At 44.0% G+C, this 115,343-nt stretch carries 109 protein-coding genes and 3 pseudogenes (2 of these 112 cut by a window edge); 55 read left to right on the top strand and 57 right to left on the bottom strand.

What is annotated here, in order from left to right; all coding sequences use genetic code 11:
• Positions 1 to 117: the end of an SNIPE associated domain-containing protein gene (locus L4D76_RS01810; protein ID WP_428439220.1), read on the top strand. 1,296 nt of this gene lie to the left of the window's left edge; only the last 117 of its 1,413 coding nucleotides appear in the window; its start codon lies off the left edge, out of view; its stop codon occupies positions 115 to 117.
• A gap of 248 nt (positions 118 to 365) precedes the next feature.
• Here the strand turns inward: L4D76_RS01810 and L4D76_RS01805 are convergent, their stop codons facing one another.
• Positions 366 to 917, bottom strand: a complete 552-nt coding sequence (locus L4D76_RS01805; protein WP_428439219.1) for a site-specific integrase — start codon at positions 915 to 917, stop codon at positions 366 to 368.
• A gap of 231 nt (positions 918 to 1,148) precedes the next feature.
• Here L4D76_RS01805 and ydiJ point away from each other — a divergent pair, with 231 nt between their 5' ends.
• Positions 1,149 to 4,220 carry a D-2-hydroxyglutarate dehydrogenase YdiJ gene (gene ydiJ / locus L4D76_RS01800; RefSeq protein ID WP_428439218.1) on the top strand — a complete coding sequence of 1,024 codons (3,072 nt, stop codon included), beginning with the start codon at positions 1,149 to 1,151 and terminating at the stop codon, positions 4,218 to 4,220.
• A gap of 76 nt (positions 4,221 to 4,296) precedes the next feature.
• Here ydiJ and aqpZ read toward each other — a convergent pair whose 3' ends face one another.
• Complete coding sequence (gene aqpZ, locus L4D76_RS01795) at positions 4,297 to 4,986, bottom strand: aquaporin Z (protein WP_428439327.1); 690 nt, start codon at positions 4,984 to 4,986, stop codon at positions 4,297 to 4,299.
• A 439-nt stretch (positions 4,987 to 5,425) separates the two neighbouring features.
• Here aqpZ and L4D76_RS01790 point away from each other — a divergent pair, with 439 nt between their 5' ends.
• Positions 5,426 to 6,106 carry a cation efflux transmembrane domain-containing protein gene (locus L4D76_RS01790; protein WP_428439217.1) on the top strand — a complete coding sequence of 227 codons (681 nt, stop codon included), beginning with the start codon at positions 5,426 to 5,428 and terminating at the stop codon, positions 6,104 to 6,106.
• A 60-nt stretch (positions 6,107 to 6,166) separates the two neighbouring features.
• On the opposite strand, the gene L4D76_RS01785 is transcribed toward L4D76_RS01790, so the two are convergent.
• Positions 6,167 to 6,646: a LabA-like NYN domain-containing protein gene (locus L4D76_RS01785; RefSeq protein WP_428439216.1), complete on the bottom strand. Its 480-nt coding sequence runs from the start codon at positions 6,644 to 6,646 to the stop codon at positions 6,167 to 6,169.
• Between the two features lie 165 nt (positions 6,647 to 6,811).
• On the opposite strand from L4D76_RS01785, the gene L4D76_RS01780 reads away from it, so the two are divergent.
• Both L4D76_RS01780 and L4D76_RS01775 read left to right on the top strand, forming a co-directional pair.
• Entirely contained in the window at positions 6,812 to 7,552 is a 741-nt protein-coding gene (locus tag L4D76_RS01780) for a YggN family protein (RefSeq protein ID WP_428439215.1), read from the top strand.
• A gap of 159 nt (positions 7,553 to 7,711) precedes the next feature.
• Positions 7,712 to 7,867, top strand: a complete 156-nt coding sequence (locus L4D76_RS01775; protein ID WP_428439214.1) for a hypothetical protein — start codon at positions 7,712 to 7,714, stop codon at positions 7,865 to 7,867.
• Positions 7,868 to 7,944: 77 nt separating this feature from the next.
• Here the strand turns inward: L4D76_RS01775 and L4D76_RS01770 are convergent, their stop codons facing one another.
• The gene (locus tag L4D76_RS01770) at positions 7,945 to 10,341 is read right to left on the bottom strand and encodes a YgiQ family radical SAM protein (RefSeq protein ID WP_428439213.1); all 2,397 of its coding nucleotides are present in this window, start codon (positions 10,339 to 10,341) and stop codon (positions 7,945 to 7,947) included.
• Positions 10,342 to 10,673: 332 nt separating this feature from the next.
• Positions 10,674 to 11,384, bottom strand: coding sequence for a hypothetical protein (locus L4D76_RS01765; RefSeq protein ID WP_428439212.1), 711 nt, complete (start codon positions 11,382 to 11,384; stop codon positions 10,674 to 10,676).
• 468 nt (positions 11,385 to 11,852) lie between these two features.
• Between L4D76_RS01765 and L4D76_RS01760 the strand changes: the two genes are divergently transcribed.
• Both L4D76_RS01760 and L4D76_RS01755 read left to right on the top strand, forming a co-directional pair.
• Positions 11,853 to 12,818 (top strand): transposase, encoded by a 966-nt coding sequence (locus L4D76_RS01760; RefSeq protein ID WP_428439211.1) that lies wholly within the window; start codon positions 11,853 to 11,855, stop codon positions 12,816 to 12,818.
• A 670-nt stretch (positions 12,819 to 13,488) separates the two neighbouring features.
• A complete protein-coding gene (locus L4D76_RS01755; protein ID WP_428439210.1) occupies positions 13,489 to 13,947 on the top strand; it encodes a hypothetical protein in 459 nt (152 codons plus the stop codon).
• Positions 13,948 to 14,145: 198 nt separating this feature from the next.
• Here L4D76_RS01755 and L4D76_RS01750 read toward each other — a convergent pair whose 3' ends face one another.
• Together L4D76_RS01750 and L4D76_RS01745 are read right to left on the bottom strand one after the other, a co-directional pair.
• The gene (locus tag L4D76_RS01750) at positions 14,146 to 14,400 is read right to left on the bottom strand and encodes a hypothetical protein (RefSeq protein WP_428439209.1); all 255 of its coding nucleotides are present in this window, start codon (positions 14,398 to 14,400) and stop codon (positions 14,146 to 14,148) included.
• Positions 14,384 to 14,566 (bottom strand): hypothetical protein, encoded by a 183-nt coding sequence (locus L4D76_RS01745; RefSeq protein ID WP_428439208.1) that lies wholly within the window; start codon positions 14,564 to 14,566, stop codon positions 14,384 to 14,386. Before L4D76_RS01745 ends, L4D76_RS01750 begins: the two co-directional genes overlap by 17 nt.
• Before the next feature lie 308 nt (positions 14,567 to 14,874).
• Between L4D76_RS01745 and L4D76_RS01740 the strand changes: the two genes are divergently transcribed.
• The gene (locus tag L4D76_RS01740) at positions 14,875 to 16,122 is read left to right on the top strand and encodes a hypothetical protein (RefSeq protein WP_428439207.1); all 1,248 of its coding nucleotides are present in this window, start codon (positions 14,875 to 14,877) and stop codon (positions 16,120 to 16,122) included.
• Positions 16,123 to 17,026: 904 nt separating this feature from the next.
• Entirely contained in the window at positions 17,027 to 17,758 is a 732-nt protein-coding gene (locus tag L4D76_RS01735) for a DUF2971 domain-containing protein (protein WP_428439206.1), read from the top strand.
• Between the two features lie 243 nt (positions 17,759 to 18,001).
• On the opposite strand, the gene L4D76_RS01730 is transcribed toward L4D76_RS01735, so the two are convergent.
• Positions 18,002 to 18,142: a hypothetical protein gene (locus L4D76_RS01730; protein WP_428439205.1), complete on the bottom strand. Its 141-nt coding sequence runs from the start codon at positions 18,140 to 18,142 to the stop codon at positions 18,002 to 18,004.
• 430 nt (positions 18,143 to 18,572) lie between these two features.
• Positions 18,573 to 18,752: a hypothetical protein gene (locus L4D76_RS01725; protein WP_428439204.1), complete on the bottom strand. Its 180-nt coding sequence runs from the start codon at positions 18,750 to 18,752 to the stop codon at positions 18,573 to 18,575.
• 308 nt (positions 18,753 to 19,060) lie between these two features.
• On the opposite strand from L4D76_RS01725, the pseudogene L4D76_RS01720 reads away from it, so the two are divergent.
• Positions 19,061 to 19,306 (top strand): annotated as a pseudogene (locus L4D76_RS01720) (transposase); the annotation flags it as partial.
• A gap of 91 nt (positions 19,307 to 19,397) precedes the next feature.
• On the opposite strand, the gene L4D76_RS01715 reads toward L4D76_RS01720, so the two are convergent.
• The gene (locus tag L4D76_RS01715) at positions 19,398 to 19,820 is read right to left on the bottom strand and encodes a hypothetical protein (protein ID WP_428439203.1); all 423 of its coding nucleotides are present in this window, start codon (positions 19,818 to 19,820) and stop codon (positions 19,398 to 19,400) included.
• A gap of 472 nt (positions 19,821 to 20,292) precedes the next feature.
• Between L4D76_RS01715 and L4D76_RS01710 the strand changes: the two genes are divergently transcribed.
• The 3 genes from L4D76_RS01710 to L4D76_RS01700 all read left to right on the top strand — a co-directional run bounded on the left by L4D76_RS01710 (position 20,293) and on the right by L4D76_RS01700 (position 21,713).
• The gene (locus tag L4D76_RS01710) at positions 20,293 to 20,601 is read left to right on the top strand and encodes a hypothetical protein (protein ID WP_428439202.1); all 309 of its coding nucleotides are present in this window, start codon (positions 20,293 to 20,295) and stop codon (positions 20,599 to 20,601) included.
• Between the two features lie 183 nt (positions 20,602 to 20,784).
• Entirely contained in the window at positions 20,785 to 21,531 is a 747-nt protein-coding gene (locus L4D76_RS01705; protein WP_428439201.1) for a hypothetical protein, read from the top strand.
• Positions 21,532 to 21,560: 29 nt separating this feature from the next.
• Positions 21,561 to 21,713 carry a hypothetical protein gene (locus L4D76_RS01700; protein ID WP_428439200.1) on the top strand — a complete coding sequence of 51 codons (153 nt, stop codon included), beginning with the start codon at positions 21,561 to 21,563 and terminating at the stop codon, positions 21,711 to 21,713.
• A 129-nt stretch (positions 21,714 to 21,842) separates the two neighbouring features.
• Here the strand turns inward: L4D76_RS01700 and L4D76_RS01695 are convergent, their stop codons facing one another.
• Positions 21,843 to 22,676: a PIN domain-containing protein gene (locus tag L4D76_RS01695; protein WP_428439199.1), complete on the bottom strand. Its 834-nt coding sequence runs from the start codon at positions 22,674 to 22,676 to the stop codon at positions 21,843 to 21,845.
• A gap of 391 nt (positions 22,677 to 23,067) precedes the next feature.
• Between L4D76_RS01695 and L4D76_RS01690 the strand changes: the two genes are divergently transcribed.
• The 3 genes from L4D76_RS01690 (at position 23,068) to L4D76_RS01680 (ending at position 26,292) form a co-directional block, all read left to right on the top strand.
• A complete protein-coding gene (locus L4D76_RS01690) occupies positions 23,068 to 23,298 on the top strand; it encodes a hypothetical protein (RefSeq protein WP_428439198.1) in 231 nt (76 codons plus the stop codon).
• 281 nt (positions 23,299 to 23,579) lie between these two features.
• Positions 23,580 to 24,398 (top strand): hypothetical protein, encoded by an 819-nt coding sequence (locus tag L4D76_RS01685; protein WP_428439197.1) that lies wholly within the window; start codon positions 23,580 to 23,582, stop codon positions 24,396 to 24,398.
• A 184-nt stretch (positions 24,399 to 24,582) separates the two neighbouring features.
• The gene (locus L4D76_RS01680; RefSeq protein WP_428439196.1) at positions 24,583 to 26,292 is read left to right on the top strand and encodes a DUF4209 domain-containing protein; all 1,710 of its coding nucleotides are present in this window, start codon (positions 24,583 to 24,585) and stop codon (positions 26,290 to 26,292) included.
• A 390-nt stretch (positions 26,293 to 26,682) separates the two neighbouring features.
• Here L4D76_RS01680 and L4D76_RS01675 read toward each other — a convergent pair whose 3' ends face one another.
• Positions 26,683 to 26,817, bottom strand: a complete 135-nt coding sequence (locus L4D76_RS01675) for a hypothetical protein (protein ID WP_428439195.1) — start codon at positions 26,815 to 26,817, stop codon at positions 26,683 to 26,685.
• Here L4D76_RS01675 and L4D76_RS01670 point away from each other — a divergent pair.
• The 3 genes from L4D76_RS01670 to L4D76_RS01660 all read left to right on the top strand — a co-directional run bounded on the left by L4D76_RS01670 (position 26,805) and on the right by L4D76_RS01660 (position 29,272).
• Positions 26,805 to 27,032, top strand: coding sequence for a D-Ala-D-Ala carboxypeptidase family metallohydrolase (locus L4D76_RS01670; protein ID WP_428439194.1), 228 nt, complete (start codon positions 26,805 to 26,807; stop codon positions 27,030 to 27,032). The genes L4D76_RS01675 and L4D76_RS01670 overlap by 13 nt on opposite strands.
• Positions 27,033 to 27,251: 219 nt before the next feature.
• The gene (locus tag L4D76_RS01665) at positions 27,252 to 28,058 is read left to right on the top strand and encodes a hypothetical protein (RefSeq protein WP_428439193.1); all 807 of its coding nucleotides are present in this window, start codon (positions 27,252 to 27,254) and stop codon (positions 28,056 to 28,058) included.
• A 773-nt stretch (positions 28,059 to 28,831) separates the two neighbouring features.
• Positions 28,832 to 29,272 (top strand): hypothetical protein, encoded by a 441-nt coding sequence (locus L4D76_RS01660; RefSeq protein WP_428439192.1) that lies wholly within the window; start codon positions 28,832 to 28,834, stop codon positions 29,270 to 29,272.
• A gap of 301 nt (positions 29,273 to 29,573) precedes the next feature.
• Here L4D76_RS01660 and L4D76_RS01655 read toward each other — a convergent pair whose 3' ends face one another.
• Positions 29,574 to 29,783 (bottom strand): helix-turn-helix domain-containing protein, encoded by a 210-nt coding sequence (locus tag L4D76_RS01655; RefSeq protein ID WP_428439191.1) that lies wholly within the window; start codon positions 29,781 to 29,783, stop codon positions 29,574 to 29,576.
• A 130-nt stretch (positions 29,784 to 29,913) separates the two neighbouring features.
• On the opposite strand from L4D76_RS01655, the gene L4D76_RS01650 reads away from it, so the two are divergent.
• Positions 29,914 to 30,507, top strand: a complete 594-nt coding sequence (locus tag L4D76_RS01650) for a hypothetical protein (RefSeq protein WP_428439190.1) — start codon at positions 29,914 to 29,916, stop codon at positions 30,505 to 30,507.
• Positions 30,508 to 31,908, top strand: a complete 1,401-nt coding sequence (locus tag L4D76_RS01645; protein WP_428439189.1) for a DEAD/DEAH box helicase — start codon at positions 30,508 to 30,510, stop codon at positions 31,906 to 31,908.
• Positions 31,909 to 32,223: 315 nt separating this feature from the next.
• On the opposite strand, the gene herA is transcribed toward L4D76_RS01645, so the two are convergent.
• The 5 genes from herA to L4D76_RS01620 form a co-directional block, all read right to left on the bottom strand.
• A complete protein-coding gene (gene herA, locus L4D76_RS01640; RefSeq protein WP_428439188.1) occupies positions 32,224 to 34,008 on the bottom strand; it encodes an anti-phage-associated helicase HerA in 1,785 nt (594 codons plus the stop codon).
• Positions 34,008 to 35,273 carry a DUF4297 family anti-phage-associated protein gene (locus L4D76_RS01635; protein WP_428439187.1) on the bottom strand — a complete coding sequence of 422 codons (1,266 nt, stop codon included), beginning with the start codon at positions 35,271 to 35,273 and terminating at the stop codon, positions 34,008 to 34,010. The genes herA and L4D76_RS01635 overlap by 1 nt, the downstream gene beginning before the upstream one ends.
• A 367-nt stretch (positions 35,274 to 35,640) precedes the next feature.
• The gene (locus tag L4D76_RS01630; protein ID WP_428439186.1) at positions 35,641 to 36,399 is read right to left on the bottom strand and encodes a hypothetical protein; all 759 of its coding nucleotides are present in this window, start codon (positions 36,397 to 36,399) and stop codon (positions 35,641 to 35,643) included.
• Positions 36,374 to 36,769 carry a hypothetical protein gene (locus tag L4D76_RS01625; protein WP_428439185.1) on the bottom strand — a complete coding sequence of 132 codons (396 nt, stop codon included), beginning with the start codon at positions 36,767 to 36,769 and terminating at the stop codon, positions 36,374 to 36,376. The genes L4D76_RS01630 and L4D76_RS01625 overlap by 26 nt, the downstream gene beginning before the upstream one ends.
• A 380-nt stretch (positions 36,770 to 37,149) precedes the next feature.
• On the bottom strand, positions 37,150 to 37,815 hold the full coding sequence (locus L4D76_RS01620; RefSeq protein WP_428439184.1) for a hypothetical protein: 666 nt from the start codon (positions 37,813 to 37,815) through the stop codon (positions 37,150 to 37,152).
• A 577-nt stretch (positions 37,816 to 38,392) separates the two neighbouring features.
• Here L4D76_RS01620 and L4D76_RS01615 point away from each other — a divergent pair.
• A complete protein-coding gene (locus L4D76_RS01615; protein WP_428439183.1) occupies positions 38,393 to 38,692 on the top strand; it encodes a hypothetical protein in 300 nt (99 codons plus the stop codon).
• On the opposite strand, the gene L4D76_RS01610 is transcribed toward L4D76_RS01615, so the two are convergent.
• From L4D76_RS01610 to L4D76_RS01595, 4 genes are read right to left on the bottom strand one after another with little or no spacing between them, the layout of a single operon-like run.
• Positions 38,689 to 40,152: a tyrosine-type recombinase/integrase gene (locus L4D76_RS01610; protein WP_428439182.1), complete on the bottom strand. Its 1,464-nt coding sequence runs from the start codon at positions 40,150 to 40,152 to the stop codon at positions 38,689 to 38,691. The two genes, L4D76_RS01615 and L4D76_RS01610, sit on opposite strands and share 4 nt — an antisense overlap.
• Entirely contained in the window at positions 40,139 to 40,723 is a 585-nt protein-coding gene (locus L4D76_RS01605; protein ID WP_428439181.1) for a hypothetical protein, read from the bottom strand. The genes L4D76_RS01610 and L4D76_RS01605 overlap by 14 nt, the downstream gene beginning before the upstream one ends.
• A complete protein-coding gene (locus tag L4D76_RS01600; protein ID WP_428439180.1) occupies positions 40,716 to 43,046 on the bottom strand; it encodes a hypothetical protein in 2,331 nt (776 codons plus the stop codon). The genes L4D76_RS01605 and L4D76_RS01600 overlap by 8 nt, the downstream gene beginning before the upstream one ends.
• Positions 43,036 to 45,444 carry a hypothetical protein gene (locus L4D76_RS01595; RefSeq protein ID WP_428439179.1) on the bottom strand — a complete coding sequence of 803 codons (2,409 nt, stop codon included), beginning with the start codon at positions 45,442 to 45,444 and terminating at the stop codon, positions 43,036 to 43,038. Before L4D76_RS01595 ends, L4D76_RS01600 begins: the two co-directional genes overlap by 11 nt.
• 158 nt (positions 45,445 to 45,602) lie before the next feature.
• On the opposite strand from L4D76_RS01595, the gene L4D76_RS01590 reads away from it, so the two are divergent.
• Positions 45,603 to 45,857: a hypothetical protein gene (locus tag L4D76_RS01590; RefSeq protein ID WP_428439178.1), complete on the top strand. Its 255-nt coding sequence runs from the start codon at positions 45,603 to 45,605 to the stop codon at positions 45,855 to 45,857.
• A gap of 137 nt (positions 45,858 to 45,994) precedes the next feature.
• Here L4D76_RS01590 and L4D76_RS01585 read toward each other — a convergent pair whose 3' ends face one another.
• From L4D76_RS01585 to L4D76_RS01575, 3 genes are all read right to left on the bottom strand, one after another.
• A complete protein-coding gene (locus L4D76_RS01585) occupies positions 45,995 to 47,470 on the bottom strand; it encodes a peptide MFS transporter (RefSeq protein ID WP_428439177.1) in 1,476 nt (491 codons plus the stop codon).
• Positions 47,471 to 47,930: 460 nt separating this feature from the next.
• Positions 47,931 to 49,286, bottom strand: coding sequence for an anaerobic C4-dicarboxylate transporter DcuC (gene dcuC / locus L4D76_RS01580; protein WP_428439176.1), 1,356 nt, complete (start codon positions 49,284 to 49,286; stop codon positions 47,931 to 47,933).
• A 336-nt stretch (positions 49,287 to 49,622) separates the two neighbouring features.
• A complete protein-coding gene (locus tag L4D76_RS01575; RefSeq protein WP_428439175.1) occupies positions 49,623 to 50,492 on the bottom strand; it encodes a LysR family transcriptional regulator in 870 nt (289 codons plus the stop codon).
• 403 nt (positions 50,493 to 50,895) lie between these two features.
• Here L4D76_RS01575 and L4D76_RS01570 point away from each other — a divergent pair, with 403 nt between their 5' ends.
• Positions 50,896 to 52,113 (top strand): MFS transporter, encoded by a 1,218-nt coding sequence (locus L4D76_RS01570; RefSeq protein WP_428439174.1) that lies wholly within the window; start codon positions 50,896 to 50,898, stop codon positions 52,111 to 52,113.
• 74 nt (positions 52,114 to 52,187) lie between these two features.
• Here the strand turns inward: L4D76_RS01570 and glpC are convergent, their stop codons facing one another.
• The 4 genes from glpC to L4D76_RS01550 form a co-directional block, all read right to left on the bottom strand.
• A complete protein-coding gene (gene glpC / locus L4D76_RS01565; RefSeq protein ID WP_428439173.1) occupies positions 52,188 to 53,399 on the bottom strand; it encodes an anaerobic glycerol-3-phosphate dehydrogenase subunit GlpC in 1,212 nt (403 codons plus the stop codon).
• Positions 53,396 to 54,742 carry a glycerol-3-phosphate dehydrogenase subunit GlpB gene (gene glpB / locus L4D76_RS01560; protein WP_428439172.1) on the bottom strand — a complete coding sequence of 449 codons (1,347 nt, stop codon included), beginning with the start codon at positions 54,740 to 54,742 and terminating at the stop codon, positions 53,396 to 53,398. The genes glpC and glpB overlap by 4 nt, the downstream gene beginning before the upstream one ends.
• Complete coding sequence (gene glpA, locus L4D76_RS01555) at positions 54,739 to 56,466, bottom strand: anaerobic glycerol-3-phosphate dehydrogenase subunit A (protein WP_428439171.1); 1,728 nt, start codon at positions 56,464 to 56,466, stop codon at positions 54,739 to 54,741. The genes glpB and glpA overlap by 4 nt, the downstream gene beginning before the upstream one ends.
• 241 nt (positions 56,467 to 56,707) lie before the next feature.
• Complete coding sequence (locus L4D76_RS01550; protein WP_428439170.1) at positions 56,708 to 57,901, bottom strand: GGDEF domain-containing protein; 1,194 nt, start codon at positions 57,899 to 57,901, stop codon at positions 56,708 to 56,710.
• Between the two features lie 291 nt (positions 57,902 to 58,192).
• On the opposite strand from L4D76_RS01550, the gene L4D76_RS01545 reads away from it, so the two are divergent.
• Together L4D76_RS01545 and L4D76_RS01540 are read left to right on the top strand one after the other, a co-directional pair.
• Positions 58,193 to 58,864 (top strand): hypothetical protein, encoded by a 672-nt coding sequence (locus tag L4D76_RS01545; protein ID WP_428439169.1) that lies wholly within the window; start codon positions 58,193 to 58,195, stop codon positions 58,862 to 58,864.
• A gap of 118 nt (positions 58,865 to 58,982) precedes the next feature.
• Positions 58,983 to 59,171, top strand: coding sequence for a DUF4250 domain-containing protein (locus tag L4D76_RS01540; protein WP_428439168.1), 189 nt, complete (start codon positions 58,983 to 58,985; stop codon positions 59,169 to 59,171).
• A gap of 104 nt (positions 59,172 to 59,275) precedes the next feature.
• On the opposite strand, the gene metR is transcribed toward L4D76_RS01540, so the two are convergent.
• A complete protein-coding gene (metR, locus tag L4D76_RS01535) occupies positions 59,276 to 60,187 on the bottom strand; it encodes an HTH-type transcriptional regulator MetR (RefSeq protein WP_428439167.1) in 912 nt (303 codons plus the stop codon).
• Between the two features lie 382 nt (positions 60,188 to 60,569).
• Between metR and L4D76_RS01530 the strand changes: the two are divergent.
• A pseudogene (locus L4D76_RS01530) lies at positions 60,570 to 60,707 on the top strand (hypothetical protein); the annotation flags it as partial.
• 125 nt (positions 60,708 to 60,832) lie between these two features.
• Positions 60,833 to 62,452, top strand: coding sequence for a diguanylate cyclase domain-containing protein (locus tag L4D76_RS01525; RefSeq protein ID WP_428439166.1), 1,620 nt, complete (start codon positions 60,833 to 60,835; stop codon positions 62,450 to 62,452).
• 358 nt (positions 62,453 to 62,810) lie between these two features.
• Here the strand turns inward: L4D76_RS01525 and L4D76_RS01520 are convergent, their stop codons facing one another.
• The 6 genes from L4D76_RS01520 to L4D76_RS01495 all read right to left on the bottom strand — a co-directional run bounded on the left by L4D76_RS01520 (position 62,811) and on the right by L4D76_RS01495 (position 68,407).
• A complete protein-coding gene (locus tag L4D76_RS01520; protein ID WP_428439165.1) occupies positions 62,811 to 63,248 on the bottom strand; it encodes an META domain-containing protein in 438 nt (145 codons plus the stop codon).
• A gap of 332 nt (positions 63,249 to 63,580) precedes the next feature.
• Positions 63,581 to 65,197, bottom strand: coding sequence for a mechanosensitive ion channel family protein (locus tag L4D76_RS01515; protein ID WP_428439326.1), 1,617 nt, complete (start codon positions 65,195 to 65,197; stop codon positions 63,581 to 63,583).
• Positions 65,198 to 65,378: 181 nt separating this feature from the next.
• Positions 65,379 to 65,663 (bottom strand): hypothetical protein, encoded by a 285-nt coding sequence (locus tag L4D76_RS01510; protein ID WP_428439164.1) that lies wholly within the window; start codon positions 65,661 to 65,663, stop codon positions 65,379 to 65,381.
• A 12-nt stretch (positions 65,664 to 65,675) separates the two neighbouring features.
• Positions 65,676 to 67,154 carry a reductive dehalogenase gene (locus L4D76_RS01505; protein ID WP_428439163.1) on the bottom strand — a complete coding sequence of 493 codons (1,479 nt, stop codon included), beginning with the start codon at positions 67,152 to 67,154 and terminating at the stop codon, positions 65,676 to 65,678.
• A 51-nt stretch (positions 67,155 to 67,205) separates the two neighbouring features.
• Complete coding sequence (gene bamJ, locus L4D76_RS01500) at positions 67,206 to 67,835, bottom strand: BamJ family beta-barrel-assembly machinery protein (protein WP_428439162.1); 630 nt, start codon at positions 67,833 to 67,835, stop codon at positions 67,206 to 67,208.
• 56 nt (positions 67,836 to 67,891) lie between these two features.
• Positions 67,892 to 68,407, bottom strand: a complete 516-nt coding sequence (locus L4D76_RS01495; RefSeq protein WP_428439161.1) for a cytochrome c — start codon at positions 68,405 to 68,407, stop codon at positions 67,892 to 67,894.
• 283 nt (positions 68,408 to 68,690) lie between these two features.
• Between L4D76_RS01495 and L4D76_RS01490 the strand changes: the two genes are divergently transcribed.
• The gene (locus L4D76_RS01490) at positions 68,691 to 69,245 is read left to right on the top strand and encodes a TetR/AcrR family transcriptional regulator (protein WP_428439160.1); all 555 of its coding nucleotides are present in this window, start codon (positions 68,691 to 68,693) and stop codon (positions 69,243 to 69,245) included.
• 98 nt (positions 69,246 to 69,343) lie between these two features.
• On the opposite strand, the gene L4D76_RS01485 is transcribed toward L4D76_RS01490, so the two are convergent.
• Positions 69,344 to 69,535, bottom strand: coding sequence for a hypothetical protein (locus L4D76_RS01485; RefSeq protein ID WP_428439159.1), 192 nt, complete (start codon positions 69,533 to 69,535; stop codon positions 69,344 to 69,346).
• Positions 69,522 to 70,787, bottom strand: a complete 1,266-nt coding sequence (locus tag L4D76_RS01480) for an FMN-binding protein (protein WP_428439158.1) — start codon at positions 70,785 to 70,787, stop codon at positions 69,522 to 69,524. The genes L4D76_RS01485 and L4D76_RS01480 overlap by 14 nt, the downstream gene beginning before the upstream one ends.
• 795 nt (positions 70,788 to 71,582) lie before the next feature.
• Here L4D76_RS01480 and L4D76_RS01475 point away from each other — a divergent pair.
• The 8 genes from L4D76_RS01475 (at position 71,583) to L4D76_RS01440 (ending at position 77,551) form a co-directional block, all read left to right on the top strand.
• Positions 71,583 to 72,209 carry a LysE family translocator gene (locus tag L4D76_RS01475; protein ID WP_428439157.1) on the top strand — a complete coding sequence of 209 codons (627 nt, stop codon included), beginning with the start codon at positions 71,583 to 71,585 and terminating at the stop codon, positions 72,207 to 72,209.
• 83 nt (positions 72,210 to 72,292) lie between these two features.
• Positions 72,293 to 72,850 carry a hypothetical protein gene (locus L4D76_RS01470; protein ID WP_428439156.1) on the top strand — a complete coding sequence of 186 codons (558 nt, stop codon included), beginning with the start codon at positions 72,293 to 72,295 and terminating at the stop codon, positions 72,848 to 72,850.
• 198 nt (positions 72,851 to 73,048) lie between these two features.
• Positions 73,049 to 73,825, top strand: a complete 777-nt coding sequence (locus tag L4D76_RS01465) for an alpha/beta fold hydrolase (protein ID WP_428439155.1) — start codon at positions 73,049 to 73,051, stop codon at positions 73,823 to 73,825.
• A gap of 106 nt (positions 73,826 to 73,931) precedes the next feature.
• Entirely contained in the window at positions 73,932 to 74,327 is a 396-nt protein-coding gene (locus tag L4D76_RS01460) for a VOC family protein (RefSeq protein ID WP_428439154.1), read from the top strand.
• A 271-nt stretch (positions 74,328 to 74,598) separates the two neighbouring features.
• A complete protein-coding gene (locus tag L4D76_RS01455; protein ID WP_428439153.1) occupies positions 74,599 to 74,955 on the top strand; it encodes a hypothetical protein in 357 nt (118 codons plus the stop codon).
• Positions 74,956 to 75,142: 187 nt separating this feature from the next.
• Positions 75,143 to 75,610, top strand: coding sequence for a 2TM domain-containing protein (locus L4D76_RS01450; protein ID WP_428439325.1), 468 nt, complete (start codon positions 75,143 to 75,145; stop codon positions 75,608 to 75,610).
• A gap of 43 nt (positions 75,611 to 75,653) precedes the next feature.
• Positions 75,654 to 76,889, top strand: a complete 1,236-nt coding sequence (locus tag L4D76_RS01445; RefSeq protein ID WP_428439152.1) for an MFS transporter — start codon at positions 75,654 to 75,656, stop codon at positions 76,887 to 76,889.
• 212 nt (positions 76,890 to 77,101) lie between these two features.
• Positions 77,102 to 77,551, top strand: a complete 450-nt coding sequence (locus L4D76_RS01440; RefSeq protein ID WP_428439151.1) for a GNAT family N-acetyltransferase — start codon at positions 77,102 to 77,104, stop codon at positions 77,549 to 77,551.
• A gap of 30 nt (positions 77,552 to 77,581) precedes the next feature.
• Here L4D76_RS01440 and L4D76_RS01435 read toward each other — a convergent pair whose 3' ends face one another.
• The 5 genes from L4D76_RS01435 to L4D76_RS01415 all read right to left on the bottom strand — a co-directional run bounded on the left by L4D76_RS01435 (position 77,582) and on the right by L4D76_RS01415 (position 82,536).
• Entirely contained in the window at positions 77,582 to 78,433 is an 852-nt protein-coding gene (locus L4D76_RS01435; protein WP_428439150.1) for a hypothetical protein, read from the bottom strand.
• 538 nt (positions 78,434 to 78,971) lie between these two features.
• Positions 78,972 to 79,721, bottom strand: a complete 750-nt coding sequence (pstB, locus tag L4D76_RS01430) for a phosphate ABC transporter ATP-binding protein PstB (RefSeq protein WP_428439149.1) — start codon at positions 79,719 to 79,721, stop codon at positions 78,972 to 78,974.
• A 17-nt stretch (positions 79,722 to 79,738) separates the two neighbouring features.
• The gene (gene pstA, locus L4D76_RS01425) at positions 79,739 to 80,653 is read right to left on the bottom strand and encodes a phosphate ABC transporter permease PstA (protein ID WP_428439148.1); all 915 of its coding nucleotides are present in this window, start codon (positions 80,651 to 80,653) and stop codon (positions 79,739 to 79,741) included.
• A gap of 5 nt (positions 80,654 to 80,658) precedes the next feature.
• A complete protein-coding gene (gene pstC / locus L4D76_RS01420) occupies positions 80,659 to 81,570 on the bottom strand; it encodes a phosphate ABC transporter permease subunit PstC (protein ID WP_428439147.1) in 912 nt (303 codons plus the stop codon).
• A gap of 141 nt (positions 81,571 to 81,711) precedes the next feature.
• The gene (locus L4D76_RS01415) at positions 81,712 to 82,536 is read right to left on the bottom strand and encodes a phosphate ABC transporter substrate-binding protein (protein ID WP_428439146.1); all 825 of its coding nucleotides are present in this window, start codon (positions 82,534 to 82,536) and stop codon (positions 81,712 to 81,714) included.
• A 501-nt stretch (positions 82,537 to 83,037) separates the two neighbouring features.
• Between L4D76_RS01415 and L4D76_RS01410 the strand changes: the two genes are divergently transcribed.
• Together L4D76_RS01410 and L4D76_RS01405 are read left to right on the top strand one after the other, a co-directional pair.
• A complete protein-coding gene (locus tag L4D76_RS01410; protein ID WP_428439145.1) occupies positions 83,038 to 84,669 on the top strand; it encodes a methyl-accepting chemotaxis protein in 1,632 nt (543 codons plus the stop codon).
• A gap of 436 nt (positions 84,670 to 85,105) precedes the next feature.
• Positions 85,106 to 86,026, top strand: a complete 921-nt coding sequence (locus L4D76_RS01405; RefSeq protein ID WP_428439144.1) for a LysR family transcriptional regulator — start codon at positions 85,106 to 85,108, stop codon at positions 86,024 to 86,026.
• An 85-nt stretch (positions 86,027 to 86,111) separates the two neighbouring features.
• Here the strand turns inward: L4D76_RS01405 and L4D76_RS01400 are convergent, their stop codons facing one another.
• Complete coding sequence (locus L4D76_RS01400) at positions 86,112 to 86,696, bottom strand: cytochrome P460 family protein (protein ID WP_428439143.1); 585 nt, start codon at positions 86,694 to 86,696, stop codon at positions 86,112 to 86,114.
• 247 nt (positions 86,697 to 86,943) lie between these two features.
• Between L4D76_RS01400 and L4D76_RS01395 the strand changes: the two are divergent.
• The 6 genes and pseudogenes from L4D76_RS01395 to L4D76_RS01370 form a co-directional block, all read left to right on the top strand.
• Positions 86,944 to 87,321, top strand: a pseudogene (locus L4D76_RS01395) (nucleoside transporter C-terminal domain-containing protein); the annotation flags it as partial.
• Between the two features lie 217 nt (positions 87,322 to 87,538).
• A complete protein-coding gene (locus tag L4D76_RS01390) occupies positions 87,539 to 87,814 on the top strand; it encodes a hypothetical protein (protein ID WP_428439142.1) in 276 nt (91 codons plus the stop codon).
• A 205-nt stretch (positions 87,815 to 88,019) separates the two neighbouring features.
• Positions 88,020 to 89,114, top strand: coding sequence for a TRAP transporter substrate-binding protein (locus L4D76_RS01385; protein ID WP_428439141.1), 1,095 nt, complete (start codon positions 88,020 to 88,022; stop codon positions 89,112 to 89,114).
• A 69-nt stretch (positions 89,115 to 89,183) separates the two neighbouring features.
• Positions 89,184 to 89,750, top strand: coding sequence for a TRAP transporter small permease subunit (locus L4D76_RS01380; RefSeq protein WP_428439140.1), 567 nt, complete (start codon positions 89,184 to 89,186; stop codon positions 89,748 to 89,750).
• A 5-nt stretch (positions 89,751 to 89,755) separates the two neighbouring features.
• The gene (locus tag L4D76_RS01375) at positions 89,756 to 91,126 is read left to right on the top strand and encodes a TRAP transporter large permease (RefSeq protein ID WP_428439324.1); all 1,371 of its coding nucleotides are present in this window, start codon (positions 89,756 to 89,758) and stop codon (positions 91,124 to 91,126) included.
• Between the two features lie 256 nt (positions 91,127 to 91,382).
• Positions 91,383 to 91,688, top strand: coding sequence for a hypothetical protein (locus L4D76_RS01370; protein WP_428439139.1), 306 nt, complete (start codon positions 91,383 to 91,385; stop codon positions 91,686 to 91,688).
• A gap of 96 nt (positions 91,689 to 91,784) precedes the next feature.
• Here the strand turns inward: L4D76_RS01370 and L4D76_RS01365 are convergent, their stop codons facing one another.
• From L4D76_RS01365 to L4D76_RS01350, 4 genes are all read right to left on the bottom strand, one after another.
• Positions 91,785 to 92,435: a LutC/YkgG family protein gene (locus L4D76_RS01365; protein ID WP_428439138.1), complete on the bottom strand. Its 651-nt coding sequence runs from the start codon at positions 92,433 to 92,435 to the stop codon at positions 91,785 to 91,787.
• Positions 92,432 to 93,877, bottom strand: a complete 1,446-nt coding sequence (locus L4D76_RS01360; protein ID WP_428439137.1) for a LutB/LldF family L-lactate oxidation iron-sulfur protein — start codon at positions 93,875 to 93,877, stop codon at positions 92,432 to 92,434. Before L4D76_RS01360 ends, L4D76_RS01365 begins: the two co-directional genes overlap by 4 nt.
• A 1-nt stretch (position 93,878) precedes the next feature.
• Positions 93,879 to 94,631, bottom strand: a complete 753-nt coding sequence (locus L4D76_RS01355) for a (Fe-S)-binding protein (protein WP_428439136.1) — start codon at positions 94,629 to 94,631, stop codon at positions 93,879 to 93,881.
• A gap of 116 nt (positions 94,632 to 94,747) precedes the next feature.
• Positions 94,748 to 96,445: an L-lactate permease gene (locus L4D76_RS01350; protein ID WP_428439135.1), complete on the bottom strand. Its 1,698-nt coding sequence runs from the start codon at positions 96,443 to 96,445 to the stop codon at positions 94,748 to 94,750.
• Positions 96,446 to 96,610: 165 nt separating this feature from the next.
• On the opposite strand from L4D76_RS01350, the gene L4D76_RS01345 reads away from it, so the two are divergent.
• Positions 96,611 to 97,513, top strand: coding sequence for a LysR family transcriptional regulator (locus L4D76_RS01345; RefSeq protein WP_428439323.1), 903 nt, complete (start codon positions 96,611 to 96,613; stop codon positions 97,511 to 97,513).
• Between the two features lie 37 nt (positions 97,514 to 97,550).
• On the opposite strand, the gene L4D76_RS01340 is transcribed toward L4D76_RS01345, so the two are convergent.
• Positions 97,551 to 97,904, bottom strand: coding sequence for a YcgJ family protein (locus L4D76_RS01340; protein WP_428439134.1), 354 nt, complete (start codon positions 97,902 to 97,904; stop codon positions 97,551 to 97,553).
• A 322-nt stretch (positions 97,905 to 98,226) separates the two neighbouring features.
• Here L4D76_RS01340 and L4D76_RS01335 point away from each other — a divergent pair, with 322 nt between their 5' ends.
• The 4 genes from L4D76_RS01335 to L4D76_RS01320 all read left to right on the top strand — a co-directional run bounded on the left by L4D76_RS01335 (position 98,227) and on the right by L4D76_RS01320 (position 102,503).
• The gene (locus L4D76_RS01335; protein ID WP_428439133.1) at positions 98,227 to 98,613 is read left to right on the top strand and encodes a DUF805 domain-containing protein; all 387 of its coding nucleotides are present in this window, start codon (positions 98,227 to 98,229) and stop codon (positions 98,611 to 98,613) included.
• Between the two features lie 694 nt (positions 98,614 to 99,307).
• Positions 99,308 to 100,228 (top strand): hypothetical protein, encoded by a 921-nt coding sequence (locus L4D76_RS01330; protein WP_428439132.1) that lies wholly within the window; start codon positions 99,308 to 99,310, stop codon positions 100,226 to 100,228.
• 254 nt (positions 100,229 to 100,482) lie between these two features.
• Positions 100,483 to 101,871, top strand: a complete 1,389-nt coding sequence (locus tag L4D76_RS01325) for a sensor histidine kinase (RefSeq protein ID WP_428439131.1) — start codon at positions 100,483 to 100,485, stop codon at positions 101,869 to 101,871.
• Entirely contained in the window at positions 101,871 to 102,503 is a 633-nt protein-coding gene (locus tag L4D76_RS01320) for a winged helix-turn-helix domain-containing protein (RefSeq protein ID WP_428439130.1), read from the top strand. Before L4D76_RS01325 ends, L4D76_RS01320 begins: the two co-directional genes overlap by 1 nt.
• Positions 102,504 to 102,612: 109 nt before the next feature.
• Here L4D76_RS01320 and L4D76_RS01315 read toward each other — a convergent pair whose 3' ends face one another.
• From L4D76_RS01315 to L4D76_RS01280, 8 genes are all read right to left on the bottom strand, one after another.
• Positions 102,613 to 103,125: a PadR family transcriptional regulator gene (locus L4D76_RS01315; protein WP_428439129.1), complete on the bottom strand. Its 513-nt coding sequence runs from the start codon at positions 103,123 to 103,125 to the stop codon at positions 102,613 to 102,615.
• Between the two features lie 79 nt (positions 103,126 to 103,204).
• Complete coding sequence (locus L4D76_RS01310) at positions 103,205 to 103,648, bottom strand: cytochrome c3 family protein (RefSeq protein WP_428439128.1); 444 nt, start codon at positions 103,646 to 103,648, stop codon at positions 103,205 to 103,207.
• A 45-nt stretch (positions 103,649 to 103,693) separates the two neighbouring features.
• Positions 103,694 to 104,680, bottom strand: a complete 987-nt coding sequence (gene nrfD, locus L4D76_RS01305; RefSeq protein ID WP_428439127.1) for an NrfD/PsrC family molybdoenzyme membrane anchor subunit — start codon at positions 104,678 to 104,680, stop codon at positions 103,694 to 103,696.
• Positions 104,677 to 105,354 carry a 4Fe-4S dicluster domain-containing protein gene (locus L4D76_RS01300; protein WP_428439126.1) on the bottom strand — a complete coding sequence of 226 codons (678 nt, stop codon included), beginning with the start codon at positions 105,352 to 105,354 and terminating at the stop codon, positions 104,677 to 104,679. Before L4D76_RS01300 ends, nrfD begins: the two co-directional genes overlap by 4 nt.
• Positions 105,354 to 105,941 (bottom strand): cytochrome c3 family protein, encoded by a 588-nt coding sequence (locus L4D76_RS01295; protein WP_428439125.1) that lies wholly within the window; start codon positions 105,939 to 105,941, stop codon positions 105,354 to 105,356. The genes L4D76_RS01300 and L4D76_RS01295 overlap by 1 nt, the downstream gene beginning before the upstream one ends.
• Positions 105,942 to 106,039: 98 nt before the next feature.
• Positions 106,040 to 107,128, bottom strand: coding sequence for an ethylbenzene dehydrogenase-related protein (locus L4D76_RS01290; protein WP_428439124.1), 1,089 nt, complete (start codon positions 107,126 to 107,128; stop codon positions 106,040 to 106,042).
• A 310-nt stretch (positions 107,129 to 107,438) separates the two neighbouring features.
• Positions 107,439 to 109,142 carry an FAD-dependent oxidoreductase gene (locus L4D76_RS01285; RefSeq protein ID WP_428439123.1) on the bottom strand — a complete coding sequence of 568 codons (1,704 nt, stop codon included), beginning with the start codon at positions 109,140 to 109,142 and terminating at the stop codon, positions 107,439 to 107,441.
• A 316-nt stretch (positions 109,143 to 109,458) separates the two neighbouring features.
• On the bottom strand, positions 109,459 to 109,644 hold the full coding sequence (locus L4D76_RS01280) for a YgaP family membrane protein (RefSeq protein ID WP_428439122.1): 186 nt from the start codon (positions 109,642 to 109,644) through the stop codon (positions 109,459 to 109,461).
• 152 nt (positions 109,645 to 109,796) lie between these two features.
• Between L4D76_RS01280 and L4D76_RS01275 the strand changes: the two genes are divergently transcribed.
• From L4D76_RS01275 to L4D76_RS01255, 5 genes are all read left to right on the top strand, one after another.
• A complete protein-coding gene (locus tag L4D76_RS01275) occupies positions 109,797 to 110,120 on the top strand; it encodes an ArsR/SmtB family transcription factor (RefSeq protein ID WP_428439121.1) in 324 nt (107 codons plus the stop codon).
• A complete protein-coding gene (locus tag L4D76_RS01270; protein WP_428439120.1) occupies positions 110,117 to 110,533 on the top strand; it encodes a YeeE/YedE family protein in 417 nt (138 codons plus the stop codon). The genes L4D76_RS01275 and L4D76_RS01270 overlap by 4 nt, the downstream gene beginning before the upstream one ends.
• Positions 110,534 to 110,569: 36 nt before the next feature.
• Entirely contained in the window at positions 110,570 to 111,022 is a 453-nt protein-coding gene (locus tag L4D76_RS01265; RefSeq protein WP_428439119.1) for a DUF6691 family protein, read from the top strand.
• Positions 111,023 to 111,087: 65 nt separating this feature from the next.
• Positions 111,088 to 114,459: an efflux RND transporter permease subunit gene (locus L4D76_RS01260; RefSeq protein ID WP_428439118.1), complete on the top strand. Its 3,372-nt coding sequence runs from the start codon at positions 111,088 to 111,090 to the stop codon at positions 114,457 to 114,459.
• Positions 114,456 to 115,343, top strand: the 5' portion of a protein-coding gene (locus tag L4D76_RS01255; protein WP_428439117.1) for an efflux RND transporter periplasmic adaptor subunit. It continues 165 nt past the right edge of the window; the window shows 888 of its 1,053 coding nt (coding positions 1-888); the start codon lies at positions 114,456 to 114,458; its stop codon lies off the right edge, out of view. Before L4D76_RS01260 ends, L4D76_RS01255 begins: the two co-directional genes overlap by 4 nt.

Here is a 115,343-nt window from a genome sequence, read left to right as displayed (position 1 = left end):
GATGTTGATTTTGTTGAAACAGCAGTAGCTCGCGACTATGTAGAATCAGTTGCGATTAGGGCTAAAGAAACCGTTATTAATGACGAATTTGAATTCGAGTTCGCGGAGTCTATTTAAATTAATTAGCTGTAGCTTATATATGTATGCACTCGTCTGGGGGGGGGAATCATGCACCACCCCACCTATTCACCCTACAAACCCTACGAATTAGTGTTACTTATCAAAGTTTCGGACTTTGAAAAATTGGTTACGTCTCGGGGAGCATATGTGAATGGGGGAGGGGGCATTTTGCTATGGTCCAGCCCCCCCTCCGGTAGCCTGAGAAATCCAACAAATAGGTCCCTCTAGATAGGCTAATGATGTTACTAACCCAGCTTATTAGCTAGATGTGATGCTGATATATGCGTGTATCTTCTGAGCATTCTGACATCTTTGTGACCAGTGATGCATGCGACTTCCATCATTTCTAATCCTCTTTCCAAGAAGCTGGTGGCTGCGTAGTGCCGCAGGGAGTGAAATACCACATCATGTAAGCCGATACTGTCACAAGCTTTCCTGAATTGCTGTGTAACACGGTAGGGTGATACTGAGAACAGCTTCCCTCGATACAATTTCGACTCCTTTAACACATCAGATAGAACCTGTATTGCTTTACTACTCAGTGGAACAACTCTTTTAGTGCCATTTTTGGTGTCTGGGAGCGTCACGGTTCGGCTTTTTAAGTCAAGGTAGCGTAGTTCTATACCAAGAATTTCAGAGCGACGCATTGCAGTCTCAGCGGCAACTTCGGCTATCGGTTGTACATCAGTTGGCAGGACGTTAATGATCATCTGTAATTCATCGAATGTTGGAATTCGCTCTCGTTGCTTATCTCCTGAAGGCAAACGGATAAACTCAAATACATTGGGTATCTTCATCTGTTTATCTTTACGAAGATAATTGAGGGTACGTTGTAAACGCTATGATCGTATTACCCAGTTAAGCATTCCACTTATCTCGCACCTGTAACGTGCATTCCTATGGAAATCCCACCTAACCAACTGCTTTGTTTCATGCAAATAGTGATGTAAAGTGAACGCAACCCACTTATTTCATAGCATGAGGCCAGTCGTCGTAGGATACGGCAGTAATACTGGAGAAGGAGAGCAATGTTACCCGCACTGACATATCAGAGCAGTATTGACGATGTCGTACTGTCTTACCTGAACGAGCTAGAATCGGCCGGATTTACTGGTGATATCGAGAAAAGTTATGCCAGTCGCCTGGCTGTTGCCACTGACAATAGTGTGTACCAACTATTACCACAAGCCGTTATTCTTCCTCGTACTACTGATGATTTATCCCTTATCGGTCAGCTTGGCCAGAAAGATGCCTATAAGAAAGTGACCTTCTCGCCACGAGGTGGAGGTACAGGTACTAATGGTCAGTCATTGACCTCAGGTGTGGTGGTCGATCTTTCCCGTTACATGAACCAGATACTGGAAGTGAATGCCCAGGAAGGTTGGGTCAGAGTACAAACAGGTGTGATTAAAGATCAGCTCAATGATGCCCTTCGGCCTTATGGATTCTTTTTTTCGCCTGATCTGTCGACCAGTAACCGCGCAACCATCGGTGGTATGATCAACACTGATGCTTCGGGTCAGGGATCACTGAAGTACGGTAAAACCTCCGATCATGTTCTGGCACTGAAAGCGATACTGGTTGATGGTTCGGTACTCGATACCGAGCCTTTAGATAACGCCGGGTTGAAAGGCTTTGAGCATGATCAAAGTCAGGCTGGCGCAGCCATTCGAACCGCGGTAAAAGTGTGCAAAGAAAAACGGCAGCAAATTGTCGATAAATTTCCGCCATTGAACCGTTTCCTGACCGGGTATGATCTGAAAAATGTCTTTGATGATGAGCTGAAGACGTTTGATATTGCCCGTTTATTATGCGGCTCCGAAGGATCTCTGGCATTCATCGCCGAAGCTAAATTGAATATCACCCCAATTCCTAAATCGCGGGCATTGGTTAACATTAAATACGACAGTTTTGATTCAGCACTGCGTAGCGCGCCGATGATGGTTGAGGCACAGGCATTGTCGGTAGAAACGGTCGACTCGCGGGTATTAAACTTTGCCAGGCAAGACATTGTCTGGAACACGGTGAGCGATCTGCTGACTGATGTACCGGGCAAAGATATGCTGGGCATTAACATGGTGGAATTTGCCAGTAATGATCCTGATGAAAATCAGCAACACGTAGCGGCATTGTGCGAAAGGCTGGATGCGCTGATTGCACGTGAGGCTGACGGTATTATTGGTTATCAGATCTGTGAGGATCTGGCCGGTATCCAGAAAATTTACGCTATGCGTAAAAAGGCAGTAGGTTTGCTCGGTGCCGTAGAAGGCAGTAAAAAACCTATCGCTTTTGCGGAAGATACTTGTGTCCCCCCTGAAAATCTGGCCGATTATATTGCCGAGTTTCGCCAGTTATTAGATGAAAAACAGCTTGATTATGGCATGTTCGGCCATGTTGATGCCGGGGTACTGCATGTTCGTCCGGCTCTGGATATGTGTGATCCGTTGCAAGAACGAGTAATGAAAGAAATTTCTGATCAGGTGGTTGCTCTGGTCGCAAAGTATGGCGGCTTAATGTGGGGAGAGCACGGGAAAGGCTTTCGCTCGGAATATGGTCCGGCTTTCTTTGGCGATGAGCTGTTCACGGAACTTCGTCGCATTAAGGGGGCTTTCGATCCGGATAACCGGATGAATCCGGGTAAAGTCTGTACACCGCTAGACTGTGACGATGAACTGGTTAAAGTCGATGGAGTTAAACGCGGCTTTTACGATCGCCAGATCCCCGTAACCACCCGCGACAGCTTTAAGCTGGCGATGGAATGTAACGGTAATGGCTTGTGTTTTAACTATGACACCAGCTCACCGATGTGCCCTTCGATGAAAATCACCGCCGATCGCCGCCATTCACCGAAAGGCCGTGCCGGATTAGTGCGTGAATGGCTTCGTCAGCTGGCAGAGCAAGGCATTAATGCCGATGAGCTTGAACAAAAACTGCTAACGTCGACGCCGACGGTTAAACAGATCATTGATCGTCTGAAAAATACCTACGGTGCGGGTAAAAATGATTACGACTATTCCCATGAAGTGATGGAAGCAATGAACGGGTGTCTCGCCTGTAAAGCGTGTGCCAGCCAGTGCCCGATCAAGGTGGATGTCCCCAGCTTCCGTTCACGCTTTATGAATATCTATTACAGCCGCTATCAGCGCCCGGCAAAAGACTATCTGGTCGCTTATGTGGAAAGCTATCTACCGTTAATGGGCAAAGCCCCTGCGACCTTCAATGCCGTAATACGCTCGCAATGGGTGAAGACATTGACAGAAAAAACGGTCGGTTATGTTGATACGCCCGAACTGTCGGTGCCGACCTTGATGGAAAGTCTGGATGGACACCATGCAACGCGATTTGATATGCAGTGGTTACAGGCGCTGTCAGACCGGGAACGCCAGAACTATGTTCTTATTGTTCAGGATCCTTTCACCAGTTTCTATGATGCCGAAGTGATACGTGATTTTGTGTCTCTGGTCGAGAAACTGGGTAAAAAGCCAATGCTGGTACCGTTTAAACCAAATGGTAAAGCGCAGCACATTAAAGGCTTCTTACGTCAGTTCGCCAAAACAGCCCGTAATACTGCAGATTTTCTGAATCAGTTAGCGGCACTGAACATACCGTTGGTGGGGGTCGATCCGGCACTGGTACTGTGCTATCGCGATGAATACGCTGAAGTGCTTGAAGAGACTCGCGGTGACTTCCATGTAATGACCGCCCATGAGTGGTTAATGCCGTTACTGGAAGACATTCCACCTTATCCTCAGCGAGAAGATGACGAATGGTACCTGTTTGCCCACTGCACGGAAAAAACCAAGATGCCAAATGCTGAGCAGGAGTGGATGGGAATCTTCAATCGATTTGGTTCTGATCTAAAACCTGTTTCGGTTGGATGTTGTGGTATGGCGGGTACGTTTGGCCATGAGAAAGATAAGGTCGAAATGTCAAAAGCGGTTTATGACTTAAGCTGGAAACCCAATATCGATCAGCTTAACCCTGATCGCTGCATGGCAACGGGGTATTCGTGCCGAAGTCAGGTAAAACGCCTTGAACACATTAAAATGAAGCACCCTGTTCAGGTGTTGCTACGAATCATCAGTAGCTCATCATTGTGATAATGAAAGCCCCGGCCTATACCGCTAGGTATTATACAGAGATAGTCGCTGGGGCTTTTTTAATGCAAGCGGCGTTTCAGACTTCATCGGGACTTAACCAGCGGTAAACAATACCCGCGACCATTGCACCTAATATAGGGGCAACCCAGAATAGCCATAGCTGAGACATTGCCCAGTCGCCAACAATAATGGCTGGGCCTGTACTGCGTGCAGGGTTCACCGAAGTGTTTGTCACTGGAATACTGATCAGGTGAATAAGCACCAAGGCCAGACCAATCGCCATACCGGCCATTGAAGGCGTTGCCAGTTTATGAGTGGCACCTAAAATCACAATCAGAAACATAAAGGTCATCATAAATTCAGTAATGAAGCCAGACAACATGCTGTAACCACCTGGAGAGTGCTCACCATATCCATTGGATGCCAGGCCCCCCGACAAATCAAAACCAGCCTGACCACTGGCAATAATATAAAGGACAAACGCCCCCGTCATCGCACCGAGTACCTGAAAGACGATGTAAGGCATAACATCACTGGCCGGGAAGCGACCGCCTGACCACAACCCGACAGTCACCGCAGGGTTGAGATGGCAACCAGAAATATGGCCGATAGCATAAGCCATGGTGACAACGGTCAGACCAAATGCCAGAGAAACACCTAACAGACCAATACCTACATCAGGAAATGCAGCGGCTAATACGGCACTGCCACAGCCACCGAGTACCAGCCAAAAGGTGCCGATATATTCGGCCACGAGTTTTTTAATCATGCTTTTTGTTCCCCTTATTTATTAGGCAACCTTTATGGTTTTTCATCGTTCTTTATGATTTTCCAATAAAATTAACGTTCATGGTTTATCGGAGGTTGCCATGTTAAATAAGTGTAGCAATGAAGCTGGGCTTGTCACATTCGACCGCTCAATGTCATATAGAAAAAGCGGTTAATTGAAGACGGAAGGTTCATACTATTTTCGCTGGAATGCCGAAATAATGGTTTATTCAGGGGATAGATAAGGAGTTGGTCGTATTTCACTAATATTTTCGGTTGTTGGACTCGTAGAATGAGAGAGCTTTCACTATTTGTGAGTAAGCGGAGTAAAGCGGACGCTGAGAGATTGTGACTTCGGTATATATCGCGATATGATCGACTTGCTTTCAGAGAAAATAAAAAGTCGACGATAAAATTGTCGGTTATCAGAGGTAATTATGACTTGTAATGTGCAGCTTGAACGAAAGCTGCTTCAGTGTTCGACAGTATCATCATTGCTGTTTGCCCTGATGGGCATTGGCCTTGGGCTCTGGATGGGCTCATTGGTTATTGTGTTTGATGGTGCTTATTCTTTAGTCAGTCTGGCTTTGACTCTGGTTTCTCTGGTCGCGGCGGCCTATATCCGTAAGCCCGTTGCTAATCGTGATCCGGTTAAACTCGCCAGGGTGGAGCCTATGGTCATCGCCTTTAAAGGACTGGTTATTACCATCATGTGTTGCGTGTCGTTCAGTTCGGCAGTGATGGCCATTCTTAATGGCGGGCGAGATGTTGACACCGGTCTGGCTCTAGTCTTTGGTGTTATCAACGTGGTGGGTTGTTTTGCAAACTATCGGATCATGTCGAAGATGGGTAAGAAAGCACAATCAGGATTGGTTGATGCAGAGGTCAAACAGTGGTTGATGGATACGGTGATCAGCGGTGCGGTGCTGGTAGGCTTTGTCGTGGCGAAGCTGTTAAGTATCTCGGAACTCAGCGTTTATGCGGTCTATGCCGATCCTGTCATGGTTGTGATTGCCTCCATTTATTTTGTCATCGTGCCACTGAAAATGATCAGTGGTGCCGTTAGTGATCTACTGGCCGTTCAGCAACGTGAACCGGTAAACAATATCGCGAAGTAAAATCAACAGGCCCGATGTTATAGCCAACTGACGTAACGGCGGGCCTTCCTGATACTCAATCTAACGTCCCAGCAACAGCGTACCTTCAATTTCACGGAAAAACTGAGCGGTGTTAATCAGTGAGGTTGCCGTTAGCCCGGGTACACCATAGATTTCAACACTGACGCCATACTTTGACTGTACCTTTTCAACCAGCAGATCGAAGTCGCCGTCACCGGAAAGCAGGATAACACGGTCAACGTCAGGCGCATGCTCAATCACATCTAATGTGATCCCCACATCCCAGTCACCCTTGGCTGAGCCGTCACTGCGTTGAATGAAAGGTTTGAGCTTTACGTCAAAACCGATACCGCGCAGAATATTCTGGAATTGACGCTGCTTTTCATCACCACGATGAATGGCATAGGCATAGGCTGCAACCACTTCACGGCCCTGCGTTGCTTCAGCCCAAAAGGCATTGTAGTCAAAGTTACAATGGTAGGTATCTTTCACGGTGTAATAGATGTTTTGAACATCGACGAAAATAGCGACTTTTTCCACGAGAATCCTGAGATTAGATCAATAAACATAGGCTGATAAGCAGGTTGCCTTGAAACGTGGAATAATTCAAGTGATGTCTTGTTGAACTCTTAATTAGATTTTTTATATAAAGTGAGTCATAGTCTGCATTTGGCTGGATATACATACACAATACGAGATATTTTGATGAAAAAAATCCTGATTGGCGGATTACTGTTAAGTTCTGCATCCGTCTTTGCACAAAGTTGCCCGGTTGACGTTCAAAACGATATCCATATTAATGATGGTCAGGTATCTGTTTACCAAAGTGGTCAGCCTAAAATGATGATTGATGAAGATAACAATATTTTCATCAATGGTAAGCAGTTAGATCTTAACGCTATGCAGCGTCGGGCGGTTGAAGCTTATAGCAATGGCGTACAGGAATACCTGCCGAAAATGGCAGATATTGCTAATGATGGTGTCGGTATTGCGACGGATGTTCTGGAAGAAGTGTCATCGAGTTTTGATTCAAAAGAGTCGTTTGCAAGCGTTGAATCTTTGATTGATGAATACGGTAAAAAAGCCCAGGAGAAGTTTTATCAAGATGGCGAATTCGTGATGCCGGCGGATATGTTTGAAGATGTGGATTTAAGCTGGAAAACCGAGTTTGAAAAGGCGATGAAGCATGTCAGTGTCGAATCAATGTCGGGTTTATTTGCTGCGCTCTCTGACGAAATGAAAAATGGTGAAATTAATTTCACCGAGCTGCAGAGTAAATTTTCGGAATTAAAAGCCCGTATTGAAGAGCGTATTCAGGCGCGTTCTGGTGAAATCTCAACCAAGGCAAACGACTTGTGTGATTCCATTAAAGGTCTTGCGGAAGAAGAGCAACAGCTGCACAAAGCCATCCCTGAACTAAAAGATTACCAGATGTTTGAAATCTGATATTTAATGGAGTTGGCATTAAAACCATCAGTCAGTAAGCTAATCATATGAAAACAAATTAGTTTAATGTTCCATAATGTAAGATATGGCGCCTTATGTAAGGCGCCATTTTTGTATGATGGTAATATCTATATAACGAATGTCTGAGACGGAACTATCATGCTAAAGATTGCGGTTATTATTCTGCTATTAGCATTAGGCTTTTTAGCAACGAAGTATTTAGACGAGAAAGCACAGAAAAAAGTGTTCGTAGGTTTTGCTATTGCTTTTGGCGCAGCCGTGGTGCTGTTAATGGCCTTTGAATTGTTTCGTTGAAATTGTTTACAGATATAAATAAAAATGCCTCCAACGTGGAGGCATTGTTGATAGTGCTGTTATAACGACTAAAGCTGTTAGCGTGCTTTCACGCGACTGTGGTTAGGTTTTCCGCCTTGACCTTGACGTGTCGATGTCGGCTTACCAGGGCGGCTAGGGCGGTTACCGTTATTGCTGCCACCTTTATTATTACTGCCACCATGGTTTGTATTTTCACCAGCACCATTACGGTTGCTATCAGCACGGTTCCCCGAATTAGCGCCTGGTTTTCCACCTGATTTAGGCTTGTTACCATTCGGGGTATTGCCACCGGGTTTGCCGGCAGCAGGGCGATTACCTGACTGACGTTTACCGTCTTTACGAATGTCTGGCTGGTTAGGGTGCTTGGTCGCAAAGCGTTTAGCACCATGTCGGCCAGAGCCACGGCGTTGAGCCGGTGTCATTTCGGCTTCGGTACCTTCTTCAGGCACCAGACAGTTTGGTCTGTCGCCAATAAGGTGTTTTTTCCCCATATCGATCAAAGCGTCACGAATGATTGGCCAGTTAGCCGGATCATGATAGCGCAGAAGGGCCTTATGGACGCGGCGCTGACGTTCACCTTTTGCGACGAACAAATCTTCGCGTTTTTTGTATTTAACACGCTTTAGCGGGTTCGTTTCAGAGTGATACATCGACGTAGCATTACACATCGGCGATGGATAGAAGTTCTGAACCTGATCACATTCAAATTCGTTTTTCTTCAGCCATAGCGCCAAATTCAACATGTCTTCATTGGTCGAACCCGGATGTGCCGAAATAAAGTAAGGGATCAGGTATTGCTTCTTACCGGCATCTTTGCTGTATTTCTCAAACATGTTCTTAAAGCGATCATAGGTTCCCATGCCTGGCTTCATCATCAGATCAAGGGTGCCCTTCTCTGTATGCTCAGGGGCAATCTTCAGGTAGCCGCCAACGTGATGCGTTACCAGCTCACGAACGTATTCTGGCGATTCAACCGCTAAGTCATAACGTACACCAGAGGCAATCAAGACCTTCTTGATCCCATCAACCTTACGGGCCTTACGGTAAAGATCGATAGTGTGCCTATGATCGGTATCCAGCTTTTTACAGATCTCCGGGAAGATACAAGACGGGCGACGACAGTTTGCTTCCGCTCGTGGATCTGAACAACCCAGGCGATACATGTTTGCTGTCGGGCCGCCCAGATCTGAAATGGTACCGGTAAAGCCGGGCACCTTATCGCGGATATCTTTTAGCTCTTCAATGATAGATTCTTGAGAGCGGTTTTGAATAATACGACCTTCATGTTCGGTAATTGAGCAGAATGAACAACCACCAAAACAGCCCCGCATGATGTTGACGGAAGTCTTGATCATGTCGTAAGCCGGAATTTTTGCTTTGCCGTACGAAGGGTGTGGAACGCGTGCATAAGAAAGGCCAAACACGTAGTCCATTTCTTCGGTACTCAGCGGGATCGGCGGGCTATTGACCCATAATTCACGATCGCCATGTTTCTGTACCAGTGCGCGCGCAGAATACGGGTTGGCTTCCAGGTGCATCACGCGGCTGGCATGTGCGTACAAAATACGGTCGTTACGCAGTTTTTCATATGACGGCAAACGAACAAAACTATTTTTGGGGTCGTGACGAGAAGGCGAGACCGTGACGGGTTTAGCTACCGGCTGCTCTTCTGTTTGCTTCGTTTCGCAGACTGATTCTGTCGCATAAGGGTTGAGCATCGGCATCGCTTTGCCGGGCTTTTCGATACGAGAAGAATCTATTTCACGTAAACCTTCAGGCACTTCTTTTAACATGACGGCAGTGCCTGGGATACGCTTCATTTCTTCAAGCGTCTCACCATTCGCGAAGCGGTGTGCCACTTCTACCAAAGCACGCTCCGCATTACCAAACAGCAGAATGTCAGCTTTGGCATCAAAAATTACCGAGCGACGCACTTTATCTGACCAGTAGTCATAATGGGTTAAACGGCGAAGGCTGGCTTCAATGCCACCAAGCACGATAGGTGTTTCTTTATAAGCTTCACGACAACGCTGAGAATAGACAAGCACCGCACGATCAGGGCGTTTACCGCCTTCGTTGTTCGGTGTGTATGCGTCATCGTGACGAAGTTTGCGATCTGCGGTGTAGCGGTTGATCATGGAATCCATGTTACCGGCAGTGATACCAAAGAACAGGTTAGGCTGCCCCAGCGCCATAAAGTCATCTTTGTTATCCCATTTTGGCTGGGCAATCATACCCACACGGAAACCTTGTGATTCCAGTAGGCGCCCGATAACCGCCATCCCAAAGCTCGGGTGGTCGACATAAGCATCACCAGTAACAATAATAATGTCACAGCTATCCCAGCCGAGAGCATCCATTTCTGCACGGGTCGTCGGCAAGAAGGGTGCGGTTCCATAGCACTCCGCCCAGTACTTTGGATAGCTATTGATTGGTGTTACTTTCGTATGCATGTGTTGACCTCTGTCTTTGGAGGCGGGGATTATATACTCAAATTACTTCAAAATGCAGAGTTCAGCGAGAATTCAGTGATTTTTAGTCTTTGCGGCCATCTGTTCAACACCGCAGTTACGCTGCACCTCGTTTTTCGCCCCTTCCTCGCGATAAATCGCGACGTAAAGATCCTTTACAAGCCCCTTGGAGGGATCGTACGAGTAGCAGCGTCAATGTACTGCTGATCTTCCTCTGTTTTCTTTGGTATACGGTCCAATCAACTATCCTGAATGTTAAATGTGCCTGTCCTATTTAGTTCTGACAGCGATAAAGCGGTAACAGCTTAGGTGCATTACTCAGCGACAACATCGCTAATTTTTTTTACTTCGGCACACGAACCATCTTCTTTCCAGATGGCACACTCCCAGGTTGCATCCTTCCAAACGACATTGGTAGGATTCCATGATCTGTTTTTGTTAAAAACACAAGTACAGGGTGTTGTCTCGACTTTCTCTTTCCATTTGGCTAGCTTCTCGCGCTCCGAACGGTCCATCCTGCTGAGGATCCCTTGTGCCACTGAGACATAATCAACATCAGTATCTTCCAACGCAGGCGGTAAGTTTTTCAAGCGCCGTTGTATCTCTGCTTCATATTTTCTCGGGTATTCGTTGCGGTAACGCCAAGCGACGCTTAATGAAGTTATTGCCTTTTTTTTATCGGCCTCACTCATATATTGATAATTGCTGGCCAAATGAACGATCGCAATATCCAGGTTATATTCAAAAAATTCCAACGCAATCGCGGGATTGGCTGAATACATTGAGGTACTGACTTCATTATTCAAAAAATTAACCGCTGCCTGGTTATAGGCATCGTGGACACGCAGCATATAAAGTAGCAGATATTGTTCTGCCCTTTCACTTTCCTGATCACGTATCGCGTTGAGCAGACTAACCTTATCCACCAACGCCCGGTTCGCTTCAGCAGAACGTGACTCAGCCCTCACCCCAAAGGTTAAAAACCCAAGTAACGTAAAGAGGATAATAAGTGTCATTTTTTTCATTGCAATATCCATATTTTTTGTAATGACATATAGAGGGTACACCCTTTGTTCTGTGCGTTACAAGACGATGAGGATAGGAAGAATAAAGGCCTTTGCTGTTCGATTCGAGTCTTTTTTTCATCTCGTTCAAGGTGGCGGTTGCGCAGCTTAAAAAATGTACGGGGAGTTTCCGAGTGTCACAACTGTCAGATTTCGTTGCGTTTCGTTAACTTAGGCTGTTAGGTTGAGTATAAATTAGTACATATCATGAGAATCACTTCACAAAGTTCTAATTCATTGTTGGCGGCCAGTCCCTTCCCTATACAGTCAATATAGAATTCATCGTGACTTATAGGACAGGCATACTTAAGAAACCATCAATCCTGTTAGTTTCACTGCATAGCAACACCAATCCCAATCTGAACCATTGCCCCTTTTCAAGTCTGGCATTTGAACTATGGTCATTATTCAACCAGCAAGGATTGACTCATGACCACCGCAAGAAAACAACAGATTTGCCTGGAATCAACGCCCTATTACCACTGTGTATCACGCTGTGTGCGGCGCACCTTTCTCTGTGGTTACGATGAAGCAACAGAGACGTCTTTTGAACACCGTCGCGAGTGGATTGAAGCGAAGATCAAACAACTCAGCAGTATCTATTGCATTGATATTTGTGCCTACTCAGTAATGAGTAACCACTACCACCTGGTAGTGCATATTGATAAAGAGAAAGCACAAGCGTTAACAGATCAGGAAATCATTGATCGCTGGTGTACCCTTCATAACAAACCGGTACTGATCCAGCGGTTGCTGACTGGCGATACCCAAAGCGACGCCGAATTCAACGCCTGCAAAACCATCATCGACGAGTGGCGTTCTCGACTTGCCAACCTCAGCTGGTTTATGCGTGAGCTCAATTTAGATATCGCCACACAGGCGAATAAAGAAGATAAATGTACCGGTCATTTCTGGGAGGGCCGCTTTAAGTGCCAAGCMTTGCTGGATGAACAAGCGCTGGCTGCTGCAATGGTCTATGTCGATTTAAATCCCATCCGTGCYGGCATTGCTAAAACGCCAGAAAAGTCTGACTATACGTCGATAAGAGCAAGGCTTCAGGCTCTGAAAAATGAAAAGCTAACTGCCCCTTCACTTCACCCTTTCATTGGCAATCCAAACAACGCCATCATCAAAGGGATCCCGATGCGATTGATGGATTACATAGAGCTTGTTGACTGGACAGGTCGACAGCTTCGCCAAGGTAAAACAGGGTATATTCACTCCAGCACACCGCCAATCTTGCAACGTTTAAATTTCGAGCAGCAAAATTGGTTAAAAGCCTGCACGCAGTTTGAACGACAACGTGCGTTGCTCATTGGCTCATCGCGATCCATTCAGGCTGCAACGGTAAGTTTCAACCGTTCTCGGGCACAGGGTTACAGACTCACCACGTAAATAGCCTGAGATGATCAAAAGCTACCACCTAATTCTGGTCCCAGAAGGATAAACCTACCTCCCAATAACCCATAAACCACGAAATTGATTCAGGTTCAGGCTATTACAAGCAGGAAAAAGAACAATTCTGCTCCAAGTGTATTTGACTGACTTAATAATGTAAGTCTTAGTTAGCTTCTGTTAAATGTGCCTGTCCTATTTAGTTATCAGTTTTTTAGGTTCTTCTGAGAGCCAAAACCTAGCAAACGAGGGGACATCGCGCGAAATAAAAATTTTTCGGGCTCTTTGGTCACCACCACCGGCCTTGCATGAGCTGTAGATTGGCATAATTGAGCCCATGGGCGTTATGCGTAACGTATTGATGATTTATCACGATGAATGAGAGTTGCTATGAGCTCAGGCTAACCAGTATGAGCTGCTTTGGGACATTTCTGTGTTATATACTTTGCTAAATTAGCAAGTTACGGATTACCTTAGGTATGGCAGAGCATGCTTAGACTACTCAGTCGAAGAATAGGCGATATTTGTCTAGGAGAGTCTGGGCAGTCCATTTAGCCTACTGGCGTAACAATGGATTGGAAGCGGCAGTGTGTATATGTCATGGCTTGATCTTGAATTTCCTGTATTCAGCCCAATTATCGTAGGTAAATACTTTAGTCATGGAGATTAAATGAAAATCGGAAATAGCTCTCACAATCAAGCCATTCAAACAATGCTAAAGAAGCAAGAGGATGAGAAAGACAACCTCAACGTAGAAGGTGAGCCAGATGCTCAAGTGAATTCTGAACTAAGTAACACAGTCTCGGTAGATGAAGGCAACCCAGTGCAGAATGTAAGTGGTAGCAGCTTAACCAATAGTCACCAACCTCCTCATTTTGAAAAAAATGGTAAAAATTCAGTGTGCGGATATTCCGTATGGCTAACTGATAGTAATGGCAATGAAACTATGTGGTGTAAGACGCGCGATGAGTGGGAGAATGTAGTATTAAGGAAACAAGCCTTACAAGAAGCCGAGAAAGAAGGCCTGAAGCTGGAAAAAGTCTATGAGTTAACGCCGAAAATGTTAGATGTTGCTGGCATTCCCGAGAGTAAACGGGAAGAAGCTATTCACTTGCTAGTTGATAGCTAGAAACTCCTGTCATTTACTTGAGAACCCTAGCTAATAATGGGACAGATCTGAGCTAGCCACGTCAGCTAGCTCGGTGTTGGACAGAAACGTGCCAGTTGTTTTGCTAATTTGGCAAATTGATAATCAGCTTACTTAATAGCCACAACTAGTAAAACAGCCCTCAACATAGCTGTTGGGGTCGCTCAGTGATTAAGCGGCTTATTTAAGCTTACTAAGCCCTGCACCTAAATGAGAACCTACTTGTTTTAACTTTTCCTCTTGCTTACGTATCGTGATTTCTAGCAACTCACGTTCATTTTCAAGCATATTAATTCTGTCTTGGCAGTCTTCTACTCCATCGTCATACCCGTAGCCGTACATCCTTGCTCCAGTCACTTTGATTAAACCGACGAGCTTTTCTTGTTCATCGATATACTGCTCATACTCTGTAGTTTTTTTATTTGCTAAACCCATATTCCCTCCGCTTCATCTCTCTTAATTTTGCTCGCTCTTGCCCATCGCCAAAAGCCATATTAAACAACTCACTGGGGGCGAGCTCTTGTACAGTAACTTGTGGTTCTTGACCTGTTTCAAGCTTAGAAGTTGGCTTTCCCTTAAAGGGGATTACATTTGATTTCATTAGCTCTCCTTAAATCGCAATGGTTTCCCTTGAATGAATGGAACCAATTTAACTTATGACAAAGCCATCGACTCTTGCACAAATCCATATATTGTTGACCTTGACAGGGCGGTGTACTTGTGATCGTAAAATCCATCTAATTTACAAATCAAATCCATTTAACACAAGCAATTGAATAGAAAGGATTTAATTCTAAATCTATTGCTAGGAAAACCATGTTTAACGTATCAATAACGCGATAGGAGTCATTGTAAAAAAAATAAATTAGATTATATTTGAGCTTGTTTTTTTAGTTGAAGTGTATTCACGTGTCTAGAGAGCTTATTGCGGGTAGAAAAAGAAGTGCAGAAAGCAGTTGTTGTGACTTTATTTGCCAAGAGGCTTACAGAGAAGCAATATGTGAGCTTTATCCTGATGATGTAGCATTTTATAAACAAGCTTACGGACTTCTGCTGGATGCATCTCAGACATGTTTAGAATTGATTGAGCAGAAAACAGCATTCTCAGTAAGTTACATAGAGCCAGACGAGATAATAGATGGTCCTTTTCATGCATTTGTGTTTAGCGACTATTATTTTAAGCTAGACCATTCCGACCGATATTGGGTTAAAGACATCACTCTGCGTTTACAGCATGCAGTAGAAATGGCATTAGAAGCTGAAAATTGGGAGGATGATGAGACCTTAGAGCAAGAGCTGCAAACTATTTCCCCAGATTTGGTTAGCATTGCTCAGATGATTGATGAGCAACTTGTCGCCGCATTGGCTCCTGTTAGGGAATATAAAAACACCTTTTATCATCGATATTCACCAACACTTTTCCTTAGTACTTATGATTATCGAGATGCCTTGCGCTTCTTCCACTTCCCCGTTAAGAAAAAGGATCGAGGATTTACTTTTTACAGTGAGCCATATTTGCTTCATAAGCACTATCGTGCGTCTTTTGGTTGGGATAACTCGACCAGACAACAACTGGTGCCAAAGGAAGCATTATCTCGCAAGTTAGCAAATGAAGAGACACAATTTACAGGTGATGAAGAGTACCTCTCTGCCTTGATAGCTCTCGAGTTTTGCGGTTCATCAGACAAAGTGGAACTTACTGATTGGGTCAACATGAGTGTTGATGTTTCTAGGCCTCTTTCCGACAATGAGATAAAGCAGACAACAGCATGGTTTAAACAATCTCTATATGCAGCTCAAGCAAAGAATATTCGAGCGGAAATACAATGCGCTACTTCAATGGAAGATATTATTAATCTAAACAAGCGGCTCGAATCTATCGGGAGCAGGAAAGTAGATGAAACAATAACTTTGTTTCAGTCCAACATCCTTAATACTCCTCCACGCAGTAAGATTAAAAACTACCTTTGTGGAATGATCTTGCATCAGGACCGTTCAATCAACCCAAATAAACTAACCTACACGGCGTTGGAACAAAACCTCGCTGCTGAACTTTCTGAACAGGGGTATGGCGTTGGCTTTTCCGATGAGAGCATTCGTCGCGGCTTTAAACTGTACAAAGGAATGATCGAAAGGCAGAAAAAGTGGTACCGTTAATATAAGACTATTCTGAGGATTTTTTCACTCAGTAACTTGAACTTGTGTGCATTCTCAGATTGGCTGTGTCCAGTTGCGAGTTTTGTCTTTCAGCGTTCTTGCATAATTATACGGAAGGAGGTTACTGGTTAGGAACTTCGTTTTTGCACGGAATTGGGAGATTCCGCGCATAGATATTGCGCGGTCCGCTATTAGTAAAAGTCAGGCTATTTTCTGGTAGGGATCACTAGCGCTCTGTTGCTTAAACTCGGAATGGGGCATAAGTAAGCTGAAGCGGCCAAGCCTGCATCGCCACTCGTGTAGTCTTTTGGGCGTCTATGAACCGAAGAAATTTGGCTCGGATTATGGGGGCAAAAAAGGGGCAAAACGGATTTAAAAATGGGCTTTTTGGGGCAAATAGGGGCAAAAAAGGGGTATTTATAAATCGTTATAAACAATAAAGCTAGTAGGTTTAACGCATTGAGTGGTAATGCTTTTTCTTGTTTTTGTCTCTAAATCAGGCATTTACAAGGCACTAAGTCAGCATTCCGCCCAGTACTTTGGATAGCTATTGATTGGTGTTACTTTCGTGTGCATGTGTTGACCTCTGTCTTTGGAGGCGGGGATTATATACTCAAATTACTTCAAAATGCAGAGTTCAGCGAGAATTCAGTGATTTTTAGTCTTTGCGGCCATCTGTTCAACACCGCAGTTACGCTGCACTTTGTTCTTCGCCCCTTCCTCGCCATAACGCGTTACAGGTAGTAGAGCGATGTGGTTTTGTCGCCAAGCTGGGCCAGCACAACGCTTCGTATGTTATTTGAAAAGTGCTATATCTCACGCTATGCCATGAGAAAGAAGAATGGTGGGATAGAATTTTGGTATTTTAGATAACAAAATTGATTGGTTTTCGGAAGTTTAAAAGATGTCATTGTTCAAATATCGTCCCGTTGATAAGAACTCACTTAATATCCTAATAAATGACGAGTTATATTTTGCGACATCGAGTCAGTTCAACGATCCGTTTGATTCCCAGTTATCCCCATCAGAATACATTCAGTCTCTTGAGTTACTTGGGATTTATGACAGCACATCAGAGTTACTTGTTCATGAAAAAAGCCTGCAGGAACGGTTCGAAAGGAAAGGCATCTATTGCTTAAGTTCTTATGATGATAATTTACTTATGTGGTCACATTATGGTGATTCTCACAAAGGAATTTGCTTCGGGTTCAGAGATGATCTTCATAGCCATGTCAGGGCTGATGGCCCTGTTAGTTCTGAAGAGGTGGATTACTTAAAAGATGGAGAACATGTATATACGACACTCTATACTGATTTGAATAGTGGTAGTAGATTCGATGATAAAGATGGGTTTGTGAATTGGTGTAACAAACAGCAAGCGCTATTCAAAACGGCATTTACTAAGAAGCATAAGAATTGGGAGTATGAGCAAGAAGTTCGACTCCTATGCGATGATAATGGCGTCATGAAGTTTAACCCATCAGCTCTAGAGTCTGTGACTTTTGGAATGAGAATATCGGAACAAGATAAAGAGACAGTATTAACATTGCTGACGTTAGAAAAATGGAGTCATGTGAAAGTATATCAAGCGAAGGCTAAAGAGCTTGAATTGGCCTTGGATATAGAGCTCTGTTAGGTACTTCTGAGCGCTAAAAGTTAGCAAACGAGGGGACATCGCGCGAAATAAAAATTTTTCGGGTTCCTTGGTCACCACCACTGGTCATTAATTTGAAATAGCTAGACATCATTTAGCTCATAAGCGTTATGCGTAACGTGTTTGTATTTGTAGTGACCAATGAGAGTTGCAGACCTGGATAGTATTGATAATGTCAGCTCGTTACCGGGAATAATTACAGGGTCTATAACTCTGCTAACAGGTTCAGCCGTTACTCATCCTTACAACATCTCGACCACCGCTCTGGTTAGCGTTAGGGATGTCAGCTTGTGAGTCTGTTAAAGCAATGGCCAGTAGTCCCGCCCATAGTATTGCTGCCAGTTTCCAAGTCATCTTGGTAGTCATGGTTTGGTTCTCCATATTTGTATCGCTGTAGTTTCACTTGGTTACACACACGAGTTACCATCTTTGCCTAGCTCGTATCATTAGGATGGGCAGTGGATCAGAACCGATACTCAATCTGCTTACCGACCTCGCTTGGATTACTCTTGCTTGTTCTTTATATAAAGCTCGGATCTTAGTTGTTATCTGCTGTACTACGTTTCGTTGATGATTACTCTACACAAAGAAACTGAATCTGAGCTTAAAATAAAAAACAACGTATTGAGGCTGCACTTGCTCTGCTCATAAGCGTTATGCGTAACATCTTAAAGATTTGTAATGACGAATGAGAATTGCAGGCTTGGAGAGTATTGATAATGTCAGATCGATATCGGGAATGATAAAGCGCTATCCACATCAAGTGACTTACGGTCATTTGATGTGGAATGGCACGTCAGAAGTCAAGAAAATGGACTCTATCTTCACCGTACATAAATTCAACAGCCTCCTTACCTCCGGATACATTATTTGTTCTTTGAACGTATTTGCCGTCCTCTATGTGGGTCTCTATGCACGTCCTGGTATCATATTCTCCCTCGCCTTTTTCCTGACAAGCCACTGCAACTAACGTCATGATATACACTCCCTTGATTTTCTTCGAAACGGCATACCGACACCAATATGCCTCTAGATCTAGTTTAGAACTGCTTGTCCAAAATATGGGTTAATACTCTGATTTATTCAGTACTTAATTTATATTTTTTTGCGACATACATCGCTTGATGGCCGTGTTTGTTTTTTCAAAACACCTTTGCTCAGTTCTCCCGTCAACCATGAACATTGGATTGCCGTCCTAACTTGATAGGGCGTTGCTCGATATTGGGCGTAAATGAGCATTGTTACTTCCAGCATGACTTATAGGACAGGCATACTTAAGAAACCGAAGTCCTTTGCCAGTTACAAGATCAAGGGCTGAAATCACCACCGAAGTTAGCTATCGGTGATGGTGCACTTGGTTTTTGGAATGCCTGGTTAAAGACAAAACTGAAATGCTCGCGTTTTATGAGTTTCCGCAGAGCACTGGACACATATCAGAACACGAACCCAATCGAATCGTTGTTTGCAACGGTTCGGTTAAGAACGAACAAAACAAAAAACTGTAGTAGCCGGAAAACGACGCTGGCTATGGCTATTGATGCCACGCTCTGCCAATATCTTTTCAATTTCACGATAGATGATGACCATAACCTACTACCCCAGTTTGAGACAAAACCGTCAATCATTTCATGTGTGACTTCTTCTTAGCTGAGCTGCGCTTTTGATATTCGATATCAACAATGCTATAGAAAAAGCGGTAATCGTCGTTAAACACTTCTTCATGAACATCTACGTAATAACCGCGCCCCATAAGCTTGTAGTTGAGGTGCCAGTCGGCAAGCTCGTCATCATCAAAGCGTGAAACTAACTTCATGTACTTAACCACATTGCCAATTTTTGTTTTTACAACTCGCTTAACGCTTTTCTTTGCAATGTGAGACGCTAAAGCGACTAATACAAGAAATCCGATAATAACTATTGCTAGTAATGTACTCATTGTTGAGTCTGAGATATCGCTGTATGGAAAGTCAGTTAACATATCAATACCTTTAATTGCAGCAACGGACCCCAGAACAGCTGTAAATTTCATAGTGTTCTTAATCATTGTTTACCCTGATCAGGGGCTTGTTGCAAAAAATCAGATGAGGCAGATTTTTTTACAACAAACCCATTTAGAATTTTGATGGGTAAACGGTATAGGAAAAAGCTTAATGGAAACTGAAGGAGTTTCGAGTTAAGTACCTAGTGCCTTGGATAGCTATTGATTGGTGTAACTTTCGTGTGCATGTGTTGACCTCTGTCTTTGGAGGCGGGGATTATGTACTCAAATTACTTCAAAATGCAGAGTTCAGCGAGAATTCAGTGATTTTTAGTCTTTGCGACCATCTGTTCAACACCGCAGTTACGCAGCACCTCGTTCTTCGCCCCTTCCTCGCCATAAATCGCGACGTAAAGATCCTGTACAAGTCCTTGTGGGGATTGCACGGGTAGCAGCGTCAATGTAGTGCTGATCTTCCTCTGTTTTTTTTGGTATACGGTTCAATCAACTATCCTGAATATAATGATAATATTCGGTATTGGAATATATCAAAGCTGATAGTGAAAGTGGCCAAGGGGGATTTGGTATGTATGGTGTCATTCCAGATAAAAACGCGGTCAATGCTTTTTATGGTCGCGTTCCATGCGTTGACAAAAATGAGGGTTACAAAACTCGCTACTTCTCTTTATCTAATTATTCATCACCTTATGATGCAGCGAGTAAATGGGTTAACAAGGTGGGGGTTGAAACATGGGGATTAACTCGATGGTTAATGATAAAGGAGGGCAAGTTGCGCCGTTTCCCTATCAAGTGTTTTTTTGTCTTTTTGTTGTCAAAAATGTTCTAGCTGAAAACATTGTCAACGCTGTTAAAATACTCTTCCAAGAAAAAGAAAAACTTAGATCAAGATGGCAGTGGAGCTGACGAATTAGGGAGCGAAGCGAGTCTGTTCGGCACGTAACGAATCGGACAAGCGATAGCGCGTCAGTTGGGTACTCGATCTAAAACAACCCGTAGGAAGATCAAGTTTATGACAAACGATATGGACACTCTGCAATGCTCTTTCATTGAGATCGCCGAACGCATCAATGCCAAACTGGATTTCAAACCCCGCCGTTGCCTCGACAACCGAGTGCTGGAAGCTCAATATATGGATGGCCGTTGGACGACTACAACAACGTTCGTGCGCTCGATCTTCCTCCCGTCAGAAAAACCGAACCTTTGCATCTTCCTGATACTGGAATCTCCGCATTATGATGAGTTCCTATCTAACCCCCCTATGCCTGCGGCTGGCACCACTGGGGATTATATTGAAGAACACCTTGAAAAAGTGCTTAACACGCATGTTCGCAAACCCAAAGGGCTTGAGGAGGGCACTACCTTTGACGTTGTTTTGATGAATGCAGTCCAGTTCCAAACATCTCTCGGGGTGTCGCCACCATCTGTCTATCGCGATGATGTATTCAGACCCCTCTGGAGGCGCGGTGGTAATGAAGATTTCAGAACTCGATTGGCTGATAACCTTGAACAAGGCGACATCATTATTAATGCGTGTACGTCAGGTAAAAAGCCCCGCGATAATCAAATCAAGCTACGAGAAAGCGTCGAGATAGTAGTTCAGTCGGTGGCATCGAAGTGCGGAAACAGCACCTATCGTGTCGAGCACCCAATCAATTGGGGCAGGATTGTGAACACGGCTAACAAATACGAAACTGAGTTATCGTTTGCGTGGCAAAGTCTTTCAGATAGGTACATAGAGCTGACGGGGCAAAACTAGTAGAGTATGGGTTATATTGAAGGTAACGTATGTGTACTCAAGCCCCAAAAAAAGACGATGAGATCAACACTAAGCCAGTCAAAGGTAAGAAGAAATGCCTTCCATTCAGCGAGAAAGAGCTTCTGAAAGGCTTAGATGTACTGACTCATACACGATCTGACAGTTTTGGTAGTGTAGCTTGACCTAATCGTACAATCTGCACCTCAGCACCACCAAAGGCGCCGCTGGACATTTTCGAGATAGAAAATCTGTCAAGCAAGGGCCCGCAAGTTAACCTTGTCGCCCTTGCTAGTGCGTTACGCCTCCCCCCGCTATAAGCATGCTCGCACGTAATCACAATCTGCATTGAAATCAGATTTCTCGCTAAAACAGCTGTTTGTAAATTCGTAAAATTTCACAACACCTTTTTTATGAAGAGCATTGATCGTATCAACTAATTCACTCTTGGTCATATCAGGATACCCAAGTAGCTCAAGCTCACCTTGCAACTCTTTTATTGACAGATGTTCGTACTGTAAGTATCTGAAAAGTAGTATAGATTCATTTCTGTCGAAATATATTCCGTTATTGTGTTTGATTTTTCTAAGCTCTTGCAAAACTTCAGTGAGGTTTTTACGGTAGTCGTATTGATATCGCTTAGAGGCAGATTGCATGTCGCCATCACTAGAAACGATACATGTATCATTGGGCTCTAAGTGGTCTTTGATTAACTCAAACTGGAACGCATCAGGAAACTCTTTTGGCTTATTTGAAGAGCTAAAGCACCCTTCTTTATTAAAGTAATCATCAAATACTGCCATTAGATTTTGGGTCTTGAGGTCTATTCTTTTTAGTATGCTGATTTTTGTGAAAAAATCTTCCAGATCCTCGAGGGCGTCAGAGGCTCTCTCTTTAACAATAGGTGACTGACTTTTAAATCCATCTTGTGCTATGTCAAAATATCGCTTTTGTATTTGAGCCTCCATTTTTGAAAGGCCGATCCAGTCTTTGGCTAACCCGCTTTTGATTTCGTCAACTACAATGTCGCTCGTGTATAGAGTGATTCCCAGCTCTTCAGCTAGTGCCAATAGCTCGTCAAATTTGTCGTTATATACGTTGAAATCTAGCGTGTAAAATACGTTTGTATCTAAATAGATGTTTTTCACTGGTTATCATCCCTGTTCTGTTCGGATTGGTATTGTAGCGCAGCGGGGGGCACCAAACGAATATGGTGGCAATAATTCAGTTATGCCCGATTCCTTCTTAGGCTTCTTGATCTAACACGGAATGAGGCAAAATCGTGCCAGATGATGAAGCTGGCACGAAGTTGGACATAAACGTGTTAACTACTTTTCAAATTTAACATTTCACGGGTTAGCTCAGGTATGGGAAAGCCGATGAACTTACAATCCTTCACAAGGTAGTGAGAAAACAGGAGCACAGCAGCGCCAAAAATTAGTTACTGCCGCTGTAGCAATGTCTATGCCTCTGTGACATGCAATACTGATAGGTTTGTCTACGCTTATAGCTTACCTCGTATTGATTAGGAGTCGCTGTATGAGTATGAAAGATGGTATTAAGCGGTTTGGAAAAAATGTAGGTCGTAGCTCGACGACTTTAATGGCTGCCTACATAAAAGACGGGTTCTCGCCAGATGATGCCAAAAGAGTAACTGATATTGCCATGGAAGTGAAAATCGACGACTTTGTTGAAGAGCGCTTCAGTGAGAAAAATGCAACAGAGATCACCTCTGCTCTTTCTGATTTTGGCAAAGAGTCAGATGAATAAGTGCATATAAATTGGAGTTATTGGCGAAGGGTGACCGATGTGCACCCTTCTATCCTTTATCGTGACAGATTTGCGGTTCTAGAACTCAATATCAGCACCAGTAATACACAATTGGACAAAAGTGAGTTGGCAATTGTGTTTGTTTAGCTATACCTCACCTTAGATTTTTTTGCTCTATCCGCTCAAAATAGGCAGCACATAGAACTAAACCTTGCAGACGGTGACACATCGATAGTGGTGTGTAGTAGCATAAACTACTTTTCCTTAGATTCCATAGCATTATGAAAGCAGCTTTAGTATTTGCATTAGGTTTGACAACCTGTACGGCAGTAAGCGCAACCACCTCACTTAAAACAGTATTCGATACCTTCTCTGATGGCTGGCTAAATACTAGCTATGTATTCACTTGCGGCTCGGACACTTTCAAGCTAGAGAAGACATTCCCAAACAACACTTCGCTTTACTGGAAGTCTGGTCTGGAGTGGAAGGCGATGACGGGCCTGCAGGTTAAGGATACTGGTGTTGAGTTCTCTGGATTAGCAATCAGTGGAAATCTTCCAAGAAAAGCAATTCCCCTCAATGTAGAGCTACCTATCCACAATGGAAAGGATGATGCTTGGCGGTATTTCACACTAAGCAAAAGCCGCTCTTCACATCCGCTTGCATACGTTGTCGATTTTTATGAATCAAAGATGATTACAAGAAACATTGCTGATGCAACTCATTACCTGAAGTTTGATTCTGAAAAATATATAGTCGAGCAAAAAGTTGTTAGCCGTCCGAAGGAATTGGATGTTTACTCGCAGAATATTTCAGACCTAAAGGTCAAATTAGAGCTGCTTAAAATCAGAAAACTTGTAAATCATAACGAGAATGTAAAAGAGCTAAATCAGTTGATTGCTGACACCAAATTACAAATAACCGAAGCAGAACAGGCAAAAGAACAAAAGGCCAAGGAAAAATACTTGAGCGATAGCATAGAGGATTTAGCGCGTTTAATGGAGATCGAAGCGACAGCAAAGCTATACGTAAATGGTATTACGGTAAAAGCCCCTGCTGGAAGCTATCTAGAGACAAGCTATTGCAGGGCCTCTGATTAATGCCACGTCTTAATGCCGAAGCCTGTGGTGGTGTATGCCTGCAAAAGGAATGGACAGAAATGCTTTAGAGTCTTTAATCTAGCTAAAGCAACTTGCCTCTCTTTTTTTATCCTTTAACGGCGTTTAAGCGGTTTTAAACAAGGCTTTGATTGTGTAACTTACTAACTTAAACAAGGAGATACAAATGATGAATGCGAATGAATTTATTCTTTTAGTGAAAGCTCCGTTCGAGTCAGGTATCACTAATCATAACAATGAATATAATTACGCTTGGAAAGTTGCCCAATTGAGAGATGATAATGCTGCCACGCTAGATAACCAGCAAGTATCTTTGCTAAATTCTCTTATCTATATTGTCGATCACAGGATTGAACGAAACCGATTATCCCTAAAAAATAACGGATTTTGGAAAATAGATAAGCTTGATTCTAACCTGATTGGTGATATCCAAATACTGGTTGAGTCCATAAATTCCATTTGGCTTAGTGCTAAATTTTACGATGTTCTGTGGTCAACAGAACATATAAAGAATGACGAGTATATATCCAAAGCAATTGATGCGTATGAACAATTCCCGTTACAAGAAATAATCCACATTACTAATTACTGGAAAAGAGGATTATTTTTAGCAAAAGTATCAAAACGACCTAAAGATAAGAATCGAATCACTCAATTGCTAGCCAATAATGCTCTAAGTGGTGGTGATACTTTCATCATAACTAGGTTGCTTTTTGAAATCGACGAACTCGGGCCTTTCGCCTCAGATCTAAGCCAATCACTTATCAATCAGGTAGATAGTGCTATTGAAGAGAAAGGATATTGGCTTGCTGTTTCTTATTGGCAATTACTAATAAGCATATGCAAAAAGAACAGAAAATTAAATATCAGTTATGAGGAGCTAACCCTCTCATTAAGCAACACTCTGCAAGCATGGGCTTTGCAAGATGAAAGTGGGAACAATTTTCACGTTGCTGCGGATAGGTATCGAGAGGCTATTTCATTACTTCAAGGGCTGAGCAATGGATTTAAAGAACAAAATCATATTAATGACACTGTAGCGTCTATTGAACACCATTTAGTTGATATTAGGAACTCCATAGTAAAACTAAATGCAGCAGCGACTATACCTATTGAAATCGACTTGAAACCATATTTTGACTCAGTAGATGAATTGATTGACGGCAAAAACCTTAACGAGATTATTAAATTTCCCGATTTAGATTATCGACATATTCTTAAGCTAAAAAAAAGAGAGCAATCTGAAACCTTATTTTCACGTTTGTTATTTGGTTCAGTTGCCTTCACAGAAAGTGATGGAAGAACACTTGGTAAGTTTGCTAGTGACTCAGTTGAAGCTGATCGCATTGATAGCTATCGAACTTTCATACGTAGTGTTGATTGTATGTCACAGGGCTTCATCTATCCCGCACTTCAAAAACTAAGAAGTGAGTTAAAACTAAATGAAGACTACTTTCATAACTTGACTAACTCTAGTGCAATTATTCCTCAAAACCAAAAGGCAATGGTGGCAAAAGCGCTATACCACGGTTATCAATTGGATTTTTCAACTGCGCTGTTTATTCTTTGCCCTATGGTTGAAAGTATTCTGAGATTTACTTTAAAAGAAGCTGGAATTCCAACCATAACTATAAACAAAACGACAGAATCAGAAAAAAGTATGTCTTTGTTATTGGGGATAGCCTCCGATTACAAAATACTGAATCGCGAAGTAATCTTTAAGGCTGAAGCACTCTTTACTAGCCAATTCAGTTATAACTTTAGGAATAAAGTCGCTCATGGTTTGATAAATGATGACTCTAGCAATAGTCTCGGTGCAATTTACGTTTGGTGGCTTTGTTATAAGTGGATATATATATACAGCGATATTCAATAACCAACGTTAACCTCCCTCACTCAAACCACAATCTGACATTCAAGCCACCACTTGAATGCCAGATATGGTCATCAAAAAATACCTACCGCTGTGCTTTAAACAGGATACGAAAGAGCCTTTACTCTAACGCTTTATGGGGCATTTTCGTGTTAAAGCATTTGCTTTAATTTCACTCACTCCTATAAAAAAAAGTAATTTGAAGCCTGTTAATCCCTTTTCTATTAATAGAGGGAGGTGGAAGTAGCAGTACTCTCAGTCCAATACTCTCATAAGCCACATCCCTAATGGGAAAACTGGCAGGTTGACATTTACCTGCGCCAAAAATAGAAAACCCGCCACCAAGCGGTGGGTTCATTAGCACCCTAACGGGCGATGGTTTCCTGCATTAAATTAGTTAACTAGGCCGTCGAAATCACAGTTTGCCTGTTCGGCAGGAATGGTTTGATGGATTGCCTCATCACCGGTTACTTCCAGCAAAAAAGAGTCTTTCTTGTCGCTGCGACGGTTGTAACTTGCAAGTCCCACATGGGCTACAGAAAGATGCTCTGGACGCTTTACAGCGCGTTAGGGATCGCTTCTTTGCGCTGACTGAGCGAGGGATTAGCTTGAACTCTGCTTATCGCTGCGCAGAACATCCCGATGAAGTTGAGAAGGAAGAACCAGGCTATCACCACAAAGGTACAGCTTTCGACATTCGTGTTGGTTGGGTACGTGATCCCAGTTGCTCATCACCCTTTTGACAGAAAAAGGCTTTGATGCCTTTGGCTAGGCAAACACATTTTTGCACGCCGATTACAATCGCGGTTATTACACCTACTGGTCGTATAACTAAGATCCAGCTCAAGCCCTCGAACACGGGGGCTTTTCTTTTCCGCACTCTTCGCTATGTTAAAGCTATTACAATACAAAGGATTGAGGCTAGACTTAAAATGCCAATGGTGATCAAAGACGGATTCGATATGAAGTTAACTACCCCTTCAAGAAACAAAGAAGAAACAGGTATCTTTCTTAGCGAATCACCCTACCCATATGAGGTGCCAGGATTCATTGAGCCTCAAGGTTACGGATTGATGCGATCCCGCGATAAACTAGATGCTGATGGTACCAAATTCACCATAGCCCTGATTTACACTGGCCGAGACAATACTGATTACACACGCCTTAATGAAGATGAATGCAATGCGGAAACTGTTTATAAGGTAACGGTTTTGAGTCGCCCGTCACCTAATGCTTATCTTGCAATAGAAAACTGTTCACAAGTATTGGTCTGGAGACAAATCGCGGGTCCTCATAGCGCCGCAACTAGAGGCTTGCCTACGCTGATTTTTAATCATCTATTGGACAACCACAACATCGTCATTACCGATGATCAGCAGACCGAAGACGGCAAACGCTTTTGGCTGGATAGAATGGGCGAATCATTCACCACTTCGAACAAATCGGTTTATTTCGTTGATCTCAATGAGGTATTCGAGTCTTCAATGACGCCGAGGGTAAGTCACGTTGCTACCTTTCACGATTTGTTGGAGGACTATGTGCCTTATGGTTGGGGCAGTACAGAAGAGTTCAAAGACAGGGTCTTCATTCTATCCAAAGAATCAACTGGCTTAGCCACGCTGAAAATGGAAGATGGCAGTACAGAAGTGGCTTCTGTCATTGGCAGCAGGGCGTATCATCATAAAGTCGAAGGGCGGGACATTAAGGATCTTGATAAAGTTGATATGGATGATAAAAGCCTTATCAGGTCTTTATATAATGACGAATAGAGTCGTTCTTATCAAAAACCGCAATATTGCCTACTGAACCTATCTATGAACCCCTGAACCTGTGTGATCTTATTAGCTCATACGATTCAGGGGGTTATATGAAACTATCAAAAACACTTATCACACTGGCTGCTATTTTTACCCTTTAAGGCTGTGCCGGTACACCAAACAGCATTCAATATGACTACTCGAATGGGCGAATCCGCATCATCGATCTGACGCCATCTCAGGCCAAGGCCGAGGGGTACGATTTTAGGTGATTGTCCAACAGGCTTTTGGACAAATTTTGCAACACCCTGCGGCAAAATTTGAGAGTGTCAAATCGGCTATAATTTGCAGCCAATTTCATCATTGGATCTGCGAAACAACTTGTTTCGCAATTGGGCAACAGGCTGTTGCACAATAAAATGCTACCAAGTTTGCTGTGCTTGATAATGATTGAGGTAAAACGTAGTGAAAACTCATTAGTCAGTGTAATGACAAAAAAGCCCTCCTTAAACACACTTTGGGGCAAATTTGAGTTAGCGAAGGTTGGCTAACACCCTATACAGATGCGGAGCGAAATCGCTTTATGTCCTGTTGTCTCCGACTATCGCCTGCAATGATCGATGCCAGTGAAACGTAACCGCCAAAATAAGAGTGCCCTAGAAGGACGGTCGTTTTTGACGATGGCCTGGCTGGCCAGTTTAGACCAGGTGTAAAAATGAAGTATCATTGAGTAGCCTATGGCATAAGAGTGCTCTTTCCACCAAAACTAACACCAGAGAATACCCATGAGAATAACTGCCGAACGATTTATAGATTGTGCATGGATACTGGATCTTAGAATCATCTCAGCTGACAGCAGTTTAATGGATCATCGATTCATTGATGAAGCATCAAAATTAGCTAAGGCAAAAGAAATTGATGTCCAATACCTTGATTTTAGTAGATACAACAGTGCTGAAGAGGCTTTGACAAGTCATGATAATGCTGACTTTCGAAATGCAATTGAAGATGGTACTAAGCCCAGATTGCTGTGGTTTTACAATTGTGACAGTCTCGCCCCTTTGTCCTGTGCTTTAACCTATTCATTACGGAGTGTGCTTACAACACGATTAACCAATAATGTACAAAGCGTGTTTATTGCTAAAAAAACATCATTAAATCTTATCTTTAACAATCATGATGCTGCATTTTATCAATCAAATTTCTCCATCACTGAACATCAATAAAAATTGACGACTAAGACTTAGTAACTAAGACCTAGTTGTCGAAATTAAATTCACCGGGCATTACTTAGGATTACTCACACTCGATCTGACTGCTGTCCCAATCAGGTATCACTAAATCTGACAGATTAGTGCTCGTTTCAGGAAGAAGCGAATGTAAGTATCCATCTCTAAATGGGGCATGAGCGAGATAGACTGTTTGAGTCAGTGTTGCCGTCGCTTATTAATTTTCTTAGATGGCGTAATGATCTATTGCTTGACGCCTCTATTGACACCATTAAAGCAAGCAGCTCTCTCATACCACTCACTTTGGAAGCAGTGCTTCAACCGAAACATCAAGGACTTCAGCTAACTGATACACTTTTTCGAGGGTAATGTTCACTTCACCACGCTCAATACGTCCCACATAACTTCTATCAATATCTGCAATAAGGGCTAATTTATCTTGAGACAGGTTCTTTGTTTTGCGAACAGCACGCAATTGTAGCCCGAACCGAAGTGCTAAGTCTTTCATTTCTCATCCTGTAAAAGACAAGAACTATCTAAAGTTGCGGCTTATAAAGCCACGGATTATAATCCGTATTAGATGGGCCTGACTCTAATCAAGAGAAACGAGTACTTAAATATGAGCTGTAGGTGTGTAAATGTCGGATAAAACAGTCAAAATAGATAAGATCGTTCATTCGATTCTTTCTACCAATCCTGAGCTAAGGTTTTCGATCCCTCAGCTTAGAGATATGTACCTTTCTTTATCTAAAGTTAACGCAAGCCAAGATAGCGCCTACAAATTTGTTTACCGCCAAATCAAGATTCTTGTCAGTGGTGGTCTGCTTGAGCTGATAAGGGATGATAGTAACAATGGATCCCGTTATTCGATTAATGAACGTTTTACGCAAGCTAAATTTAGTTTCAGTAATCCGCCGAAAATGGCAAAGGGTCATTACCCCGCTGTTACAAAAATAATGACGTCCACAAAAACAAAGCAAGGTGCGCATTTAGATAACGATAAAAGTTGCTCTCCTATGCGCGAATTAGAGCAAACCTTAAAGCAATATCAAGTCGATCTGCTCGCAAGTATTGGCGAGTCAGAAGAGTACAAAAAGCAGTTTGCTCTTTTTCCAGAACAGCGTGTTTTTCTCGAACAGCAATATGAACAGGCAAAAGAAAGAAGCTCCAAATTTATCGGTCAAATCAAAGCCACCAAGGTTCTTCTACAACACTACACTCAGAGTCATTAAATGAAGCTACGTCATTGGCAAGCAGAGTGCGTAGAGCGCGCTCTGACTCACTACACCAGCATCTCCAACCACTTTCTTGCCTTAGCAACACCTGGAGCCGGTAAAACAGTCATGGCGGCAGAAGTTGCCATGCGTTTGTTTGAGCAGGACAAGATTGACCTCGTTATTTGTTTCTCACCTTCAACTGAAGTTGCCAACGGAATTGAGAAAACATTCAGCCATCGACTTAATTGTTTATTCGATGGTGGTCTAGGTGCTAAAGGTTTCTCGTTCACTTATCAAAAGTTGCTCACTTTGAGTGAGCGTTTCCTGTTGCTACTCGAAAGTCACCGAGTGCTTGTTATCTTAGATGAAGTTCATCATTGCTCTGGTAATGAACTGGCTAATGCAAACGCATGGGGAGAACGGATACTGGCAAAGATCCAAGAAAAAGCAGCATTTACCCTCTCAATGACTGGTACCCCATGGCGTTCAGACAACATCCCAATAAGCTTATCTCGTTATTCGAAAGACGGGCAGCACATCACCTGCGATTACGTTTATGGTTTGGGAGAAGCTGTATCTGATAAAGTATGTCGCAATCCACGCATTGTCTTAGTTGATAATGAAAAAATCACAGTCCACAGTGAAAACGAATCCGCATCTTATTCTAACTTACGAGAGATGCTTGAGGGTTCGAGTGTTAGCTATCAAGTGCTGTTGCATTGCAAAAACACTATGCGTTATTTATTAGGATTAGGCTGCGATAAATTAAGCGAAATCCGTCGCATCAACCCGACTGCTGGCGGCTTAGTCGTAGCTTCGTCCACCAAGCATGCTCAAGTGATAATAAAATTATTGCGAGATGATTTATATCAGACCGCGATTCTTGTTACCCATAAAACACCTAACTCTGACGAAGTTATTGACAAGTTTAGGCATAATACAACGCAGTGGATCGTGAGTGTAAACATGGTGAGTGAAGGAACGGATATCCCGCGGCTGCAAGTCTGCTGTCATCTAAGCCGCATTAAGACCGAGATGTATTTTCGACAGATCCTTGGGCGAGTATTACGTATTACCCGAGCCAAAGATCAACAAGCATGGCTCTACACCTTTGCGGAACCACTACTCAGCGATTTCGCCAATCGTATTGACCAAGACATCCCAGACAATATTGTAATTGAACACCACATGCCAACTGAACAAGTGGCTACAGAAATACAGGTTCATCAGGAAAGCATTGAACAACCTACACCGCTAGTTGAAGAAAGTGCGTTACACTTCTGTTGTCCACAATCAGATTTTCATTACAACGATGAAAGTAGTTCCAGTAGCCTTTCTGAAGAGGTGCAGTTCAAGTTACTCGGGCGTTTTCGAGAGCAAGTTATCGCCACCTTCGATTCTCCGTTTAGTGTTTGAGCCTTATACGCAATTAAGGGCTGGGATAGTTACTCATTACTAGCGAGCCTTGGGACATAAATGAGCTACAGAACTTGTTCTAGCTCTTGTCGATTGGGTTAGAAAAAGTATAGGAAACCATGGACGGAAAGAGACAAGAAATGGCCCTTATTCCTCTTATTGTCGAACATAGTATTATCTGATCACTTCCAAGAAAGATGTTTAGTTGAAGTGTTTTCAAAAGATGGCTTTCATATATAGAAAACGCATGCTGAATCAATACTGCCCTTGAAATTACTACTATAAGGGCAGTATGTAAATTATAAATAGGTCGCGTTAATCACCCAACCAATGATTTTCGATTTCTATAAAGTCGATATCTTTCCATTTTTCTTTCCAAAGCTCGTAGTATGGAATATCGTTAGACGATGGCTCATTCTCAACGCATCTATCTATCTTCACTAATGAGGGAATTATTACGGATTCTCCGATAAGAAGGGCTTCACCAGCACCTAAACTTGGGAGTTTATCTTTAAGTCTCCCCAATGTATCTGGTAGCAAGCGAGATACATAGTTTTGGTCGTTAGGGTTAGTAAGCCTCATTGCTAGAAAGTTACTACACTGTGAAAAAATGGTTTCTGAAATCTCTGCGGGTCTTTGACTTGACAAGAGAAGTGTTACGCCATATTTACGACCTTCCTTAGCTATACGCTCTATGGACGTTTTAGAAGCTCGGAACTTAGATAAGTCAGATCGTGGTACATATTTATGAGCTTCCTCGTAGACTAATAGGAGTGGAGCATCATTGTTATACTTTTCTCCTTTTCCTTCTCTGAGTACTTTATAATAATAACCGTACTCAAATAGTAGCCTAGATATAAGTGAAACAGTAATACTCAATACTTCAAAAGGAACTCCGCTAAGATCTATAATGGTAACGTTCGACTTATTGTCACTATACCCAATCAATGAGGCCAATACTTTTTCTAGCGTTAACTCCATATTATCTTTATTAAAGATAAATGAAAGTCTGTCTTGGGCTACCTTTGACTCAAATCGGCTAAAGAACTTATTTAGAGAGCCATCTGCATAACTACCTTTTGATATATTGCTGCCTTTTGCCTGATGGAATTGAAATCTTTTTTTGAAGTATTTATCTAATCGTGACTTCTCATCAAGCAATATACCATCACCATCATTTGTTTTACCATCCTTAGTTAGCTCATAACTATCATCAACTACCATATAGCGAGATTCATTTTTATAGTTTATGGTTTCACTTTTGATGTTATATATTGCGTTTAAAACCTCTTCTATACTAAATTTTATTGGGCTATCATAGAAGACTTTAACTTTTGTGGGGTTGTGTTTTCTTTTATTTTCTGTAACTAAGCGTCTAAAAATTGCAGACTGGTTGTAATTATCTCGCTCACCAGTATCCAAGAGGATTTCTTCTAGCTCGTCACTATTTAAAAGCCAATAAGGAAGGCTTAAATTACTTACATCTAATACATTAGCTTTTGGAAACGCAGTTTTATATTCAGAATGTATATCAAAAATAACGGTATGTGAGTTGTTTAATTCAAAACTTTCCTCTCCACTTTTTATATTCTTTTCAGAAATCGCTTTTTGCAATATTTTGCTAATAGTGTGAGATTTCCCTGAGCCTGTAGACCCAACAATAGCAATATGCTTATTGAAGAATTTGTTACCGTTGACAGGGACTGTTATGTCTTGATTAGACAGTAATTTACAGAAAGAAAAGTTTTCTTTTTCTTCAATTGAATCCTCAAACACCTTTCTGATATCGTCCTCGGTTGCTGGCGCGACTCCAGTTGGAGGTATTGTTAGTGCATCTCCTCCTCTAATGAATTTGCCGTCGTCAATAACACCTAGCGGGAAGGCTTCTATCAGGTATTTGGGGTCGCCTGATTCTGTTGTCTCGATAGAGAAGTTCTCTATAGCAGCAATAAGCACACAGTCTTCGTTGTCAGTAATTCTTATATAAGAACCTACCTTAATACTTTCACCGTTTGTAAACTTTTCGATATCTATTATGGCTACCTTCACTTTATCAGGAAAGATACCTATCACTTGTGCATTAGTGGTTTTATTTGTCATTATTGTATCATCTCCGTAATTGAATAAGCGCTCTCAATTCTAATTGCTTTGTAATCGAAGTCTTCAGGTATAAAACTGTTATCTATAGGTGTTTCTTTATAGAAATCATAAACTTTCACTACTGATTCACTTAAGTCATTTATTTCTTTAAGTGTTAGTTCGCTAGGAATAAATTTAAGCCTAAATTTGTTTTCTTTTGTAGAGTTTTGCATCAAGTGGTTTACAATGAAATCAGAATCTTTAAAAGGGAATCCATCTGAAAAAAGTAATTTAGATTTGTAGAGAGATTGCTTTATAGATTTCAACTCATTTTCGCCAACCCCCTTAATTAAAACGAAAGGGCAAAAGCGATGGTCATTTGTTGTCCTTTGATGTTCTACATTGGAAAATCTGTCACTGATCGACTTCAATAATGTTACTGTATCCCCAAGCTTAAATTCATTATTAATATCAATTGAAAAAATCCTCGTCTCTTTAGGGATATTTGTTCTCTTGAATGTAAAATGCTGTCTTTTTATTGCTTTGTTATATTTTTCTTGTTCTATCTTGTGAATTAACCACTGATTAAAGACTATTTCTTTTTTTGGTAATTTTGATAAAAACTCTTTCTTTGTAATGGTTCTTTCTGTCTCTGATTTGTTTTTAGCTAGGTCTGTTATGATGCTCAACGCTCTAGGGTAATATATAGTTTCAATTTCATGATCGCAACTCCTATCATTTATTAACTTAAGATTTTCATATATAGAGTTTTGCTGAGACTCATATGAAGCTGCTTTTACGTTTATTTCTAAAGCTCTGATAAAGCTATCTATGGTATTATCAGTGATTCCGAGAACTTCATGTGTTTTTATTACCACTTCCTTATTGCCTTTGTCTTTATCTTCTTTTTTTTGTCTTTTTTTGCTCGTGAGGAAGTTAGTTTTTACGAATTCAGTGTCTATTGAATCGGGGAGCTTGCTTTGACCACTACTATAAAAACCATAGATGTGATAACTTCTAGTGTTTCTGTCATCTTCAGAACGCTCATGGTAATCAGTGAGCATAGCTACTACAGCATCCTTAATTACTGAGTGGTTGTACTCGGTTGCTTCGTAGTACTTACATTGGACATGCTTGCTAGTAGTTTCATCGTGTATATCGATGTCCTCTGTCCCTTCTATGACAAAGCTCTCGTTATCATCTCGGGTCTCAAGTATTTTCAGTACGCTATAATCAAATTGATATAAATAGCCTTTTATCGTGGCGTTTGCTGCTCTACTGGTCAATTTCTTCTGCCCCTCGCTTTATATGGTATACAGTAAGCCAACTAACCCTTTTAGTATGTTACTTACCGCCAGACGTAAGTCTTTGTACTATATCGAATATTACCTTAACGTTGATATAAATAAAATCAGATAATGAGTGCCTAGTCTCATATTAATGACGATCTATATACGCAGGCCGCAAACACACTAAACAAGTGGAATTCGATAATGATAGTGTCGGCTCTTGTCTGCCTATTAGTTTTACTAAGGCAAGAGTCAATAAGGATAGGCTGAACGAATTTTTATCTAAACTCATTTAGGGGCAGCAATGCTCTAGCCATTCGATCTGTAGAAAGCAGGATGATGAACGTCGATGGTTTAGTCAAAGCTAAATATCTTTCTTAAGTATTAATATGGTGTAGTAAAGTAATGACTTGATTATATGATTCAAACTGTGGTTCTCTCTGAATAAAAGTAGATTTTTCCTCATAAATTCAATGAACTGTATTTCCACACCCTTAACTCTTTCTATCCCTTCTCTAAATGGGTAGTAGGTAATGAGCTGAGTGGATTCATGATACTCGTATTTGAAATGTGCGATTCCATTTCGTAATTGGTTATCAATAGCTTCCTGATTGAAGGCAAAAAAAGAATCGTCAATGGCGTCCAGCTTTTGCCCCAAATCAACATTGGCATAATTGTTAAGGCTAGAAAAAGCTTTTACTGGCTGTTGGTGCTTGTTGAAACGCTTTTGTTCTGAAAAAAGGTTGGCGTCTCCTCGCTTCAAGAGATTGTTTAATCCAGCAATAAGCACTAATTGTCTAGAGAAAACTTCTGATAAGTCTTTGTAAAGATTGTTACAGCTTTCAAAATCAGCAGTAGAGACTCTAGCTGGCAGCTTGTCTTTCTCGTCTATATCAGCATAGTCGTAATACAACGCAGGCCTGAGAGGGAGGTCAAATGAGAGCATCTTGGGGTAAAGGCTCAAGCAATCAAAATGGAGTGTTTGTAAAAAGCCACTATCAATTATCTCATCAAAAAAGTTAATGCACTGTTCGTTCTGGTATTGGTATAGCCAATTTAACAACTTCGGAATTTCATTGCTTAACTCTTTATTGTGTTCATGAATTGTAAAGGGTGAAGACATTATCGATGTCGCTGTATAAAGAGCGACTAATACATCTTCCTTTTTGTGTGATGACTCTTTTTAGATCACGGCATTTGGGATACAGGTTATTTAAGGTGTTAAGTCGATTATTCAGGTGAGCTAGAGCCTCACGGCCGATGGCATCAATAACATTGAAAAATGTTGTATTTCCCTTTTCGTATTCGCCAAAAAACACGGGGAAATCTAGGTGTAAATCAACAAAAGGGTTGCTCCCGTCGAATATGCCATTAATGGCTTTTACTTCCGTTGCTCCAGAGAGAGCACCATCGGGGACTCCAAAAGTAAATTTAATTGTCTCTTCACAGGAGGGGCACGCAAATTGGAATGGCTGAATGTCTCTGTTTGACATGCCAATCCTACAATCGATTATAGTGTCGCACGTATTACAACAATAACGCTCACAAATGTTCATGTTTCCATCCCCAAAATCTTCACCAGACCAATTATTCTAAGCAACGACATATGAACCAAAATTTATATTGATGCATTAGCCCAGATTGGTCAACTAAGAGGGACGTCAAACTATGAGAGTACTTACTCTAAATGATAATGGGGCATAAACGTGCTAGCCATGATCACGCTGGCATGCAGACTGTCAGATCTTGTGACTGTCAGATCTAGTCGTATTGTGATTTCGAAACTGACGGGGATTGAGTCATGACTAATCCAGCTTAGATGCTCATACGGCTCACGCCGACGAACTAGCCGTTGTGTCACCGAAGGACATAATTACTCTTTAGGTGTCCGTTTCCACCTTCTGTAACCTCGAAGGTAGCTTTCTGGATCAATACCACTTTCACAATTAGCTTGAACGCCCAGACGTTTAGCTCTGTGAGGGTTCATCCCATACGCGAGATACTCTTCAGCTTTATCCTCAAGACTCTTTTTCTGGTGTGCTCTATAAGCTTCTTCGTCTGACATCAACCTCAGATCACCGCCAACACGGACATAAAAGTCAAAATGTGAATAATCCGCCTCCTTTCGACACCTTGCTGAATAGTTGCCTACACCTCTTTTTCGTGGCCCAAAGAAAACATCTTCAAGTTCTAATTTACCTCCTGCCAACATGTAAATTTGAAAAGCCTCATTTATGGCAGAAAGTACTTCAATGGGAGGAAATCTTGGCCGCTCCAAACAGTCATTAAGGGACTCTAACGGAGTCCTAGTGATCTTGTCACTGCGATTTATCCCACATTCATCATCATATTGAGCATAAGAGACGGCCTGCCACAGGACTTCGGCAGATTCTCTCCATGGGTATTTGTTAGTATCAGTTGTTAGCTCTGCTCTTAGTTCTTCTACCCGTTCCCAAGAATTAGATAGGGCATCATTACTTGTCGGGCTCATTAACTGTTTGAGCATTGATATTAGCTCTTCCTTTTCTTTTGTATCCATAGAACCTCAGAAACTCCTACTCAGATGATAGTGTCTTATATGCCCCGAAGTATCGACTGTATTTCCCAGTTAGATTAATGTTGTATATTAACTGAAGAACAAGCATTGCGCTAAGCCAGATGATCTTCTAACTGGCCGATTATTATAAAAATTTATATTCCTACTCAATTAATCCTTTTTAAAATCCCGAACTATCAAAATTAGTAGGCAAAGCAATGCTAGATTGAGCGGAGATGCTGTTAGCACGTTAGATATTAGTTCAGACATTTAGTGACCTCACTTAAGCGGTTAGGATGCCACCATTATCTCTGCTCGATGTGAGTTGATGAAGGACATGATCACTCTTTAGTTGTCCGCTTACACCTTCCATGCCCTCTCCGGTAACTATCTATATCAATGTCGTGATGTTCCCGCTATCCACAAGACACATTACATTCATTAAAAAAAACTTGGTCAAATAGCTGTTTGATCAAATGAGAGGTCTGTGGGTTGTAAATCATTGTGGGGGGGAGCAGAGCCTACGCTCAGCTTCTCCCTTTTTACCCATAGAGCCAGCAGGATAAATGGGAGAGATGCGATGGATGAACTCTACAAGCCTGCGGTTAAATTGCACGAACGGTGGGGCATCGAAGACCCTGAGCGACCGCTGCAAACCTGTGACGACCCTCAGTCTGTCACCAAGAACCTCATCTCAATTCATGCTGCTCTAAAACGGCTCTATCCTGCCAGAAACATCACTTCAATGTACCAAATTGACGTGGTGCACATGCGCAATCGAGAGTTGGACAGCTGCCGACCAATAGATTTAATTCAGCAAGACATTCAAGAAAATGCCGCAATGTTACGGCACTTCTATGAGAGCATGTTGCAACGCTAGTTGGTGTTGGCCGCCTCCGAATCAGTACTGGCATCTATGTCATCTTGGAATGTTTCAATCAGCTCTTCCAGTTCTTCCAATAGTTCCGGCAACGTTGCGTCCCCAGCCTGAATTTCGGCTCTCAGGTTATCAAGTCGGGTTTGAACGGCACCAACAGCTCGCCCTAGGGTAACGGCTTTGTAGACCTTTCCCACGTTTCCAAGCTCTGTAAAGGCGAGATCGATATACCTCTCCAATGAGCTGAGTTCGCTGTGTCCCGTCCACTGCTGTAGCTTCCGCTTGAACGCCTCCTCATTGAGTAGGCGACTGCGGAAATCGTCTTTGTTGATAATTTTGTCCTGCTTGATCATCATCACCAGTAGCTGTGTGATGAAGGCATGGCGGAACAGGTGTGCGTGAGCTGGTTCATCAGTGATCCCAGCTGCGGCACATAACTTGCTGAGTTCGGTGGTCACGGTATCTATGGCTAACTTATTTCCCGTGATTTCGCTAATTAACAAATAACCGTGGTCTTCTGAAATCGTTTTGGGCGATTTCGACTTAATCTTCTGGCGGATCATCCTGCGACGATGGCGCTGAATGTACTTCATCGCCTCTTGTATAACGTGTTTCGGGACGGGAACGTAACGGATTTTCTCCTTTTCTTCGTCATCCCCTTCGCCACCCTGCTTGAGGGTAACAAGCCGCAGCATATGTGAGCCGCCGTCCGCTGCCCTGGCGGTCTCAATGTCCTTAACCCTGATGTTGGCGATCTCTGCCCGCCTGCCCCCTGTTAACTTAAGGCAATTGAGCATCAACAGGGTACGCGCTCGCTTGGATCTGTTTGGAATACTCCGAGCAGCGGCCTCCAACTTTTTAACTACATCATTGCTGATTGGGTGTCGCTCTTTCAGAGGAGAGGCACTAGGGAAGCTGTCATGGCAAAAAAACCACTTAGAATGAGTCTTGCCTTTGCCAACCTGTATTTTGATTTCGCGTTCTTCGACCGTAATGGCACACCCTTGCCCCTTTTCACCAATAAGATAGTCAATACCCATAAACGTCTGAAGAGTCCGTAGGAAGTTTATGCATGTCCTACCGATATTTCGAACTTGGTTGGCGTTGCGTACCTCATTACCCAATGCATCTCGTGCCTGCAAATTACGGATGAACATGGTGAATTTGTTATCGTCCAGATCACTGAAGTTCCAACCGTTCTTGTGACAGTAGCGGATCAGGTGCGAGATATGACTCGCATAGGTTTTTAATGAGCCCCCTCGGTTGCGGCGGCTCTTCCCAGCATGTAGCAATGAGCGCATGAAAACATTTGCCTCAACGCAAGGCACACCGTCAGGCCAATACATGAAGGGAAGGCTTTTGGCCTTCCTAGGTACGACCTTATCCATAAGGTCAACATGATCTGGTACTTCAAAATCTTCTGGCAGCGAGGTATGGAGCTGCTTTTCTCTACTCTTCGCCATGTCGTTCCCTCTCTGCAATGGCCTTGAAAAGCTCTTTGTTTCCAGAAAAGCTAATTCTGGCCTCTACTCCACGCATATCCTTTTCGCACTGAGCACGGGTTAGGGCTGGGGCTTTTTTGGCGTATTTGGCAGCGTTCTCCTTTAGATTGCAGATGATGTCGACTAGCAATGCGTTTTGCTGCTCTAAGATTTTGTTTTTTTTCTCTAACTCTTCAACCCTTTTCGCCAGACCAGCTCTGGTTCTCTTGTTGCTACCGTTCTTCCTCTCTGAGTACCCCTCAATCGCGGCCAGCGCGTTTAATCGAAGTTGGTCGAGCCGGTTATACCCTCCATCTAAAGTCTCTTCAGCGGACGTTTTGAGCGTATTTAAGGAGCAAGGTGTGATCCCCCGTTCCTCATCTTGCCATTTGGCGAACTTGCCCTGAACTTTCAGGGCATCGATAAATTCCTGCTCGCTCATCCACTGGGCAGGCTCTTCGATGACCTCGGTTAGCAGATCTCTCAGGGCATAGGTCGAATCAGCGCGTTCAGATTTACTTATCTGTGATTTACTTACCCGTGATTCACTCATCTTCCGTCTCCTTAACTCGTAGCACTAGCTGAGTCACTTGTATGGCCTTGCCCTCAGCATCCTTCATTACAATAAATTCAGGTTCTAGGTCGATGACACCTTCTTGAAGCAGTAGCTCTACGTCGTGCTCAATCTGGTTGCGAAGCTCTTCCAGAGGTGGTTCTGTGGTCAGGTCGCCTTCCTCTACCGCCGCCTCCAGATCATCAACGACTTCATCTAGGGCTTCGATTGTTACATCGCTGACACCAAAACGTGTTTTCAATAGGTCGTGTAGCTTCTCGATGCCTTCAATCTTGTCGGCATTAATGCCCTGAACCAGAGTCTCTGCTTTGACACCACGGAGAAGCGCACCGGGCGTGGTTTCTGTGATGTAGTGGTACAGGTGCTCTGCATCGGTGTGCCCTAGGAAATAACGCAAGGTATCCAGCCCTTCGTAGTCACCGGTTTCGCTACTGCCCCAAAAGAAGGCCATTGCGAAGAAGCGGCGTAGCTGGTGTTGGCGGATGTAATAGCGCCGGAATTCATTTGCCGCAATTTCAATGACTGGTGTTTCAAAATAATCACAGAACGTGTCGAGGTTTTGGGAATAAATATCGTCTGACATCGAAGTGAAGGTGCCATTTTTACGAGAACAGCTCAGCAGTAAGGATGTCTTTTTGTTGACCAATCCGGCGCTGATCAGCTTTTGCCGAAAATAGCGCAGTTGCCACAGCATTTTTGCGGCAGCCAACGGAATAGGCCGCAGTAAAGCCTCTCGATCTTCGCCTGCACCAGACTTCCTGTTGTAGAAATCAAGGAAAAAACCGACCTTATCATTTTCGGGCTTCCTTGGGTTTTTCTTAGGGTGCAGACAGTCTTCTTCCAATTCGACTAGTTCAGTGACCCGCCGTGCCATCATCGTGCCGACGAAGAGTTGAATACAGCCCATTAGCAGCTCGTACAATTCAAAGAGTCCCGCGTTTCCGCGTAGCTGCAAAAAATAATCGTCCGGCTTTGACCGGCCGTTACTGTCGACAATGCGCCACCGCTTCACGCCTAGCTCCTGCAATTTCGATGAGCAGCATTGCTGAGCCAACTTATCCAGCTCGGCTGTAAGAATACTCACCATGCCGTCGCGGGTGGGGATATCGGGCGCTTTGATCGCAAAGTCCACCATAGCCTGCAAAATGTCATCGGCATAAGCAAAGCTGAACTCAAAAGCATTTCTTAAACTCGATAAGGCCACTGGTGCTGGCAATGTACGAAAACGTCCTTCCTTTTTAATATTTAAGTTTGACTGAACGCTTTTTGGGGTCAGGGTACTCAGGTCTATCGACGCCCCAGCGAACTGCTCGCCGTCCACGAGACTCAGAGACTTGATGACACCGATGCGATAGCCGACAGTCATCTCTGACACCCCCCCATCACCGTCCATCCCAGTGACTGGCACCGCCCTATATTCTGTACCCTTTAGGCGGGGCGTGATCCGCAATTCGTGGTAGATCGGTAAAGTCAGTGATTTACCATGCAGGGTATTTGCATTGAGCTGTTTTGTGAAAAACGTAGCACGACAGTTGCCGCGATGGGTAGGCAACAGTGGGTTCCCTCCATAAGCCTTTGCCTTTTGCGACAAAAGCCAAACCCGTGCCCTTACGAGTTCATCATCCGTTAGGTCGAGCCTTCTTTCGGATGAGTGTTCATGCACTTCACGTAGCGTTGGGTATAGCTCAGACATCGTGGCTATGTCATCGTCACTCACAGTAGCTGAGTGCGTTTTGAGGTAGTCTCCAATACGGCGATCCATCTGGTAAAAACCAGTGGACACAATAGGATCTCTCAGCAGCGCCTTGACGTCATCCATGGTAAGCAAACCAAAACCATATTGAGCGGGTTGAAAGCGGTCTGCCCTTATTAAGATTGCATCGACCCAGATCAAAACGTGCATTACGTTCCTGATATGAGTGCTTGGCTTCAGAAAATTCCCACCTGTGTTCTGGGGGTGGGTTAGAGCGCAGAGCCAATACTTGATAGTGTATAGAAATTTAGCGTTGCTTGGCGCGGTGAGCAGGCTGCCGTCCTCCAAATGTATATTGAAGTCGATGGTTTTCTTCCTGCTGCCAAACTTACATTGCCACACTGACTCATCGAAGTCCGATTCGAGCCAGTCCGGTCTCGTGAGTTCTACCTGCAAGGCTGGTACTGAAGGGGTTATTACCTTTTCGAGCAGCGCCGTTTGCTCCGCATATGACAAGCCCGATACCATTTTTTGAAACTCTGCCAGTTCCTCGGCAGTCATGTTCTCTAAATGCTTCTCACTGTTGTCGATAGCCAATTTAAGCGACATGATAAACAGCTCCTTTTAATTTTTCAGCGGGTAGCGGGTTGGCGAGGGCATCCGACATGGCCTTGGCAATCTCTGGACATTCGTTACGAGCATCAATGCTTTGGAGTACAAACTTGGAGGTCTCGTACCAGTTGGCGGCGGTCTTCGTAATCTCCTGCGAGCTACCCGCCTTCTCCACTAGGTCAACCAAACGGCTCATCACCTGTAACATTGGGGTTGATACTGGAATAATCGCGTTAGCGGACGGCGAAGCGTCATTAGCGTCCGAGCTTCCATTAACTTTACCACCTTCGAAAAGGTCATCGACTTGCCCCGTCATTACGTGTTCCGGCAAAGGCTTTAACTTGTAATTTCGCAGAAACGCATCTAGTTCTTCTTCCCCAAAGTCCATGGCTTCAAGTAGGTAGTCGCTGTCCTGCATCGCCTCATAGACCAGTGCATTTTGGAATATCCGCACCCAACGGGCTTGAAAGTACCGGAGGATGGGTTCTGGCAGATAACTGCTGAGTAATTTGGGGTCGTATTTTTCGTGACCCAATGCATCGCTCATCACCTTTACGCTGCGAGTTTGCAGGTACACGCGCACCCCGCAGCTTGCGCGGAAGGTGGTCAGAGACAAATTGTTAAGGATACTCGCGCCCTTCTTGGCGTAAGCTTCCGCTGACGGTCGTGCAATGTTGTTGAGGGGACGCTCGGTCCTCTCATCGTCAGTTTCCACTGGCTGCTCTGCAATTGCGTGTCTGAGTGGGGAGTTGTCTAGAAAGCCAGCACCAAAGGGCTGGAGCTTATTGATTTTACAGGGTGTTGAGAGTCCCGATTTGCAGGTGAGGAGTAGGTATCGCCAGCTATCATCCCCTTTTTCTTTTAGGTGCCGCCTAGCCTCTTCCGTTAGCGCGATTATATTCTCGAATAATGCCTTAGAGGTTTCATTCAATATGATTGTTTGCTGGCCTTTTGCACTACCACGGCGGGCTTTAACGCTCGTTGCAAGCCAACTGTCACCACTCTGTCGAAAGCCCGATGCTTTGCCGTTCTTATCGTATAACTCAAAGACTGTAAGCCAGCTATCAGTTATAGCGGGGTGCTGCTCGATGAGCAGGTAGAGGAAAGGGTAAAGCGTAAAAGGCGACAACAGGCCACCGTTTCGCACAAAGGTAGCCGTTGCCCCATCAACGCCGAGGTAGTTAGGGTAGCTGCTGTTCACCGGACAATTGTACCCGTAGTGTTCCCAAGTGGCGTAACGATTCGCCTCGATCTTCATATCAACAGTATTGGCAGAACTGGAGTGCACGTGTGGCTGCTTAATCACACCCAGAGCTGTCAGCTTTTTGCGTTTTGCAAAGTTAAGCATGGTGAGGTCGGCCTGCTTGCGGCAGGCAGCGGTTACGTGTTCGATGTCTTTCTCAATACTATCGAGCAGCGTCTCAATGGCTTGGTCATCGGTATATGACAGGGGGATGTGTGTAACCAACTTATTGTTGAATGCATTCCCTTCTTGATCGAGGTGCCTGTGGGTTCCTGCGTTGGTTGGACTAGTTTTGAATTGCGGACACCACAATGGCGAGGGGGGCTTAGACCAGAGTCCCGATTTGATAAAGAATTTTTCAATCAGCTCAACTCGATACTGCCAATGTTTATAGAAACTTTTTACGCAGTTTCCTCGTTGCTTGGTGTCGATGAGTTGGATAGAGAAAATATTAAACACGGTAGTATTGATATTGTGGTGAGTGCCAGCAAACTTAAAGTCAGCCTCTGTCGGGTATAGTTGAAGGATCGTTGTGAGTAGAGATGTTAGATGTCCGGCAGAGTTTCTAGCTGTTGTCTTAATCTTTTTATTACAATAATCTTCTGTGGCAGCCCAGAGCTGTTTCGTCAATTCCAGCCCATACTGTTCATGGAAAGCGGACAAGTTCCAGAACTGCTTGCCTCCCCCGTTGCAGTGGGCAAACCACCCTGTGTAGTAAGCAACCCGCGCCTCGTCGAGATTGAGCTTGCGATATTCAGGTATGCAGCCCTCAACGTCCGTCGTCACGCTTACACTAGACATAGTGATGAGTGGGGGAGGCGTGATATCAAGTTCACCACAAGCCTGCCCGACGAGCTTCTGAAAAGTTCGCATCAGGCCGCAAATTCGCACGGGTACTCTGAAACCATGCTTGGGATCATGGAGGAATCCGCAAAATTGCCGTGATAGGGGCGGAAGGGATTGTTCTAACCCTACCGTGTGTAGGTGTAGCCCCCCAATATCGAGAAAAGTGCGAAAGATTGCCAATGTCTGCCTTTTGTGGGTGACGATACTATTTGCCCCCTGACCCGCGAGGCGCTCAAGAACGGCGTTGATATTAGGGTCTATGACGGGTGGAACGGGGTAAAATGAGAGATGCCTAACTGCCAACATATCCATACCTTTTTATATATTTTTGTATACACTAGTAAAGCTAGACCTGCCGCTGATAGTTGTCAAAGAAATAAAAACTGGGTGTATTAACATTTTTCCCTTTGAAAACAGGGGGCAACTAATCTTTGATAATGGCAGTATTATAGTGGAAGCGTCGGATGCGCAGTTTGAGCCACTCGGTAACCGTCAAACCCGTAGATCAGCCCAATGAACAGCCTGACGGTTCCATTATTGAGTACACCTCGTTCGTTGTGAGGTGGTATGAAGATGATCTTGTTGAAACGACAAAATGGTTTGGGCCAAAACGGTGGGGAACACTTGAAAAGGCTGAGATAGCGGCTCACCAGTTTGCAGCCAAGAAACGTGCAGAGCATACGGGCGGTGAATTGCATTTACCTAAATCATTGTCTTGAAGTGGTTTGGGCATATCGCCTTGTGCACAACTCAAAATAGTATTCGGTAATTTCATAGCTTTAAAATAAAAAGGCCTCCAAGAAGGAGGCCAAATTAACGTTATTACTTCAAATGCAATGAGGTTGCTACAGGTCGATTACCCTTCAGCTTGCGCAGGAACCATGTCTTGTGATTCTTCGCTGCTCTTAAGCATTACGCGGATAACACGAGAGGCCAGTAATGCCACGGCTACCATCACAACAGCCAGTACTGTTAATGTGCTGAAGTAGCCGCCATATACGGTTTGTACGATTTCCTGAGTGATCTCCTGGCCTTTCTCTAGCGCGATTGAGGTAGAGAAGACGGCACCAACGATACCACTAAGAGCAATCGCAACCGAGAACAGGCTCACAGAGAAATTCTCAATGTGCTTAGGAGCGACGGATAGAATGAAGGCGACGACCATACTACCGACAATCACTTCAGCAAGAGCCTGGAAGAAGTGAATGGCCAGGAATACTTCAGGGCGAATTATCACATCTGGTCCAACGCTCATAACGGCAGCGGTAAGGATACCGAACGCAATAGCGGTTAGGATGAATGCAAAGCCGACTTTAGTTGCTGTTGAGAAGTTGATATTGCGCTTCTCAAGAGAAGAAAATGTCATCGCAATTAATGGCCCACCCAAGATGCACCACAATGGGTTCATTGCCATTGAAGCTTCTGGTGCAATAGGAATAAATCCGAACAGATCACCACGCATAGTGTTAATCGTTACCATGGTCATCGATGTCATCATCTGCCCGTAGTACACGAAGAAAGCGGTAGTCAGAGCAGTCATGATGAGGATGGTGCCCATCTTGAGTGCATCGGCCTTCTCGGCTTTAAGCATTAATGAAATAAAGTATCCGATGGCAGCAGCGCCGATCGCATAGACAATGTTCTGGCCGATATCCATGTTGGAGAACATGAAAAAGACGAGTCCGATCATCGAAATAGAAATGCCGATAAATGCGACCCAGTTTTTTGGGCTGACAGGCTGTTGATCAATATCAGCGCCAACGGTTAGCAACGGTTTGCGAGAAAGAACCAGAATAACGAATGCGACGAAAGCCATAGACGCCGACAATGTGAAGCTGCCATTAAATCCAACCACTAGAACGAACATCGGGAACAGGTATTGTCCAAAGAGTGCGCCGATATTATTAACGGAGTAGTTGACCGGATAGCCATTCTCGAAGTCTTCTTCATTAGAAAACGTACGCTTAAACAGGCTCGGATAGGAAGGAGACATCAGGCCGCGAGAGTAACTGGCCAGCGCGATACCAACAAGGCTCAAAGAGATATTTGTTGTTGATGCGCCTAATACCAACAAGGCATATCCAATTGCGAAGCCACAATAGCTGATAGTGAGAGAGCGGTACGCCCCTAAAAACTTATCGGCTATGAATCCGCCAGCAATAGCGAAAAGAGGTCCTATCGATGAGAAAGCACCAACCACCATCATGGTATCCGCTTCGCTATACCCAAGGTCTTCCAGGAAGAACCTTGTCAAAATTACCATCACGCCGTAAAACGATAAGCCAAACATCATTTGGCAAACCATCATTGACTTATTAAGTCGATTCCACATAACTAGATCTCTTTGTTTATGGACAAAAAAGTAAAGTAAAAAAGTGTAAGTATTTATAAATTCGTGTTGATAATAACATTAATAAGGTTATTCAACCCGAGCGCTTTGTCGCAAAAAACGATTACCACGCATTAGATCATCTAATTCATTGGGTGAGTTTTTCTTATGCTTGATTTGGTGTTGGAGCTTGATTTGATGTGATATTCAGCGTTTATGTATGGAAGTGGCGCCATTGTCGTCAGGTGCAACTAGTTGGGGTGGGTAATACGGTCGCCTTCTGATTAGTTTTACTAATCCAGGGGGCGGGGTGGAACGGTGTAGTGGTGATACGCCTGTAAAGAGGAAGTCTTTCAGTTTTCTCGGCTAACGATCTGTGGGTAACCCGCAAGTTGAATTTAGAAAAAAGCCCGCATGAGCGGGCTTCTAAAGAGTTAACCGTGGTCTATTGAAACCGTGGCTGTTATGCCATAGGTACCATGATTTGGGTTGCCACAATAACAATGACAATACCCACAATCACAGGTACGGAAGTACGCTTAGCGACTTCAAACGGAGAGAGCTTCGCCATGCCCGAACACGCAACCACCACACCTGATACTGGTGAAACAGTACGACCAAGGTTTGATGCCTGAAGCATAGGAATAACCAGAAACGCTGGGTTAATCCCCATTTTCGCGGCAAGGCTTGGGATCAATTCAACGAAAGCATAGAAAGGTGCATTACCTGAACCTGTCGTGATTGCAGCAACAGTCGTGATCGCAACAAGCAGAACCATTAGAACAATACCACCTGCACCCGCAACTTCAGCAAGATGAAGCAGGTTGTCGATGAAGCCAATAGATTTCAGACCTTGTGCAAAAACACCGGCAGAGATTAATAGCATGACCACGCCAGAGAAGGCATCAGCCATACCCTTATACGCCGCATCCAGACCTGCGAACACTTCTGTTGAGTTGCGGTGACGGATAAGTTCGATAATGGCAGCCAGGAACAGGCAGATAACCAAAATAGTTACAATATGCAGCTGTGGCAGTAATTTACCGCTGAATAATAAAACGCCGATGATAGGTGTGAATGGCAGGATGCAGAAGAACTTAGGTGCATCAACGTTTAGTTCACTTACATCAAGCTTTTCATGCACAACACCTTCTTTATCATCAAGGTAACGCTGCCAGAAAAAGTGGGCTGCAGCCATACCAATGATAGCGACGATAGAGATAGGCAGTGTTGTCTTGAATGCAAAATCAATCAGTTCCATACCCGCAGCTTCAGCGGCAACAACCACATCACCAGAAGTAGGAGAAAGAATGATCGCAGCAGGTGAAGCACAGATAGCGGCAGCAGCGCCACGGCTGATCCCCATGTTTACCATGAGTGGGAACAGCGTCGCCATTAGAAGTACACCCAAACCTGTTGCGGATGATACAGCCAGTGACATCAGGCAGGCTACAAAGTAGGTCGCGACCATCAAGACATAAGGGGATTTGATAAACTGTAGTGGTTTTGATGCCATTTTCACGACCATGTCGTTGGCACCAATTTTTGTCATATAAGCTGCGAAGCCACAAAGTACCATGATCATCATGCCCAGGCCGCCGGCACGATACATTAACAGGTACTTAATATATTCGAAAACGTCAGTCGCTGCGTTTCCTGTAGATGTTACGCTAGATGGCAGTACGTCTTTACCTAGTGCTGCTGTGATAGCGAGCAAGATAATACCGCCAGTTAATAACACTCCCGTTGCCGTGTATCCTTTGAAGATGTAGCGACCTACACCCCCTGCAATGAGAAGACCAATTAATAGCTCCAACATGGAAATATCCTTTTAAACTACAAATAAAATAGAAAATGCAAGAAACGCATACATTATTAAATGTTTTCTTACATATTATGGCTGGGCAATTTACCTAAAAAAAGATATGTAGACGACAGTTAACAACTAATCTTATGATCTAAAGCAGGGTTTTATATGGCGTGTTAATTAAGTGCTACAGTGATGAAAAATATTGCTATAGCAGCTGTAAAGAGTTGATGGGATTGTGAGTTGTGGTTGTTAATTGAGCAAGTGATGGCTAACCCTATATAAGATAACAAGTCATATTAACCAAGGGCAGAGCACTTCATGATTAAATGTAAATATTGTTGTTAATCAGCAATGTTTTTTAACAAACGCCATGAAGGCACGATCGGCGAGTGACAGGTAGCCATTTTTACGCCAGGCCATGGCAATATTCAGATAAACAGGCTCAGCGAAGGGGATTGGAATTAACCCTTTTTCATGTTCAGTCACCAGCTCTAATAGAGCAGAGACCGCGAAATTATGTCTGATAATATTGAGGATCATTGGCAGAAGGTTAGTTTCAAAGGATATTTGAGGTTTAAAGTGATGGGTGTGGCAGATCTGATCAATAAACTCGCGGTGGAAATAACCTGGCTTGAACATGACGAGCTCTTCTTTAAAGAAGTCTTCGAAATGAATTAGCGACTGTGAGGCTAGTTCATGTTCTTCACTCACGACGGCAACCATCTGTGAAGTAATAAGGTGTTCAGTTTCTAGCCTGTCAGGCACATCGGCGTTATGGATCACACCTAAATCAAGTTCGCCGTCTAATAACATTTTACGGATTGATTGGGTGCCGGCTTCGACTATGGTTAATTTCAGGTTGGGATACTGACTTTTAAATCCCATTAATATTTCCGGGAAAAAGTATGAGCCCAGCATACTGGGAACACCTAATCGCACTTCGCCTCTTTCCAATCCTTTCAATTCATCCATGGCAATATTCGCATCATTAATTTGCTGCAATATGCATCGGGCATGTTCGAGTAATACTTTGCCTTCATGGGTCAGCGTGACTTTACGATCAGTGCGATGAAACAGAGGTAAATCCAGTTGCTGCTCAAATTTCTTAATCGCAACACTTAAGGCGGGCTGAGCAATGTGTAGTCGCTCCGCTGCACGAGTGAAGTTTGCTGTTTCAGCAAGGGTGACGAAATACGTTAGTTGGCGAGTATCCATATACCCAAGTAACCTCAAGATGTTAGTTTCAGCGAGAATTTATTGGCTTCTAGGTAAGGCGCGGATTTGAAGACATAGTAGTTCTACGTTAAAAATCTGCAACGCAGCATAGAAGTCAATAAAACTCGCCCTTTGGGAGTGAGTCAGTGAGCCCACTTCTGCGTCAAATGAGCTTGAAAGGGACAACCATTCCTGTGCTCATTTTTCTTGAATTGAACTCGCTGAGCTCACTCTGAATTCTACATCTTGAGGTCACTTGGGTATAGTTATAACCTTTATTTATCATCCCGATAGTTTTTATATATTTTCATTATTGCGTGTCAATTGCTACCGTTTCATTGTTGTCACAAGTGTTCTCTTTGTTTTATGTACTTTGGATCCTTATTTGCTGAGTAGTTTGAATATGATTGAAATAAAAACGCCTGCATACCGCCGTGTCAGTTTTGCTCTCGCCTTAGGCTCCTTCCTGGTGTTTTGTAACCTCTATTTGTTTCAACCGATGTTGCCGCTAATGGCCGCAAAATTTGCAGTGAGTGCCGCTCAGGTTAACTGGCTATTGGCCGCAGGTACGCTGACCCTGGCGTTAACGCTCGTGCCGTGGGCGGTAAGTTCAGAAGTTATAGGACGTCGGCGCGTGATGATGCTGAGTTTATTCTTGTTGCCATTTGTCGGGCTGACAATGCTGCTTGCCGATAGTTTGCTGATGCTGATCTTAACCCGGGCTGTTATGGGGGTGTCGCTGGCTGGTTTTGCCGCTGTTGCGGTGGCTTATATGGCTGAAGAGTTTAGTACAAAGGCATTAATGATGGCTGTCGGGAGTTATATCAGTGCGAATTCGCTGGGGGGGATCACCGGGCGATTGTTTGGTGGCATTGTGACTGAAAATTGGGGCTGGCAAACAGCAGTGATCGGGATGGCGGTGTTCAGTTTTCTCGGCGCTTTGCTTGTTCATGTATTGTTACCGGAACAACAATATTTTCAGCCACAGAGAGGCCAATTACGTGCTCATAATAAAAGCGTGCTACAGCATTTGAAGCAGCCGGTATTGTGGCTGGCGATGCTGATTGGCGGTGTAAACTTCTCGTTGTTTGTAAACTTATATACGGTCATGGGGTTTCGCTTAGTCGCTCCCCCTTATTCATTACCGATCAGCTTGGCATCAATGATCTTTCTTTGTTATTTAAGTGGTACGGTAACCGCTAAATTAAGTGGCAGGTGGAGCCAGGTACACAGCCCCGTTAACGGCATGATTTTGGGCACCACTGTCAGTGCACTGGGTATGTGGCTCGCAGTATATGATTCTCTGTTTACCATGATTATCGGCTTATTATTAATCAGTTCAGGCGCCTTTTTTACCCATTCGCTGGCGTACGCCTGGGTAAGTCAGAAAGCGAAAACCGCGAAGGCAACGGCGACGGCATTGTACCTGGTGCACTACTATATTGGCGGCAGTCTCGGCGGCTTCTATCTCATCGCCTGTTGGCAATACGGTGCGTGGTCGGCAGTATTGGCGGGAGGAACGATATTGTATTGCCTGATTTACGTACTGTGTTTGCGCTTAAAGCACTTGGGGAACGATAAAGAAAAAGCCGCGTCAGATGGCATTCAGCCCGCGGCTTAATATCGGTCTTATGCATTGCTGGTACTAGTCGCAATGAATGAGAGGGCATCACCCCCTCATTTACGGTTTGATGATCAGGCGAGGGCCATGGCCAGCAAAGAGACTGGGTGGATGGTTTCTAATGACGTATTCTCTTCGATTTGCCATTTGCACGTTTCGCAATCGGTAATAGCAAAATCGGCATCCGACTGACGGATCTGGTTGAACAGCTTTTCACCGATCGCCATAGAGGTATCGTAGTTTTCGGTTTTAAAGCCGTAAGTACCGGCAAGACCGCAACATTGGCTATCTAAGACCTGTACTTCCAGTCCCGGGATCATCTTCAGTAATTCAATGGTATATAAGCTGCCGCCAGTGCGCTCAAGGTGGCAAGGTGTATGGTAGACAATTTTCTTATTGATTGGCTTCATTTTTGGCGTCTTGCCATTCATGAAGTTTTTCAATAAAAATCGGGTGACATATTCGATTTTGTCGGCCACATTCGCGTTATCCACTTTTAAAACATGCGGATATTCTTCGCGTAAAGTGAAAGAGCATGTTGATGAGGTTGATACGATGGTGGAATCGTATTTTTCAATCGCTGTTTCAAAGTTCTTAACGTTCAGTTTGGCATTTTTCTTGGCTTTATCGAAAAAACCATTAGCAATCAATGGAACGCCACAGCATTTTTCTTTGTCCAGCAGTTGAACCCCAATGCTCATGGCGTTCATCACTTTGACAAAGTCTTTACCTAGCTGCGGGTGGTTATAGTTAACAAAACAGCCATGGAAATAATGCACTTGCTGAGGGTACAGTGCCTGACTGGTGCAGTTTTGTTTGTACCAGCGGCGGAATGTACCATGGGAGTACTTAGGCAGGCTCTTATGGTCATGTACCCCAATGGTTTTGTGCATGACCTTCTTTACCGGTTTAAGGCTGGTGACTGCATTGACCACAGGAGCAAATGGTGTGGCTACCGAGCCCATTAAGTCGGTATGGCTTAAGACAAAATCACGAATGGTTTTGATATTCAGTGGCAGTTTAGCGTGTTTGTCACGGGCAACCGCAATGATGTCACCAATTTTAACGCCTGAAGGGCAGACAGTTTCACACCGTTTACAGTTGGTGCAGAGTTTCAGGGTTTCATCATAATACTCCGGGCTTTTTAAGCGCAGGCGTTCGCCATCGGGACCACACTGTTTAGGCCCCGGAAATTCTGGGTTTGCTTTAGCGACCGGGCAGTAAACGGTACAAACGGTGCATTTGATACACTGGTCAAAGCTGGTGTCTTTTTGTAGAAGGCTCATGCGATAGTCCTTTCTTGTTGTTCTTGCTCAGGCTCAGACTTGGTCTGGCTCGGTAAGTTAGCATTTGCGATCATTTGCTCGGCGATACAGTAGCCAGTACTGATCGCGACACCGCTGCCACATCCTTCAAACACGGGATCATAATGAGCGAGCAATGCGCCAGCGCAGAATAAGTTTCCTACCGTCTGATTATTCACAGATGCCTGCAACTGCGAGTTACAGTCGACACCCATTTTCAGGAATGGATGGGCCTGTTGGGAAAAAAACTGAGGCTGATACCAGTGGTCGCGATCCGGAATAGCGACAGTATCGAGACCAAAGACGGGCTCTTTGATACTCAGGCGATCAGCGGCCAGGCCGCGGTTGAAGAAGCTGCCCGTTGCAATAACAAAGTGATCCGCGACCAGAGGCATATCTTGATGGTTGCGGGTATAAATACATTTCAGTTTACCATCTTCAAAATCACCGCCCTGAACCTCATCGCCGACCAGGATGAGACCTCCTAGCGTTTTATAGTGAGATTTCATCGCTTCTTCAAGGCGAATACCGAGTAAAGACGGTGGCATGGTTGGCAGTTCACAAATCGTAAAGCCGGTTAATTCTTCTAAGAGCTTGATAGTTGCTGCGCCATCACCATTACCAAATACGGCAGGAAGCACCACCAGATCGGCTTTGCCTACCGATTGAATTAAGGATTTAGCAAACGCATGAAGTTTCGTTTCATCACGCAGTACCCGCGAAATATCGATCGAGCGGAATTCACAAGGATTACGCTGCATGGTGTCAAAGTCAGGCAACTCCACCGCAGCAGTGGTAATTTTCACCTCTTTAAACTGTGACAGCTTAGCCAGGTTATCAGCCGCCAGTTGCGGTTGGAAATCGCGGAAACCGTCAACGGTCACTAGGGCGATATGGCCCAATTGCCCGGCCGTATTGAACAGTGGAAACTGATGTACCGTTTGCTGAGATAACCAGGTTGAGCGGAATGTGCCCATTGGTGTCAGGCGAAGATGGTTAGCCTCGTCTGATTGAGAAGAAAGCAGCACGCCACGCGCCTGGATCATGTCCTGATACCAGGTTAGTGCTTCGCGTACTTTGGTTTCGCCTAATTTGCTATAAGGATGGTTAGGGCTCTGGGCTTTCAGTTCATCGAATTGTGCAAAAGGCTGATAAACAGGTTCCCCGTTTGGCAGTCGGCTTAATACATCAATAGAGCCTGAAGAGAAGTGCAATGCACTTTGGCCTGCCGCAATAACCGCGGTTTTGAGCCCAGCTTCTGCACAGCGGATAGCACAACTTAACCCGGCAACACCGCCACCAATAATCAAGCTATCAAATTTCATGATGCAACCTCGCTGTTTTCGCCATTGATCTTGTTCTTAATTTCGATATTGCTTTCATTAGTCTCTGACTGAATATCTGGTGTCTTTGTATCGGTTGATGTCGGGATGTCGTTCTGCTCCGGAATATCACTGACGCCAAACAGACCTTCATAAATCCAGTAGGTGAATTCCCCTTCACGCAGCGCATCGCCCCAGAATACCGGTTTGATACCTTTCCAGCGTTCTTCAAGAAAATCGCTGAGTAAATGACTGGCTTCGGTGCCCGAGGCATGACCGTATTCAGCGAACAGGCCTGCAGCACGATAAGAGCAGAGTTCCCCCTGACATGGCCCCATACCAACGCGAGTACGGCGACGCAGATCGACCAGGTTATGGACATCCAGTTCTTTAATAGCGTATTCCACCTCGCCGCTGGTCACCATTTCGCATTCACAGATAACCGCCTTGCTCTTCTTATCATTTTTCAGGAATTTTTCTGCGCGTTCGCCATGGCGGTAATAAGCTGATTGATAAACTGGTTTTGCCAGACTTGCGGTGTGTTTGATTTTTTTGGGTGCCTGTTCAGAACCTGGCAGAGGTTTTTCATGAGTGATACAAGGTTGAGTATTCCCCAGCTTTTTCGCGACCATGTCGGTCGCCCATTCAGCCATCATGCGGTAGGTCATTAACTTGCCGCCGGTAATGGTGATGAAGCCGTCCATGCCGTCACGTTCCGCATGGTCAAGCAGCACAATACCGCGGCTGATATTACGACCGCTGGTATCGCCATCAACTGCAACGAGAGGGCGAACACCGGCATAAGCTCGAAGAACACGGGTATTAGCCATAATTGGTGCTAACTTGGTCCCTTCTTCCAATAAAATGTCGATTTCTTTGCTGGTAACGTGCAGATCATCGATTTTATCGTAATCAATACGTTCAGATGTGGTGCCTATCAGTGAGATGGTATCGCCGGGAACCAAAATATCGGCATCGGATGGTTTACGGCAGCGGTTAATGACCAAGTTGTTGATACGGTAATCAAGAATTAACAGCGACCCTTTGGCCGGGAACATCTTGATATTCAGATCACCGTATTCGCAGATTTGCTGGCCCCAGATCCCGGCAGCATTAATGACTTGTTTTGCCCGGACGGAAAAATGCTCACCGGTTTTCATGTTAAGACAATTGACGCCTTTTACAGCATGGCCTTCGCGGATTAATCCGGTAACAGTACAGTGGTTAAACAGGCGTGCACCGTGTTCAACCGCGTCCAATACATTGGATGCCGCTAAACGGAAGGGGTCGATAGTGCCATCAGGCACTTTCACAGCACCAATCAAATCAGGATTACAGTTGGGCTCTAAGCGCAGGGCTTCTTCCGGACTCAGCTGTTCAACGTTGATATCAGCACGGGTACAGGCCGATAAGAAGGTTTTCTGGAAGTCGAGGTCATCATCGGGCAGCGATATAAATAATCCCTGTGTGTCTTCGACACAGTGGCGAGCGATTTTTTTCAGGATACGGTTTTCCTGAATACATTCACGGGCAGATTCTTCATCCGTGACAGCATAGCGCGCCCCTGAATGAAGCAGGCCATGGTTGCGGCCTGTGGTGCCTGATGCAAGATCATCTCTTTCAATCAGTATGCATTTGATCCCGCGCAATGCGCAGTCACGCATAATGCCTGTTCCGGTTGCACCGCCACCGATGATCACTACGTCTGTTTCAAACCAACTAGTCATGTTCGTTTTCGCTTATTGTTTGTTAACCAGCCCACACAGGATCAGTTTGATTCCCTCTCTTATAGAATAAATATGCCATTTTTTAGCGAGGGATTATTTGATCTACTACACGTTAATGAGCGAACGAGCATTCGTTCGCGCCATTATGTGCTTGGGTGACTAATTAATAGGCAAGTGAACCGAAAAAGAGCCTTAAGGCTCTTAATAAGTGACAGGGGAAATGAAATTATGAGCGAAAACGTTAAGCGACGGCTTGGCGGCGCTCACTTTCGAGGTATTGATGGCCTACAGGGTGGAAACGACAGCAGTCGCGGCCAGACTTCTTACACTCGTAAAGGGCGCGATCGGCCCGTTCAAGCATAGATGACAACGTATCGCCTGGTGAATAGGTAGAAATACCAATACAGGTTGTGATGCTTAAGTGGGTATCATCGAGACCAATCGGAAAATCCAATTTGCGAATACTGTCGAGCATACGTTCGGAAATTTTATGGGCCATTGCCTGATCGCAGCGAGGCAGAAATAATATAAATTCCTCGCCACCATAACGCCCGAGCAGATCGGTTTTACGTATTTTGGTCTGCATGAAGTCAGTGAATCCGCGCAGCACTATATCTCCGGCCCCATGGCCCCAGGTATCATTGATACGCTTAAACTTATCGATATCGAACAGTAATACTGAAAAGGAATTGCCTTTAAGTTCGCAGTTTACCAGTGATTTCTGCGCCAGTTGCAATAACATGCGGCGGTTATAAATACCGGTTAACGGATCCAGCGTCGCCTGGCGGTAGAGTCGCATCAACATGTAGAGCTTAGAGAGCTGAGACCAAAGTACCATCAAGGCCAAGACAGCTTGTAGCCAGTAATTGGTGAGATTTTCAGGAGAAAGCAGCCGTTCTGCTAGTAGATTTACCAAAACTTGCGTCAGTGTTGTGATAGCCAGCAGGCTGAGACTTTCTTTCATGGTGAGCGGAAGAATGGTAAGAACGGCAACATGAATAATGGGTAACAGCGTGTAGCCATATTCATATCCGCTGAAGGCCAGCGGAAAGTCGAGCACGATTAAGCTATACACGTAGAACAGGTTGAATGCGATAACCAGCGCAGTTATGCACCATTGTGCTTGCCTTAACGAGGTGTGTTCGTGATTTTTTTTTGCGAGAAAAAATAGAAAAATGCCAAGGCTAATGCGAGCAATGGTAATTTTCAGGCTTTGCTCCTGGGGCAAAAAGCAAAGGTCGAAGGGGATCCATAAGAGGATAAGCGCTCCCCAAACGATAGAGAGCAATGATGTCCGGTTGCGGAGGTATCCGCTTCGTGTGTTCTGAAAGCTGGATGTATGCGGTTTTGAACTCCACAAATCAGGTATATACAGTTTTACTGACTTAAGAAGCGGCTCCAGGCTTTCTTGCATTGCTCTTCTTTTATTGTCCATTTTCTTCCCGACTTTGCATATAGCTACTGGTTAGGGACAGAACAAAGTACAGCACAAATTGTTCTTATTATTATGGAACTCATTATTCTACACATTGAATAACATCACTGTGATATTGATCCAACAAATGTAGTTGGCCGTCTGCATCATCATTGTAAGTGTTGTTTTATTTTGTGTGGTATGCATGCTATGTGGCACATAGATTACTTCATTGGATTTAATGGCTGAACCTGCATTTTGAAGAGGTTTGGGTATATAATCCCTTCACTTTTATTTCAGACAAGAATGATCATGTTAACAGGCTACTTAACGTTTCTAATTCCCGCATTATTAGGTGCTCAACTTATTCTTACGCTGGTGCTGACCAAAGGTGAAATTTGTCCCGGGCAGCGTGGGCGAGTGCATAAAACGTTGCCTGTTGTTCTTGTCGGTTGGCTGCTAGCCGTTATGGCTCAACCGCTGGCGGTATTACCTCTTCTGGCATTGGCGTATTTCAGCTTCAAGGCGAAAACGGGCAAAACACGCGATAGCGGTCCAATTCCTGTTCTGATGGCTGCAAATGGATTAGCTGCTATATGCTGGCTAATGTTATTACCCTCAATGACACTGCCCCAGGTTGGCATGAGCTTTATGGCGATCGCACTGTTTGGCGCATCGTTAGCACACTTATTGCTGGCTCAGGCCAGAACGCGCTTACAAGCCTTCCACCGTATTTTGCCGTTTGTCGGTTTGAGCAGTGCGATGATCTCAATTCTGTTTATGCTGTGGCAGCTGACCGAGATTGATGCTGCGGTCGTTGAAACCATGACGACGAATGTTATCGCAGCGCTGGTGCTGATGGTCTTTGCCTTGCTGGTGTGGGCGTCACATATTCTACTTAGCCGCACTGTAAATCGCTGGCAATTATTGGGGGCGTCGGCATTGCTGGTGGTTTCCGGTTCAATGCAGCTGACCCTGTTCTGAGCATATCAATAGGTGAGTTCTGAATTAAGAAGCCCTTTTTTGTAAGGGCTTTTTTATGTCGGTTGACCTGATCCCAACTATGCTTATCGGTAGAAAGGTGCTGCGAAGGGGAAACGATATGGAAATTTCAAACTTACTGAATATGGATAGCAATATTGTCATTGGCATTATTAATGAAAAACTCAGGCTGGAATGTTCCAGTATTGATGAGTTAGTCAGTCGTTATGAATTAGATGCTGATGCGTTGACGAATAAGATGGATGCGCTCGGATATCGCTATGATCCGATCTCCAATCAATTTAAGTAATACCTATCAATTTAAGTAATACCTATCGGTTTTAAAAGCAAAAGGCCAGTATTGTTACGCTGGCCTTATTGTACCTATTGGTATTACAGCTTCATGTTGGTCACTTATGCCGCTTTAATTCCTTCAAGATGGGTTTGGCACTGTTGCCTTGCGGTAGCAAAGAACGCCTGCAAGTAATGGCGATCCTGTTCCGATGAACGGATGGCTGCAAATAGCCGGCGCCATAATCCCTCCCCAAGTGGTTTGCTCACAATTAATCCCTGGCGGGAAAAATCATGAATTGCCCAGTTTGGCAGTGCTGCAACCCCTAAGCCAGCAGACACCATTTGAACCAGCATCAAGGTATTATCGGCTTGCTTCCAGGCTTGTGGTTCGATACCTGCGGGTTGGAGGAAGTGCTTCACAATATCTAAACGGTTCTTTTGAACCGGATAGCTGAGCATCGTCTGATCGGCAATATCACCAGGCTCGATAACGTCTTTATCAGCTAAAGGCGATTGAGGCGAGACCACTAATCGCATTTCAAAATCGAATAAAGGCTCGTAGTGAATTTCAGTTCGGGGTTGAATATCAGAAGTGATCACAACATCAAGTTCGCCAGAGGCCAAAGCCGGGAGCGGCTCAAACCCGAAACCCGAAGAGAAATCAAGCGCAACCGAAGGCCAGTGGATCTGATATTCCTTTAACGCAGGCATCAGCCACTGGAAGCAGGAGTGGCAATCAATAGCCATGTGTAATCGGCCATTGGCATCGGCTTTCAGGCTTGAGAGATCGTGTTCTGCTTTAACAATACGGGGGATCAGATCATCTGCCAGTCGGAGCAAAATTTCGCCTTCAGCCGTAAATTTCACCGGACGTGTTTTACGCAGAAAGAGTTGCCCGCCTAACCGTTGTTCCAGACCTTTCAGTTGATGTGATAAAGCTGATTGTGTCAGACACAAGGTGTTAGCCGTTGCGGTTAGAGACCCTGTGTCCCGCAGAACAGAAAGGGTTCTGAGGTGCTTAATTTCAATCATGAGCGAATTTCAACATCCTTGTTTCAATATGAATTCAATGTACAGGTTCAAGGAGGATGTGTAAACATCCAGACGTCCAAGAGCAAATTATTCAATTAGCAGAGAAAGCCGGATCTCTTATATACCCAAGTAACCTCAAGATGCTCGTTTCAGCGAGAATTTCCAGGCGCTAAGGTCAGGCGCTAATTTGCAGATATAGCGCTCTACATCAAAAATCAGCAACGCAACATTAGTGCCTGGAAAACTCGCCCTTCGGGAGTGATCCAGCCAGCCCACTTCTGTGTCAAATGCACTCAAAAGGACCAGCCATTCCTTCGCACATTTTCCTTGAATTGAACTGGCTGGCATCACTCTGAATCCTGCATCTTGAGGTCACTTAGGTATACCGATTGAAAGACTATGGATTAACCCTGACTGTCGTTTGAAAACCCGTAACTGGGAAGAGACCGAAGCCGCTTTGAGCAGTATGGTTACAGCCGCGAAAGCACTTCGTGAGGAGTGGCAAGCAAAAGCTGTGTAACAAATTGTAATGAAAAGAAATTGAAAGAGTGCTCTAAGCGCTCTTTTTTCATTTCGGAGTGGTAAAAATCAAAAAGATGTCTTTAATGAATATTAAACATTTATAAATATTCACAAAGGGATTTGATGGATAGTCGGCTGTTTCACGTTACTGTTATTTCGATTGCGACAGGCATCACCTTATCGTGCCTGTTTTTCTGGCTGTTTTATAAGATGGAAACGAAAAATATTCAGCGCGAGTTTGAAGATGATGTCGAGGTAAAAGCCAGTGCCCTTTATCAGAAGATCAACTTTCATCTTGAAGCGCTGTATTCTGTTAAATCGACTTTTGACAAGAGTGGTGTCTTGTCATCCTCTGAATTTTCGGATTTGGTAGCGCAAACGCTGACTCGTCACAAAAAGATCCATGCGCTGGGATGGATCCCTAAGGTTGATCATTCTGCTCGGGACGAGATGGAAGCTCTGGGCAGGGAAAATAGACCCGGATTTCAGATTACGGAACGTGTTGCGACAGGGGAAATGGTCAGGGCCTCTGATCGTGATGTCTATTATCCTGTTTATTATGTAGAGCCTGTTGCGGGTAATCATGCCGTTATTGGCTATGATTTGGGATCAAATGCTCTTCGCCGAGAGGCAATCAATAGGGCACGAGATTCTGGCCAGTTACAACTCTCCGGAGGGGTGAAGCTGGTTCAGGCGGCAGGTGAGCAGATTGGTTTACTTAGTTTTATTCCTGTATATAACACTGAGGCCCCTCAAACTTTGCAACAGCGACAAAACACGATTGTCGGGTTTGTGGTGGCTGTGTTTAATTTTGATGAGATATTTAATGTCGCCTATGTGGTTGGTGATGAGAAAAATATGGCACTAATGCTAATAGATACCACTGCATCAAAGGGAAACCATCAGTTATTTAAACAGCCTCAGAATAACAGCGGTGATAATGGTTTATTGAAGCAGTTTCTCTATAGTCAAACTGTACTTGATATGGGGGGACGTCGTTGGGTGCTAAATGCAATACCTACGGAATACTATTTTAGTGAAAGGCGCACAACGATGCCCTGGCTAGTTTTAATTGGCGGTAATCTGTTTTTTGCTTTTGCAACACTATTTGGCTTTATCATTTTACGAAGAAATAAGGCGATTAACAGAGCTATTGATATTAAGAACCAGGAATTAAATGCAGCAAATGCTAGATTAGATCGGCTGACCAAAACAGATGGCTTAACGGGCATTTCGAATCGTCGCTGTTTTGATGAGTATCTTGACCAAGAATTTCGGCGCGCGGCGAGGGAAGGAAAACCTATTGCTTTGTTGCTGATTGATATCGATTATTTTAAAGCATTTAATGATAATTATGGCCATCAGGCGGGTGATCGCTGCCTGACTCTGGTGGCGACTGAGCTGGAAAGAACCCTGAAACGACCGGCAGATATGATTGCACGTATAGGAGGGGAAGAGTTTGGGGTATTGTTACCCAATACCACCAATGGTGAAGTAGTTGCCAAGCAATGCAAGGCTGTACTCGAACGACTCGCGATAGAACATAAAGCATCAGATGTATATCCCTTTGTCACGATATCAATAGGTGTGGTGTCTGCAGTGTCTGTGGCTAACCAGACAATTGAGAGCTTATTCAACACTGCCGATGCGGCGTTATATCAGGCGAAGAAGGGCGGTCGTAATCGTGTACGAGCAATAAAAATCAACGGTGAACTCCCAAAGGAGTTGGTGTCGTTATGTTAGAACCTAGTACCTTGACTCATTAATTATGATTGATTGAACAGATTAGTTTTTTATCGATGAAAACAAACCGTCGTCATCCTTGCTCTTTGTCATCTATTGAAGCGCTTAATATTGATCTTTTCATTATCGATTGGATTTACAGTAGCGATTATCGGGGATCCACCGTCCACTGAACCTTCCGTGCATGATGGATCCCTGATAACCGCCAGGTGAGTTTTGAGAAAGCCTGCAAGTTCAGTGTTTGGCGGTTTCTGGGATGACGGACTTCGACTATTTTAATCAATCATCTTCACTGTGTTTAGGTACTAGAACCTAGAGGCGAGGCTAGAACCCCGCCTTGTTACATTCAATACAATGATTACTGAGCGTCGGTGCGTTTGAAAGTCAGAGTGTGGTTGGTGTTGGTTAGTGTTAACTCACCGCCGGAAATTTTCGCTTCACTCCAGTCTGTCAGCGTCTGGGTCAGGGTTTTTTCCATCTCCATTGCGGGTGCTGGGCAAGCCATCATTGTCATTCCCATTTTTTCAATGCGTAACTGACCGTTGTTCAATTCAGCCTGACCAAAGTAACGGTTACAACCTGAATGGCCATTTGCGCTCATGTCATTGGTTAGTTCAAGATTTGGGGCTTTAAACGGTTCTGGCAACTCAATGGCTTTGTTGTCTACTTGAGTGAGAACCCAATTGTTGTTAACAAGGTCGCCCTCGGTAGCAACTTTGCTGCTATCGCCGTTGATACCTGCACATGCTGCAATAATCATAGGTAATGCCAATACGGTAAGTAAACGCTTTTTCATAGTGTCGATTCCCAGAATTTCGATGTGGTAATGTTATTGCTTTTCATTGAACAGAAGCTGTCTTACGGTCAATTAAAAATTGTGAGCATGACTAATTGTACGCTATTTATTTGTATTAATGGTCTTTAAAAGCAAACTGTATAACAATAAAAAAGTTCGATGATTAACTCGGTTTTGTCTATTTGTAGCGTGAATGAATCGCTGCGATTTATGAATTAAAATTAATTATGGCCAAAGAAAAGTATCGTGTGTTAGGAATATGTCATTTTTACGGATACTTTGTACTGTAGATATATATTGAAATAATTTGAAACAAAATTGGGAGCTCGGAATTATGTTTTTTTATCGACCATGTGAAGATGAACATCCTGTTGCGGGAAGGGGATAGAAAGTCCTTCCTGGTCGAAACGCATTTTAACTTCGCGAGTAATATCCCAGTACACATCCCAGTAATCTTCAGTTCGTACCCAAGGGCGAACAATAAAATCAACAGAAGAGGTATTAAGCGTGTGCAGTTTAATGGTTTTTTCTGGCTGACGTAATACCGCAGGGTGGGCATCAACAATGTCACTCAGTACTTTTTCTGCCAGCTCTATATCATCGCTATAACCAATACCAAAGACCATATCGACCCGACGCACGCGTTCATGCGTCACGTTTTTTATTATGTCGCCCCAAATCTTGCTGTTTGGAACGATGATGACTTGGTTATCAAAGGTTTTTATGGTGGTGTTTACCAGGCTCATATGACTAACCTTGCCCGATACGCCCCCCGCTTCCACAAAGTCACCCACATCGAATGGCCGGTAGATTAGCAACATCATGCCGGAGGCAAAGTTGGACAGGGTATCTTGCAAAGCAAAACCGATGATCACACCCGCGACACCAAAACCGGTCAGAATTGGGGTTAAATTCAAGCCAATTTGCGACAGGGCAATGAGCAGGCCAATAGCAAAAACGCCATTGCCGGACATGGAGGTGAAGAAATCCTGCATCAGTTGCGATAAATTAAGATTTGGTGAGGAAACAGCTTTTTTCACCATTTTCCGCGTTAGTTTTTTCAGCCAGCGAAACACGAAAATGATGAATGCGAAGATCAGGAGATTAAACAGTAGCTGTGGCGCTTTATCAAATATCCACTGGCCGAACTCTTTCCCCCAGGTAGAGATGATCGAAAAAATGAGCTCGATGTTGAGCAGATCATTGGTAAGGGTACCTGTCGCTTCAAAAAGCTGTTGTTTGTACGGCGTCGTATCCAGAGCCATTTCGTCAGCGAGCTTAACTAAAAACTGCAAGGTATAGATGTCACTGGCCATTTTGCGCTGTGCAAGAATGTGCACCAGTTGTACCGAGACTTTTTCACCTTCAGTCGCTGATTTAAGCTGCTTACTGAGCAAGGCTTCTTGCTGGCTGTCGAAGGTCAGGGATGCAGACATGAACTCCAAGCGGTGTTCAATATCACTGATTAGTGCTTGCTCTTTTTTCGGTGTTGGCTCACCAAGTAGTTTAAGCCATTGATAGTTAACCCATTGATCTTCAAGTAGGCGGGTGGAAAAACGGCGGGTTTCATCTAATGACTTCTGCGCCAAAAGTTTTCCTTCATTCGTTTCCTTATCCAGGGCCTTTTCGTCTGTTTCTATTTTGTTGAGTAAAAAAATCGATGCGTCTGAGATGAATTGAACCTGCTGGTGGACATGTTTTAGAAGAAGTTCATGCGTCTCTTCGGTTTTGCTATAAATTAAATCCTGAATAACCGCCCGAAGTGTGTTGTTTTTATTGAGAAGCTGTAGGCGAACCACATCCCGAGTGGAACCTGACATGGTCTGAGATTCGGCAATAAGCGCCGAAAGTTCCTGATCAAGCTGTTCAAGTTTCTCAATTTGCACTGAGGATTCTTGCGCAAGACAAAAAGATGACACCAATAGAAATAATAAAACCAGTACCCGCATTGTTAACGCTACTCTTGCCAACTGGGATTTAACAATAATAGCAAACGCAATCATCCGGCGTTCAGAATTGGGCACATAAAAAAACGGTAGCTTGGATTGTTATCCTTACTACCGTTTGTTTTTCAGCTTCGTGATAGAGGGGGAATCTATCTAAGCGACTGTATTATATAAATAGGTACAATTATCTAGCGGTTTTGAGGCCAGGCATGACCAGGTGACGCCAGGTCATGATGATTAGCAGCAGACCAGAGCCGGTGAAGATAGACAGCCCCATAGCCCCTGATTGCGGGTAGCCTTCGATGAATGAAGAGCCACACCAGGCGATACCGAACAACATATCCAGAACACCAATCAAAAGCAGTGGCAGGGTGTACCACTTAAGTCTGATTACCTGCTGGGCATAAACCATACCGTTGATTGCCAGCATGCTGATAATCCCCAGTGAGAACCATTGCAGAGCTTCCATTAGTTATTCTCCTTAGGCTTTACCGGCGGTGCCGATGTTATTTTTCATTGAAGTGTTAGTACGCATGCCTTCACCGGATGCCCAGAATTTCTCAACCTTGACCGGGATAGGAGTACGGCTTTGACCACCGTAACCAAATGCAGGGTGTGCTTCGGCCATAAACGAGTGGATGAATTTCGGCATCATCGGGTTAATTGCCATGATGAACCAGTGGTGCCAGAAGTCAGGCTCGTTAAAGGTACAGCTGGCAACACAGTTCAGGCATGATGTATCGTTATCCATCCAGAAGTTGAAGCAACGCTTCGCATCGGAATGCCACTTGTGGATACCCACGTGGTTGTTCCAGGTGTAACCGGGTTCATCATTAAACTCGTAAGTTGGCAGATAGCTTGGCTCCACATCTTTACTTACGGCGCCAGAAGGACATGCATCGGCACACTTCATGCAGCTCTTACAGAACTCGCGGATACCCCAGCTGTGAGGTTGGTCGTAAGCTTCTTCAAAGTCGATGTTGGTGAATACTTTACAGAGTCGGACACGCGGTCCCACACCGGGCATGATACACGAGCCGTTACGGCCGCCTTCACCCAGACCAGCAAGAATAGCGTAAGCAACAGAGTTAGCCAGGTCGTTACCGGCGCCCACGGCGTTGTAACCACAGCCGCGAATAAACTTGGCAACCTGACAGGCGATTTTACCCATGTCGCTATAGCCGTTACCCGTTGAACCCTCGGAAGTCCAGGACGGTGCGGTAGCAACATTATCGTAATCCATCGGAGTGGCGATAACGATCACTGACTTCGGTTCGAACGGGAAGTCTTTTTCCCAAGACAGAGTGCGCTCGTCAACAATGTCATACAGCGGATCATAAACAAAACGCTTGTCGAACTTGGCAATACCAACACGCACGGCACCAAACAGGCGAGCGGTAGAGCGGATCATATCAGCAGCACGCTTGCCGCCTCCCCAATCAAATTGCTCTTCGTGTACGTCAGTCTGGTCCCAGCTGTGCATCGGGGTGTTTGGTTGGGTAAAGGCAGAAGCACGTGATTTGGCAACAACCAGCGGGTACCAGGCTGCATGGCCGATAGCGCGGTCAGCCTGACCGTAACCTACTTTATTGTTGTCGAAGTGATCGCGATTTTCGAACGTTTGGATTGCATCATTGAAGTTAAAATCTTTTTTCCAAAGACGAGCATATTGCTCGGCACGCTCAGGATTTTTGACTTTTGACAGATAAGGGCTGGTTGCATGACACAGCATAACGTCACGCTGGTCTTTAGGCTTAAAAATGGTTTCGTCAATTTCGATCCCTGGCGTATTGGTCGATCCCTCCAGGGATACTTTCGAGGCGCCCAATACGGCACCACCGGTCAGCATGGCGGCACCGCCACCTAATACTGTTTTTTTAAAGAAACCGCGGCGAGACATGTTTGGCAGATCGTCTTCTATCTGATCGGCCACGTTCTGGTTTTCTACTTGATTTGTCATAAAGCACCATTCTCTTTATAGAAAAGGGAATAAAAAATTTTGGAAAAAAAATTAAACAACTTTGACTAATTCAAGATCAAAGATCAGGGCTGCATTACCCGGAATTTTTGGTTGTTTACCCATTTCGCCATAAGCCAGTTCTGCTGGTACGTATACGCGCCATTTAGACCCTTCTGGCATCATCTGTAATACTTCGGTCCAACCCGGAATCACACTCTGGATTGGGAATTCCGCGGGTTCGCCTCTCTCAACAGAGCTGTCAAAGACGTCGCCAGTGATCAGCATGCCGTGATAATGGACGATAACGTTGTCAACAAGACCAGCCTTGCGGCCTTCACCCATTTCCACAACCTTGTATTGCAGGCCGCTGTCGGTAGTAATTATTCCGGGTTTTAAGGCGTTTTCTGCCATAAAGGCCAGGCCTCTTCCGGCAAGTTCCGCAGCCTTTTTTTGGCGAGCGACTTCAACACGGGCAGCGATGGTTTTGAATGCGGTTTCCACTTCCTGATCAGTTAATGGCGCTTCTTTTTCATTGAAGCTATCCAAAATGCCGGCGAAGGTGGCTTCCATATCTAAACCGTCAAAGTTGTGAGTCAGCAGATGGCGGCCAAACTGCCACCCCATGCCGTAACTGACTTTTTGCTCATCAGTCTCAAGGGATACTGGCTTAATCTCTTTCATGGGAATTGCCTTTGTTTCTAAACGTAGGGTTTGATCTTGTTTTAATCAGCGAGTGATTAGTGTGCCGCCGCAGCGCCTGGCGCTGGTATCGGTAAGATCACTTCTGTTCCAGGTTTCATAAAGGTCTGGTGACAGGCATTACATGCTTGAATAGTCGTAACAAAACCTTTCATGCTGGCTTCAGGGTCGTGGTTCCGAACTGCCACACGCAGGCCGTAAGCCGCATTTTGCAGGGCTTTGGACTGGCTCTGAAATTCCGTTTTTCGCTCAAGCAGATCATCAACGGTGTTGCTGTTCTCGAAAGAACCTTCAACAAAGAAGAAGTCGTTGTACATCTGAGTGATTTGCGCGAGAGCATCGACACGGTTCAGCATGGTAAACCCGTTCCATGGCTTCTGCCCTGTAGCAATGGCTCCTGCATCCATCAGGGTCGCGCCCATTAGCTGATGAACGCCCTTGCGTGCTTGAATAGCCGGTTCGGCCTCGGTATAAGGGTCTGGCATCTTATTCGCCACGGCAGAACCACAGAAAGCGGTTGCGGCCAGGGCAAGAGAAATAACGGTCTTTTTCATGTTGAAGTTTCCCTAACTACATGTTTTATTGGTAAAATGTTCATGTCCATATAGTGCCGACTTATAACTAAAAACAGGTTAACCATCTGCAACAAATAAGGGATAATGGACTTATTCGCTTACCAAACAATATAAGTACCGATCGGTACATAGCTTGGGGTGATACTACCCTCTATGTACCCATCGGTACATGGGCAGGGTTCAAATTAAGCAACATTCGATCTGAAAACAGACGTTTTTTTGATTTAGAGCAAAAAACCACTTTAGAGGTATGGATATTGAAATGACGGATAAAGTAAAACGTCAGCGCTTTTCAAAGAATGAATGGCTGGAAGCAGGATTAAAAATGCTGGCCGAGCAAGGGGTGGATAAGCTCACAATTAGTAGCCTGTCACGTACAGTAGGCGTTGCCAAAACCAGTTTCTACTGGCACTTTAAAGACCGACAGGATCTGATGGACCATATGCTTGAGTATTGGGCCTCGGAGTTCACCTTTGTGGTGTCTGAAAACCCGCAACTGCCGCAACTTGAGCCGGAACAGCGCTTGCGTGCTATTACCGATACCCTTATCGATCAAAAACTGTTGAAATACGAGCTGGCAATCTGTGCCTGGGCCAGTCACGATAAGTCGGTAAAAGCGATGTTTGATAGTATTTATCGCCGGCGGTTGGAAGTGATCCGTGGGGCTTTTGCCGATGCGGGATTTGATGAGGAAGAGCAGGAAGTACGTGCCCAGACCTTCCTTTGTTATCAGACCACGGGCGGAGTGCTGAAGGGTGAACCCCATTCGCATAAGGAAATAGTAGAAAAATTAATTCCTATATTATTTAAAAAATAACCTCCCGCTATTTATTACAGACATAAAAGAAAGAGCCGCACTCTTCGAGTGCGGCTCTTTGGTTCAGTTCAATTGGGTAACAACATTAGATTGTTCGATCATCCCTTCTCTAGCTGAACTTGTTGCTCGTAGTTAGCAATAGCAGCATCAACCGGATTTTTGTTGGCAATGACCATGGCCGATTGAATAAAGTAAATCATTATCAGGCTTAAGGTGGCACCTGCTAAAATGGTACTGAAGGTCTGCTCGCTTTTTTTCGGTTTTTTTCGGGATGTCTTAGCTCTGGTCATATTTCCTCTCAGCATTAACTGCACCTTGGGGGGCGGCCTGCACTTCGATAGGTACGGCTTTCGTTTTTGATTGGATACCGCTGAATTTGTTCACCATCTGGCGACGGGTACGTACCATCTTGTTTAGCGTAAATCCGACCGGGCAGAATAGGCGGCACCAGAAGTTTGGTACAAATAATGAGCCGAACAGTGACAGTGGCAGTACATACCACTGCATCCCCATACCTTCTAGTGAAAACATCATAGAAAAGGGTTCGTACGAACCCATTGCCGGGTGGTGCGAGAGAAAGATCAGCATCACTGATGCCCAGATCATGAACAAGATCAATCGACTTGATTGCTTAGCCACTTCCCGGCTGATGGTGAATTTAAAACCGCTTATTTTGTGCAGGAGCATTTGTACTGCAGAGAACGGGCATAACTTGTCGCAATAGATGTTTTTTCCCAAGAACAAAATGGTGCCCAATACGGAGACCATCATGATCCACCAAATCGGATATTGTTTCGGGCTGGGGATGTAACCCATCACTAACCCGGCCAGTGAACCGATGCTCAAGGAAGAATTAATGTAAAAGCCGATAAAGGCCATACTTGCAAATGGGATCAGCCATCTCAGTTTGCTGCTGAACCTATTGTTGGTGTAGCTCGTGTATAGAACGGCTGCAATCAGTAACAGGAGCAAGCCATCATTAAGGTGGAATTGCCACTTCTCCGCCTCCCAGCTAGGTTGTAGTCCAAGACGTTCAATGGCACTGAGATGCATGGCATCCTGTACGGCATTGGCAATACCGCGAGAACTAATAGTAGCACCAGACACGCCATCGATATCATCGCCAAGGATGAAGTTATCGGTGACGCCTTTGCCGCTAAACCCACGGTAAAAGTGATGCTTAGTCAGGCGTGCTATAAAAGGGGGAGTTTCGCGATCAGAGAGCAGAATGACTTCATCGATGTAACTATCGGATTCAGTTTCAGTGGTTTTTACCGCCAGGATGAGCGGACCACCAAAGCCTTGTCCTTCAGCAATTAAGATCAATTCAGGTTCATTCAGTTCTTCATGATTACGCAAGAACGCTCTCGGGCCATTTCCGTTAGACGGGGCATTGCTAAAGGTGGAATCGGGAAAGTGTTCCGAGAGTAATTGGACATAGTTGGTTTTTGCCGCGAAGTGACCAACCAAAAATGCAGACAGTAAACTTAGCCAGGCTAACACGGTTATTAGCTTGGAAGTTTCAAACTTAGAGCGACTCATACTCAATTTCCTAGAGAGAACCAATATTTCAGGGCTAGTTAGTTGTGAACAGGCAAGATCATAAACGGCTTCAAACCGTCCAGTTCCCTAGCAAGCCCCAGTTATTCATCGACACACTAAGTACCGATCGGTACATGGGTGCGAAGTATACCCATTATGTACTGGAAGGTACATTGCGTAAGGCTGATTAAGTTAGACTTAAAACTTTATTTTTAGCTCAATTGATCTAGCACAAAAATAACTTCTGATATTAATCAGGATGAGGTTTATGAGTGAGTACTGATGATGATGTTGCCATAGTCAATACCAATTGTTCGAATCATCTGATTGGATAGAATATTTAGATGTTTTCAATCGCAAGGTGATCCGCCCAGATAAAAAGGATATTTTTGAAGTGTCTCGCACTGTTGGTAAAATCTTTAATATCAGTTATTTACGTCGTTGTGTTGTTGTAGAATATTACGCTGAGCCTATGCTTTATTGAGCATAGGTTAAGTGTCCAGATATGAGGCATTAATAATAATTATACTGTCTGGCGATGGCTATGTTGTGAGTACATGTAGCTGAGTAAAAAACTAGAGCATTGAATATAATTTGATACGGTTATGTGGAGTTGTAAGTCAGTGGATTATTTAGCAATCCATGCAGAAAACCTCATAACAGAACAATTAAGATGGTGCATTACAATTGGCATTTTCAGTATGGAAAAAGCCGTGTTTACCGTTTTCAATTATAGATAGGGTGGCTGTAACACACACCTTATTGCAGGCATTAGCACACTAACAAGGAGGTTCGATGTTTCCATCAGAAGTTTGGGTTGCGTATACCATCGCATGTTTGCTGTTGGTTATCTCACCAGGTCCGGATAATTTGCTAGCTATAGGCCGTGGACTTAGTCAAGGAAAGTTGGCTGCTATTATATCGGGCACATCATCAGGTGCGGGTATTCTATTTCATGTTCTAGCCGCAACGTTTGGGCTAACCTTGTTGCTTCAAACATCAACCATCGCATTTTATATTGTTAAATTCATCGGAGCAGCATACCTGATTTGGCTTGGTGTGAAAGTGCTCAGGTCTCGAAATCTATTTTCGTTGGAGCCAGCCAAAAAGCAGTCTTTGAAAAAAATTTTTTCGACAGGCTTTTTATCCGCAGCATTAAACCCCAAGCCGGGTATGTTTGTTCTCGCATTTCTCCCTCAATTTGTTAACCCGAGTCTAGGCTCAGTCTCAACTCAAATGTTGGTTTACGGTATTTGGTTTGCATTGTTAACTGTTGTTGGTTTTAGTTTGATGGGCGTTTTTGCATCTAAACTGTCAAATTGGTTAAAGAGCAAGCCAAGATTAGTGTCGGGTTTAAATATAGGTGCGGGAGTTACATTTGTAACATCGGGACTAGCCGTAGCCTTCATGAGACAACGGTGATCTGTGTGCTTTGCAGGCTTTGTGGGGCACACCTTATTGTAGGTGTTAGCCAACCAAAAACAATTAAGGAGTAAGAAATCAAGATGGAAAGGCTAATTCGTTTACTTCAAAAGTATGCAACGGGCAAAGTGGTATTGGTGTTATTTACACTAACAATGGCTGTTTATTTGGCAATGTTGCTTTATTCCATTCCTGCAGTTGTTTCCTTCGCTCCTGATATGATGTTATTTGATCTATCCCAAGCGGGTTATACGTTTGAGTATGCTGTTGCATTACTTGAAGCTTTGGGTTCTGAGGGTAGAGCAACTTATCTAACCACTCAATTACCTCTGGACTTTATTTACCCTGGGCTATTTGCCGTCACATATTCACTATTGCTAACCTGGCTATTCCTAAAGGGAGCTGATCATAGCTCTAAAATATATTACTTTTCGTTAGTTCCTATTGCTGCGGGACTTTTCGATTATATTGAGAATGTTCTTATTATCTCAATGATCAACTCATTTCCGGATATATCGCCAAATATTGCAGAACTAGCAAGCATCTTCACCATCTTGAAAAGTGTTTTTTCGGCTTTTTCCTTTGTTCTTTTTTTCTGGGGTTTAGTTCTGTTCTTGAAGGAAAAGCGTAGCGTTGTTTAAGCGGAATGCTGGATCTGGCTTCTTCGTAAGATGATCGGATAACACAAATAAGCTGATGCGTTACACTTGGCACTATTTGTATGGTTGGAGCTGATATTATGGTGATCAATTATAGATAGTGTGGGGTGACTGTAACGCACACATTATTGCGCGTGTAAGATTTTTTGCTGATTATTAATCTCTATAAGGAATTTGATTTTGTTAGCTTTTACTCATGATAAAGGACACTATTTTTCTTTCGATGGTGCTGAGATTTATTACGAAATTCAAGGCGATCCAGATGGCAAGCCCCTTGTATTACTGCATGGAGGCTTAGGGTGCATGACTGATTTCAATAGTATTCTCGAAAGCATACCAGATAACTATAAGATCATCGGTATTGACTTAAGGGGGCATGGTAAATCTACCCTCGGTGAAAAAGAATTAAGTTATGCGCAATATCAAAACGACATTGCAGCTTTGCTTCGATATCTAGATATTCATTCATACTCCCTGTTAGGTTTTAGTGATGGCGGTATTGTGAGTTATCGTTTGGCTGCTTCAGAGAGTTCAAAGGTAGAGCAGTTAATTACGTTGGGTTCACAGTGGCGCTTGGAAGAAAATGATCCATCCGTTGATTTCTTGGGGAGACTCACATCAACTGAATGGGGGGGAATGTACCCTGAATCAGTTGAATACTATATCGAATCCAATCCACAACCAGACTTTGAGTTATTAATTGAAAAGGTCAAAAATGTCTGGATTGACCGATCTCCTTCAGGTTATCCAAGCGTTTCTGTAAGTGGCATAAAATGCCCGACACTTGTGATGCGCGGTGATGGTGATTTCTTATTTTCTTTGAATGAGGCGGTTGAACTGGTAGGCAAAATTGAAAACTCAAAATTCATGAATATTCCATTCGCCGAACATGAAGCGCATAAGGAGTATCCTGAAGTTTGTCACTTAGTCATAAACAAGTGTTTATCGATGAGTTAGAATCAAATTTAACAAGCCATCAAATTGCCCTGGCAAGAGGGTGCTTTGGCTTAGTTATTCCTGGTGTTAGCTATTACATTTAGTGTTAGTTATATAAGGAGTTCCTATGAAAACGAAAGAATTATCGACCTGTTTTTGTACAACCGAAGTGGATTTGTGCCGTGAGTACTACACAAAGTATTTTGCAGCGAAAGCCGTTTTTGATTGTGGCTGGTATGTTATGTTGAAAATAAATCAAGATGGCCCTGAAATTTGTTTTATTCAACCACAAGAGAATACGGCGGTTTTTGACGGCAAAGGTGTGATGCTAAATTTCAATGTCGATGATGTCGATGCTGAATATAGTCGTCTCACTAAGGCCGGTCTGCAAATTGCCATGCCGCTTGAGGATCATCCCTGGGGTGACCGAGGCTTTTCAGTCATAGATCCAATCTGGAACTCTGTATACGTTTACTCGGAACGAGAACCGAACGCTGAATTCAAACAATACTTCAGCAATTAACCATCTCAAGCTGGACCAAAACACTCGGCAGTTTTGGTCCTAAGTTAGTATTGTAATAAACATGCAAAATCAGATTTAGTGCTCTGCTTGGGCTCGCTTATCGTAGGTGTAATACTTGATTTTGAACTGCAAATATTATGACTTTCTGTAAATGCTGCTTAAGTATTAGAACAAACATTTATCCATACAAAGCAATGAGGAAGTTGTGAAAGCGATAATAATTGGAACGACATCTGGTTCGTTGAAAATAATGTTAGGGCTAAGGATAGTTATGAAAATATTGTTTATTATAACCATGGCAATTAGTATGGTTGCTTGTGATAATACTGATGGCAATTTAGTATCGGTATATATAGATGATGGCGCTATACAATGCGAATCAACTGGGTTAAGTGAAAAGCAAACGGCCCAAAACTTGATTGAGTATGGGGTTGACGTTTTTGAATCTAGTTGCGGTTACATATCTGGTATTGCTATCGCAGCACAGTGTGGTTTAGGGGATAGCAATATTAATATTCATCTGATTAATGCAGACAAGGTTGTTGAAGCCCAAAATCTTGGTTATGAGCCTGTTTCGATATTAAAGAATGATGAAGGTTTAGGGTATGAGACAATCGAGTGTCAGTAAAATCCTACATTGATTATAGATGATGGTTACGTGGCGGTAACGCACATTTGTTGTGGCCGTGATGTATAATTGTCACCATCTTAAGTTATTGATAATTAGAGATTGTCATGTCATTGTCGTGATTGTGACGTTACCGTCAGCATCTATTGAAGATAGTATTGTTCGAAATAGCAGAAAGGATTCTATGATGATTGTTAGAAAACTTAGATTACAACGTGGCTGGTCTCAAGAGCATTTGTCTCAAGTCAGCGGATTAAGTGTGAGAACAATCCAGCGAATTGAAAGGGGACAAAATGCGGGCCTTGAGTCACTAAAATCCTTAGCTGCCGTTTTTGACATTCAAGTAATAGATCTTCAAATGGAGCCTGATATGAATGATGAACTGAAAATATCGCCTGATGAGAAACAAGTATTAGAACAAGTAAGAGAAATAAAAGGGTTCTACTCACATCTAATCACCTATGTATTAGTAATTACCATGTTGTTCGTTATTAACATTATCACTGATTCTAGTTATATATGGGCATGGTGGCCTGCAATGGGGTGGGGTGTTGGAATTATATCTCATGCTCTAAGTGCCTTTGAAATAATGAACTTTTTTGGACCTGAATGGGAAAAAAGACAAGTTGAGAAGCGTTTAGGAAGAAAGCTGTAACTTGATTGTTTTATATTGAATAACACGAATGTAAGGGTTTTCTGTGAAATCAAATTTTCCCAATAGTTTAAGGCCACTATTAGCACCAATACGGTTGGATGCATTGGGTTCTTTTTTTGTTGGATTTTTAATTCCGATAATCGCTCATCAGCAATTCTCTGCTAATGGTTGGGAAATGGGAATATTGTTTTCCTTACAAGCGGTTGGCACAGGTTGTAGTGCATTGTTGTTTTCAAAAAAAGTAAACAAGTGGAGCAATAGAGCAAGGTTAATATTAATTGGCGCCATTATTAAGATGGTTGCATACATACTGCTATATATAGCAATAATTATCTCAAGTTACAAATTAATGGTTATGTCCACTTTTGGTTTAGGCTTGGGATCTGGTCTATTCTGGTTAGTCTATAAAACGTGTTTTGCTCAATTAAGTGTTTTTGATAATAGAGCAGAGGTTTTAGGTATAGCTTCTAAGCAAGTTGGTATTGGCATTATGTGGGGCTCTTGCTTCGCGTTTTCACTGATATCAGTTGCTGAGTATTTAGCGTTACCACCAACAATGACTTATATATCGCTTGTCGTATTTTCCATAGCATCTGTAATTGCAGGCGTGAAAAGTTATAAGGCTATATCTGTAATTGCGAGCCAGGAAGTGATGGTTGATACTTCGCAGGTAGATAGAATAAAATTCACAATTATTACTGTGTTTTTGTTTTCTATGATTTTTGTTGGGCAATTATCTGGATCTTTAGTTGCTCCCTTTCTAGAGGTCTATTTGTTAGAGCACTTAAAGGTTACAAATATTGTTGAACTGTCAATGGCTTATATACCCCGTGGAATTATTTCGATGTTATTGGCTCCGAAGCTTGGACGCTATGCTGATAACATTAATTCTGCTATATATCTAGGTGTTGCAGGAATAACCGGAGCATTCACGACATGGCTCATGTTACAGTCCAGCTCTTTATGGCACATCAGTGTGCTATTTATTATTGATGCAAGCATAATTATGTCATCTGGGCTTGTTTTGGCAAAATTAATCAGTGAAGCTGCAGGAGAAAACAAAGGAAGTGCTTTTGGATTGCAAGGTTTTATAAGTAATTTTGGTGCTATTTCCGGGCCATTGATTGGTGGTCTGTTTTGGCAAATGCAAGGCAGTAGAGGACCATTTATGTTTTCTATTTCAACTGAAATCGTCTTAGCATTATGCTGTTTTTCTATTTTATTGCCAGCTTTACGAAACAGTGGCCAATTCTCAAAAGCAATAAAATCGAATACATAGCAGAAGAACCCATATGGTGTATTACACTTAGTGATTTTAGTATGGTCATCACTATAATTATAGTTGCCAATGCTCTAATTTAGCTGGTTTCAACGCAAGCCATATTGCAGACGTTATGTACTTTAAAAATTTAAAACGCTATTTGCGTGACTAAACAATTATTGTTGCCATTAAATATTTCTATCATCAATATGGGCTTTGAATAAATCAGCATGTTGAAATTTAAATTCGTACCACCTGAAAACGCACTCATCCCTTTACTGCTTGAAGCTGATCCATCAGAGGTGAATGTCCGAAAGTACCTTGAAAACTCCTGGTGTTATGTTGCTGAACAATCCGATAAGACGGTTGGTATCTGTGTTCTTAACGCCATCGACAACGGCAACGTTGAGTTATTCAATATTGCTGTGAGTCCATCGGTTCAAGGGCAGGGCGTTGGAACCGCTCTGCTTGAGCATGTCATTAAATCAGTTAAAGCGCGTGGTATCAGCTGCATTGAATTGGGGACTGGGACATTCGGTTATCAGTTGTCGTTCTATCAGCGTTTGGGGTTTCGAGTCGACTCCATTGTGAAGGACTTTTTTATCGATAACTATGATGAGCCAATTTTTGAGGCAGGTATCCAACATAAAGACATGCTGAGATTAGTTATCATGCTGTAATCGGCATGGGCATATCAAAGCCGCTGTAGCTTAATATTTTGGTGATAAGACAAAAAAATCTGTTCTTTTCATTAAGCTCTTCTGCCACTTCTTTTTCCATTTCAGAATAAATTGTGTTGGATTTTTTAAATGCCACATAAGGAAGTAATATCTAATAACTTTAAGTCGACGAGGCGTTAATTTTTTGGTTGGATTACGGGCCATATAGCTATAGTAACGCTCAATATTCCGACGAGCCCGCATTGCTTTCTCAAATTCTGACCGTTTTACTTCATTCGTAACAAATTTTAGAACTATTGATTTTAAATATCCAACTTGACTCATACTTTCAATGACTTGATGCCCAACGCCATAGAGTTTTAAAAAAGTTGTATCAAGGGGATAACGTAATGCATGTTGTTTATCATTTTGGCATAGAGGATCAAATATTATTGTTATATTGCCTTTGTGCTGAGCACAATAATCAAATTTACTTAATTTATACTGTTCTTTTGAAGGCGTAAGAGGAGTAATAAGTAACAATCGGTCAAGCTGTAATTGAGAACTATACAATGAGGTTGCAAAAGCGCCCATGCTCGCCCCATACCCCAGTCTTTCAGGGAAGATTTCTAGCTGCGGGCTTAATTTATTTATAAATTCAACTAATTGCGGGGATATGAACCAGTGCTTATGCTGAATGGCAGAAAATGAGATTATGTTAACTCCCATTTTTTTGAAAAAATCAAACCCCCAGGCTGAACACCCGGCCTCGACTTGAGATGGTTTTAATACACTGCCCGCAGGGGAAAAAGTTATCATCAATGGTGCATCAGTCGAAAAGATATGATACTGAACTAATATGTCGCCAATAATTAATCTAGTATCACTTTGTAATTTAAGCATTATATTTTCACTTAGTAAGATAAGATTATTACAGCGAATTATTGTTCTATTTGAAAGGGATTGTGTTAAATCACTCTATGCCAGAAAGGAATAATAAGTTTGTTTGTGTTAGCAAACATAATATCCAGAATTATTTCTGCTTCTATGTTGATATTGTATATCCGAGAACATTCGTCGTTTCCGTGCCTGAATCTAACACCGTTTATATTTGAATACTGCTTAGACCTCTCGGTGTAATGTAATATTTGTGACTAGAGTCTAATATCACATCATAGATTATTATTAGTGTTCTTTTTCTGCGATATTTAATATGGGAGTTGTTTTTGTGAGTCAGGTTGAGTATTTAAATTGAGTGCTTTGCACTTATTGCTTGAATCCAGCGGCACGTAATCTAATCTTAAATACGTTATAAAAGTTCGCGCCATTTTATCTATTTGTTATGTGATGATTATTGGTAAAAGCATGGTAACACACAAAAAAAAGCCCACTTGCAGGAAGTGGGCAATAGTACCATCGCTATTCTTATTCGTAAGTCGTTTTAACCGAAGTCACCATTTACATAACCACGGGTACGATCGTCGCGTGGGTTACTAAACAGCGCGTGTGTATCATCATGTTCAACCAGCTCACCCATCAGGAAGAAAGCGGTACGGTCAGAGATACGTCGTGCTTGTTGCATAGAGTGAGTCACGATAACAATCGTGAAGTCTTTCTTCAGTGACTCCATCAAATCCTCAATTTTCTTGGTCGCTATCGGGTCAAGCGCTGAAGTCGGTTCATCCATCAGGATAACCTCTGGTTTCATTGCAATGGTACGAGCGATACACAGACGTTGTTGCTGGCCGCCCGACAGGCCGAATGCATGAGATTTAAGACGGTCTTTCACTTCATCCCATAGTGCAGCCCCACGAAGTGATTTTTCGACGATGTCATCGAGGGTCTTTTTATCTTTCACCCCTTGGGCTCGCAGACCATAAGCGACATTTTCATAGATGCTCATCGGGAACGGGTTAGGTTTCTGGAAAACCATGCCCACTTTAATTCGCAGTTGAACCACATCGATGTGACCATAGACATCTTCGCTGTCCATGGTCAGTGAACCGTCGATCTTTACGCCTTCAATCAGGTCATTCATACGGTTCAGGCAGCGTAGCAGGGTTGACTTCCCACAGCCGGACGGACCGATGAGTGCCGTTACCTGACGGTTTGGGATAGGCAGGCAGATCTGCTTAAGCGCCTGATTTTCACCGTAGTAAAGGTCAAGGTTTTCAATATTAAATTTGTTCATCTTTTCTTCCTCAAAAATCAGTAAGTCGCGGTGTTGAAGCGGCTGGCAAGCAATTTGGTGACCATGTTAATAACAAGAACAATCACGATCAGAACGGTGGCCGTTGCGTAGGCTTGTTGCCATTCATGAATGGTGTAAAGCTCTTGCGTTAACTTATACAGGTGAACGGTTAACGTACGGCCCGAGTCAAGAACACTCTCGGGAACGCGTGCAACCATACCTGCTGTCATGAATACCGGTGCGGATTCACCAATAACACGACCCACGCTGAGGATGATGGAGGTTACGATACCAGGCATAGCACTTGGCAGAATAAGTCTCCAGATGGTGTATATCTTAGATGCACCTAAACCATAAGAACCTTCACGGTAAGTTTGCGGTACAGCCATTAATGCTTCTTCTGTCGTGCGAATAATGACAGGAAGGATCAAAATACTCAGGGTCAGAGCCCCCGACAGAATCGAATAACCAAAGCCAAGTACGACGACAAAGAAGGTCATACCGAACAGGCCGTAGATAATCGACGGGATACCCGCCAGTGATTCTGTACAAAAACGAACTACTTTTACTAATTTACTGCCTACTCTGGCGTATTCGGTCAGGTAGATAGCCGTCATAATGCCAATTGGTGCTGCCACGGCAATGGAGGCGGCAACCATATAGAGTGTCGACACAATCATTGGCCAGATGCCAGATTCTTCGCCAATCGTGGTGTGGTTGCTGGTGATGAATGTCCAGTCTACATAAGACAAACCATTACTTAAGATGTACCAGACAACCCAAAGCAGGAAGCCAACGGTGATACTGGCTGATAGCCAAATTACGCCAAGAGAAATTTTATCTTTTAATTGCTGTGACTCAGTGTTTTGTAGAGACCCAGTCTTTTGTTGAACTCCAGTCTTTTTTGTAAACCCACTCTTTTTTGTAAACATAGTAATTACCTCGCACGCTCACGGTTTAAGTACAGCAGGGCGGCGTTCAATATCATGATGAAGACAAGCAGAACAATGCCCGTTGCGTAAAGTGCGCTTGCATGAATGCCTGTTGCGTAAGACATTTCAATGGCAATGTTCGCGGTCAGAGTACGCGCCGAATCAAGCAGCCCTTCAGGCATGGCCGGGGAGTTACCCATCACCATAATGATGGCCATGGTTTCACCCAGAGCGCGTGCAATGCCCAGAATAACGCCAGTCATAATGCCTGAGCGAGCAGCCGGAAGCAGCAGCTTAAAGATGGTGAACATGTGCGATGCGCCTAGCGCGAAAGAGCCTTCTTTATAAGTACGGGGAACCGCACGGATCGAGGTTTCAGATACCGTAATAACGGTAGGCAGGATCATAACGGCAAGAACGATAATACCGGCCAGAACAGTGTTACCGGCTGGTACATTAAAGATGTCCTGAACTAACGGAACAATGATAACCAGGCCGAAGAAACCGTAAACAACCGATGGAATACCCGCCAATAATTCAATCATTGGGCGAATAAGGTTTGCTAACCGTTGAGGGGCGACTTCGGCGATAAAAATAGCGGTTAATACCCCAACAGGTACGCCTAGAATAACAGCGCCAGCGGTCGAGACTAATGACGCGACGATCATTGGTGCGATACCAAATAACGCCGGTGGCAACCAGTCAGATCCTAAAACAATACCTGCAACACCAGCATGCTGGAATGCCGCGAAACCTTCACGGAAAATAAAATAACCAATGGTTATCAGAGACAAAATGCCAAGTGCTGCGCTCAGCATGAACAGATTTTTGAAGAATAGCTCGCGCCAGTCGATCACTTTTTTTGATTTCAGTGACGGGCTTTTCGCTGTCTTCTCAATGTTATTTGCGATGGTCATATATAACTCCAAATACCAACAACATTCAGCCATTCATTTCATTGCTATATCGTTCAATATTGCTGGTTGAGCGGCTGTAAAATGTAAAACGTTGTGGCAAAAAATAACGCTCAACCTTAAGCTGAGCGTTATTAAAGTGGTTTAGTTAACGGCGATATAACCTTTAGCGGCAACCAGCTTTTGAGCTTCAGCAGACAGGGTCCAATCCAGGAATGTCTTGGTTGTTGGGTTGATCTTGTTTGCTTTGTAAAGCACAAGGAAAGGACGCTGAACCTGGTACTCCCCTGTTTTGATTGTCTCGACTGAAGGCTGGTGACCGTCAACAGATAGTGCTTTCAGTGAGCTGTCTACAGTCCCCAGAGAGATGTAACCGATAGCAAACGGGTTATTAGCAACGGTTGTTTTTAGCTGGCCGTTGCCGCTTGCAACCTGAGCGCGCTGAGAAATAGCGGAAACTTTAATGTCGTTAATTTTCTTTTTAAGCGACATGATGTCTTCGAAAGCGCCACGTGTACCTGATGCGGTATCACGTGTCACGACGACGATTGGCTTATCTTCGCCACCCACTTGTTTCCAGTTGGTGATTTCACCTTTATAGATTTTAGTAACGTCTTCTTTGGAAAGATCGTTAACCGGGTTGTTGTTGTGAACAACGACTGCGATGCCGTCACGAGCTACAACCACTTCTTTCAGATCATCTGACTTCTCAGAGTCTTTAAGATTACGAGAGCTCATACCGAGATCAGCTGAACCGTCTTTGGCAGCACGAATACCTGCAGAAGAGCCCGGCCCCTGAACTTCAACAAAAACATTTGAGTTCGTATTGCCATACGTTTCACCAAACACTTCCATCAGTGGTGTAACTGAACTTGAACCGACAACAGAGATAGTTTCGTTTGCAACTGCCGCTGTATTGAAAGCCATTGAACCGGCAAGAGCTAGTGCACCGATAATCTTTGTTTTCATTATTCCTAATCCTTTACATGCTGGCGATATTGCCAATAGATTTGAATGAACGAAGCCAAGGTTAGGGGAGTTATATGACAATCATGTTTCAGAACTTTGAATCCTGCATGACAGCGATAACTCATGCTTAACGGAAAAGACATGCATTAGGAATAAAGCACTATTGTTAAATCGTTTGCGTATGCGGGGGTGATGTAAGGTCAAATGTTTGACGCGAGTAGTACGGTCAAACTCCTGTAATTGAGTGATATTTGCTATTTGTTTTACGGTTCGTTCTTAGACCGTTTACTTAGACAGGCTGTTGGATGATGAAGAGTCAAATTTTTGACCTCAGCATTACAGCTAAACCCATGAAACACAATGATATTTGTTGTGGTTTTTATGGCCGAAATCTATCATTTAGTGGTTTTAATTGTCATAATGCGGCGGATATCAAAATAAAAATCATTTTTTTCATTTTTGCATTAGTACAACTGATGTTGGCAATATTTTGAGGTTCCAATGGGCTTTTCTTTAAAGAACGTATCTATTCGTTTGCAGGTGTTGTTACCTGTTCTGATTTTAGCTGTGATCATAATGGCAACTAACTTCTTTGTTAACAGTAATTTAGAAGGAAAACAGGTGGCGGTGAATAAAACCACCACCTCTGCTATCCACAATAAAGATCTGGTCGCGCAATTAATAAACAACACATATAAAATGCGTATTAGTGCTATTTATAGCATCTATGATCCGGAACAGCTTAGCCGGTTGGCCTCAGAGCTGAACCAAGGCATGCAAACGAACAGGGTAACACTGGAACACTTACGCCGCTCTCAAGGTTTGGAAGCTGTCGTCGATGCAACGAAAGCGGCCATGGACGAGTATCTACGCTTCAGTGTCAGTACGATGATCCCTTTGCTGCAAAAGCGCCATCAAGGTTTGGCAGATGACGTGGAGTATGCCAGCAAGGTGGCTCAGTATCGTGACGTTGGCAGCCGAATGGTAAAAAGTATCAGTGAGTTGTCTGAAGATGCGAACCGTCTGACCAGTGAGCAGCAGGAGCTATCTCGTAAAGAGCATGCCAGCCTGATGACATCAATTATGATTGGTTTCCCGGCCATGCTTATTGTGGCGATGCTGGGAGCATGGTGGCTGTCGGGCTTAATTGCTAACCCAATTGTGAAACTTCAAAGCGTAATGCGCAAAGTGGCTGCGGGTGATCTAAAAGCTAGAACAGAGATCGAGGGTGACAACGAGATTGGCCAGCTGAGCACCGATATTGATACCACGACCGCTCAGCTTCATACCTTGATGTGCTCGCTGATTAATATCAGTGACGAAGTGGCTGCTGCTTCAACTGAGCTGGCAGCAGTAATGACACAATCAGAAGCAAATGCACAAATTGAACTGAACGAAATTGATCAGGTCGCTTCTGCTGTCAATGAACTGTCAAGCACGGCTGATAATGTCAGTGACAATGCAACCAGCGCTGATGCCACGGCGAAGAAGACGGATGAATTGGCTAAAGAAGGCCTGAACATTTTTGAACAGAGCAGTGCCGCCAGTGTGCAGATGACACAAACCTTGTCTGAAGCCGCTGACGTGGTAACACGTTTGAAAGATCAGTCAGAGCAGATCAGTAAAGTAATCGAAGTTATTCGCGGTATTTCTGAGCAAACCAACTTGCTGGCACTGAACGCAGCCATTGAAGCAGCACGAGCTGGGGAGCAAGGCCGAGGCTTTGCCGTGGTTGCCGATGAAGTCAGATCGCTAGCCGCGCGTACGCAAGATTCGACTCAGGAAATTCAGACCATCATTGAAGAGTTACAGTCACAGTCAGGACATGCGAACGACAGTATGCAGTCGAGCCTTGAAATGCTGGAACGTAATCAGGCATTGGCAAGTCAGGCAAATGATGCGTTAGTGGGTATTACAGAATCTGTGCTTCAAATCGGTGATATGAACACTCAGGTCGCCACAGCGGCAGAGCAGCAGTCTCAGGTGACACAAGATATCAATCGCAATGTGACGAACATGTCTGAAATTATTAATCAGAATGTGGCAGGTATCAGCCAGAGTGCAGCAGCCAGCAATGAGTTATCTCAGTTAGCTGAGAAACAGAAACAGCAACTGTCTGTTTTCACGCTGTAAAATATTCTTAATGGCTAGGGCCTGTTTATCTTTCAACATTGCAGCTGTAAAGACTAAAAAAGTCTTCAGACAAGGCACGAAGAGAGAGGTTTAGTTATTCTAAATGAGCTCTGAGTAACGCAGTATGAAGCTTTTTTAGCCTTTACCCGAAGGGCTGGGACTCTTTTTCCATCTAACTGCGTTGTCAGATATTTAAGTAGGGCAACTACATGGCATATCTTCCGCCTTGTTAGCTGAAAAAATAGTCTCCAGCAGCAATTATGTTGAAAGATAAACAGGCCCTTGATAAGTAATGGAATTGGTAAAAGGCCTGTCATTGACAGGCCTTTTTATTTTCAGAAGGAAACAATGACACTTCCAGCATTGATAGCGTCAAATACTGCAATGAACAATAATTAATGCCAATCGGAATAACAGAGCCTGTATTGAGATCTTTATGCTAAAAAAAGCCCAGCAAATGGTGGTGTTTAATGCACTGGCCAAACAGCAAAGCTTCACCCGGGCCGCCCAGCTTCTGAATATTTCTCGTACGCAGATCAGTAAACAAATTCAGCAACTGGAGGAGCGGCTGGGTGTTCAGCTGGTGCAAAGAACCACGCGTTCATTTGCTTTAACGGAGGCCGGGCGGACATTTTCAGCCCACTGCGCCAATGTCGTTGGGGAAATTAACGAAGCCGAGAGTGAGCTACTGTCTAACACCGATGCCTTGCAAGGGGCGTTGCGTGTTGGGATTGCCCAGTCATTTGCATCGAATCATATTGCGCCCCACATTTCTGAATTTCACGATCTTTATCCGCAGCTGGACTTAGAGATGAGCCTGTTTGATCACCGTGTCGATCTGATATCAGAACAGCTGAATCTGTGGATCGGAATGATGGATTCGCCACCGGAGGGTTTTGTTGCCCGGCATTTAACGGATTGTCATTTCGTATTGGTGGCAAGCCCGGAGTATTTAGCGAAAAATGGTGTGCCTTATCATCCGAGTGATCTGGCAGATCATAACTGCATCACTTATTTCAGCCGTGTGCGTAAAGATAATATCTGGAGCTTCCAGAAAGACGATGAGAGCCTGCAAATGAAAGTGAAGGGTAATTACCGGGTCGATTCGGCGGATGCTATTCGAGACGCGACGCTAACCGGTAATGGTATTGGCTATCTGGCCACTTATTTACTGAAAAATGAGTTTCGTGAAGGTAAGTTGATCCGTCTGATGCCTGATTGGCAATTAACCCAGTACATGCCACTTTACGCGGTTTATCCTCGTCACAAGTTCTTGCCGAATAAAGTCAGGGTGTTTATCGACTTTGTGCGAAAGCATATAGGGGAGCCCGCTTATTGGGATAGGGAACTGTTGTAAGTTCGGTATAATTATTTTTCTGGATTACCAGAAAGCCTTCGGCAAGGGACGCTGTAACGTCCCTTTGCAAGCCAGCATTTTTTCATCAGTCTGGCGCTCCAGGAATGTTTGATGTTCTTTTATAACGATCGTGGTTAAACACATAATCTCCGCCTGGAGCCGTTCGATGACAGGCGATACAGCCCTCTGCCGTGCCTTCGGCAATGCGACCTGCTAGTTCCATCCCTTGAGGGTCTACATCAAGACTACCGTCCGGCTTGTACTTAACCCAGAACCAGTCTTGGTTTTCCGGGTCATATCCCGTGCGGCGATACATCACCGTTATCGCTTTCAGGTAATTAGCAGGATCATTGGCCACGGTTAGTTTGGAGACCCCTTCACCGTCATAATTGCGTTCGATGATCAGTTCGCCCTCGTTACCTCTCAGTGTCAGGCGGGTATCAACCGTATCAAGAATTGCGCCGTGTGGCGGTTGTCCCTCGTAGGGCGTTGACAGCAGGGAACCGGGTCCTACTAAGTGTTGAGTTACCATTTCGGCCCACAAGTTTTCAGAGTAGACCACATCATCCAGGCTGCCAAAAAGAGGCACTTCTTCTTCCTCTGCCAGTAGATTTGCGCTAAAGCCAGCTAAGGTCGTTGATGCAATCAGTGTTATCACCATTATTTTCATTCTTCACACCCTCGGTGTTACTCGTCTTATTAAAGATGGAACAAAAAAAACGGGATAGCCATTTTCTTTCAAGGTCATAATCACCTTATTGTTTTCTGATAGTGTCTAGCCTGAGGTGACTGACTGTATTTTAGGATTGATGGGTATTTCCTCCGGTATCATCGCCATTTTTGTCAATAAGCGGTTATTTCCCAGCCTGAATGATCGATGAAAAAAACACCTGATTGGCTCTGAGACAGAGTTCGTTGGTATTGATAACCTGAGCCTGGAATTACTGTTCGGTTACTTGTTTGCACCTGTTGCATGGTTGATTGGCGTGCCATGGTCAGAAGCAACAGTGGCGGCAAGCCTGATTGGTAAAAAAATTGCGGTTAATGAATTTGTTGCTTTTGCCGATTTAATGGCAGTGAAAGAGCAACTGAGTGAGCACTCACAGGCGATTGTAACCTTCGCATTATGTGGTTTTGCCAACCTGACGTCGATTGCAATGCTGATGGGAGGGTTAGGTGGCGTTGTACCAAGTCGTCGCCCTGATGTTGCCCGCCTCGGCATGAAAGCGATTTTTGCTGCAACGCTGTCTAACTTAATGAGCGCGACTATCGCTGGGATTTTCCTTTCATTTTAATGAAGGAACAATGAAATAATAAAGGAAAGCCCGTGCTAAAAAACACGGGCTTTTTGATAGATGTATGTAAGACCTAAGGACGATTTAATCTTAGTGAGCCGATCTCCGTAGCTTGTCTTAAATATGATATTATCGCATCTATTCCTATTCTCACTTTACTTTGATAATTGCTTTTATTAGCTTTTTATTTTGGTGATTTATTTTATCTGGAGTGGAAATGAAATCTCCTGTTGACCGGTTGCTCGTCAAACATGAAAACCTGGTGCACTCCGAAGGGGTGAAGGTTGTCTCACATACCCAGCGCGAAGATGATGACTGGGTGTTGCATACCTTAATGATTGAAGGCTGCGACGCTCCCTTTAAATTCCGCCGTAAGAAAAAGTACCGAAGCCTGAAAGGGCAGAGGGTCAATATGACGTACTATCCGGAAATCGAGACCGTGGCCGGTTTCGAGATTGAAACGATGAAAGTGGTGCGGGTAAAGATATATTGAGACTAGAACCTAGAACCTAGAACCTAGAACCCCCAATTCCTCTCCGCTCCATTCCTCGTTATTGCCCCGATTCTAATAAGCTCGGAAGAAGTGTCTATAGTTAACTGAACAGTTTGTTGATTGATGGGTTGGTGACCCCTATTTAAAGAAATAAACAAAGCTACAAAAACGTCCTAAAACACACACTAACATTGAGGAGAGCACAATGCAGTTGAAGGATGTCATCAAAAAGTTCGCAGTGTCTGCAACGATCGCGAGTGCGCTTTTAACCCCGTTTTTTGCCAATGCCGCTCAAGCGACTAAAGCTGAACACGAATGGAAAATGGTCACCACCTGGCCGAAGAACTTTCCCGGTTTAGGCACCGGGGCAAATGAGCTGGCGGATCTCATTCATGAAATGAGTGGCGGCCGTATTAAAATCAAAGTGTATGGCGCGAAAGAGCTGGTGGGGGAGTTGGAAGTTTTCGATGCTGTCTCGCGCGGAACCGCAGAGATGGGGCATGGTGCGGGCTACTACTGGAAAGGTAAAGTGCCTGCCGGTCAATTTTTCTCAGCGGTTCCCTTCGGCCTGACTGCACAGGAAATGAATGGCTGGATATACAGCGGTGGCGGCTTGGCGCTGTGGCAGGAAGCATATGCACCATTTGGTGTTATTCCTATGCCTGCGGGTAATACTGGCGTGCAGATGGGAGGCTGGTTTAACAAAGAAATTAAGACAATACGCGATCTGAAAGGCTTGAAAATGCGTATTCCAGGCCTGGCTGGTGAAGTGCTCAGACGTGCAGGTGGTACGCCAGTGCTCTTACCGGGCAGCGAAATCTTCACGGCGCTGGAAACTGGGGCGATTGATGCGACCGAATGGGTCGGCCCTTATAATGATATGGCGTTTGGTTTGCATAAAGCGGCGAAATACTACTATTTCCCGGGCTGGCATGAGCCTGGCACCACCCTTGAAGCGCTGATAAATAAGAAGGCGTTTGATAAGTTGTCGCAAGATCTGCAGTCCATTGTGCTTAATGCGACCCGTGTCGCTAACGCTAATATGCTGGCCGAATATACAGCACGTAACAATGCTGCTTTAGAGCGTTTATTGAGCGAGCATAAAATTAAGCTGCTTCCTTTTCCGCCAGAAGTGCTTGAGCAGCTTAGAGAACTGTCAGAGCAGATTGTTGCTGAGGAAGCGAAAAAAGATGCAATAAGCCAAAGAGTCTATGTCTCATATATGAAGTTCCGAGATCAGGCCTTTGACTGGCATTCTGTTTCTGAACAAGCCTTCATGAATGCAAGAAATCCGCAATAACAGATGAACTGAGCGGGCCGATGGCTCGCTTTCTTTACCTCGACTTGATTTTGCTAATGAGAGTTGCGTATGGATGCACCTCCTCCTTTTCTTATTCGTCTCGTCAGGGGAATTAATCGTTTCAGTGATCTGATCGGTCGGGTGGTTTCATGGTTTGTATTAGCTATTGTTGTTATCACTTTTGTGGTGGTGGTGATGCGCTATGTTTTCGATCTCGGCTCAGTTTTTCTGCAGGAATCGATCCTGTATTTCCACAATTATGTGATTATGCTGGGCGCAGCGTATGCCTTTTTGAAAGGTGCTCATGTCCGGGTTGATATTTTATATCGTCCAATGACCGAGAAGAATAAAGCCTGGGTAGATTTACTGGGCTTCTTTTTGTTATTACTGCCGACCTGTCTGTTCATCTTCTACATTTCATGGGAATACGTTGCTTTCTCATGGCAGGTGTCAGAAGGTTCGCAAGAATCGGGCGGCATCAATGCACGTTATATTTTTAAAACATCGATTTTATTGATGCCGGCCCTGATGATTGTTCAAGGCTTTGCTGAATGCCTGAAAGCCATATTGGTTATCGCAGGCTTTGAGGCTGAAGAAAAAGCACTGGATGAGCATGAAGAGGAGCACGGATTATGACTGAGCTGCTTCCATTATTGCTTTTCATTGTGGTTTTTATTGTATTGTTGATTGGTTATCCGGTTGCCTTCTCTCTGGCTGGTTCCGCACTGATATTTGCCGCGATTGGGTATTATACCGAGACGTTTGATCCGGTTTTTTTAGAAGCGATCCCTAACCGGATTCAGGGCATTTTGTCGAATCAACTGCTGATCGCCATTCCATTATTTGTCTTCATGGGTGTAATGCTGGAAAAATCGAAGATTGCTGAACAACTGCTCGATACCATGGGGCAGGTATTTGGCAGTATGCCGGGTGGGCTTGGACTGTCGGTGACGTTTGTGGGTATGTTGCTGGCTGCCAGTACCGGTATTGTTGGTGCGACAGTGGTGACGATGGGCTTATTGTCATTGCCAACCATGATGCGCAGGGGTTATTGCGCGGAAGTCGCCACCGGCACTATCTGCGCATCAGGAACATTAGGGCAAATCATTCCACCCTCCATTGTCCTGATTCTGCTGGGGGACGTGGTGTCATCGTCCTATCAGCAGGCTCAGCTTGATCAGGGTATTTTTGCCCCGGACAGCGTCACTGTGGGTGATCTGTTTCTTGGCGCGTTAATCCCGGGATTCATTCTGGTTGGGTTATATTCACTGTATTTGATTGTTCTCGCGGTTATCTCTCCCGAAAAAGTACCGCCAATTCCGGAGCAAGAGCGTAAGACCAGCACTGAACTGTGGATGCAGGTTCTCACCGTTCTTATCCCTCCCATCCTATTGATCGTATTGGTGCTGGGTTCAATTCTCGGAGGGATTGCCACCCCGACAGAAGCGGCATCGGTCGGTTCGGTTGGCGCAATATTGCTGGCTTGGTTTAAACGTACCTTCAGCCTTAATATCTTACGGCAGGTCATGCGCAGTACCACCGAAGTCACTACCATGGTCTTTATGATTTTGATTGGTGCATCGGTGTTCTCGCTGGTATTCCGCGGCTTTGGTGGTGACGACTTAGTGAGAGACTTTCTCACCAATTTACCGAGTGGTGTATTCGGCGCTGTGTTACTGGTAATGATTGTGATGTTCCTGCTGGGTTTCTTCCTCGATTTTATCGAAATCATCTTTGTGGTGATCCCGATCGTCGGTCCGATCTTGCTTAGTATGGATATTGATCCGATCTGGCTGGGGATCATGATCGCCTTGAACCTGCAAACCTCCTTCCTGACACCGCCATTTGGCTTCTCGCTGTTTTACCTGCGCGGCGTCGCACCAGACTCTATCTCAACCCAGCAAATTTACCGTGGGGTCATGCCATTTATTGTTATCCAGCTATTTGTTATTGGCATGTTGGCCTATTGGCCAGCACTGGCAACCTGGTTACCGAACATGGTGTATGGATAAGCTAGTGTACTGATTGTTATGCTATACAGTTCATACTGGTTGTTTTAAACGCTGGGTAAATATAGTCCATCAGGCTGACTGGTTGTTGCCATGCGGACTGTACTGACAAATAGTAAAATCACAGGTTTTTACTGCTCGTTTTAAACGCTGGGCAGTGAAATTGTTTGAATATAATAATAACAGCCCAAAAAAGCTCACAACGATATCCTTCATCTATACTTTTAACAGTGATTACATAGTGACCAGAGTGAGAGACATGTACGCAAAATATCGATCTTATACATTAGCTGGAAAAGAGCATCTTCATGCACATCTTGCGGTCAACCCTACCGGGTTTATTGATGTCGAGATTATGGAGCAGCACAAAAAACTTAACGCTGAGTTTGAAGATTTATGCTTTGAATATCATGGTGATACAACCGAATTGGATTGTGTTGAACATTGCAAACCCAAGCATAAACTGTGGCATATTGATCTTTCTTGTAATGATGCCAAAGAACTCACCACGTTAATTGATGACGCCAAAGAGGAGTATGAAATTCTAATGCGGGATCTTTGTTGATTTTCTGCATAATCGACAATGACGCACCCTATACAAACAACAACTCCACACCACTCATATTTATATTCATCATACATCTGTATGATGTTTTTTTTGCTATACATCCTCAATTAAGATCACAACCAGTTGGCTTGGGCCGTGGGCGCCGTAGGCTAGGGTTTGCTGAATATCTGCTGTTTTTGACGGGCCGGAGATCAGTACGGCATTGGTTGGCATACCGCTTTGCCATGCCTGCTCTGTCATGAGTGAAGTGAAATTATTGGTGATAGTAGATTGTCTGATCAGAGCAATATGGCAAGGCGGCACTAATGACAGAGTACGAGGTTCGTCATGGTTCGGCCACAGCACCAGTGCGCCGGTATCGGCAATGCCTGCGAGGCAATGGGTTATTCCCCCATCAACATCATCAAATAGCTCACCTTTCCAGTCATTTATATCACGATCAAATATCACGGTATCGGTATGCTGGGTGGCTTTAAGCAGATCCTGATGAAATTCCCCCCCAGCTCCCAGTGCGATACGTTTAAGTGCTTTGCTGGCAATCACATTATCCACAACATCGACCAGGTGATCGTTACTGGTGGTAATAACCTCAGCATGGCTGGCGGTTAAGCAATCGATAAATCGCTGCTTCTTGTCGGTTTCTGTTGCCGATTGCCATGGCTGATAGATTATTGTTTCTTGTGGCTTCGGTTGCGCCCCGGCATCACGCAGACGGGATAAAATCGTATTTCTGGCGTTACTCATGATTTGCCACCTCGTTTGTGAGCTTTGATTAACTGGTGCAAGGTATTATCTGCCGGCTTTGGCGCTGTACGGCATTGGGTCCAGGCGCCTAAATTTTTCGGCATTAAGGCTTTCATCTTCGTTGCCGACCAGGTGCCTGCGTGATAAATCGACGGGTGCGACGCTGCAAAGGCAAAGCCCTTCATTGCTAATGATTCGGCAGTGCTGGCTGCTGATTGCTGTCCGACAATGGCTTCGGTTCCCGGATTGGGTGGATTTTTGGCTTCGTGACGCAAGCGTTGCAGCAATTCAGGGATAGGAATACGTACCGGGCACACTTCACCGCAGGCACCACATAGGGTTGAAGCAGTAACTAGATCTTTGGTTTTATCCAATCCCATCATATGTGGTGAAATGATCTTCCCTATCGGACCGGGGTAGACGGTGCCATAGGCGTGGCCGCCAATACGGGTATAAACCGGACAGTGGTTCATGCAGGCACCACAGCGAATACACTGTAAGGTTTTTCGCATTTCCTCATCGCGATAAGCTTGTGAGCGACCGTTGTCCAGCAGTACCAAATGGACTTCTTTCGGGCCGTCTAATTCACCTTCCCGACGGGGCGAGCTGATCATATTGAAATAGGTTGTAATGGCTTGGCCCGTTGCCGAGCGGGTCAGGGCACTGTAGAGCGGTGGAACGTCAGTCAGAAACTCCACCACTTTTTCGATACCGGTAATGGCCACATGTACGTCAGGCACAGTGGTACACATGCGCCCATTGCCTTCATTTTCCACCAGACACAGGGTACCGGTTTCGGCAACAGCAAAGTTAACACCGGATAAACCGATATCGGCATCGCGGAATTTCTCTCTTAGTTTACGGCGGCCGGTTTGGATAAGCTCGTCAACATTGAGGGTTGGGGTAAAGTCATCGAGGTTTTCTGCAAAAGTGTCGCTGACTTCCTGCTTGTTTTTGTGGATTGCCGGCATGATGATATGGGAAGGCTTATCGCCATCGAGCTGGACAATATATTCCCCCATATCACTTTCTAAACACTCGATGCCAAGCTTGGCCATTTCATGGTTGAGTTCTATTTCTTCACTCACCATGGATTTGCCTTTAATAATGTTTTTCGCGTGGTGCTTCCGGGCAATTGCAGCAATGATGCTATTGGCTTCGGCGTCGTCTTGTGCCCAGTGAACTTGAATACCGTTGCGGGTGCAGTTAGCCTCCAGCTGTTCCAGCAAGTCGGGCAGTTTGCTCAGACAGCGCTGGCGAATGGCTTCAGAGAGATCTCGAATACGCTTTTCTTCATCATGGTCGGAAAAGGCCGTCTTGCGCTTATCTTGCAGATAATCCATCGCGCCACGAAAGTTCTGACGCAGTTGCTGATCGGCTAGTGCCGCTTTGGCTTGCGAGTGGAATAACTGTGGTGTTGGTTCTGGTTTATGCGCTGCCATGTTATTTTCCTCCCGTGCGTTCCAGCAAGAAACTGGCAAGGTGACGACCGCGCATTGTTTTACCCTGATACTCCAGCGCTCCGTTGATATTAAGCAGACAGCCCCAGTCAGCACTGACTAACTGGCTGGCTTGGGTGTCAGACAGGTGTCGGGTTTTATCTTCTACCATCGCTTGGCTGATGTCAGGATGGCGAACGGCAAACGTACCGCCGAATCCACAGCACTCACTTTCATAGGCTTGTTCGCGCAGCTCTACGTTGTCGAGCTGATTGAGTAGTTGAGTTGCGGTAACGTGGACATTCATTTCCCGGCGAGCCGCGCAGGATGTATGCATGACGACAGAAGTGGTTTCCCCCTGATCGCTGAGTTTCACACGGCAGACATTAACCAGAAACTCAGTCAGTTCAAATACGCGGTCACAAAAGGTATCGACTTGAGCTTGGTTATCATCAGCTTTAAACAGGCGGCGATAGTGGTGATGCATCATGCCGCCGCAAGAGCCGGACAAGACAATGACGGGCCAGTTTTCTTCAAATAGGGCCATCTGGCTGATGGCAACTTGTTTAGCTTCCTTATCGTAACCTGAGCTGTAAGCGGGCTGGCCACAGCAGGTTTGTTTTTCGACAAAGATGACCTCGATTCCCTGTTGCTCCAATAGGGTAATGGCATCAAGACCGGCTTGTGGGTCGAACATGTCGACCAGGCATGTGGCGTAGAAGTACACTTTTTCCGGCTTTGCAGGGTAGATACGCATTCTATTACTCCTGATATCTTTGTTACTGATACCTTTGCAACAGCCCGGCTCAAGGCTATTTTCTCAATTGCTAGAACCGCGCAGTGACAAAATCTGTTGAATTATTTCTTGTCTGGTTACTTGGCTAGCATTAATGCATCGGAGATATTGAAGCTGTAAATAATGGCTAAACCAATCAGCCCTGTCATTACAAGATAGTAGAATGTCGGGATAACGGTTTTACGTAATGTCGCCCCTTCACGCCCGAGTAAACCGACGGTGGCAGATGCTGCAACAACATTGTGAATGGCGATCATGTTACCGGCTGCTGCGCCCACCGCTTGAAGTGCAACCATTGTCGCACTGGATACACTCAAGGTTTGTGCAACTTCAAACTGGAATTGGCTGAACATCATGTTTGATACAGTATTGGAGCCGGCGATAAATGCACCCAGCGCACCAACCGTGGGACTAAGAGCCGGGAAGAAGTCACCCACCAGACCAGAAGCAAAGTGTGCTGTGGTGACAGGCATACTGGCTAGATCTGAGGCGTTGACACCGGAGTTAATGAAAATACGGACCATAGGAATGGTAAAGACCAAAACAAATCCCGCGCCAACCAGCGTCTTGCTCGATTCACCAAAGGCTTTGATTAAAGGTGATGCTTTACGCGATTGCAGAACTGCCGCAAGAAGGGCAACGAAAACAAGGATTCCGCCAGGTAAATACAGTGGCTGAATGGCAGCGCTGATCCCGGTTTCGCCCAGAATATTACCGAATGATAAGCTGATGCTGACTAAGAAACCTTTAAAGTCTGCACTGACACGGCTGGCAACCAGTACAACGGCTAATAGAACATACGGTGCCCAGGCCAGTGCCATATTCATTGGCTTTTTCTCGCTCTCAGTCAGATCCATTTTCAGAGAGCCAAGCCATTCTTGTGGCCATTTATCTTCACTTTCGAAATCCCAGTGTTTTTTAGGGACTAAGAATCCTTTTTTCGCCGCCGTTACCACGATAGCCAGACCGACAAGACCACCAATCAGGGACGGGAACTCAGGCCCAAGAAACACGCCAGTTAATGCATAAGGAATGGTGAATGCAAGGCCGGCAAAAATAGCAAACGGCAGAATTTCCAGCCCTTCTCTCCAGCATTTTTTCTTACCAAAGAAGCGAGTTAGCATCATTGCCATTAGTACAGGAATTAGCGTTCCCACTGTTGCGTGAATGACGGCAACATTGCTGGTGATTTGTTGTAGGTAAACATCCCAGCTGGAACCATTTGCAATCAGGGATTCTGTAATGTTATGGGTATCCAATCCTTTGTTAACACCAACAATAATAGGTGTACCAACCGCGCCGAAAGATACCGGGGTTGACTGAATCATCATGCCCATCACAACTGCAGCCAGAGCCGGGAAACCGATAGCAACTAAAAGAGGAGCGGCAATAGCAGCAGGAGTACCGAAGCCCGAAGCCCCTTCGATAAATGAACCAAAACACCATGCGATGATAATCGCTTGTACCCGGCGATCGGTTGAAATATCTGTAAAGCCGTTTCGAATGGTTGAAATGGCTCCGGTGTGCTTCAGCGTATTAAGCAAGAAAATAGCCCCGAAGACTATCCATAATACTGCGACCGTAATGACTAGCCCTTGAAGGGATGAGGCGATGACTCGGGTTGGCGACATATCCCATACAAAAAGGGCGATGACCGCAGTGAGTATGAAAGCCACAGGCATGGCTCGCTTGGCGGGCCAGTTTAATCCCACCAGGAGTATGGCGGCGACCAAAATGGGGGAAAATGCGATTAACGCGAGTAGGGTATCGTTCATGATATTACTTCCTTTCCTTCGTACAGCGTTTTCGTCGTGATATATCGGCTTGGTATTTATTGTTACAAGTGTAAGTAGGATGTTGCTCAAATGTGACCTTACGCCTTTCATTTTTTTTGATATATGGAAATAATGAAAAAGATTAATTCCAAAAGTTGATGAATGATGGCTAGAGCAGATGATTTGATTCTATTTGTCCAGGTGGTAGAGAGCGGCTCTTTCAGTAAAGTGGCCGAGTTAAATTCACTTACAAATTCGGTGGTTAGTAAGCGTATCGCCCGGTTGGAGGAAGATTTAGGGGTGCAGCTTTTGTACCGGACAACCCGGAAACTCACGCTAAGCGAGGCGGGAAAAGTGCTTTATCAGGGTGCTAAAAATGTGAAGCAGGCGACGATTGAAGCGATTGATGCCGTGTCTGGCTACGGTGAAAGCGTCACCGGACATGTCAAAATGTCGGTGCCAACGATTTCTGGCGATTTACTGCTGGCCGATGCTGTGGCTGAGTTTTGTTCCCAGCATCCGGGCATGAGCGTAGATATGTCTCTTGAAAATAGCTTTGTGGACTTGGTGGAGGAAGGATACGACCTGGTTATTCGTACTGGTTACTTGGAAGACTCCAGCCTGATAGCCCGTCATATTCTCGATTCGCAATGGGTAATTTGTGCAGCTCCGGCTTATATCCAACGTTTTGGGAAACCAGTGGCACCGGAAGAATTGGTAGATCACAATTGTTTGCAATACGCCTATCAGACGACAGGTGCCAGTGAATGGGAATTTAAAAGAAATAAAGGCACCTACATTGTGACGGTATCCGGCAACTTCTCGACCGACAACGCCACCGCCTTAAGAAAAGCGGCGCTTGGCGGTTATGGTCTTGCTTATGTACCAAGATGCCTAGTGTATCACGATATACGAAAGGGTGATCTGATTGATGTCTTTCCTGATCTCGTCGGCAAAAAACTCGGTATCTATGCGGTGTATCCGTTTACCCGTCAGCCGCCACAGAAAATACGTTTGTTAATTGAGCATATTCGTGAGCGTTATTTGGCAATTAAGGAATATTTCTAATGGCGGTGTTTTTGCTGTAAATAAATAAACAAATCAACTACTTAAACAAGGTGTTAGTGAAGTTGATTTGTTTTTCATCGGTAAAACGAGAGATAAAACAGGCCCGCTGGAATGAATCGCAATAAACACCATTACTGAGTATATAACTGGTCGTTTCGAAGTTTCTGCTACCTACTCGATTGATCTTTTTCGTCATTGCCGCTTGGGCATCATCACCGAGGTATTGTTGAGTCAATGCCATCGAGATACCGAATGAATCAACGCAGAATCCAGCTCTCTCGTCACAGATGATCCCGCGTTCCGGTGAGTAGATATTTCTAGCCAGCTCAGTGTTTGCCCAGGCTGAACTCAGTACGACAGACAATGCGAGACCTGCCAGTAATTTGTACATGATCACTCCTGCTTAATAGGCAATTGATGTATTCATAGATAAGAATAGCAGTTTGATCAACGGGTAAAATTCGAATTTGCGAACCTTTCAAAGGTATCTTAGGTTGAACTGTAAGAATGTCAGGACAAAATTTTGCAACGGTCATTGTGGGATATTCTTATTAAAGACTTTGATATTGCGGCATTTATTTTAGGGGAACACCACAGTTGGGCTGAAGGTATGAAAGAAAAATGCGTTTTTTGCAATAAGTGGCGGCATTTTTTTTCGAACATACTAAAGTTCATGTATACCATTGATCATATTGATATAAAAAGGTGAAAGAATGAATTGGTATTTGCATGTTTTAAAGAATTACGCCGTATTTAGGGGGCGAGCACAGAGACAAGAGTATTGGTACTTCTTTCTGTTTAATATACTCATTAGCATTGCGTTTAGTTTTGTCGATACTTTGTTGGCTACTCCCGGCATTGAAGAAGGTGCCGGTGTTCTTGGCACTATCTATTCATTAGCGGTTCTGATCCCGAGTATTGCTGTGGGTGTGCGTCGTCTTCACGATACCGGGCGTACAGGCTGGTGGATGCTAATTGGTCTGATCCCTTTGATTGGTGCGTTAGTACTGATTTATTTCTTCGTGCAAGACAGTCAGCCAGGCACGAACGAATACGGCGCTAACCCTAAAAATGGTGAAGAAGGGCAGTTTATCGTTTGATGTTAATAAAACTGTTCTAGAAGCGGTTAGCAATTTTGACTGCAACATGAAATAACACAATGATATGGGGTAACCTACTGTCCTGTTCTTAACTGGCCTTGGCCATTTGTTATATGTTGGCAAGGCTAGATGAAACAATTTTGGTCGATTACGAATAACAAGAACGTCACTCAGTGATCGCTCTGCGTCGATAAGCGACCATGGTGGTCTCTGAGTTATATCAATTGACATGACTACTTGAATTTTAATGAATATTATTACCATTCTCGTTTGGCTGTGATATCCGACTTCGCGCTTCCTTCAATTTCCTCGAAAGTGTTTTATAACCATTTCAAAGCCTTATCATGATTTGGTCTCAACTTTAAGACTGACATTGCAATATTTATTTAAGGTTTTCCTCTTTTTATTAAAAAAAGTACAAATTTCATATAAATAAGAATAATGATGCAAGTTCTGGCGAAATCTTACTTGTAAGCATAAATCTTAAATCATTCTACAATTAGACGATGCAAGATGAATCAACTATTAATCTGTAAGCATGCAAATATTTATGCTGCGATATGGGGGGTTCGGTCGGCTTAAACAGAAGTAAAAATAGAAATGAATTTGCGGCGGGTGAATCTTGTTCATCGAATGTAGGTCAATACCGTTGATCAGTAAAATCTATACCGCAAAATGTTTACGGAGAATCGTAATGTATATCAAGAACGTAATTATGGCTGCTGTGGCTATCTGTCTAGGTATGTCATTTAATGTCTTTGCTGCTAATGCTAATGCTAATGCTCATGGCAATGGCAATGGCAATGGCAATTACAGTAGTCAGTACAGTGATAATGATAAGTACAGCGACAGTGATCATTACAGCGACACTGAAAGTGACAGTGATCAGTACAGCGACACCGAAAGCGACAGTGATCAGTACAGTGACACCGAAAGTGACAATGATCAATACAGCGACAGTAAGGACAGTTATGAACCATATGATGAGGATACAAAACAGCGGCTGGCTTTGAATTTGGTTGGTAAAGGAGACATGTACGAAAAGTATGTTCCTGATATCGACGGAGATAATAATCCTGATCTTGCATCTTGTTTTGATGTTGATCTAAAAAATATTGCCGACGGGGAACTGGTAGGTACGGCGACAGATTGCCTTTCAGATATAACACCTGCAGGTAGTGGCGAAGGTGTGAAATTAATCGGCACCACATTTTTTAACTTACCAAACGGTCAAATTGTTACCCGTGGACTTACCACCGTTCAGCCAACCCTACAGGACACGGTGACACCGGATGGTGAGTATATTACCCATATTACCGGCGCTTCCAGCGATAAGAACAGCGTACTGAAGGCGACAGGTGACTATAAGTGGTATCGGGGTACCGTGCGGTTGTCTGGGATGGTGAACTTAACTGAGTTTACGAATTCAGTCGGTGATCCGATCTTCTTTGACTGCCTGTTTATTATCGATCTGAAGAAAATCAATAATAAACATCCACACTGGTATAAGTGGTACAAAAAGTATTTCGGTCAAAACTATCATAAGGCTCATTACGGCTACGGTGGTGATGGTTCCTACGAGCAAGACGATTCGTATAACGCCCCTTATGAATAACCTTATGTATGATGACTCGTATGAAGTCCCTCATGATGCAATCGACACTAACAGCACATCATCAAGCTTTTGGTGATTAATGCGGAAATTACATTCGAGTTTAAAGAGAAAAAGCCTAAAGCTGCTTGCTTTAGGCTTTTTGTTTCTCGGTAGAATTACTGCTGTGCCATTTTCCATTCATAGACAAAGCTCAAACAAATAATCTTCGCATAATGCTATCTTGTTCTACTTTATCCAGAGATCAGAGTACTTCAATGCAAGAACTTTTCGTATTTAGTCTCTATATGCTTTATGGCTTAATTTTTGTTGCCATTGGTTTTACTATCTTTTTTCGTGATTTGCGATTTAGTCATCTCTCTATTGCCTCTGCGCTTCCAACGTTAGCTATCTTTGGTTTTATCCATGGACTTCATGAGTGGTCTGAATTATATCTGCACGTGTATCAAGAAGATTTGTTGATGCACCAGACAGTAAAGATATTAAAAGTGGTAAAACTTTGGACTTCATTTATCGCTTTGGGCTATTTTGCTCTACAAATGCTCGCGATGACCAAATGGCGTTTTCGGTCACAGCTTACGTTTATTACCCAAGCTGTCACCGCGTTTTTTTTTATTGGTGTCGTTTATCGTTATTTCTCCCAAGACCTCTATGAATTTGTAAGACAAACCACATTTCAAATACGATGGCTATTTGGTTCTGGTGCGGGAGTGTTAGCTGGCGCCGCCCTGATGAATTATTCCAAGAAGCTGAAGCAGGAAGAGCGTAAAGCTGCAGGAGCTGTAGGGTACTTAGGCATTTCTATCATCATTTATGGATTGTTCGCAGGGCTATTTTATATAGAACATATAATAGTAGGTCCTATGATCCGTACTGTGTTAGCTCTGGTGATGTTGATCTATCTAAGAAAAACACTTGAACTGTTTGATGCTGAAAGACAGCAGCAAATCGAACGTTCACTTCAAAAAGTGCTGCATAATGATAAATTGAGAGATATTGGTGAGTTGGCCTCAGGTATTGCTCACGAAATAAAAACGCCGTTAAGTAGCGCTTTGATGCGATGTGATTTGCTTGAAAAACAAATGGCTATAAGTGAATACGATCAGGCTAACGCACAGAGGCAACTTGCACATATTCGCAAAGGGCTGTTGAAAGCGGCTCATATTAGCCAGGAGTTACTTCAATTCTCGCATAAACGTATGCCTGTTAAACAAAGGCTTTCTGTTGCTGAATTGATTAAGGAATCGCTTGAATTAATGGCCCATCGATTAAATGATTTCCAAGTAGAAATTGATATTCCGATAGATTTATATTTTTATGCGGACAAAGAACAACTAGAAGATGTGGTGATCAATATTGTCAATAACGCTATTGATGCCTCGATTGATAAGAAAGTTATTTTTATTCATGCTGAGCAGAGAGGATTACGCATTAAGTTATCCATTACTGACTTTGGAACTGGAATTGATGACAGTATTAAGGATAAAGTGTTATTACCATTTTTTACCACTAAGGATAAAAGTACTGGCACGGGGCTTGGGTTAACACTTAGTCAAAAAGTTTTAGAACAGAATCAAGGAAAGCTAAGCCTTAACAATACAAAAAGTGGATTGTGTGTGGAAATTGAACTAGCAATGGAGAGCTAATGAGCCTTAAATTACTCCTGGCTGAAGATGACTTAGATTTACGAGAAGTTATCACTGAAGCTTTAACACTTGATGGCTTTGAAGTCACCGCATGTGAAAGTGCTGAACAAGCAATAAGTTGCGCTATGCGACACCGTTACGATATTGCATTATTGGATTTTGTGATGGGCGGGATAAGTGGTATTGATGCTATCGCAGTTCTAAAACAAACCGATCCTAATATTGGAATCGTGATCGTGACGGCTTTTGGGACGATTGACACTGCGGTAGACGCGATGAAAAAAGGGGCGGATGAATTTTTAACTAAGCCTTTTAACTTACAAACGCTCTCTGTCACGTTGAAAAAAGTACATGCAGAAAAATCATTAAAGTCCCCCCCAGTCGATAAAGATAGCGACTTAGTATTTAGTGCGTTATCGAACCCGATCCGGCGTAATGTTATCCATCAATTGAAAATACATCAAAGGCTCAAGTTTATGGATTTGTGTCGTTTAGTGGGTATTGAAGATCATACCAAGTTTAATTTTCATCTACGCCAGTTAACAAAAAGTGGTTTAGTTTCTAAAGATGATGAAAAAACCTACTTCTTAACTAGGATGGGAATTGATATTGAATCACGTATTTTAATGTAGCTATTGCGTGTGAATGAGTGATAAAGCACGCTAAAGATCTTGGCTCTATGCGGCATGTAGCTTTAAACATGCCTCAAAATTCAACTCTGAAGTGCGACACTCGATATAATCAAGCCGCTTGCTGTTTGGCGTTCTGCCCGAGATGCTTTAGCACGTCAGCGCAATAGTCCAGTTCGGCGGTATGATGATAAATCTCGCGGCACATGGATAGATGCTCAACAGGGCAATCCTCTTTTATCATTTTTGTTTTGAGCAATAAAATCGCCGCAGTCAGTTGCTCAGCGAGAGTTTCAAAATATTTTTTGTTGCCAGAATTAATCATAACCGTGCGGATGCTGTGAACCGGAGAAATGCTCGGAGTCGTGTTTTTTGCGGCGGCCTCAATAGCAGCTTGACCAGCAGCTGTGATTGAATACGGTTTACGGTTTGGCTTGCCATCTTGCTGGACGGTTGTGAACGTAACCAGCCCCAATTTATCCAGCTTTACCAGTTCACGATATACCTGTTGATGAGATGAACGCCATACGTGGCTTTTTGACATAGACTGAGTTAATTCATAGCCAGTTGCGTTTCCATTCAGCAGCGAAAATAAAATGTGCATTGCTAGATTACTTAATTCCATTTTGGTTTCCTTTTATCTACTTTGTTTCGGTGCTTACAGATAGCCCCTCCAGACTTCTTCGTTAACTTATTCGCCCTGGTTATTTGGTCTTGCTGATAAGCGGATGCACAAACTTAGGTGAGTCTGAATAGAGGTTTAAATAGCTTTCTAACCGCATTGAATAGAAACCCTCTAACTCCTCGTCTTCCTCTTCATGGCAGTCGGTACACATCTCTTTCGGATCAGACTCTTCGTGAGGCAAATGACACTCGACACATTCCATCTGTTCACTATCTTGGTGTTTGATATTATGCTGGCGACCGTCTAGATTGGCCAATGTATCGTGACACTCAACACAGCTCAGATATTCAAACTCCAGATCCTCAGATGGCTCTTCTCCTTCATGGCATTGGCCAGCACAAGTCTCATCCAGCAAGTGAAAGTTAGCTAAGTTTTTTTCATCAGGATTAGGTAAATCTTCAGCCCAACTAATTGAGCAGCTGAAAGTAAGCAGGCCAAACAGCATATATTTGATGATGTTCATAAATGTGTCCCCTTAATCATTCTATCGTGTGGCTTAATCAGAAAATTAAGCCACCACCATCTGTCCAGCGTATAAAATAAACATTCGAAGCGACATGACACCCACAAGCGTAAATACTGGCAAAATCACCATGAATGCTTTTGTCTGTCGGGTATTATCGGAACAAACTGCTTTGAGTAAGATTGGTAATACGATTCCAGTACCGATAACGCCAATCCAAAAAACATATGCCCAGAAACTACCAAATACCGCTAGATTAATGGCTTCTTGCTCAGCGTGCACACCGAAACTCATCCCGATGATCAACATCATTAATAAGGTCACTTCTGCGATAATCACGGGTTTCTCAATACGATGGCTTAAGGAAAGCCCAAATGTTTCTGTATTGGCAGAAAAGAGGGTATAAGCCATCAAAACAGATGCAGCAATACCGGATGAAATACCTGATGCTAAGAACAATAAAGGCAGTATTGGCTGGTTTAACATAGGGTAAGAAACCAGAGCAGAAAGTAGGAAACCGGTATACACACCTAGCAGTATCGACAAGATAACTAAAACGATATCGAGGTATTTGTCTAGTTTTTCTAGCTGAGCCAATATTGATAGCACCGCTTTGTTGCTTGCGATACGAGGTGCAAATTTACTTACAAAGCTAAGAATTTCCGTTTTAAAGATCACCATGATCCACGCAAAAACAGCCATTTGATAGAGTATAAAGAGCGTAACCCCGCGGCCCATTACCGAATATGGATTAGAGAATTGATAAACAATGACTTTCCAAAAATCGAGAGGCTTGGTTAAATCCACAATCAGAATTAGCAACCCTAAGATCACCATTGATGCCGCCAAAATAACCGCACTGATAACCAAAGGATTTTTTGAAAGTGCTGCTTTATCTTGCTCAAAATGTTTGATAGCTAACGCTAAGCACATCGCACCCGATGAAATCCCAAGAACAAAGAGGTAGATTGCGATAGGCCAGTGCCAAACTAGCGTGTCGAAGTGAAAGGCGCTATTCAATGATTCCATCATGACTGGACCTCGTTGAATTGATCGGGAACACGGAGCATTTTAGGTTTCGTACCTAAATACTTTTTGTAGCGGTAGACGGCTTTATTTTTCAGCGCGATGTTAATGCCACTTTGCGGATCATTGAGATCACCAAAAATGAGTGCTTGTTTTGGACAAGCTTGAACGCAACTCGGAAGCTCACCATCTGCCAATTTTGATTTTCGGCAGAAATCGCATTTATCTGCAGATTTTGTTACAGGATCAATGTAGCGTACTTTATAAGGACAGGCAGCAATACAATATTGACAGCCAACACATCGTTCTGGATTGACGTCTACAATTCCCGTTTTCTTATCAATATATGAAGCGCCAGTCGGGCAGACGTTGACACATGACGGGTTTTCGCAATGCTGACAAGATTTTCTAAAGAAGCTATAACGAATATCGGGAAATTCACCAATAGGTTCACTTCTAATAATTTCAAGACGAGTAACGCCATCAGGCACGTTATTTGTTTCTTTGCAGGCTTTGACGCAAGCCTCACAGCCGATACATAATGATTCATCGTGGATCATGGCATATCGTTTACCATCAATTTCAATTGTTTGGATAATAGATGTGCCCGCAACGCCTGTCGTTGCAATCATAGCACCAGCACCTAAGCCGATCATCAGTTTGCGTCTAGAGTGATCCATTATTGATCTCCTTCTAGTGCTTGGCCTTCTGTGTGACAATCAACACACAGTTGTATTCTGGATTTTTTCTCAATGCCTATAATTGGGTCAACATCAGTATGGAGGCTATGACAAGACGCGCAGTTGATCTGTTTAAAGTGCACATCATGCGTCCATTCCGCTTGTCTGAGATCTTTTGGAGAGTGGCAAGCGATACATTGCTTGTTCTGAGATTGAGCACTTATATTTGAATGCTCTGAAAAGCTAATAAAGCTAGCTTCGTCTTTTGGATGAGCGCCCTTGTTTTCGTGGCAAGCCGTACAATTGTTATAAAATTTGCGGCTCGAGTGGGCACCAACACTTTTGATTGGCTCAATGTCTTTTAGTAAACGTTGCTTTTTATGACAGCGAATACAACGCTTATTTTCTTTGATCAGAATAGCCATTTCGTCGTCATTGTTAATCTGTGAGCTGAAGATCTGATCGGCTTCTTCGCTATTTAATGCTGCTTTACTATTTATGGCTTCTTGTGCGTAGGAAACAGAAGATGAACAGAGAACGAATAGGCTCAAAATAATGAAACTGGAAAAACGGAGTAATTTAGCCATAGTAATTCTCGTTCTTATCTTTATTCTGCCATTTAGCAGATTTTAATAAGGCCAACATAGCGCTGGCCTAAATATTAACGTCTCAAATACTGTTTAATTTATTTGAATTCTAAATTCATTACTCCACGGTGGAAGATGTGGTTGATTTGAGAGTTGTCGAATACCGCCACACCAAATGGGTAAGCTTTATTCATATCGTTAAACTGAACGTCTTGAGTTTCAGCGTTGCTACCAGTAGTAACAAGCTTACGTTTCATTTCCAGCGTCCAAACACCATCTTTCCATACAGCACCAACATCTATATCACCACGAGAACCTGTGAATGGTGCTCCGGTTAAGCCTGGAATACGGTCTGATGCATTGAAGTCGGCAGTAAATGGTTGTTTTTCGGCTTCGTGGATAAGAAGCGTATCTGCTGTTAGTTCTGGTGTAACGAATGCAGGTTGGCCATCTTTAATATTATTAACATAACCGCCACCAGTCTTATCATCACCTTTACGTCCCCAACCTTTGTTTGCTTTAGGGTCAGTATTGCTGTCTACGTATTGGTCATCTAGCTGATCATGCGCGCCGGTACGGACACCTTTCCAGTGCCACATATCAATGTATTGGCCTTCTTTGGTGAATTTACGAGCTGGGTTTTTGTCATCTCTTCCGGCAATTTTACCGTCTTTAGAGCGGTGACACGCGGCGTTACAGCCTTTTTCAGCAAAACCGTCTGCATTGATATTCCAAAATACTGCGAATTTATCTTCGTAATAGGTATTATCGTGACCAGTACTGTCTTTGTTGACCATTTGCTTCCAACTATTATCGTCCTGTTTTACCCAGGGGAAGCGGTCAATACTTTTAGTTGGATCATTATAACTTATTAAGAAATAAACAAATTCTTTATCATAGAGTGACTTAATTTCCACTGTTGTTTTTTTCATACCTTCATAGCCATTGTTTGGCTTGTAGGGCAGTTTACCTAACTTGATTTTGGCTGCTTTTATATCATTCCAAACAGCGTCAATTTGACCATCGATAGTAATTTCTGACGTGGTCTTAGTACTTTCTAATGTAGTGTTTTTTGCCTGAGCAAAACTTACGGGGACTGCCGCTAAAGCAATTGCGGTACTAATAGCAAGAATAGAAGGTCTCATATTAAGCTCCTGATGGCTTATTAATTTTATTTTCATAATCATAATAGGAACTAAAAGAACTTTTTCGTTTGATCAAAGTCACTAAATAAAAATCAGGTTAGGTTGGTTAAATAGGTTTGTGATCCTGCGCTTAAACCCGTTAAGCATAATTACATTGAATGCATGAGGTTGATAAATATAATTATCATAAATTGGTATTGTTGCAGTGCGAAAGATACCCGGTCTTTTGATCTGACCAAGCAACTCGGTAGTTATTGGATATAATATTAACACCTGCTTACTCTGACGACTGAAGAATCGATAGGAAAGGCTTCTTCAGTCGTCACATGTCAAAATTACAAAGTATTAGCCGTTATGCTTTAGCAAACTTGTATGTACGATAACCACCAATTAAATTGCGCGCTTTAAAGCCATTGTTAACGAGTTGGCGATAAGCAACGTGACCACGTAATCCGACTTGGCAAATGATGATGATCTCTTTGTCTTTTGGTAACTCGTGCATACGGTGACGGAGGCTGTCTACTGGAATGTTAATTGAGCCTTCGATGTAACCGACGTTTTCAAGTTCTGCTGGGTTGCGTACGTCTAATAGCAATTGGTCATCAGACAGTTCATCAATCTCATCAAAGTGGATCGGTATTGCATCGCCTTTAATGATGTTGTTAGCCACAAACGCCGCCTGGTTGATCACATCTTTAGCACTGCCATAGGGTGGCGCGTAAGTCAGTTCGAGGTGTTGAAGTTGCTCAACCGTCATGCCTGCACGTTGTGCGACGGCCATGATATCAATACGCTTATCAACGCCATCTTTACCAACCGCCTGAGCACCAAGGATTTTACCTGTTTCTGGATCGAATAGCATTTTGAACGATACGATTTCAGCACCAGGGTAGTAGCTTGCGTGGCTCGCAGTATGGACATAAACCTTTTCGTAGTTGATGCCTTCACGCTTAAGCGATTTTTCATTTTTACCTGTCGATGCAACCGCTAAATCGAAGATCTTACAAATCGCAGTGCCTTGCGTACCTTGATAAGTCTCGCTGCGACCAAGCATGTTGTCGGCAGCCATACGACCTTGGCGGTTAGCCGGGCCCGCAAGCGGAACAAGAGTAGGGTTACCTGTAACGAAGTCGGCTTCTTCGACAGCATCACCAACCGCGTAAATAGAAGGATCGCTGGTTTGCATACTTTCGTTGGTATAGATGCCGCCAAGTTCACCAATTTGTAAGCCTGCTTCAGCAGCCAGTGTTGTTTCCGGGCGCACGCCGATAGCCATGATTAAGATGTCGGTGTTGAACGTATCGCCATTATTCAGGCTAAGCGTAAGCTCACCGCATAGGTGTTGGTGTGCAGGGCTTTCGCCTGCATCTTCATTGGCGACAGAGTCGCTAGGCTTATACTCAACAGACTCAAGTGCTACACCCAAGCGGAGATCAATGCCTTTATTGCGAATTTCTTGATGTGCAATCCCCGCCATCTCTTTATCAACTGGCGTCATTACCTGATCGGCCATTTCAACCAGCGATGTTTTGATGCCTAACTGGTGGAAGGCTTCCATCATTTCAAGACCGATAAAACCACCACCCACAACCGTTGCGTGTTCAGGCTTGTTCATCTCGATAGTCTTGATGATCTTATCCATGTCCGGAATGTTACGCAGAGAATGGGTCAGCGGGTTATCAATGCCAGGAATCGGCGGAACGATAGGTGCCGCACCAGGGCTTAACAATAGGAAGTCGTAACTTTCGACGTATTCATTGTTGTCTAGCGTGTTGCGAATGGTGACCGTTTTTTCAGAGCGATTAATGCTAATCACTTCATTCATCACGCGAACATCAACGTTAAAGCGAGCTAAGAAGCTTTCTGGCGTTTGCAGAAGTAGCTTACTGCGATCCTGAATGTCGCCACCAATATGATACGGTAAACCACAGTTAGCGAATGATACGAACTCGCCACGTTCAAACATGATGATTTCAGCTTCTTCGCTTAAACGACGAGCACGAGCTGCAGCAGAAGCACCACCAGCAACCCCCCCGATAATCAGGATCTTAGTCATTTATTGTTCCCTTATGATTTTGTTTTGAACTAATGATAAAAATAGTATACCCAAGTAACCTCAAGATGCTCGTTTCAGCGAGAATTTCCAGGCGCTTAGGTCAGGCGCTGATTTGCAGATATAGCGCTCTACATCAAAAATCAGCAACGCAACGTTAGTGCCTGGAAAACTCGCCCTTCGGGAGTGATCCAGCCAGCCCACTTCTGTGTCAAATGCACTCGAAAGGACCCGTCATTCCTTCGCACATTTTCCTTGAATTGAACTGGCTGGTATCACTCTGAATCCTGCATCTTGAGGTAACTTGGGTATAAGTAGTTTACTTAAATCCAAGCTTGCCTAATAGAGTAGCAGCAGGACAAATACCGCTAAATGCACTCTGGATCAGGTTGGCTCCGATAAACAAAGTAAACCAGTAAAAATACGGATGCACCCAGAGTGTCAATGCAACGGAAATAAAGATCATGATACCGGCAAAAACCCGGACGGCATTCTCTAGTGACATAACTTGTCTCCTTCAGTCGCTGTAATTGATGAAAACTATAAACCCATACTTTAGCGATGTCTAATTTATTTTCAGCTAAATTAGGCTTGACTTAACGTTGTTATTTAGTAACCTCTAATGTAGTTCTTTCTGTGAAATCCCGAGGGGCATACATGATTGATGTGAAGAAAATGCGTTGCCATGCCGATGAAGTGACTGAATGGTTAAAATTACTCGCTCATCCTGAGCGATTAATGGTGTTGTGTCAGTTAACTCAAGGTGAAGTGGCTCTGACGGAGTTGCAGCAGAATTCTAACCTTGGACAATCAGCGCTTTCTCAGCACTTAGCCATACTGAAAACCCATCAGCTGGTGACTTTCCGTAAGGAGTCACAAAAGGTGTTTTATTCACTGGCAGATCAAAAAGCACGGCTGTTACTTGAGACACTGCAGGATATTTGTGGTGTTCATAAACAAAATCTGGAGATAAATAAATGACGTTTGAAATCCCGTGGACGGCACTGGCAGGCGGTATGTTATTGGGTCTGTCTGCATCGCTATTATTGGTGGTCAACGGGCGCATTGCTGGTATCAGCGGTATTTTGGCAGGATTGTTAAAACCAACTAAAAATGAGTTTTCGTGGCGTTTGCTCTTTGTGTTCGGAATGTTGGTTGCCGGTCTGATTTCACCCTGGCTGGGGTTTGAATTACCTGAATCATTACCTATGACGTCAACGCTATGGGTAATTGTGGCCGGCCTTCTGGTTGGTATGGGCACTAAGCTAGGTAACGGCTGTACCAGTGGTCATGGTATTTGCGGCATGGGGCGTTTGTCTAAGCGCTCGATTGTGGCGACGTGTATTTTCATGGTAACGGCGGTAGCGACTGTTTTCATTCGTCTTCATGTGTAATTCCGGTTATTTAGGTAATTGGTATAAGAGGTAACGATGTTTTCACGATTTGTATCTTTAATTGCAGGCTTATTATTTGGCCTGGGCATGATGATTTCAGGAATGGTTGATCCGAATAAGGTGATTGGTTTCCTGGATGTTGCTGGCAGCTGGGATCACAGCCTGGCTTTTGTGATGGGCGGTGCGCTATTGGTGTTTATGCCTTTCTATTTTCTGGTGATCAGAAAAATGGATAAACCGGTTTGTGAAGCTGATTTTCACCTGAGTAAAAATAACCAAATTGATAACAAGCTGATCACTGGTGCGGTTTTGTTTGGCTTAGGTTGGGGTATTGCCGGTATTTGTCCCGGTCCTGCGGTGACGTCGCTATCGGGAGGTAACCCGACCATTTTACTGTTTATGGTGAGTATGCTGGCAGGTGTTTGGCTTGCGTGTAAATGGACTGGTATGAGATCAAGTGAACACAACAAATTAGCGAGTGAAAAATAACCGTAGTTAGCGGAAACGATTAATGTAGAACTGCGGGAAATGTGATTGGGAAAGAGGGAATGACAATGGCCAAGCACGTCGATCAAAGCCTGATAAGTAAATTTCTTAACAGTTATTTCCCGCCGATCCTTATTTTATTGGCACTTATTGCGGGTACTGCAGCCCTGTTTCTGACTCCTCGTGAAGAAGATCCGCAGATCAACGTGCCGATGGCCGATGTACTGATCCAGGCTCCCGGGCTTTCGCCATCACAAGTTGAAAATCAGATCACCCAGCCACTCGAGAAGTTACTGACTCAGATAGAAGGCGTCGAAGATGTCTATTCCGTCTCTCTCAAGGGAGCCGCTCAGGTAATTGTGCGTTTTTATGTCGGGGAGCACCGCGAAGAAGCTTTGGTGAAGCTGTATAACAAGATCTATTCCAATCAGGATCTCGTGCCGCCGGCAGTGAGTCACTGGGCTATTAAACCGGTGGAGATTGATGATGTCCCCGTTGTTGTTACCGCGCTATATAGCACTAAGCCAGAACTGACTGGTAATGCTGAACTGCGCCGTATTGCCGAACAGGCCGTAAATCAACTGCAGGCGTTAGATGATACAAACAAAGTGTCCGTGGTTGGCGGTCAGCCGCGTACGATTCAGATAGCTCTAGATTCGACCGCAATGTCGAGCCGAATGACAACGGTTGACGATATAAAGCAAGCCTTTGCTTTGACTAACCAGCATCAGCAAATGGGCAATATTCATCAACAAGGGCAAGTCTATCAGCTCGAAAGTGGCCAGTTTTTCCTTGATAGCCAGGATGTTGTTAACGCGGTTGTCAATGTGGTGAACGGCCAGCCTGTTTACCTGCGAGATATAGCCAAGGTGACTGATGGGGCGGATGAAGCTGACAACCAGACCTGGTTTAGCTGGGGGCCTGCTGCCAACCAATTCGGCCAGCAAGCACCGGAACCTTATCCGGCAGTATTCATCGCTGTCGCGAAACAAAAAGGCAGTAATGCGGTATGGGTTGCTSATGATGTAACTGCCGAACTGGAAAATATGGCCAGCACGCAATTTCCGGATCATGTCAAACTGTCGGTTATTCGCAACTATGGTGATACGGCTAATGAAAAAGTCGGCAACCTGGTTTCCAGCTTAGGTATTTCGATCCTGACTGTGGTGGTGTTTGTCGGGGTATTTTTAAACTGGCGTTCTGCTCTGGTGGTAGGTATCGCTATTCCTATCAGTTACGGTGCTGCGCTGGCGATGGATCTGGCTTTTGGATACACCATAAACCGGGTCACGCTGTTTGCCCTGATCCTCGCGTTAGGTTTGATTGTCGATGATCCGATTGCCAGTATCGATAATATAGAACGTTTTCTGAAACGCAAAGGGCTGAGTAAAACGGACGCCATTGTGCTGGCGATGGCAGAAATTCGCAGTGCATTGCTGATGTCGACAGTCGCAATCGTGATTGTCTTTACCCCGATGTTTTTCATTACGGGAATGATGGGCCCGTATATGGCTCCATTGGCCTTTAACGTACCCGTGAGTGTGGTGTTCAGCACCATTGTGGCCTTTTTTATTACTCCCTGGCTGGCAAAAAAAATCCTCAAAGGCGCGCAAGAAAGTGGGCAGTATCAGGTAGAAAACACGCTGTTATATCGGCTGTATGACAAAGTGCTCACGCCGTTGCTAAGCCGTAAACGTAACAGTGTCATTTTTCTTGGTGGTGTTGCACTTGCCTTTATTGCCGCGGCAATGCTTCCGGCACTGCGGATTGTGCCGCTAAAACTGTTGCCCTATGACAATAAAAATGAGTTTCAGCTGGTATTGAATATGCCGGAGCAAAGCAGTGTGGAGCAAACATCAAACGCTCTGACCGATTTTTCTGACTATCTGCAAAGTGTGCCTGAGGTTGTTTCTGTTTCCGGTTTTGCGGGTATTGCATCCCCGATGGATTTCAACGGCATGGTGCGTCATTACTTTATGCGAAATCAGCCTAGTCAGGGCGAGCTTCGTATTGTGCTGGCAGAAAAAAATCAACGTCGGCAGCAGTCACATGAAATCGTCACTCGCTTACGCCATGATCTGGAGGCCATTGCGTTCAGGCATCGCGCTGATATTCAGCTGGTGGAAACGCCTCCCGGCCCGCCAGTGATTGCAACGCTCGTCGGCGAAGTGTATGGCCAGCCCCATACCTCTTACCGTGAATTACAATCTGCCGCACAAGTGGTTGCAGGGCGCCTGAAACGTGAGCCTTTTGTCTCGGAGGTCGATACTTCCATTCAGGGACAATTGGAAAGCTGGCAATTCATTGTCGATCAGGAAAAAGCAGCACTATCCGGTGTTTCCGTACAGGATATTAATCTGACGCTTGCGGCGGCAAGTCAGGGAAGTATTGTCAGTTACCTTCAGCATCCCTATGAGATTAATCCGCTTCCTATTGAAATTCGGTTACCCCGTAACAACCGTGATGATCTCAGTGAGCTGGAAAACCTTTATGTGCGAGGTATGGCTGGCATTACCAAGCGGATCGAGCAAGGGCGTCTGGTAGATGCAGGGCAACCTATTGTTCAGTTATCTGAGTTGGGACATTTTGAAAAGAACACTGCGCCTCAGCCGATTTATCGTAAAAATTTACGGCCTGTTGTGTATGTGTATGCTGAAGCTGTCGGGCGGGTTCCTGCGGAAGTTATCGCTGATGTGGCCGTCGATCAAGAAAATACAAATCAAAATCAGCCCGAAGGCGGAGAGATTAATCCGTTAAGTGCGCGTACATATCTCAATAATGGTGGCGGAGATAGCTGGACCTTACCTTCTGGTATTTCAGTGAAATGGAATGGCGAAGGGGAGTGGAAAATCACCCTGGATGTTTTTCGCGATCTGGGTATTGCTTATGGCGCGGCCTTATTGGGTGTCTTCGTTGTGATGGTACTGCAGACGGGGTTACCTGCGGTCTCCGGCATCATTATGCTGGCGATACCATTAACTGTTATCGGCATTATGCCTGGGTTCTGGGTATTGAATATGCTGGGCACCACAGAGATCAATGGCATCCCGAATCCGGCACTGTTCACCGCAACAGCCATGATCGGCATGATCGCCCTGGCGGGGATTGTTGTGCGTAACTCGCTGGTATTGATCGAGTTTATTCATCAGTCATTACGGGAAGGTGAGCGATTAAAACAGGCATTGTTAAAGGCCGGAGCCGTCAGGATGCGACCGATCCTGCTTACCGCGGGAACAACATTGCTCGGGAACATCGTCATTACCCTTGATCCGATTTTTAACGGCCTGGCCTGGGCGATCATCTTTGGTATTTCGGCATCAACCTTATTTACGTTATTGGTGATCCCCGTGGTTTATCATCTGGCTTATGTCAACCAACCGGGGCATGGATTACCACAGCGAGAAGCCCGTTCAGAACAACAAGAGGAGCTGCAATCATGAAAAAGCAGGTATTAACGATAGCTGCGTTTATCGGCTTGGCGATTCTGTTTTTCGCGATGTCCGGAGGTTTTGTGGCAAAACTGGATACAATAAATCAGGATTTACCGGGAGAGCAACTGGCCAATAGAACCACGGTGACAGTAGCGATCGACATACTGCCTGTCTGGCAATCTTATACCGGTACTATCGTTGCCGATCAGCAGGCAACCTTGTCGGCACGTTTGACTGCTCAGGTTGCCGAGGTTTTGGTGGATGTGGGTGATGAGGTCAAAGCGGGTGATATTCTGATCCGCCTCGATAACCTGGATCTCGATGCCCGTGTTCGCCAGACCGAGCAAGCCCTCGCCAGTATGCAAGCGCAGCTGAACGTAGCCCGTAAAGAGTACACGCGAACAAAGGCACTGATAGCGAAAAAGTTAGTCGCACAATCTAAATTGGATGATGCATTAAGTGCTTTGCAATCGGCACAAGCCAATTTCAGAAAAACCCAGGCGTCCTTGGAGGAAGCACAGACAACGTATGGCTACAGTATTATTGCGGCCCCCTTTGACGGTGTGATCACTCAGAAGCTGGTAAATAAAGGGGATATTGCCTCGCCGGGTGTGGCAATGCTGAGTTTATATAATCCGCTGACGTTGATGATGGAAAGCGATATTGCAGCCAGCAAGCGTTACTTACTGAAACTGGGCCAGCAGTGGCCGGTGAGTTTGCCTGAGCAAAATATTTTGCTAGCTGGCGTCATTAGTGAAATTACCCCTGCGTCGGATACCGGCTCGCGCAGTGTGGTGGTGAAGCTGGCGTTTGAGAACAATCAACAACCGTTATATCCCGGACTGTTTGCCCGGGTGACGATCAAAACAGATGAGCATCAGGCGCTGATCATC

It is taken from the genome of Photobacterium sagamiensis (assembly GCF_050337085.1).
In the GTDB taxonomy this organism is placed as follows: domain Bacteria; phylum Pseudomonadota; class Gammaproteobacteria; order Enterobacterales; family Vibrionaceae; genus Photobacterium; species Photobacterium sagamiensis.
The sequence above is the reverse complement of the archived record's forward strand: the minus strand, read 5'-3'. Positions and strand labels throughout refer to the sequence as shown.

Bases quoted from the DNA above. Each gene is read 5' to 3' on its own strand.
- L4D76_RS01805 (WP_428439219.1), bottom strand. From the start codon at position 917: ATGAAGATACCCAATGTATTTGAGTTTATCCGTTTGCCTTCAGGAGAT.
- ydiJ (WP_428439218.1), top strand. From the start codon at position 1,149: ATGTTACCCGCACTGACATATCAGAGCAGTATTGACGATGTCGTACTG.
- L4D76_RS01790 (WP_428439217.1), top strand. From the start codon at position 5,426: ATGACTTGTAATGTGCAGCTTGAACGAAAGCTGCTTCAGTGTTCGACA.
- L4D76_RS01780 (WP_428439215.1), top strand. From the start codon at position 6,812: ATGAAAAAAATCCTGATTGGCGGATTACTGTTAAGTTCTGCATCCGTC.
- L4D76_RS01775 (WP_428439214.1), top strand. From the start codon at position 7,712: ATGCTAAAGATTGCGGTTATTATTCTGCTATTAGCATTAGGCTTTTTA.
- L4D76_RS01770 (WP_428439213.1), bottom strand. From the start codon at position 10,341: ATGCATACGAAAGTAACACCAATCAATAGCTATCCAAAGTACTGGGCG.
- L4D76_RS01765 (WP_428439212.1), bottom strand. From the start codon at position 11,384: ATGAAAAAAATGACACTTATTATCCTCTTTACGTTACTTGGGTTTTTA.
- L4D76_RS01755 (WP_428439210.1), top strand. From the start codon at position 13,489: ATGAAAATCGGAAATAGCTCTCACAATCAAGCCATTCAAACAATGCTA.
- L4D76_RS01750 (WP_428439209.1), bottom strand. From the start codon at position 14,400: ATGGGTTTAGCAAATAAAAAAACTACAGAGTATGAGCAGTATATCGAT.
- L4D76_RS01745 (WP_428439208.1), bottom strand. From the start codon at position 14,566: ATGAAATCAAATGTAATCCCCTTTAAGGGAAAGCCAACTTCTAAGCTT.
- L4D76_RS01735 (WP_428439206.1), top strand. From the start codon at position 17,027: ATGTCATTGTTCAAATATCGTCCCGTTGATAAGAACTCACTTAATATC.
- L4D76_RS01730 (WP_428439205.1), bottom strand. From the start codon at position 18,142: ATGACTACCAAGATGACTTGGAAACTGGCAGCAATACTATGGGCGGGA.
- L4D76_RS01725 (WP_428439204.1), bottom strand. From the start codon at position 18,752: ATGACGTTAGTTGCAGTGGCTTGTCAGGAAAAAGGCGAGGGAGAATAT.
- L4D76_RS01715 (WP_428439203.1), bottom strand. From the start codon at position 19,820: ATGATTAAGAACACTATGAAATTTACAGCTGTTCTGGGGTCCGTTGCT.
- L4D76_RS01705 (WP_428439201.1), top strand. From the start codon at position 20,785: ATGACAAACGATATGGACACTCTGCAATGCTCTTTCATTGAGATCGCC.
- L4D76_RS01700 (WP_428439200.1), top strand. From the start codon at position 21,561: ATGTGTACTCAAGCCCCAAAAAAAGACGATGAGATCAACACTAAGCCA.
- L4D76_RS01690 (WP_428439198.1), top strand. From the start codon at position 23,068: ATGAGTATGAAAGATGGTATTAAGCGGTTTGGAAAAAATGTAGGTCGT.
- L4D76_RS01685 (WP_428439197.1), top strand. From the start codon at position 23,580: ATGAAAGCAGCTTTAGTATTTGCATTAGGTTTGACAACCTGTACGGCA.
- L4D76_RS01680 (WP_428439196.1), top strand. From the start codon at position 24,583: ATGATGAATGCGAATGAATTTATTCTTTTAGTGAAAGCTCCGTTCGAG.
- L4D76_RS01665 (WP_428439193.1), top strand. From the start codon at position 27,252: ATGAAGTTAACTACCCCTTCAAGAAACAAAGAAGAAACAGGTATCTTT.
- L4D76_RS01660 (WP_428439192.1), top strand. From the start codon at position 28,832: ATGAGAATAACTGCCGAACGATTTATAGATTGTGCATGGATACTGGAT.
- L4D76_RS01655 (WP_428439191.1), bottom strand. From the start codon at position 29,783: ATGAAAGACTTAGCACTTCGGTTCGGGCTACAATTGCGTGCTGTTCGC.
- L4D76_RS01650 (WP_428439190.1), top strand. From the start codon at position 29,914: ATGTCGGATAAAACAGTCAAAATAGATAAGATCGTTCATTCGATTCTT.
- L4D76_RS01645 (WP_428439189.1), top strand. From the start codon at position 30,508: ATGAAGCTACGTCATTGGCAAGCAGAGTGCGTAGAGCGCGCTCTGACT.
- herA (WP_428439188.1), bottom strand. From the start codon at position 34,008: ATGACAAATAAAACCACTAATGCACAAGTGATAGGTATCTTTCCTGAT.
- L4D76_RS01630 (WP_428439186.1), bottom strand. From the start codon at position 36,399: ATGTCTTCACCCTTTACAATTCATGAACACAATAAAGAGTTAAGCAAT.
- L4D76_RS01625 (WP_428439185.1), bottom strand. From the start codon at position 36,769: ATGTCAAACAGAGACATTCAGCCATTCCAATTTGCGTGCCCCTCCTGT.
- L4D76_RS01620 (WP_428439184.1), bottom strand. From the start codon at position 37,815: ATGGATACAAAAGAAAAGGAAGAGCTAATATCAATGCTCAAACAGTTA.
- L4D76_RS01615 (WP_428439183.1), top strand. From the start codon at position 38,393: ATGGATGAACTCTACAAGCCTGCGGTTAAATTGCACGAACGGTGGGGC.
- L4D76_RS01610 (WP_428439182.1), bottom strand. From the start codon at position 40,152: ATGGCGAAGAGTAGAGAAAAGCAGCTCCATACCTCGCTGCCAGAAGAT.
- L4D76_RS01605 (WP_428439181.1), bottom strand. From the start codon at position 40,723: ATGAGTGAATCACGGGTAAGTAAATCACAGATAAGTAAATCTGAACGC.
- L4D76_RS01600 (WP_428439180.1), bottom strand. From the start codon at position 43,046: ATGTCGCTTAAATTGGCTATCGACAACAGTGAGAAGCATTTAGAGAAC.
- L4D76_RS01595 (WP_428439179.1), bottom strand. From the start codon at position 45,444: ATGTTGGCAGTTAGGCATCTCTCATTTTACCCCGTTCCACCCGTCATA.
- L4D76_RS01590 (WP_428439178.1), top strand. From the start codon at position 45,603: ATGCGCAGTTTGAGCCACTCGGTAACCGTCAAACCCGTAGATCAGCCC.
- L4D76_RS01585 (WP_428439177.1), bottom strand. From the start codon at position 47,470: ATGTGGAATCGACTTAATAAGTCAATGATGGTTTGCCAAATGATGTTT.
- dcuC (WP_428439176.1), bottom strand. From the start codon at position 49,286: ATGTTGGAGCTATTAATTGGTCTTCTCATTGCAGGGGGTGTAGGTCGC.
- L4D76_RS01575 (WP_428439175.1), bottom strand. From the start codon at position 50,492: ATGGATACTCGCCAACTAACGTATTTCGTCACCCTTGCTGAAACAGCA.
- L4D76_RS01570 (WP_428439174.1), top strand. From the start codon at position 50,896: ATGATTGAAATAAAAACGCCTGCATACCGCCGTGTCAGTTTTGCTCTC.
- glpC (WP_428439173.1), bottom strand. From the start codon at position 53,399: ATGAGCCTTCTACAAAAAGACACCAGCTTTGACCAGTGTATCAAATGC.
- glpB (WP_428439172.1), bottom strand. From the start codon at position 54,742: ATGAAATTTGATAGCTTGATTATTGGTGGCGGTGTTGCCGGGTTAAGT.
- glpA (WP_428439171.1), bottom strand. From the start codon at position 56,466: ATGACTAGTTGGTTTGAAACAGACGTAGTGATCATCGGTGGCGGTGCA.
- L4D76_RS01550 (WP_428439170.1), bottom strand. From the start codon at position 57,901: ATGGACAATAAAAGAAGAGCAATGCAAGAAAGCCTGGAGCCGCTTCTT.
- L4D76_RS01545 (WP_428439169.1), top strand. From the start codon at position 58,193: ATGTTAACAGGCTACTTAACGTTTCTAATTCCCGCATTATTAGGTGCT.
- L4D76_RS01540 (WP_428439168.1), top strand. From the start codon at position 58,983: ATGGAAATTTCAAACTTACTGAATATGGATAGCAATATTGTCATTGGC.
- metR (WP_428439167.1), bottom strand. From the start codon at position 60,187: ATGATTGAAATTAAGCACCTCAGAACCCTTTCTGTTCTGCGGGACACA.
- L4D76_RS01525 (WP_428439166.1), top strand. From the start codon at position 60,833: ATGGATAGTCGGCTGTTTCACGTTACTGTTATTTCGATTGCGACAGGC.
- L4D76_RS01520 (WP_428439165.1), bottom strand. From the start codon at position 63,248: ATGAAAAAGCGTTTACTTACCGTATTGGCATTACCTATGATTATTGCA.
- L4D76_RS01515 (WP_428439326.1), bottom strand. From the start codon at position 65,197: ATGCGGGTACTGGTTTTATTATTTCTATTGGTGTCATCTTTTTGTCTT.
- L4D76_RS01510 (WP_428439164.1), bottom strand. From the start codon at position 65,663: ATGGAAGCTCTGCAATGGTTCTCACTGGGGATTATCAGCATGCTGGCA.
- L4D76_RS01505 (WP_428439163.1), bottom strand. From the start codon at position 67,154: ATGACAAATCAAGTAGAAAACCAGAACGTGGCCGATCAGATAGAAGAC.
- bamJ (WP_428439162.1), bottom strand. From the start codon at position 67,835: ATGAAAGAGATTAAGCCAGTATCCCTTGAGACTGATGAGCAAAAAGTC.
- L4D76_RS01495 (WP_428439161.1), bottom strand. From the start codon at position 68,407: ATGAAAAAGACCGTTATTTCTCTTGCCCTGGCCGCAACCGCTTTCTGT.
- L4D76_RS01490 (WP_428439160.1), top strand. From the start codon at position 68,691: ATGACGGATAAAGTAAAACGTCAGCGCTTTTCAAAGAATGAATGGCTG.
- L4D76_RS01485 (WP_428439159.1), bottom strand. From the start codon at position 69,535: ATGACCAGAGCTAAGACATCCCGAAAAAAACCGAAAAAAAGCGAGCAG.
- L4D76_RS01480 (WP_428439158.1), bottom strand. From the start codon at position 70,787: ATGAGTCGCTCTAAGTTTGAAACTTCCAAGCTAATAACCGTGTTAGCC.
- L4D76_RS01475 (WP_428439157.1), top strand. From the start codon at position 71,583: ATGTTTCCATCAGAAGTTTGGGTTGCGTATACCATCGCATGTTTGCTG.
- L4D76_RS01470 (WP_428439156.1), top strand. From the start codon at position 72,293: ATGGAAAGGCTAATTCGTTTACTTCAAAAGTATGCAACGGGCAAAGTG.
- L4D76_RS01460 (WP_428439154.1), top strand. From the start codon at position 73,932: ATGAAAACGAAAGAATTATCGACCTGTTTTTGTACAACCGAAGTGGAT.
- L4D76_RS01455 (WP_428439153.1), top strand. From the start codon at position 74,599: ATGAAAATATTGTTTATTATAACCATGGCAATTAGTATGGTTGCTTGT.
- L4D76_RS01450 (WP_428439325.1), top strand. From the start codon at position 75,143: ATGATTGTTAGAAAACTTAGATTACAACGTGGCTGGTCTCAAGAGCAT.
- L4D76_RS01440 (WP_428439151.1), top strand. From the start codon at position 77,102: ATGTTGAAATTTAAATTCGTACCACCTGAAAACGCACTCATCCCTTTA.
- L4D76_RS01435 (WP_428439150.1), bottom strand. From the start codon at position 78,433: ATGCTTAAATTACAAAGTGATACTAGATTAATTATTGGCGACATATTA.
- pstB (WP_428439149.1), bottom strand. From the start codon at position 79,721: ATGAACAAATTTAATATTGAAAACCTTGACCTTTACTACGGTGAAAAT.
- pstA (WP_428439148.1), bottom strand. From the start codon at position 80,653: ATGTTTACAAAAAAGAGTGGGTTTACAAAAAAGACTGGAGTTCAACAA.
- pstC (WP_428439147.1), bottom strand. From the start codon at position 81,570: ATGACCATCGCAAATAACATTGAGAAGACAGCGAAAAGCCCGTCACTG.
- L4D76_RS01415 (WP_428439146.1), bottom strand. From the start codon at position 82,536: ATGAAAACAAAGATTATCGGTGCACTAGCTCTTGCCGGTTCAATGGCT.
- L4D76_RS01410 (WP_428439145.1), top strand. From the start codon at position 83,038: ATGGGCTTTTCTTTAAAGAACGTATCTATTCGTTTGCAGGTGTTGTTA.
- L4D76_RS01405 (WP_428439144.1), top strand. From the start codon at position 85,106: ATGCTAAAAAAAGCCCAGCAAATGGTGGTGTTTAATGCACTGGCCAAA.
- L4D76_RS01400 (WP_428439143.1), bottom strand. From the start codon at position 86,696: ATGAAAATAATGGTGATAACACTGATTGCATCAACGACCTTAGCTGGC.
- L4D76_RS01390 (WP_428439142.1), top strand. From the start codon at position 87,539: ATGAAATCTCCTGTTGACCGGTTGCTCGTCAAACATGAAAACCTGGTG.
- L4D76_RS01385 (WP_428439141.1), top strand. From the start codon at position 88,020: ATGCAGTTGAAGGATGTCATCAAAAAGTTCGCAGTGTCTGCAACGATC.
- L4D76_RS01380 (WP_428439140.1), top strand. From the start codon at position 89,184: ATGGATGCACCTCCTCCTTTTCTTATTCGTCTCGTCAGGGGAATTAAT.
- L4D76_RS01370 (WP_428439139.1), top strand. From the start codon at position 91,383: ATGTACGCAAAATATCGATCTTATACATTAGCTGGAAAAGAGCATCTT.
- L4D76_RS01365 (WP_428439138.1), bottom strand. From the start codon at position 92,435: ATGAGTAACGCCAGAAATACGATTTTATCCCGTCTGCGTGATGCCGGG.
- L4D76_RS01360 (WP_428439137.1), bottom strand. From the start codon at position 93,877: ATGGCAGCGCATAAACCAGAACCAACACCACAGTTATTCCACTCGCAA.
- L4D76_RS01355 (WP_428439136.1), bottom strand. From the start codon at position 94,631: ATGCGTATCTACCCTGCAAAGCCGGAAAAAGTGTACTTCTACGCCACA.
- L4D76_RS01350 (WP_428439135.1), bottom strand. From the start codon at position 96,445: ATGAACGATACCCTACTCGCGTTAATCGCATTTTCCCCCATTTTGGTC.
- L4D76_RS01345 (WP_428439323.1), top strand. From the start codon at position 96,611: ATGGCTAGAGCAGATGATTTGATTCTATTTGTCCAGGTGGTAGAGAGC.
- L4D76_RS01340 (WP_428439134.1), bottom strand. From the start codon at position 97,904: ATGTACAAATTACTGGCAGGTCTCGCATTGTCTGTCGTACTGAGTTCA.
- L4D76_RS01335 (WP_428439133.1), top strand. From the start codon at position 98,227: ATGAATTGGTATTTGCATGTTTTAAAGAATTACGCCGTATTTAGGGGG.
- L4D76_RS01330 (WP_428439132.1), top strand. From the start codon at position 99,308: ATGTATATCAAGAACGTAATTATGGCTGCTGTGGCTATCTGTCTAGGT.
- L4D76_RS01325 (WP_428439131.1), top strand. From the start codon at position 100,483: ATGCAAGAACTTTTCGTATTTAGTCTCTATATGCTTTATGGCTTAATT.
- L4D76_RS01320 (WP_428439130.1), top strand. From the start codon at position 101,871: ATGAGCCTTAAATTACTCCTGGCTGAAGATGACTTAGATTTACGAGAA.
- L4D76_RS01315 (WP_428439129.1), bottom strand. From the start codon at position 103,125: ATGGAATTAAGTAATCTAGCAATGCACATTTTATTTTCGCTGCTGAAT.
- L4D76_RS01310 (WP_428439128.1), bottom strand. From the start codon at position 103,648: ATGAACATCATCAAATATATGCTGTTTGGCCTGCTTACTTTCAGCTGC.
- nrfD (WP_428439127.1), bottom strand. From the start codon at position 104,680: ATGATGGAATCATTGAATAGCGCCTTTCACTTCGACACGCTAGTTTGG.
- L4D76_RS01300 (WP_428439126.1), bottom strand. From the start codon at position 105,354: ATGGATCACTCTAGACGCAAACTGATGATCGGCTTAGGTGCTGGTGCT.
- L4D76_RS01295 (WP_428439125.1), bottom strand. From the start codon at position 105,941: ATGGCTAAATTACTCCGTTTTTCCAGTTTCATTATTTTGAGCCTATTC.
- L4D76_RS01290 (WP_428439124.1), bottom strand. From the start codon at position 107,128: ATGATTATGAAAATAAAATTAATAAGCCATCAGGAGCTTAATATGAGA.
- L4D76_RS01285 (WP_428439123.1), bottom strand. From the start codon at position 109,142: ATGACTAAGATCCTGATTATCGGGGGGGTTGCTGGTGGTGCTTCTGCT.
- L4D76_RS01280 (WP_428439122.1), bottom strand. From the start codon at position 109,644: ATGTCACTAGAGAATGCCGTCCGGGTTTTTGCCGGTATCATGATCTTT.
- L4D76_RS01275 (WP_428439121.1), top strand. From the start codon at position 109,797: ATGATTGATGTGAAGAAAATGCGTTGCCATGCCGATGAAGTGACTGAA.
- L4D76_RS01270 (WP_428439120.1), top strand. From the start codon at position 110,117: ATGACGTTTGAAATCCCGTGGACGGCACTGGCAGGCGGTATGTTATTG.
- L4D76_RS01265 (WP_428439119.1), top strand. From the start codon at position 110,570: ATGTTTTCACGATTTGTATCTTTAATTGCAGGCTTATTATTTGGCCTG.